Below are 115,343 nucleotides of genomic sequence, written 5' to 3'. Positions count from 1 at the left end.
CTTCCACGAGTTCGCGTTCGGCCTGCTCTACCGCAACGGCAACTTCTACCTCAACCTGTCGGTGTCGATCAACTACGGCGGTGCGACCACCGACCCGCAACCGGTCGGCGGGCGCGGCACGCACATCATGGTCAACCGTAAGAGCGGCAAGGTCACCACGGTCGCGGGCGGTCTGCGGACCCCGAACGGCATCGGCTGGGGGCCGGGCAACTCGATCTACGTGACCGACAACCAGGGTGGCTGGCTACCCTCCTCGAAACTCATCAAGATCGAGGAAAACGCCTTCTACAACCACTACACCAACCCCGACGGTACGTTCGACGCGCAGCCGGTGACCCGGCCGGTGCTGTGGCTGCCGCAGAACCAGATCGGCAACTCCCCCAGCACGCCGGTGCTGCTGGACTCCGGTCCGTACCGCAATCAGTTCCTGATCGGTGACGTCACCTACGGTGGCCTGCAGCGCGCGGCGCTGGAGACGGTCGACGGCGTCGAGCAGGGCGCCGTGTTCCGGCACACGCAGGGTCTGGAGGCCGGCATCAACCGCGTGTCGATCGGCCCGGACGGAGCGATCTATGTCGGCGGGCTCGGTGCCGACGGCAACTGGGGCCAGGAGGGCAAGCTGCGGTTCGGCCTGCAGAAGCTCACCCCCAACGGCACGAGCGTGTTCGACATGAAGACCATGAAGGCCTCCCCCGAGGGCTTCAAGATCGAGTACACCGAGCCGCTGTCCGACGCGACCGTGGCGAAGCTGCCCACCGCGTACCAGCTGGAGCAGTGGCGCTACGCCCCGACCGCGCAGTACGGCGGACCCGAGGTCGACACCGAGACCCTGACGGTGACCGCCGCGAAGGTCTCGTCCGACCGCAGGACCGTCACCCTGACCGTGCCCGGCCTGCGCCCCGACCGGGTGGTGCACCTGCGCTCCCCGCGCCCGTTCGCCTCGCGGGACGGCGAGACGCTGTGGAGCACCGAGGCCTGGTACACGATGAACGAGCTGCCCGGCAAGCAGCCGCAGCAGGTGTTCTACGAGGCCGAGGAGGGCAACCGGGAGGGCGCCGCGGGGCTCGCGACCGACCACCGTGGCTACTCCGGCATCGGCTTCGCCGCCGGTTTCGGCGAGCTCAACGCGTCCACCACCATGCACGTCAACGTGGACAAGAGCGGTGACTACGCCGTCGGGCTGCGCTACTCCAACGGCCCGAACCCGTTCAGCGGCACCAAGACGGTCAGCCTGCACGTCAACAACCGCAAGATCAGGCAGGTGTCGCTGCCGACCACGGTGACCTGGGAGGAGTGGGCCACCGCCACCGAGAAGGTCAGCCTGCGCAAGGGCGCCAACACCATCACGTACCGCGTCGACGCCCTCGACACCGGCCACGTCAACCTCGACCTAATCAGTGTTCGCGAAGCCGGCAAGCGCGTGACGCTCTTCGACGGCAAGAACCTGGACAACTGGCAGCACACCGACGGCCGCCGCCCGCAGTGGCCGCTGGTGGGCGGTGCCGCCGAGGTCTGCTGCGGCGATCTGCGCACCAAGGACGCGTACGGCGACTACAAGCTGCACGTCGAGTTCAAGGTCCCGCTGCTGCCACCGGACGTGACCGGCCAGAACCGCGGCAACAGCGGTGTCTACCAGCAGGAACGCTACGAGCTGCAGATCCTCGACTCGTTCGGGGACACCACCCTGGCCAACAACGAGGCCGGCGCGATCTACACGGTCAAGGCGCCGGACGTGAACGCCGCCACCGCACCCGAGACGTGGCAGACCTACGACATCACGTACCGCGCGGCCCGCTACGGCGCTGACGGTGTCAAGACCGAGAACGCCCGCATCACGGTCGTCTGGAACGGCCGCACGGTGCACAGCAACGTCGAGATCCCGAACGGCACCGGCGGCAACATCCCCGAGGGCCCGTCCACCGGCGCCATCCGCCTGCAGGATCACGGCAACAAGGTCCAGTACCGCAACATCTGGATCGAACCGGCAGCCTGACGTCTCTCTCCCGCGCCCCCGGAGGCAGTGCTTCCGGGGGCGCGCGACGTCTACCGCACCCACGGCAGGTTCAGCACCCGGCTACCGCGCGGGCGGTACCCGGCGTCCACCGTGGCGGCAGCGGGAAGAGACCACGCCGGCACGATGCCCCGGGGTACGCCCAGGGGCCAGGATGGGTGCGGTCCACATTCCGGCCTGCGAGGGGAACACCATGCTCGACCTGCGCTATTTCGCCGAATCCGCTGTCGGCGCGTCCACCATGACCTCGGATCGCGCGGTCGCCACCGCGTCGGCCATCGTCGCCCTGGCCGGTGCCGTCCTGGGCGGCCTGGCACTTCTCCGGCCCACCGGCGGCAATCCGCGCAGGGCTGTGGCCGCCCTCGGTGCGGGTCTCCTCGGTGCGGTCGCCGGGGTCTGGGTGCTGGCCACCGCCGACGGCGGGCCGGGCACCGGCAACGGCGTGGTCGGTGGTTACGCGGGCGTGGCGTTCGGGCTGATCGCCGTTCTGCTCGCCGGACTGGCGCTGACCCGCTCCCGGACCCGCACCGGGGCCCGCACCCGGATGTGATCCGCTGCGGGCCCCGGCACGCCTCTGCGGTCGTCGTGACCGCCACGGCTCGGCGGTCAACAACGGTGGCCGCGGGCCCGGCCGTCAAGCCACGGTGGCCGCGGGCCTCGGCGGTCAGGCCACGGTGGCTGCGGGCCTCGGCGGTCAGGCCGCGGCTACCAGCAGGGCGAAAGCGGCGATGATGACGGCGACCCGGACGTAGTGGAAGCGATCCCAGCGGTTCATCTGCTGCTTCCAGTCGGCGGGCCGGTTCTCCGGGGTCCACGTCTTGCCCCGGTTGTTGATCGGGACCAGCAGCAGCACCGACATGACCACGCTGACGATCAGCAACGCCCCGGCGGTGACGGTCAGGCCGGTGCCCTGGTTCCGCCAGCCGGCGACGGCCCAGATCGCGACGAGGACCAGCGAGGTGATGTACCAGACCGGCATGACGGCGCCGAGCATCCGGCCCCCGTGGGCGCGGCCGAGCTGGCCACCGTCGCCGGGGAGGGCGTTGAGGATGGGGTTGACGACGAAGGCGACGGAGAACTCCACCCCCACCATCACGCCGACGATCACGACCGTGAGGACCTGAATCACCTCGAGCATGACGACCACTCCCGATTCTAGCGCTGCTAGCTGTTCATGCAACGCTAACTCTAACCACGCTCTAATGTCTAGCGGTGCTAGAATTCCGGCATGTCGGTTCAGGAACGTAAGCAACGCGAACGGGCGGAGCGGGAGCGCCTCATCGTGGCGACGGCCCGCGAGCTCGCCGAGCACCAGGGCTGGGACGCGGTCACCACCCGCCGGCTCGCCGAACGTATCGAGTACAGCCAGCCCGTGCTCTACAGCCACTTCCGCGGCAAGCGGGAGATCATCGGCGCCGTCGCCCTCGACGGTGCCACCGAGATGGCTGCGGCGTTACGGACCGCGGCCTCCGCCGGGGACGGCCCCCGCGCCCGGGTCACCGCGCTCGCTCGCGCGTACCTCGGCTTCGCCGCACGCAACCCGGCCGTCTACGACGCCATGTTCGAGCTCGACGGCGGCCTGGCCTTCGCGCACGAGGACACCCCGCAACCGCTCAAGGACGCCTTCTCGGCCCTGCTGGAGACCCTCGGCGAGGTGGCCGGGGACGGCGTTCACCCGGGATTGTTCACCGAGTTGTTCTGGGCCGCCCTGCACGGGCTGGCCACCCTGACCCGAGCGGGACGGCTGCCACCGGAGCACACCGAGGCGAGAGTGGAACTGCTGGTGAACCGGCTCGCCATCACCTGACCGCCTCGTCACCGCCGAAGACGGGGCCGGCCGGCCCCGTCTCAGATCGGTCGACGGCGCACCCGGTAGCGCAGGTGGAGCACCCGGTCGCCCCGGATCACCACATCAGGATCCTCCAGCAGGTGCTGCGCGCCGACCGGCCCGAAGAAGTGCCGGCCGGACCCGAACACGACGGGTACGACGTCCATCCGCACCTCGTCGACCAGGCCCGCGGCGAGCGCCTGGCCACCGACGTCACCGGCGGCAACCTCGACCACGCGGTCCCCCGCGAGCTCCTGCGCTCTGGTTACGGCCGCCTCGACCCCGTCGACGAAGTGAAACGGCGCCTCCGGGTCCCACCCCTCGGGCTGCGGGCGGTGCGTCACGACGACCACGTGGTCGATCCCACTCGGCGGCTTGCCGTCCCAGCCGTCCGTCAGGTCGAAGACGCGGCGGCCGGCGATCGTCACCCCGATCTCATCCCAGTACGGCCGGGTGCAGTCGTAGGAGGCCTGCGACACCGTCAGCACGCCGCTGCCGTCCAGCGGGACGTCACCACTGGACAACCAGTCGAACAGCGGTCCGGGCTGGTCGTTCTCATCCGCGATGAAACCGTCCACCGACACCGAGCTGTACATGACCACCTTGCCCACGGGGCACTCCTCTGCTTTGGGGTGCCCTCAAGCTAGCGTGGCGTGAGCTGTCGTTCTTGTAAGAAATCAATCGCCCGGCAGAGGCCAGCCGTCCAGCACGTGGCCGGGATGCTCGCGCAGGAACCGCCGCCGGACCTCGACATATCGTGTCGGCGTGAGCCCGGTGAACGCCCGGAACTCGTGGCCGAAGTGGGCCTGGTCGAAGTAGCCCGCTCCCCCGGCGAGGCCGGACCAGTCGACCGGTTCGGCGGGGTTGATCGAGAACACGGTGGCGGCGAAGCGGTATGAGCGGGCCAGCCGCTTCGGGGTGACACCGACGAGCTCCTTGAAGCGCTGTGCCAGGTGAGTGCTGCTGACACCGGCCGAACCCCTCAGGTCGTCGATGGCCACCGCCCCGCCGGTCGCAGCGATGACGCCGCTCGTATGGCGGACCAGCCCCAGGCCGGCGGTCTCGCACAGCCGTCGCGTCAGCTCCTCCTCGAGCAGCGTCAGCATCTCGTACGGGCTTCCGGCCGTGGCCAGCCGGTCTCGCAGCTCGGCGACGGCGGGCCGGCCCCAGACCTGCTCCAGCGTCACCGGGCGGTCACACAGCTCAGCGGCGGGCATCGGCAGGAACGGCGCCGCCCCCCACGGCTTGAAGTGCACGCCGACGGACCGGGTCCGGGGTGGGTAGCCGAACTCGAACGCACGGGTGGGCGTGGTGACCACGCAGCCGTCGGCGTACTCGGCCGCCTCGAGGTCGGTGCCGGCGCGGATGCGGAACGGGGCCCCGAGGTTGACGATCAGGAACGCCGCCGGACTTGCCGGCAGCGTCAGCCGGGCGTACGGCGGCGTTCCCTCCAGGTGGTAGAGGTCGTCGATCAGCCCGTCCAGCGGCGGCCGCGGCACTCTGGACACGTACTCCACTCCCACAGCATCGCCGACGCCCCGCCGGCATCGGGCGCCGGGATCGATTCGCACGAACGCCCGCCCACGGACATGCGCGGTGGGAGACGGCCCGATGCCCGCTGACCGGGCAGGGATCGGGTCGGTCCTGGATAATCGGGCCATGTCGCAACCGGATCTCGACCCCGAACAGTATCCGCCAATCGACCCGCGTGAGCCGGTGCCCGACGACCCCGGCGAGCTCCTGCCGGACGGCCCCGGTGAACTCCCGGAGGCGCCCGTCGAGCCGATGCCGGACGACGGCGACGGCGGCGAGGGCGGGGTACGCGAACCCGCTTAGCCGGTCGGTCCCGGCGCCGGCGGCCGGTCACAGTGGATGGCAGCGTCGCTGCTGTGCCGGCTGGATCGTGCCCGCGCCGGGACTCGAACCCGGGATTGCCGGTGTGTAGGACCGGTGCTCTTGCCGCTGAGCTACACAGGCGTGCGCCGCGTGAGAATCGAACTCACCGCGGCCTGCTGACAAGGCACGTCTCCCCGCTGCCCTGCCGATTGGGCGACGTCGGATCGTGTGTCACGCAGCGCGGACGGGACTCGAACCCGCAACCTCCCGATTGAAAGCCGGGTGACTCTACCTGTTCGTCCACCGCGCCAGGGTGGTGTCACTTTCGTGTTCCGGCCTGGACTCGAACCAGGGACCTCCGTCGTGTCGAGGCGGCGCTCTACCAGCTGAGCTACCGGAACGGGAGCGGGGACGGGATTTGAACCACGTGATCTCCGGCTTATGAGGCCGGCGAGGACGACCGAACTCCTCTACCCCGCAGTACGCCGTCGGGGGCTCGAACCCCGGACCCTCCGCTTAAAAGGCGGCAGCTCTACCGACTGAGCTAACGGCGCGCATGCAGACCCCTGGGCGGGACTCGAACCCGCAACCGTTGCCTTAGAAGGGCACCGCTCGTTCCGGTTGAGCTACCAGGGGAACAGATCGAACTGACGGTACTTTCCGCGGAGAAGGGCGGGGTCGAACCGCCACGGGCGAATGCCCCAACCGTTTTCGAGACGGTGGCCGGCGCCGGCTGTCGGCTGGCTCCTCCATGGTCGGCTGGTCTCGCCGGGTGGGGTCGAACCACCGGCCTTCGCCTTATCAGGGCGACGCTCTGACCACTGAGCTACGGCGAGACGAAGCGTCGACGACGAGACTTGAACTCGCGGCCTACCGCGTGACAGGCGGTCGCTCTACCTGACTGAGCTACGTCGACGTGCGTGGACCCGGTCGGATTCGAACCGACAAACCTTCGCTGTGCAAAAGCGCTGCTCTACCAATTGGAGCTACGAGCCCTCGATACTTCTCCGATCCGGCGGGGCGGGTGTGCCGCACCGGATCTGTGCCGGCAGCCCCGATCATGGGCTGCCGGATACATGCCATCCACTGTTGAGTTGAGAGAGAACAATTCCACTGAACGCATTCAGGGAACGCGCGGAAATTCGATTCCGGAGAGCATTGTCAGGGTACGAAAAAGCCGCCCGTTCCCCGGCTGACGAGGTGGGCGGCGAAGCGCGGTTCTCTCTGCGCTAGCCGCTCCACCGCTCCAGGTCACGGTTGGATTCGTGGGCTCGGAGGTCGTGTTTCACCGTCACGACGGATATGACGGATTCACACCACGCCGCCCGCGATCGGACGATGACGCGATCTGAATTCCAGGACATGACAGTTCAACTCCCTTCGAGGTTCTGTTGCGCTCGTTCTGTTCAGCCTGCCGGGCCGGAGCCCATTGGTCAACGCTTTTATCGGCGATTTTCGGTCCACCTCACCGCGTTGAGATCACTCTGCCCGACCGGGGCGCTCTTGCGCGAGCCATTTAATCGAATGGATCAGCGGATCTCCACGAGGCCTGGTGCTTCCGTCGCCACGTACACCGCCTTGGCCTTCCCGTCGGGTCCGGCGATCACCCAGGCGTGGCCGACGTAGGTCTGCTGGTGGTAGCCATTGCCGGGTTCGAGCTCGGTGTAGCGGATCCGCTCCTGGTCGTCGCTGATCCAGTTGACGGTGACCTTCTCCGGGCTGTCGTTGACGAAGTAGATCGACGTCAGCGCGCCACCCCGGTACTCCCAGCGGCGCGACACCTCGGAGCGGCCGGGCAGCGCCACGAGTTCCTGGACGGTGGGGGCCGGTGCGGTGGTGATGTCCGGGTCGGCGCCGGCCTCCTGCCGCGCCGTGGCGGTGGCCGGCTTGTCAGTCGCATCCCGCCCGGCGATCGCCTGCCCGACGACCGTACCCAGCACCAGGACGAACGCCGCACCGACGAGGATCGCCCAGCCCCGGCGGCCCGGCTGGGACCGTGGCGGCACGCCGGACGGAGCCGGAACAGGATCGTCGGGCGGAACGACAGGGAAATCGCCGGGCAGGACGACCCGCAGTTCGTAGGCGTCGGGCGGAACACTGGACGGCGGCTCGTAGGGCTGCGGCGGCTCGGGCAGCTTCTCGGTCACGGCCACACGGTACCGACCGGAAGCTCATCACCCTGACGGCAAGCCGGGCGCCGGGCAGCGAGCGCAGATGCGATGTCATCTGCTTATCGACTGCCACAAATGCGGCTGACGGGCGTCCTCTATGCTCGCATCTGCGGATCGATTGAGAATGCCACCCCGAGGAGCCCCGTTGAAGACCCTTCGCACAGCGGTCGCCGGCCTGGCCGTCGTCCTCGCCGCCGGCCTGACCGGATGCGGCGGCGACAAGCCCGGCAACGGATCCGACACGGCCGGCGGCGGTGCGGTGCGGGGGTCGATCACCGTCTTCGCCGCGGCGTCGCTGACCGAGTCGTTCACCGCCATCGGCAGGCAGTTCGAGGCCGCCAACCCGGGTACGAAGGTGACGTTCAACTTCACCGGCAGTTCGGCACTGGCCACGCAGATCAACGAGGGCGCACCGGCCGACGTGTTCGCCGCCGCCTCCCCCAAGAACATGGCAGTCGTCATCGACGCCGGCAACGGAGCGGGAACACCCACCACGTTCGTAAGGAACCAGCTGGTGATCGCGGTCGCCAAGGGCAACCCGAAGAGCATCACCGGACTGGCCGGCCTGACCACGCCCGGCCTCAAGGTGGCGCTCTGTGCCGACGCGGTGCCGTGCGGTGCGGCCGCGAGGACGGCGATCGACACGGCCGGCGTCAAGGTCACCCCGGTGACCCTGGAGCAGGACGTGAAGGCGGCGATGTCCAAGGTGAAACTGGGTGAGGTGGACGCGGCACTGGTCTACCGCACCGACGCCAGGGCGGCCGCGTCCGACGTCGACGCCGTGGAGTTCCCGGAGTCAGCAAAGGCGGTCAACGATTACCCGATCGTCGCGCTCAAGGACGCGAGGAACGCCGCCGGTGCGCAGGCGTTCATCGCCTACGTCCTGTCCCCCGACGGCACCAGGCTTCTCACCGGGGCCGGATTCCAGGCTCCCTGACGACCGGCCCGTCCAGGCACTCGAACGGCCGGGGCCGCCGGCGCGACAGATTTATCAGTTGCGCCACCAGTCGTCGAGCGGGGTGACCGGGACGGTGCGCTTGTGACGGGTGGCCCGGTAGAGCGACTCCACCCTGGCCGCCACCTCGGAGCTGACCTCGGCGCCCTCCAGGTAGTCGTCGATGTCGGCGTAGGTGATACCGAGGGCCACCTCGTCGGGGATCGCCGGGCGGTCGTCCTCCAGGTCTGCGGTCGGCACCTTCTGCCAGCAGCTCGGCGGTGCGCCCAGTTCCTGCAGCAGCGCGGCGCCCTGGCGTTTGGTCAGGCCGGTCAGCGGAGTGAGGTCCACGCCGCCGTCGCCGTACTTGGTGAAGAAGCCGGTGACCGCCTCGGCGGCGTGGTCGGTGCCGACGACCAGCAGGTTCAGCTGACCGGCGATCCCGTACTGGATCACCATGCGTTCCCGGGCCTTGATGTTGCCGCGGACGAAGTCACGCAGTTCCACATCCGCACCACGGGCCGTCTCGGCGGCCACCGCGTCCGCGCCCGGTTTGACGTTCACGGTGATCGACCGGTCCGGGCGGATGAAATCCAGCGCGGTCCGTGCGTCGTCCTCGTCGGCCTGCACCCCGTACGGCAGGCGCACCGCGACGAACTCGGCCTCATGCCCCTCGGCCCGCAGCTCCTCGGCGGCGAGCTGGCAGAGCCGGCCGGCCAGGGTGCTGTCCTGTCCTCCACTGATGCCGAGCACGAAACCCTTGGCCGGGGTGGATCGCAGGTAGTCCTTGAGGAAGTCCACCCGCGTCCGGATCTCGTCCTTGGCGACGATGACCGGCTGCACGCCGAGGTCGGCAACAATCTGCTCCCGCTGGTTCACCACCCACGCACTGTATCGGCCGTCCCGTCACCGCGCCCGTACACTCGCCGCGGATCAGCCCGGCGGCCCGCCCGCGCGGGGCTGTGAGCCGGCAGGCCCTCGCCGATGATCTCCGTAGCGGACGGCTTCGTCCGTCCGCCTGCCGTGCGGTGCCGTGCCCGGCCTGACCCGCGGGCACGGCATACCGGCCGCGAGGGACACCGCAATGTCGAAGTACATCGATATGCTGCGGTCGCCCCGGTACTTCAGACAGGGCGACCACCACGTCGAAACGGGAGATCATGGCCAACAGCGGAATGCCGACGGTGGGTCCGGGTGACACCGGTGACGCCGTGAAGCAGGCACAGCGCGCGCTACGACGGACGCCGGAAACCACACTCGTCGTCGACGGCACGTTCGGATCCAAGACGGAGACCGCGACGAAGGACTTCCAGAAGGAGAAGGCTCTCCCGGTCACCGGTGTCGTCGACGCGGCGACATGGAGCGCGCTTCCGGACGGCAGTCCGATGCCGACGCTGCGCCAGGGCGCGAAGGGTGAGGCGGTGCGTCACCTGCAGCAGGTCCTGACGCTCGGCGCCGCCGGCCTGTGGAAGACCACGCCGCAGGGTACGGACGGGAACTTCGGGGCGAACACCGAGGCGTCGGTGCGCGCCTTCCAGAAATGGGCCGGCGTGCCGGCGGACGGCATCGTGGGCCAGCAGACCTGGACCGCGTCGCCGCTCGCGCTCGAATTCGTGGTCGGCCTCCAGCATGTCGAGGCCGATTGACCCGCCCTCACCGGAGGGCCCGTTGATCACCATGAGCCCGGTGTGTCGGGTGGCGCTTCCAAACGCCGCTGAGGGATCAGCGCGGCGTTCCGGAGGAGGTCACAGCCGGGCCGGCCGGGGCCGTCAGAGGCCGGCCCGGGCCGGCCGCGTCCGGCGAGGTGAGCGCGTACCGGTCGTGTAGCTCTGCCGCCGTGACGGCCCGGTCGAAGTGCCATCCCTGGCCGAGCGATATATCCAGCTCCGCCAGGGCGGCGGCATCAGCCGCGGTCTCGATACCTTCGGCGACGACCGTGGCATCGACGGCGCGGGCGAGCTGGGCCAGCGCGTCGACGACGACGTGGAGAACGGCATCGTGAGCCACTCCGCTGACCATGCTCCGATCCAGCTTGATCACATCGGGCCCGGTGGCGACGATGTGCCGCAGCGACGAGTAGCCCGCACCGACGTCGTCGATGGCCAGGCGCAGGCCCCGTGCCCGCAACGGTGCCAGAATCTCCTTCAGACGCTCGTAGTCCTCGATGGGGTCGTGCTCGGACAGTTCCAGGACGACCCGGTCGAGGGGCAGCCCGGTCAGGAACTCCAGGCCGGCCGGGGCGAACAGCGTGGCCGGGGAGATGTTCATGGCGACGTACCCGGTCACCTCCCGCAGATGATCGGCAGCGCGTCGCAGCGCCGCCAGTTCGAGGTTCTCCCGCTGCCCGATGAGGCCGGCGTCGGCGAACACCTCGTCCGGTGGCTGGTTCCACTCGTGCGGGAACCGGCTGAGCGCCTCGGCCCCGACCCTGCGCCCGGTCGCCAGGTCGACGATCGGCTGCAGCAGAACAACCGGACCGCCCTGCTCGAGTACGGGACGCAGCCGGCGTTCGATCACGGCGTTGCGGCGCCGTTGCCGGACCTCCGGCTCCACGATCATCGCCGCGGCGTGTGCCAGCACTTCCATGAGCACACGATCACGGTCGGATAGTTGTGGGTCAGCCACGAAGCCCGCGCCGCAGAAGGTGCCGTACACCGTGCCGTCGCTTAGCTCGACGGGCACCGAGATGTAGCTGCGGATTCCCTGCTCGGTGCCGGGCAGCCGGTCAGCTGCCGGGAATCGGGTGACGTCCGGGATCACCGGCGGCAGCACCCCGTCCGTGATCAGCTGACAGAACGACGTGGCGCGAGGCTGTGTCATGCCGTCCTGCAACGGCAGTACCGAATCGACCACTTCCAGGTGCTGCACCGTCTCGTCCATCCGGCTGAGGAACGCCAGACCCATCCCGAGCGACTGCCTGGCGGTACGCAGCAGGTCTGCGACCTGCTGAGCGGTTTCGGAGCGTTGCGGCATCGGCGTCCCCCACTACTCACCACGATGGCTGCCCATCCATCGGCAGTCGCGCAGGGCTGCTGAGGCCAGACGGCCGGTAGGGGCAAGGTCACCGGCGTCGCCGTGGCGCGCTGGCGGGGCGCGGTCGCGGGCCGGTCAACAGGCGGCGGCCCGGCCGATGCCGAGGTGATCATGCGCCGCCATGAGAGGCCGCCGCGCAATGCCGGAAAGCGGCCCCGCCGGGCCGGACCGCCGTTGGCACTAATCGCCGGGCGAACCGGACCGAACAGGGCAGTAAGGACTGCTCGGCCGGCCCTCGCCGGACAGCGCCGTCTCATGGCCCGCAACGGAGGAAGACGCGATGACGACTGTGCAGCGGCAGGGCTTCGCCGACCTCAGCGTAAAGATCAAGATACTCATCGCGGTGGCCGTCGGCGTCATCGCCGCGGTGGTGGTCGGCCTCGTCGGCCTGAACGCGCTCGGCAGCGCCAGCGACTCCGCTCAATTGATCTACAACAGCAACGTGGCCAGTATCAAGGCCGTCGGTCAACTGGACGCAGCAATCCGGCAGGGCCGTGTGGACGTCGCCAATCAGGCACTCTCTCAGGACCCGGCGAGCATCGCGAAGTTCACCGACGCCTTCGCCGCCGATCAGCAGGCGTTCGAAGCGGCGATGAAGGCTTACCGTGCCAGCATGCCGGCGAGCGACCCGGCGGCCATCGACGCCGTGCAAGCCGGCTGGGACGCCTACGTGACAGTTGCCCAGGACAAGTTGCTACCACTTGGTAAAGCCAACAGGTTCGCCGAATGGCAGCGGGTCCGCGACACCGAGGCGCTGGCCGTCGTGGCGGAGCTCAGGAAGGCCATCGACACCCTCGATGCCACGGAGACGGCGGATGCGGCCAAGAACGCGGACGCGGCGAAGTCGGTTCACGACACCGGCCGGACGACGTCACTGATCGCGATGGTCGTCGGCGGCCTGCTTGCCCTGGCCTTGGGCTTCTGGGTGGCGCAGCGGATCGTGCAGTCGCTGATCAAGGTCCAGGATGTCTGCACCGGCCTCGCCGCAGGGGATCTGACCCGCACGACCGGGCTGCGGACACGCGACGAGCCCGGTCGGATGGGTCAGTCGCTGGACGAGGCGATGAGCCAGCTGCGGCAGACGATCGCCACCATCAGTGACTCGGCGAGTTCGCTGGCCGCCGCGTCCGAAGAACTGTCCGGCACCGCCGACCAGATCGCCTCCTCCGCCGAGCGGACCTCGCAGCAGGCGCAGACGGTGGCGGGCGCGACCGAGGAGATCTCCCGCAGTGTCGACAGTGTCTCGGCCGGCAGCGAGGAGATGGGCGCCGCGATCCGGGAGATCTCGGTCAACGCGAGCGAGGCTGCGCAGGTGGCCGGTCAGGCCGTCACGATCACGGCCGCCACCGGGGAGACGATGGCCAAGCTCGGGCAGTCGTCGGCGGAGATCGGCAACGTGGTCAAGACGATCACCGCGATCGCCGAGCAGACGAACCTGCTGGCGCTGAACGCCACCATCGAGGCCGCCCGCGCCGGCGAGCTGGGCAAGGGCTTCGCGGTCGTCGCCTCCGAGGTCAAGGACCTGGCCCAGGAGACCGCCCGGGCCACCGAGGACATCTCCCGCCGGGTCGAGGTCATCCAGACCGACACCAGCGGCGCGGTCGCCGCGATCGAGGAGATCACCCATGTGATCGCCAGGATCAGCGACTTCCAGACCACCATCGCCTCGGCCGTCGAGGAACAGACCGCAACCACCGGGGAGATGAGCCGCAATGTCACCGAGGCGGCCGCCGGTACCGGCGAGATCGCCCAGAACATCACGGGGGTGGCCGAGGCGGCCCGGCTCACCAGCGAAGGTGTGACCCAGGCACAGCAGGCCACCGGTGAACTGGCCCGGATGTCGACCGAGCTCAGCGCCCTGGTGACGAACTTCCGGTACTGACCCGCCACGTTCGCGACCGTCGAGGAGGGCGATGTCCGTCGCACCGGAGCACCCCGGTGAGGCCGGCCCGATGCTGTTTCAGCAGCCGGCGGTACTCGCGGCTGCGCTAGAGGCCTACATCGCGTTCGATGCGACGGGCCGGGTGGTGGCATGGAACCCGGCCGCCGAGACGATGTTCGGTTACACCCTGGAGCAGGCGTACGGCCGGTCCATCGAGGAGCTGATCGTCCCGCCGCAGTCACGAGCGGCGGGTCGCATCGAGCTGGCGGCGCTGGCCTGCGGTCTGCCGGGGCTGACTCGCGACCGGCGGCTGCAGTGGCCGGCGTGGCATGCCGACGGCCACGAGATCCCCATCGAGATGACGCTGACCGCCACGGTGGAGCCCGCCGGCCGCGTGTTCCACATCTTCGCCCACGACATCACCGTCGAGCACCGGGCGAGCCGGTTCGCGGCTGCCGAGGCCGCCGTCGCCCGCGGGCTGGCCGAGGCCGAGTCGAGCAGCGCCGCCGCGGCCCGGGCCGTCGAGGCGCTCGGCGAGAAGATGGGCTGGCCGGTGACCGAACTGTGGGTGGCCGGCGACGACGGACAGGTGCTGACCTGCGCTGCCCGCCACGTCCAGCCGGGCTGGCAGCTGCACGACTTCGCCGTCGACAGCCTCGCCGCGGGCACCTCGCTACCCGGCCGGGTCTGCGCCGACGGGACGCCTTTCTGGATACCCGACCTCGGTGCCGACACGGGATCGGCGCGCAGCCGCGAGGCGGCCCGCAGCGGGCTGCGGGTGGCCGTCGGGGTTCCGGTGTCTCTGGGCCGGGACGCGCTGGGCGCGTTGTGTGTCTACGGCGACCGGGTCGAGGATCCGGAGGACGTCCTGCTGGGCCTGCTCGTTGGCCTCGCCGCCGAGATCGGCCAGTACATGCAGCGGCGCCGCGCCGAGGAACTGACCGTCGAGCTGGCCCGGACCAAGGACGAGTTCCTCGCCATGGTCACCCACGAGCTGCGCAATCCACTCGCCGTGATCACCGGTACCACGAGCATGCTCGACGCCGACCTCGCGGACCTGTCCCTCGACGAGCAGCGGCACTACCTGCGGGTCATCACGCGCAACGCGGAACGCCTCGCGGCCATGGCCGAGGATCTGCTCGATCTGGCCCAGCTGGAGTCGGGGCAGCTGGCGATCAAGCCGGCGCTCGTCGACCTGTGCGACATCATCCGCCAGACTCTCGACTGCGTCGCCAAGCCGGCCGGCCGGGACCTCACCTTCACCGTACGGCTTCCGGATCGCCTGGAACTGCGGGCGGACCCGGGCCGGCTGCGGCAGGTCGCCGACAACCTGATCTCGAACGCCGTCAAGTACACCCCCGACGGCGGTACGGTCGCCGTCGCCGCCACGACCGAGGCGGGGAAGGTCGTCTGGACCGTCGCCGATACCGGGATCGGCATCCCGGCCGCCGAGCGACCCCGGCTGTTCCGCCGCTTCTACCGGGCCTCGACCGCCCTCGACCGGCGGATACCCGGTACCGGGCTGGGCCTGGTCATCACCCGCGCCATCATCGAACGCCACCGCGGCACCATCGGGCTGGCCGACCACGACGGTCCCGGCACGACCTTCGTGATCGAGCTGCCGGTCGAGGCGTGACGGCCGCCGCTAGGGCCTTCCGGATCGCAAAAGTCATCGACTGCTTCTTGGCCTCGCACCACACGCGCTGCGCGGCTCTACCGCATTGCGGCGTGACGCCGGTGGGCCGGCACCTGGAGGTACCGGCCCACCGGGGAGATATCAGTGAGCGACAAGCTCCAGCATCGCGCCGGGCCGGGCCGCCACGGCCACCTGGGCGGCGATCTCGCCGCCGCGGACGGCGACATTGGAGAGCAGGCCGGAGCCGAGGCCGTGGCCGGATTCGGTGGCGCCGAGCACGAACACCGGCAGCGACGAGCCGTCGGGACGGTGCAGACGGTAGTCGCGGGCCAGCCAGGCGTCCGAGCAGTCCCCGAACGAGGCGCCGAGCAGGTGCCGGGGCAGCGGGGAGGTGAATCCGGTGGCGCACACGACCGCGTCGTACGACTCGCGGGTCGTCGTCCCGGTCATCCGGCGCAGCACGTCGAGGGTGACGCGCCGGCCGGCCGCGGCGGCGGCGGTGACACGGGTGGCCCGGTGGAAGCGCAGCCGGCCGTCGCCGGTGATCTTCTCGTGGTACTCGACGTCGTACAGCCAGCTGAGCAGGTCCGGGTCGACGCTGCTGTAGTTGGTGGAGCGGTGCCGGCCGAGCAGTTCGTCGCGGACGCCGGCGTCGGCGAAGTAGAAGTCGTCGACGGCCGCCGGGTCGAAGACGCGGTTCGCGAACGGGCTGTCGTCGGCCGGTGTCATCCCGTACGAGGAGATGTAGCAGTCGACGGACACACCCGGGTAGGTCTCGAGGACGTGCCGTACCGCTTCGGCGGCGCTCTGGCCCTGCCCGACGACGGCGACCCGGGACCGGCCGGTGAGCCCGGCCGACCGCAGGCCGCGGAGCAGGCGGGTGTTGTGGAACACGCTGGGCAGTCCGGTGGACCAGCCGGGCATCCGGGGGGTGGAGCCGACGCCGATCGCGACATGGCGGCTGGTGGTGCGGTGCAGCCGGCCGGCGGCGCGCCACGACACGACGCAGCCGCCGGTGTGCTCGTCGAGTTCGACGCCGGCCACGTCGGCGCCCCAGGTGACCGGAACCTGCAGACGCTCGACGGCCCAGCGCAGGTAGTCGGTGAACTCCAGCCGGCTGGGGAAGAACGTCTGCTTGTTGATGAAGTCGCTGATCCGGCCGCGTTCGTGCAGGTAGTTCACGAACGTGTAGGCGCTGCGCGGGTTGCGCTGGGTGGCGAGGTCCTTGAGGTAGCTGATCTGCATGACCGACGACGACAGCAGCATGTCGGGGTGCCAGTCGAAGCCCGGCCGGCGGTCGAGGAACAGCGCGTCGCCGGCGACGTCCGCCTCCTCCAGAGCGATGGCGAGGCCCAGGTTGGCCGGTCCGAGCCCGACACCGACGAGTTCACGATCAAACATGGTCCCCACCCTCAAGATCGTTGCGGTAATGGACGAACTCACCGTCCCGGTGCGACTCGACGAAGCCGAGCGACCGGTACAGGGTCTGCGCGACGTCGTTGTCGCTCTTGGTCTCCAGGACGACCGCGGTCGCCCCGGCGGCACGCGCCTCCTGCACGGTCCGGACGACGAGTGCCCGGCCGGCGCCGAGGCCGCGGGCCTCCGGGAGCACGAACAGGTCGTTGAGAATCCAGGTCACGGTCAGGCCCAGCGAGGAGAACTGCTGGTAGATCTGGCAGAAGCCGACGACCCGGTCACCGGTCCGGGCGGCCAGCACCCGGGACTCCCCGGTGGAGACACGGGTCCGCAGGAACTCCGCGGCCCGCGCCTCGTCGCCGGTGCGCCCGTAGAAGTGCCGGTAGGCGACGAAGAGCTGCTCGACCGACGGCATGTCCGCCGGGGAGGACTGCGTCACCACGAGCTCGGCTGCTGAGGTCATCGAAGTGTTCCTGTTCTTTCGAGGGACGTCATCACGCGGTCGGCCGCACGCTCGGCGAGAGCGGGGGCGATCTTGAAACCGCCGCCGGACAGACCGGTCATGAACCATAGGCCGTCGGTTGCCGTGGCCGTGGGCCCGACCCGGCCGGGTCCCGAGGTCGTGTACATGTCGGACGCGACGACGCTGCTCAGGTAGGTGGCCCGCACCATCGCCGGCAGCCGCCGGGCGAGGGCCTCGGTGGCCCGCCGGCCGGCCGGTGGGTCGTCGACCCCGCGCCGCCCCGGCCGGTCCCACGGCCGCGGGTCGGCACGGCCGACGAGGTGGACGCCGGGTCCCTGTTCCGGCGCCGGCCGCATCCAGGCGTCGGGGGCGGTGTCCACCAGCGTGTGTCCGACGTCGGTGTCCAGGCGCACGAAGGAGTAGACGATCCGCCGCTGTTGCAGGCCGGTGACCGGTACCAGGGCCACGGTGCCCGGCCCGGCGGTGACGATCACCCGCCGGGCGCGGAGGTCCGGGCCGACCAGGGTGAACGCGTCGGCGCCGGTGTCGATCCGGCCGACCGGCCCGCCCGGCACGATCGCCGGCTCGGCCGCGCACCGCTCGGCGAGCCAAGTCAGTGCCGGCAGGGCGAGCACGTAGCCGCCGTGCGGTTCGACGACCGCGCAGTCGCCGGGGTCCAGCCGCACCGGGTGGTGCCCCGGGCCGTCGGCGACCCGGTACGGGATTCCGGCGGCGGCCATCTCGGCCAGGACCTCCGCGTTCAGCGCGGCACGCGGCACGACGTGCACCGAGCCGGTCCGGCGGTAGGCCGGGCAGTTCCACCACACGGCCGTCATGCTGCGCACGGCCAGCCGGGTCAGATCAGGATCCGGCGAGTACGCCCGGACGAGTCCCCCACTCAGTGCCGACGCCGACGAACCCGCGTCGCCGGGTGCGCCGCCGCACAGCGCGACCCGCAGGCCGCGCGCCGCCAGGGCGAGCGCGGTGAACCGGCCGACGATCCCGTCACCGACGACCGCGCAGTCCAGCACGGTCATGGGCGTACTCCCAGGGGCTGTGGCTTCTCCCAGCAGGCGATGCCGTGCCGCCGTGCCCACAGGGTGACGATCTCCGCGCCGGTGAGCCCCAGCCGGACGGCTTCGAGCATGTGCCGCGCGCACCGGTCGACCAGGACGGCGGGGTCGGGCCGGGTGGTCACGACCTCCGGGACGAGTCCGTCCCACGCCGCCGAGCCCACCCAGCTGTCGTCGCTGAGCACCACCGGGATCCGCCGGCCCGACGCGGCGACCACGGCGAGGGCGTGCTCGGCGTCGGTCAGCGTGCCCAGCACCACCAGCGTGCTGACGCCGGGTTCGGCGAGGACCTCCGCGACGGTCGGTCTCAGCTGTCCGCCCAGGCCGGCCCAGACGACGGCGAGCCCGGTGGCGGAGGCACCGGCCCAGGCGAGCGTGCCCGCTCCCCCGGCCGACTGCCACAGTGCGGCGGCCTGCTCCACGTTGTCGGGCATCGGGGCGATGACGCCCGGTTCGGGGTTCAGGTGCTCACGGGTGACACCCGGCGCCGACGACAGCGGGAACGCCACCGGGATGCCGGCCTGCCGGTAGACGGGCAGTGCCCCGGCGGCCGCCTCGCTGGAGAAGTGCCCGGCCACGGCCCGGATGCCGGGAGTGGCGGCGATCTGCCGGGCCAGCGCGACGGAGCGTTCCGGGTCGGCGCCGTCGTCGTGGACGGTCACCGCCGGGTGCTTCAGCAGGTCGGCCGGGAAGAGGCTCCCCCACCGGCCACGCGGGCCGGTGAGGGGGGCCACGACCGCCAGAAGGCCGGCCATCAGATGCCCAGTCCGAAGTACCTGCCCGGCTGTGGTTCGCCGTCGCAGGCGGCCAGCAGGCGGGTGCTGCCGCTGGGCACGATCGGGGCGGCGACCTGGGCGAACTCGCGGACCCAGGTGCGCAGGACCGCGGCCGCGGCCACACCGGTGGAGCCCATGGCGCGGACCTCGTCGAGGGCCGAGCCGATGACCCGGGCCACCGACGCGAGCTGTTCGACGGCACCCGGCGGGTCGAAGTCGTCGGGCCGGCAGTAGGTGCGGGCCAGTTCCAGCTGGGCCCGCACGGATCGGCCGCTGCGCCGCAGGTCGGCGGGCAGGGCGGCCTCATCGGCCGATGCGGTGGCGGCCAGCGCGAACACGCCGCGGAAGGTGGAGTCCCAGGCGTCCAGGATCTTCTCGGTACGGGCGAAGTCGTCAAGCGTGAAGTCGGTCCGGCTGGTCGCCGGCCGCCGCAGCAGGCAGTGCAGGCGCAGCAGGTCGGCCCCGGCGACCGGCAGGAACTCCGACGCCCAGATGGCGTGGCGCCGGCTGGTGGAGAACTTGGAGCCGTTGAGCTGGAAGAACTCGTTGACGACGAACTTCGCCGGCAGCAGTTCGGGGCGGCCCAGGGCGATGTTCACGGCCGGGAACAGCACGGCGTGGAAGTAGCCGTTGTCGATGCCGAAGAACTGCACGAGCCGGTCGTGGGGGCGCGGCGGTGCCTCGGCGGCGTAGCCCTCGGCCATCTCCAGCCACACGTAGGTGCGCAGGCCCGGGTCGGCGTCGGTGGGGATGCCCCAGGCCGACGGGTGCGACACCAGGATGTCGGGCAGCCGGTCGGCGGCCATCGCGCGGCAGACGGCCCGCAGCCGTTCGGGCATGTCGCAGGCTGTCCAGAACGCCTCGAGCCCGGCGCGCAGCGGTTCCAGCGCGAGCACGTGCATCTTGGTCTGCCGCAGCTCCGGGGTCGCCCCGCAGCGGATGCAGAACGGGTCCACCACGTCGGCGCAGAGGTTGGGCCGGCAGCAGTCCTCGCAGGCGTTGCCGTTGGTGCCGGCGCCGCAGTGCGGGCACTTGCCGCCCAGGTACGCCTCGTACAGCCATAGTTCACAGCCCTGGCAGTACGGCAGCGGCCGCTCCTCGGCGACGATGTGGCCCGACTCGACGAGCGTGGAGAAAAGGTCGCGGACGCGGGTCTCGTACTCCTGGCCCTGCGGTCTGACGATCTTGTCGAACTTGACGCCGGCGGCCGCCCAGGTGTCCACGATCGAGCGGGTGTAGCGTTCCGCGGTCTCCTCGGGTTCACAGTTCTCGCCCCAGGAGCGGCGTGGCACGTACGTCTGGTTGTCGTCCAGGCCGGTGGAGTACCACGCGTCGTGGCCGTCGGCGGCGAGCGCCCGTGCCATCACGTCGCCGGCCAGGTACGGCCCGGAGATGTGGCCGACGTGCAGGTGGCCGTTCGGGGTGGGCGGCGTCGCCGTGATCCAGGTGGTCATGCGGTCGTCTCCTTCAGGGGCTGCTCGCGGAGGGGCCAGTACACGGAGATCCAGGCCAGCGGTTCGTCGGTGCAGTGCAGGACGTGCTCGTGGTTCTTCTCGATGAAGACGACGTCACCGGCGCGCAGTTCGGTGGTCTCGGTGCCCGAGACGAGGGTGCCGCGGCCGCTGGTGACGACCACCATCTCCCGCTGGTTGTGCTGGTCCGGTGCGGTGGCGGCGCCGGGTTCGAGCCAGCAGCCCATCGCGCCGAGGGTCTCGTCGAGGACGTCGAGGGGGAACACGCGCTGGCACTTGGTGCCGAACTCACCGCCCGCCGACTCCTCGGACAGGGTGGCCAGGTGGCGCAGAGCGTTCACTTTCGTACCTTTCCGGTGGCCAGGACCACCACGACGAGGAGACCGGCGAACAGCAGGCCCGCGGCGCCGCGGGAGCCGAGGATGGCCAGGCTGCTGAGCAGGACGACGACGACTTGGACGCTCCATCGGTGCTGCATCCGTGCCAGGGCGACGCTGCACAGCGCGTACACCGACATGAACAGCGCCGACGTCCAGGCCAGCAGGTCGGAGTGGGTGACCACACCGGCGCCGAACAGGGCCAGCGTGCCGGCGTAGGCCAGCGCGAGGACGCCCTTGGCGCGCAGTTCGGAGGTCCGGCCGCGGACGGCGTGGACGTAGAGGCGGGTGGCGCCGAGCACCCACGCGTTGGTTGCCGCGACGATGGCGACCGCCGACGCGATCAGCAGCAGCAGCCGCAGGGGTGCGGGCAGCCCGGCGGTCAGCGCGGACACCAGCACGGCCGGGCCGCCGGGTGGCAGGGCCGCGAACGCCAGGGTGGCGGCCAGGTAGGTGAGGGCGACCACCGGAACCGCACGGCGGATGGCCTTCGGGAACGTCCGGCGCGGATCGCGGACCGAACCACCCAGCAGGGAGACGTTCTCCCAGCCCAGGTAGGCGTAGAAGGCGACCCCCGCGGCGGTCAGAACACCGGCGAAGGTCGGGTCCCCGTGCCGGCCGAGGTTGTCGAGGCTCATGCTGGGAACCGCGAGGGCGATACTCACGGCCAGCGCGACCATCGCGATCTTGATGCTGACGCCCTGGACGAGGGCGATGAGGCGGTCGCTGAGCCCGGCAAGGGCCAGGGACAACAACATCAGAACCATGGCGGTGATCGGTACGGGTGGAAGCCCGTCCGTGACTTCGCCGAGGTAGTGGGCCGTCGCGATGGCCATGGCCGGGTTGCCGACCGCGTAGACCAGCAGGAGCACGCCCTGCGCCAAGCCGGCGTTCGCCGGTCCCATGCCGGCGCGGATGACGTCGGTGACCCCGGAGACGGTGGGGAACTCCATCGAGATCCGCGCGAACATCTGGGCGATGCAGACGCAGATCCCGGCCAGTGCCACCCACACGAGCGGGGCGGCCCACCCGGCCTCCTGCACCGAGATGCCCGGCACCACGAGGATCCCGGCACCCAGGATGCTGGAGATGTACATCTGTGTGAGCTGGCCCACCGACCACTGCCCCGTGCCCACCTCCGCGCCGGTCTGCCGGGCGGGCGGACTGTCCAGAGTCTGCTCCGGCATGTCAGCCCCAGATCAGACCGTTGGTGGACGCCGACGCCGCGGTGACCTCACCGGCGCCGGAGGCCAGGAGCACGACCGCACCGGCCAGGAGCAGGAAAGCGACGACGAGCGTGGCACGAGCGACCGAAAACGACATGGTGATACCCCCGGCTGATTGACCAAAATTGTTTCTCTGCGTCATTTCTGGCCGTTGCGGCCTGACAGCGAGAACTATTCCGAACCCCGCTGCGGGCGGAAAGGCCTGCGGAGTGTCCCGAACCGGCCTGGCCGGTTCCGGCCGCTGACCGGCGACTTCGGCCGGTTCCGGCCAGGCCGGAACCGGCCGGTCCGCCACTCTTTCGCCGTACGGCAAAGGCGTGGCGATAATGTGCGTCAAGCTGAAAGTCGCCCGGCACGGAGAAGGGCTTGAGCGAGTCCCGAGTTCAACGATGACGAAGAGGACCGAACAGATGCGACTGGCCCGTATCTCCCTCGCTCCGCGGCACGACGCGGCGGCCGGCGTCGACGCGGCCGCACTGGTCGACGCCACCTGGGCCGCGGTCCGCCCCGGTGACCCGGTCGAGCACGTGGTGGCCCGGGCCGTACCCGACGGTTTCGAGGTCGGCGTGTTCCTGCAGTCGGCGGATATCCCGGCCGGTCGCGACACCGCCCGCGCCCTGATGAGCCGGGTGCTGGCCAACTCCCCCACGATGCGCCAGTGGCGGATCGTCGCCGACGCCGACGTGCCGCTCGACAGCCTGCACCACGGCGGCTGACCCGGACACTGTCGGTTCCCGCATCATGGACAGACAGCAACCGCAACCGGCAATCGATGTTAGACCTGTCGTCGATAATCGATGTTCGACGTGCCACGGGGGCAATGCGTGCTTGACATTCTGGGCCTCGGGAACGACGCCGAGCAGGTCTATCGGCTGTTACTGAGCCACCCGCGCTGGGGTGTCGCTCAGCTCGTGGACCACCTGGCCACCGACGAGGACACCGTCCGGGCGGCCCTCGACGAACTGTTCGACCTCGCTCTGCTGCGCCACTCCTCCGAGCGTGAGGGCGAGTTGCGGGCGGTCAGCCCGACCGTCGGGCTGCAGTCGCTGCTGGCCCGCCAGCAGGCCGACGTCGAGCACCGCATGCAGCGCATCGCCGCCGGGCAGGCCGCGGTGGCGGCACTGCTCGCCGAATACAGCGACCGGCCGGCCACCGAGGAGGCGGTCGAGGCCGAACGCGTGATCGGCCCCGACGCCATCCAGAACCGGCTCGAGGAGCTCGGCCAGAGCCTGCGCGAGGAACTGCTCAGCATCGTGCCGTCGGTGCCGTCCGCCGCAGCCGTCGAGGCGGCCCGGCAGAACAACGCCGAACTGGTCGCCCGCCGGGTCACCATCCGGACCACCCTGCACGACTCCGCCCGGCGCGACCCGAACGCTGCCGGGTACGCGAAATCGCTAACCGACGCCGGCACCGAGGTACGCACCGCGCCGCTGCTGCCACCCCGCATGCTGATCTTCGACCGGTCGATCGCGGTCGTCCCGATCGACCCCGGCAACACCGCGCAGGGCATCCTGCAGCTGTCCGGCCGCGGTGTGGTGGCGTCCCTGGTCACCCTCTACGAGCAGGTGTGGCGTACCGCCGTCCCGCTCGGTGCCGCCGCCCGTGCCGTCGACGGGATCACCCCCGTCCAGCGTGAACTGCTGCAGCTGCTGGCCCAGGGTCACACCGACAGCTCGGCGGCCACCCGCCTCGGCATGTCCGAGCGCACCTGCCGCCGGGCCATGGCCGAACTGATGGAACGTCTCGGTGCCCGCAGCCGTTTCGAGGCCGGCCTGCTGGCCGCCCGCGAGGGCTGGATCTGACGTTCCGCTCCGACCGGCCGCGGCCGCGGCGGCCTCCGGGTCCGCGGGCTCCTACGGACTGCCGGCCACGGACTGTTTCGCCTGCTGTGCCGAGGACCGGACCTGCTTCTTCGAGGTGCTGGCGGCGTCCCGGGCCGTGCTCTTGATCTCGTCGACGGCATGCTCGACCGTACCGGCCAGATCGTCCCTGATGTCCGCCGTCAAGTCCTTGACCTTGTCGGTCAGATCGCCGCCGCCGTCTCTGAGCTGTTGGCCGGCCCGGCGTTCGGTGTCGCTGACCGGGATGAGGGTGGCGGCGAGCATGCCGGCGCCGAAGGCGATGATCCCGGCCGCCAGCGGGTTGCCCTGGGTCTGGGCGACCGCGGCCCGCGGAACACCGCGAACCGCGCCGGCCGCCTCCCCGAGATGGGCGGCCCCGTCCTGGACCGTGCTCCTCGCCGACGACGTCGAGTCACCGGCCACCTGCCGGACGTGATCGGCGCTGCCCATCACCCTGTCCTTCACCGAGTTCCAGCGGCGCTGCGCGATCCGGCCGGGGCTCGCCTTCTCGGCCAGCAGGTCGACGTCGCGGGTCAGCGAGGCCCTGGTGATCTCGATGTCTTGCCTCAGCCGTTCGGGTTCTTCAGCCATCGGGCGTCCTCCTTGAGCGTGTCGACGGTCCGATGCGGGACCGGGTCGACGGTCTTCAACCTGCCGCGTCCCTTGACGAACAGCACTGCCCCGGCGATCGCCCAAGCGGCGGCCACGATGAGCGCGGCCCAGCCGCCGTCCATGACATTGGCGAGGGCGAACACGGCGGCGAAGCTCAGCAGGACGACGGCGAGATAGCCGGCGAAGGCCGCGGCGCCGAGCATCCCGGCAGCCTGGCCCGCCTTCGACGCCTCCTGCTTGAGCTCGGCCTTGGCCAGCTCCACCTCTTGGCGGAACAACTGGGACAGGTCGTTGCTGATGTTGCCGATCAGCTCACCGATCGACGTCCCGGTGACCTCGTCGGCCCGGTGGTGGGGCGTGTGCGTGGTCACGGCCGCGCCATCCGGTGCTGCTGCAGGCGGGTGAACTCCTCCAGCAGGGTCTGCGGATCCGCGGTGGTGCCCGTGGCCGGTCCGGCGACGGCCCCGGCGTCGCTCGGGGCAGCACCCGGGGTGGCCGGGACGGCCGGTGCGGCCGGAGCACCGGCGCCGGCGTCGGCCTTGGCGACGCTCTTGCCCAGCCGGCCGACGACGAAGCCGGCCGCCAGGGCGGTCGCCAGGAACGCCCCGGGACGGCGCCGGGCGAAGTCCTCGACCTCCTGCAGGACGCCTTCGGGACCGTGCCGGTCCAGGTAGTCGGCGAGCTGGCGGCCGCCGTCGGCGACCCGGGCGACCACGGTCGCGGCCGGGGTCTGCTGCCGGTCGCCGCGCATCTCGTCGAGGTTGTCGGCGGCCTCCCGGATGAAGGTGACAAGCGTGTCGCTCTGGGTCCGGGCGTGCTCGCCGACCTTGTCCCGCACCTCGGCCACGATCGTGCGGACCTGTGCCTGCGCCTCCGCGCCGACCCGCTGCGCCTGTTCCCCGACGGTGTCCCTGACATCCGCCGCAGCGTGGGTGGCGGCTTCTTTGCCCTGCCCGATCACCTGTTTGACCGCGGACGTGCCGTTCGACCCCGCAGGGCCGGGCGCGTTCGCAACCCCCGTCGCTTTGCTCACCATGCCTCCTACCGAAGATCTGATCGCCCGCTGAATCCCCCGAGAAGCGGCTCCCAATCCCCTTCCACGACGATCTCCGCGAACGTCGGCGGCCCGCATCGACGCAGCTCAACGGGGCCGAGGAGGTGATCTCACGGACGGGATCGACGGGCGTGACGCCGGTGGCTTTTCAGCAGGGTCCATCGTGGCGGTTTGACAGCCGGCCCACCGACTGGGAGCGTTCCCAGACATGGCTTCCGTTGCCGTCTCCGCTTCCGTCGCCGTGAACCAGGTGGGCTATGTCCTGTCCGGCCCGAAGCGGGCCACTCTCGTCACCGGCGCACTCGAGCCGCTGCCCTGGCACCTCGCCGACGGCGCGGGCCGGATCGTCGCGACCGGCACGACCGGCCCACGCGGCACCGACGTTTCCTCCGGGCAGAACGTGCACACCATCGACTTCGGCACCCACCAGCGGGCCGGCACCGGGTTCACCCTGACCGCGGACGGTGCGACAAGCCACCCCTTCGCCATCAGCACGGACCTCTACCGCCCACTGCTCACCGATGCGATGAAGTTCTTCTACTGTCAGCGCAGCGGCATCGAGATCCGCGACGACCTGCGGCCCGGCTACGGCCGCCCCGCCGGGCATCCCGGCGACCGTGACGTGCCCTGCGCCCCGGACGCCGGCGACTACCGCCTCGACGTGCACGGCGGCTGGTACGACGCCGGCGACCACGGCAAGTACGTGGTCAACGGCGGAATCACGGTGTGGCAGCTGCTGCACGCCTTCGAGCACCGGCGCGGCCTCGACGACCTGCCGCTCGCCCTGCCGGAGAGCGGCAACGGCGTTCCGGACCTGCTCAACGAGGTGCGCTGGGAACTGGACTTCCTGCTGCGCATGCAGGCACCGGGCGGCATGGTGCACCACAAGATGCACGACCGCGCATGGACCGGCCTGCCGACCCTGCCGCACCTCGACCGGCAGCCACGCGAACTGCGCCCGGTGTCCACCGCGGCAACGCTGAATCTGGCCGCCGTGGCCGCCCAGGGGGCGCGGATCTACCGCAAGTACGACGCGGACTACGCGGACCGTCTGCTGACCGCCGCGCGGACCGCGTACGCGGCGGCCGGAGCCAACCCGATCCGGTACGCCCCGGTCGAGGACACCGTCGGCGGCGGCCCGTACAACGACGACGACGTACGCGACGAGTTCTACTGGGCCGCAGCCGAGCTGTACCTGACCACCGGCGAGCAGCCGTACGCCGACGCGGTGCTGGCCTCCCCGCTGCACACCGCGGACGTCTTCGGGCCGTACGCCTTCGACTGGGCGGCCACCGCGGCCGCCGCTCGCCTCGGCCTCGCTCTGACACCCAGCGCACTGCCCGGCCGCGCCGAGCTGTGCGCCTCGGTGGTCGCCGGCGCGGACCGGTACCTCGCCGTCCAGCGGGCCCACCCGTATGCGGTGACCTATTCGCCGCCGGGCAACCATTGGGACTGGGGCTCCAACAGCATGGTGCTGAACAACCTGGTCGTCCTGGCCGTGGCACATGACCTGACCGGCGAGCAGCGCTATCGCGACGGTGTCCTGGAAGGTCTCGACTACATCCTCGGCCGCAACGCTCTGAACCTGTCGTACGTCACCGGATACGGCACCGACTACGCCGAGAACCAGCACAGCCGCTGGTACGCCCACCAGCTCGACCCCAGCCTGCCGCATCCGCCGAAGGGCACCCTGGCCGGCGGGCCCAACTCCGGGCTGCAGGACGAGGTGGCGCAGGCCCGGCTGTCCGGGCGGGCAGGACAGCTCTGCTACATCGACGACATCAACTCCTGGTCGACCAACGAGCTGACCATCAACTGGAACGCGCCGCTGGTCTGGGTCGCGGCCTTCGCCGCCGAACACGGGTAGCCGTGTCGCACCGTCGTGCCGGTTCACCGCCCGCCTGAGATCGACAGTGCTGGACCCGCCGACCTACGGTACAGGTGTACAACGCGGCCGTCGTGCCCGTCCCGGCTTCAAGGAGCACATCCCCCCATGCGTCGTTTCCTGACCGCGGCCTTCCTCGTAACGATCGTCAGCGCCACCGGCGCATGCACCGGATCAGCCGGCGGCACCGCTTCACCGGGCACCTCCACCGCGACCGGTGCCCCGGCGGCGGCACCGTCGGCGAGTGTGTCGGCGCCGGGCGGGGGAACCGCGGTGGCGGGCAACAGCAAGGAGGTCTGCACCGCGGCCAAGACCCTGATCAACGACTCCGACCTCGACGCGCTCGGCCAGCAGCTCGGCAACCTCGTCACCGCCCACCGGACGAACAACGCCGACGCCCGGGCGGCGGCGGAGACCGCCGTCAGGACCCAGGCCGGTACGTGGGCGCAACAGCTCGCCGACCTGCAGAAGCAAGCCGACGACCCGGGGCTGCGCACGACGCTCGGCGACCTGTCGACGGCGCTGACCGCGCTCGGCTCGAAGGAGTCACTGGCCGACGTCAACTCCGCGGAGCAGGCCGGTCTGGCCATCCTCACGCTCGGCACCGGGCTGGACAACCTCAAGAAGGCGTGCGGCTGACGGCGTCCGACCGGCCACGGCGGGGGTCAGCCCGGATCGCCGTCGCGCTCGCTGCGCCTTGTCTCCCGATCGATCTCGGCCTGCTCACGGTCGATCCGGCTCGCCCCGGCCGACAACGCGGTACCGGACCGCTCCAGCCGGGCCCGGGACCGCTCCAGCCGGGCCCGGGACCGCTCCAGGTCCTCGATTCCCGGGCGATCGCGTCCCGGGTGGCCTGGAGCCGGTCACCGCTCGTCATCCGCAGCCGTCGTTCGCGTTCGCTGAGTTGCTGCTCCCACGTGTCGAGGCGCTGCTCCCGGACGTCGGCGCGCGATTCGTGGGTATCGGCGGTGCGGTCCCGCTCATCGGCGAACCCGTCCCGCTCATCGGCGACACGATCGCGCACGTCGGCGAGCCTGTCCCGCTCGTCGGCGGCGCGGGCGCGATGTTCCGGTGTCTGCCCGTGCGCCTGCTGGTCGTCCTGGTCGCGCCTGGGACCGCCGGTGTTCGTGTCTGTCGGGTCCATGGGGTCAACGCTAAGCCGCGCGGCGCCGTCCGGCACCCGCGAAATCCGACGATGCCGGAACCGGCCGAGGTGCCCGCCTCGGCGGTCAGGGTGGTCGGCCGGCGCGCCCAGCCCGGACCAGGACCCCCCGAACCTGCCGTGCTACGGGTGATCGGCACCCTGGATTCGTGCCGGGCCGGTCCTAGTCGATGCCCAGGACGGGCAGGCACTGCTTGACGCCGGTCAGCTCGATGTCGTCGCGCCGGCTTCGTTCCCAGCGGTCGCGGGTGAGCCGCCACTGCTGGATCTGTGCGGGCTCGCCACGGCGGGTGTCCCAGTCCGTGCCGTTCGGCTCGTAGCCCAGGGCGCGGGAAATGCCGTTGGAAGCCTCGTTGTCCACGAAGGCGTCGCTGCCGGCCTCGCGTGCGTCCAGCCCGGCGAAGGCCAGGTGCAGGATCGCCGTACGCATCTCCTTGCCGAGCCCCTGTCCACGGTGGCCGGGAGCCAGCCACGAGAAGCTGGTCACCGTACCGAAGCGGGTGAAGTCCCGGCCGATGAGATCCTGCATGCCGACCGGCTCGCCGTCGACCAGTACGGCGAAGTAAAGCCGCCACGCATCCGGGGTCATCCGGCCGCGACCGGTCCAGATGCCGCGCAGCCATCGCCATTCACGTTCCGGGCTGTCGGCGTAGAACGAGATCGGATCGTCGAACGGCCACGGCTCGGCGTCGGCGATCCCGGCCCGCACGAGTGGTACGAGACGTTCCAGCAACTCGTCGGACGCGCCGGCCAGCGTGAGCCGCGGCGTGCGGACCTCGACGTTCAGCGGCGGATAGGTGTGAGCCACGCCCGGACGCTAGCCAGCCGGCCCGGCCCCTGCATCCGAATTTCGCTGACGCCGGGGGGCCGTCCGGAGTACGGGGCAGCCGGATCCGCCGGTCCCGTGCTGAGATGGCGAGGTGACCAGCAACCCTGAACCCGGCCGGATCGTGAGCGCCGGCCGCGACATCGCCGCGCCGGCCGACGACATCTTCGAACTCATCGCCGACCCGTCGCAGCAACCTCTCTGGGACGGCAACGACAACCTGTCCGAGGCTCCCGCCGGGCAGCGGGTGCGTGCCGCCGGTGAAGTTTTCGTCATGTCGACGACCAGCCAGAACGTACGGGAGAACCATGTGGTCGAGTTCGTGGAGGGGCGCCGCATCGCGTGGCGGCCCGCCGAGCCGGGCCAGCCCGCACCCGGCCATCTGTGGCGATGGGAGCTCGAACCGATCGACTCCGCACACACCCGGGTCACCCACACGTACGACTGGACCGAGCTGACCGATGAGAAACGTGTGCCCCGCGCCCGGGCGACCACCGCGGACAAGCTGAAGGCCTCACTGGACAGGCTGGCGGCCCTTGCCGAACAGCCGGTCGATTAGGGTCGATGGCATGACAGCAGACATCGCCACCAGTGCTTTCGATTCGCTGCTCGTCGACGCCGTGCCGGACCGGGAGGCGCTGCGCCGGATCTATGACTCGCCGAACGACGCCGCCGTACGCAAGCAGATGACCGAACTCACCGAGCAGACCCGGCAGCTGATCGCGTGCGCGTCGCTGGTCCTGGTCGCCAGCGTCGACGCCGAGGGCAACTGCGACGTCTCCCCGCGTGGCGGCCCCGCCGGATTCGTCTCCGTCCTGGACTCACGTACCGTGGCCATCCCGGACGCGACCGGTAACAAGCGTCTGGACAACCTGGAGAACGTCATCGCCACCGGGCGGGCCGGGCTGCTCTTCATCATCCCGGGACGCACCACGACGCTGAGGCTGAACGGCCGGGCCTGCGTGTCCACCCGGCCCGATCTGCTGTCGCAGCTGACCGCCGTGGGCAAGCCACCGGCGAGCGCTCTGGTGGTGGGGATCGACGAGGTCTACCCGCACTGTCCCAAGTCGCTGATTCGTGGCGGGGTGTGGAAGCCGGAGCAGTGGCTGCCGGCCGACGCCCAGCCCACCTCGGCCGAGGTGACGCTGGCGCAGCTGCGGATGCCGGGACTGACGATCGCCGACATCCAGCAGACGGAGGCGGACGCGTTGAGGTACCGCTACGAGTGACCCGTGGCGTCAGCCGCTTACGCGCTGCTGTCGCCGATGACCCGCCCGCCGAGTCCGGAGCGGGTCGTGGGCTGGCCGACCAGCTCGACGAGGATCTCGTCGCGACGGTCGTCGCCGAACACCGCCGCGACGGCGTCGGTGAGCGCGGAGACGAGCCGGGCGATCACCGTGGCCGCGTCGGCCCGCGCGAACACCTCTTCACGCATGCCGAATACGACCGACGGCGCCGCCGCGACCACCGGTACCCCGCCGCGGGTCCACCGCCGGCCGGAATGCCGATGAGCCGTACGTCGACCGATCCGCGGACCCACTCGCCGTACACGGAGACGACGGCGTCGGTCAGTTCCCCGGCCGCGAGGGGTTCACGCCCGGCGAGATCGTCCTCGAGCGCGTAGAGCGTCACGTGCGGCATCGGCGCCTCCTCGACCCGCGGCGAGCGGACAGCATAAACCGGCACTCCGCTGGCGGCCGAGAGCGAGCGCTCACTGCGCACAGCATCCTAGGAGGATAGTTCACCACCGGCGGGTCGGCTACCGTCATCCCGGTGAGTACCTGGATCGAACCCGACCAGTGGTATGCGCAGCTCCCCAGCTTCTACGCGACCACTGCGGCCTTGATCACCGAAGCTGCCACCGGCCGGGTGCTGCTGGTGAAACCGACTTACCGCGACCACTGGGCACTACCCGGCGGCTATCTCGACGCCGGCGAATACCCCCAGGACGGATGCGCTCGGGAACTCCACGAAGAACTCGGCCTCCACCTCGATGTCGGCGCGCTGCTCGTAGTCGACTGGGCGCCGCCCGCAGAGCCACGGCCACGCGCGCTCATCAGCATGACCTTCGACGCCGGGACACTGTCCGCCTCCACCCCGCTACGGCTACCCGCCGACGAACTGTCCGCCTACGAGTTCCTCGATCCGGGCGTCGCTGCCGCCCGGCTACCGGCCGATGTCGCCCCGCGCATCGCCGCAGCCATCGAAGCGCGCCGCACCGGACGAGCCGCGTACCTCGGCGGGACGAAGTAGAACTACTGGGGTGTCACCACGCGATGCTTCGTGCCGTGAACAGCATTCCGCAAGTACTGATATCCGGGGCTGCCGGTATCCGCAGGCCCCTCCGTGCACCGGTTCCGCACGCGCCCTCAATCCACGGTTGAACGAGCTCACTGTCGTGCCCCCGCCTCAGAACTCCGGGTCCCGCAGGCCGCGGCTCAGCACCAGGATGCCGCCGCCGAGCGCCAGCGGTGCCCCGGTCAGGAAGGCAATGTGGCCGGGTGAACCGGCCTGGTCGTCGGACTCGTCGGGGTCGCCGTTCGCCGCGGCGATCCCGTCCACCAGGTCCTCGATCAGGGTCTCGTCCTCGTCGGTCAGGCCGTCCTCGTCGTCACCGAGCTCCTGCGCCAGCGCGTACACCCGCTCCTTCTCGGCCACGGTGAACGGCGAGGGCGAATCGCGGCCGTCGTCAGGGCCGATGCACATGAGTGAAAGGCCGGTCCGCGAGTCGATGTTGATGCCGTCCTTGGCGCAGCCGTCGCCGGACTCGGCGATGTTGACGCTGTAGGCGCTGGTCGCGTCGATGGTGAGGGCGAGTCCGATGCCGGTCAGGAGAAGGCCGGCACCCAACACGTACAACCGCGGCGGAATCGACATCCGTTCATCCTGGCCCCTCCGGACCGGGCGGGCCAGGCGTCGCCGGAGACTCACGTCGCGGCGGGGACCTGACCAGCCGATGTCAGGGACAACGCCATCAGTGCCACGTCGTCGTCGAGTCGCTCGAAGGAGCCGAGAAGGCCCGTCAGCGCCTCGATCCCGGCGGACGCGGTGGTGGGCGCCGAGCGGGTGAGGAAGGCCTGTAACGCGTCCTCGCCGTAGCGGTCCCCACCCCGGCCGGGGCGGGCTTCGAGCAGTCCGTCGCTGTAGAGGATCAACGTGTCGCCGGGTGCCATGGTGAACGTCCGCGTCGCGATGCGCGGATCGCGGAGACCGCCGATCAGGGTGCCGCCCGTGGTCGGCTGCCACTCGGCGGTGCCGTCGGCCCGCAGCAGCATGGGAGCGGGATGCCCGCCGCCGGCGATGGTGATCGAACAGCCGGCCGCGGTGGGGGTGAGGGTCCCGAGAATCACTGTGCAATGCCGGTGCGACGGGCTCTGATAGCCCTGGTAGAGAACATCGTTGAGGTGTGTCAGCACGGCCGCGGGGTCCGGCTCGTAGGCTGAGGCGGTGCGCAGGGTGTAGCGGGCGGCCGAGGAGGTGGCCGCGGCGGCGAGGCCCTTGCCGCACACGTCACCGAGGAAAAAGCCCCACCGGTTGCCGGCAAGCGGGAACAGGTCGTAGAAATCTCCGCCGATCCGGTCGGCGGACGCCATGTGGTAGTAGGCGGCGGCCCGCATGTGCGGTGGTGCCGGCAGGTCATCCGGCAGCAGGCTGCGCTGCAGCCCGGCGATCAACCCGCGCAGGCGTTCCCGCTCGGCCTCGGCCTCCCGGCGGGCATGCAGAAGCTCCTGTTCGTACGCGCGTCGCTCGCGGGCGTCGAAGACGGTGGTGCGGATCAGCAGCGGCTGGCCGTCGGCGCCGGTCTTGACTGAGAAGGTGACGAGCACCGGCAGCCGGGAGCCGTCCTTGCCCTTGAGATCCAGAGCGATCCCGTTGACCTCGCCCTGCATCCGCAGCAGCGGCGCGATGTGGGTCTCGTGATAGAGCCGCCCGCCGACGGTGAGCAGATCCGTGAACCGCCGGTGGCCGACGAGTTCGTCGCGGGAGTAGCCCAGCCAGCCGAGCAACGTCGTGTTGATCTTCGCGATCGTGCCGTCCAGCAACATCGACAGGTTGCCACACGGCGCGGTGTCGTACAGATCGTCGATGTCATCCTCCAGCATCGCCGGGAACGCCGACGCCCGCACCGGCTCGCAGCGCGGGCCGAGGCGCGGCGGCGGTTCACTCATCGGGGGCCGGCCAACGGTGCGCTCAGCCGCCGGCGGTGCCCGCCGTTCTCAACGGTGGACAACCGGCCGGCCGCGGTCCGTGACGCTGACGATGCTGAATGCCCGAACGTTCATGCCGGTAGTGTCGCACCTTCGGCCACCGGGACTAACGGCCGGTCAGGGCAGTTGCCGAACACAACTCGATCGAGACCGGGGACGCGGCGCCGGTATCCGCGACGACATCGCCGGTGGCCGTCCGACCACGGGGAGGAGTCCACCGATGGCTTTCGAACTCATCTACGAGACCCACGCGATCACCACGGACAACGAAGCCGGCTTCGCCACCGGCTGGCTGCCCGGGCAGTTGTCGGACACGGGACGGCGACCTCAATGACCCCCGGCGCTCAGTCGAGGGTCGCTTCGGTGATGAGCCGGGCGAGCAGCGTACGGTCGTGGAACGCCTCGTGCAGGCGCTCGGCGAGCCGGCGTACCGCTGCGGGGTCGGAACTTCCGGCGACGAACGTCCCACTTTCGGAACCGAACCAGATCAGATCCGCGAGTTCTGGCATCTCGGTGTCGATCAGCCACCCGGCCAGGCTCTCCCATCCGTGCCCGTTGCTCTCGGCACCGCGATCGGCGAATACGTCCTCGACCTGCTCCATGTCGCCGTCGAAGAGCCAGAGTTGCTGTGTCGCGTCATCGGAGGTGTCGATCCTGAAGGGAAACAGTGAGAGGTCCTCGGTCACGTCGGCATGGTAGGTCCCGGTGGGAACAAATGATCAGGAAGGGGGCCGACCCAGCGGGCCGCCGCGTCCATCAGCGCGCGGCGAGGACGAAGGCGGCAGCGAAAACTACCGGAGAGGGAGGCACGCGATGGACCGTTTGTGACCGGGGACACATCGCTGGCATGTCACAGCGGGACCGCCGAGGATCTCTCATCTGCTGTCACCGGATCGTCCGGCGGCGGAAGGAGTCGATCATGACGGCGATGGAGCTGGCCCGGTTCACCGTGGATCCCGACGACGCGGACGCGATGCTCGCGGCGCATCCCGCCATGCTGCGGGCGCTGCGCGAACGCTTCGACGGGTTCGAGTCCCTGCAACTGGTGCGGCTGGACGAGAGGACCTGGCTCGACGTGGTGCGGTGGGCCGATCGCGCGGCGGCGGACCGGGCGGCGGCGACGATCGGTGAGGTGCCTGAATGCCGGGCGGCGTTCGCGTACATCAAGGAGGTCGTCGCCATGGAGCACGGCGAGATCCGGTTCGCGGGTGACCGTGTCTCCTGAGAGCGTGACAGCGGACGGCGGGCCGGACCTGGAGGGTCTCGCCCGCCGGGCCGTCGCCGGGGACGCACGGGCCCTGGAGGAGCTGTGCCGCGGCCTGCAGGACCTGATCTTCCGGCTGGCGTTGCGGTTCTCCTCCGACCCGGAGGCGGCAGCCGACGCCACCCAGGAGATCCTGATCCTGGTCGTCACCCATCTCGCCGAGTTCGAAGGCCGGTCGAAGCTGACCACCTGGGTGTACACGATCGCGTCCCGGCATCTGCTGCGGACCGTCCGGGGCCCCGTGGAGGTCAGCGTCGCCGGCCCCGAGCCGTTCGCCGACTGGCTCGACCGTAACCTGGCTCCGGAACCGTTCACGCACCACGACGAGGCGGAATACCGGCTGCTCGCCGGTGAGGTCCGGCTGGCGTGCACGTACGGCATGCTGCTGGTGCTGTCCCGGCCGCTGCGGCTGGCGTACCTCGAGCATCGCCTACGGGATCCTCGACCCCCGCCGGCCGGTCTTCAGTGTCCTGCCCGGCGCGAACGGCCCTGTCCCGGCCGGAACCCTGGCCGAGGCGGCCCGGGAACTCGACCTGGCATGCGCCATAGCCGAGGGATACCGGGCCGGACCGCGGTTCCGGGCACCCGGCCGGGTGTGGCAGACGCTGCAGGAGGCGTGCCCCGCCCTTACCAGATGAGTTCCCGCCGGGAAGGGGCACCCTGACGTACGGGGGCGGCCGGGGTACAGCAGCGATCAGCCGAGCTTCACGTTGAAGATCGGGGCGGCGGCCAGCTTCTTGAACGAGGCGAGACCGGCCGGGGTGCTGTCGATGCTGATGTCACGGTTGCCCTCATCGTCGGCCTTGGTGTCGAAGTGGACGACCGCCTTGATCGCGGGCCGCTTCACCAGCTCGGGCAGGACGCTGTTGTACACGGCGGACTTGTCGGTGAGGTTGCCGATGCGGTGGTAGCCGCCCCACTCAGCGATCATGATCGGCTTGCCGGCGTGCTTGGTGGTCGCCCAGTCGTAGAAGCCCAGGCCGCCGCCCTTGGGCTTACGGTCCAGCAGGTCGGCGAACGTCCCGTAGTGGTAGTAGCCCTTCTCCACCGAGACGTACGAGTCCAGGCCGATCCAGTCGACGACGTCGTCGCCCGGGTAGAGGTCCTTCCACCAGGACTGCGCCATCCACCTCTCGTTGCCCATGTACGCCACGACGTTGACCACGTTCGTCGCGCCGTGCTTGCGCAGGCGCTCGATGGTGTGCCGGTACATCGCGGCGTAGTCCTTGGCCTCCCAGCCCGAGCCGGCACGTGCGACGACGTCGTTCTCCGGCTCGTGGTGCAGCACGAGGAACGTCTTCTTGCCGTAGGCCTTGACCCGGGCGGCGAACGCGTCGATCCGCTTGTCCTGCTCACCCGCGGCGACCTTGGCCCAGGTGGAGCCGTACGCGATCTTCCAGTTCAGCAGCAGCACCCGCGGGTTCGCGGCGTCCTGGGTCATGGCGATCTCGGCCTTGGTCGGGAACGCCTCGTCGCCGCGGTGGTACGTGTGGAAGATCGTCGCGGTACGTCCGCTCAGCTTCTCCCAGTTCTTGTGCTCCACGTCGCGGGGCTTGCTGGTGAACCCGCCGGCGGCGCCGCCCCAGAGCACACCGCAGGACGGCACGAGCTTCGCGCCGGTGACGCAGTGGGAGTGATCACCGGAGGTGACCGGGCCGGCCGGCTCGGCGGGGGCTGCGGCACCGGCCGTGATGACGAGCTGGGGGCCGCCGCCGGCGGTGTTCTCGGCCGACCGGAAACGCACGACACCATCGGTGAGCGAGGACGTCAGGGCGAACGAGTAGGTACCCGGGCCGGCGACCTCGTGGCTCAGGTCGAAACCGACGCGGGTGTCGGCCGCCTTCGGGGTCACCGACGCGACCGGCGGGCCGGGCTGGGGCGCGTTGCCGGACGTCAGGCCGGCCTCGGTCCAGGAGTTGCCGACGCGGGAGACGGTGATCCTCCCGGCCGGGGTGCTGAACGGGCGCAGGAAGAGCACCGTCTTGCGGGCGTCGATGCCGGGCGGGACGGTGAACTTGACGAACACCGTCTTCGTGTCGGCACCCAGCCTGCCCAGGGCGAGTTTGTCGTCCGAGCCGAACGCGGTGCCGGATCGGCTGCTGGAGATGTAGCTGTCGTCAGTGGCCTCGACGGTCAGCGTCACGTCGGCCGCGACCGCGGCGCCCGGCACCATGACGGCGGCGGCACCGGCGAGCACGGCGGTCAGAGCTGTCACCGGTTTCGGCAGCTTGGCGCGGCGCATGTGAGACTCTCCCCCGGTTGTCCGGCCATCGTCGGCCGGGCCTGCGTGAGAGATTTCCGGTGTACGGGTGCACGCCGCGTATCCGTAAGGGTTCCGCCCGGTTGCGGGGTCGCTCCACTGTTCACCTGCCGCGCTCCCACCCCGGCTGCGGGCCGCGCAGGACTCGAGCCGCGGGTGTCGAGGACCCCAGCGCCGGGCCGTGTCGGTGAACCGACGAAGAAATACCACTCAGGAGTGGACCGCGCACCCGTGGGTTAAGTAGGCCGGAGAGCTTGATGGCCGGCGGTGCGAGCGGCCCGCGCAGAGGCGCCACTCGCCGAGTACAAGGGAGAGTTCATGAACGGGGCACAGTCGATCGATCGTCCGGGGAGCGTCTGGTTCATCACCGGGGCGTCTTCGGGCTTCGGGCGGGCGCTCGCGGAGGCGGCGGTGGCGGCCGGGGATCATGTGGTGGCGGCGGCTCGCCGGCCGGAGGCGCTGTCCGAGCTGGTCGCCACGGCGCCGGAGCAGGTCACGGCCGTGCAGCTCGACGTCACCCGCCCCGAACAGGTCGAGCAGGCCGTCGCCGGGGCCGTGTCGCGGCTCGGGCGGATCGACGTTCTGGTCAACAACGCCGGCCGCGGTCAGGTCGGGGCGGTGGAGGAGACCACCGACGCGGAGTTGCGCGACTTGTTCGAGGTGCACGTGTTCGGGCCGGCGGCCTTGACGCGGGCCGTGTTGCCGCACATGCGGGCCCGGCGCAGCGGTGCCGTCGTGCAGATGTCCAGCTTCGGGGGCCAGGTCGCGTACCCGGGGTTCTCGGCGTACTGCGCGACGAAGTTCGCCCTCGAGGGCTTTTCCGAGGCGCTTGCCGCCGAGGTCGCTCCGTTCGGGATCAAGGTTCTCATCGTGGAGCCGGGTGCGTTCCGGACGTCGTTCTCCGGCGGTGCGTTGTACGAGAGCGCCGAGATGCCCGAGTACCAGGAGACCGCCGGCGGCACGCGCGCCTTCATCAAAGGCGTGGACGGTACGCAGCCGGGCGACCCGGCCAAGGCGGCGCAGGCGATCCGGCGTGCCCTGGCCGCTGAGGACACGCCGCTGCGGCTGCCGCTGGGTGATGACGCGGTCGACGGCATCCGTACCCACCTCGATCAGATCCGCGGCGAGGTCGAACAGTGGGAGGCGGTCGCCCGCGCCACCGCCTTCGCCGAGGGGACCGCCGGGCCGGCGTGAACTGGGCCGCCCGGCGGAGATCTGCGCACCGGCATCCCGATGAGATCGGCGTGGGAGCCCACAGTCCCCCCGCGGAGCCCGAACGGGTGGGGGGAATGAGGCTGACTACTAGTCTTATCGCTATTGTCGCTGGTATGTCGACGAATGAGCTCCGCCTGGTGGGAGCACACGAGATCCGGATCCGCCTCGGCGGAGTGAGCCGCCAGCGGGCCTACCAGATCACCAGCCGCGCGGACTTCCCGAAGCCGATCGCCGATCTGGTGCAGGGCAAGATCTGGCTCGCCGAGGACGTCGAGAACTGGATGGCCGTGCACCGCCGTACCCGGCAGGACAGCGACACGGCGTGACAGGTGTCGCCCGCCGCGGAACTACTCGCTTGTAGTTCGGGGCCGGCGTGTATTGCCTGGTCCGCGGCGGGTACGTCGACCGGGTGATCACGGAGCCGGCGCCGCTGCCCGTGGTGGCGCCGATGCTGGCCGCCGCGGGTTCACTGCCGCACGGGGACGGGTGGGCGTTCGAGTACAAGTTCGACGGCGTCCGGGCGGTCACCTACATCGACGGCGGCCAGGTACGGGTGCTGTCGCGCAACGGCAACGACGTCACCGGCAGCTACCCCGAGCTGGCGGTGCTCGGGCAGTCGCCGGCCGCCCGGCGGGCGATCCTCGACGGCGAGATCGTCGCGCTGGAGCCCGGCGACCGGCCGTCCTTCGCCCGCCTCGCCGCCCGCATGCATGTGACGGCGCCGACCGCCGCCCTGGTCGCCTCGGTCCCGGTGCACTACTACGTGTTCGACGTGCTGCACCTCGACGGCCGGTCACTGCTGGAGCAGCCGTACGAGCAGCGCCGGCAGCAGCTCGCCGGCCTCGAGCTCGACGGGCCGGCACTGCGGACCCCGCCGCACTTCACCGGCACCGACGGCACGGCGGTCCTGCGCGCCGCCGAACTGGGCGGGATGGAAGGCGTCGTGGCCAAGCGGCTGGGCTCCCCGTACCGGCCCGGCAGACGATCGGCGGACTGGACGAAGGTGCCGCTGATCCGTACCCAGGAGGTTCTGGTGATCGGCTGGAAAGCCGGCGGCGGCCGTCGCACCGGAACCATCGGCTCGCTGCTGCTCGCCGTGCACGACGACGCCGGCCGGCTGCGGTTCGCCGGGCACGTCGGCACCGGCTTCACCGACCTGATGCTGCGCCGGCTGCACGAGCAGCTGGCGGTCCTGACCCGGACGACCCCTGCCGTCGGCGACGTGCCGCGTGAACACGCCCGGCACGCGCACTGGGTGGAACCGGTCCTGGTCGGCGAGGTCGCGTTCCGCAACTGGACCCCCGACGGGCGGCTACGGCATCCGTCCTGGCGCGGACTGCGGCCGGACCAGAACGTGAGCTCGGCCCGACGGCACCCCGACCCCGCCGCACCCGCGACGTCCGGCCAGGTCGAAGGCGCCTTCCAGACACCGGACGGCCGCTGGCGCGTGGAGGTGGTCCGCCGGGGCCGCGACCACTTCTATCGGCTGCTGCACGGCGACAACGTCATCGACGGCCTGTTCATCGCCAGTGTGCAACGGCTGCTCGCCGAAGCCGGAATCGATTTCGCCGACCTGATCGAGGCCGAGGCCGGCGCTTCCACGGGACCGGGCGAGCGGGGCGTCGCCTGACGGAACCTCAGCCGGCCGGCTCCGTCGTCGCCCGCGCCCGCACTGCCGGTTCCAGCAGCGACAACGTCCGCTGCCGGCTGTCGAGGGCGACCCGGACACCGACCGGCATCGGCAGATTCGGCCCGGCATGCCCGACGTCGACGTTGCCCAGCACCGGAATGTCACGGTCGCCGAGTACGTCCAAGACGATCTCCGACAGCGCCGGGGACGCTCCGGACGTGCCGAGCCCGGCGATCTCGCGGGGAACTCCCACGACCATGCCGGAGATTCGATCGAGGATCCCGGCGTGCCGCATCACCTGCAGATAACTCCACACGTGCGATGCCGCACCGCCGATCTCCTCCCAGAACAACACGGCACCGTCGAACCACTCCAGCGGCACTGCGAACGATGTCGCCTGCACCAGCGCGATGCGGTTGATCACTCCGCCGATCAGCCGGCCCTCGGCGCGCCCGGCACGCCAGCACTCCCATGAGGCGCCCGCCGGTAACGCACCGATCGGTTCGGTGCCGGTCAGCAACCTGCAGTAGAGCGCCTCCAGTTCTGCCCGCCGCGGCGCCGGTGCGGTCTGCCAGTGCCCGCCGAAGCCGGGCACGGCCATGTCGGCGTGGAACCCGACGAGACCCGTACGCGCGAAGAGCGCCAGATGCAGCAGGGAGATGTCGCTGTAGCCGAGGATCGGCTTCGGGTCGGCTCTGATCGCCGCCATGTCGATCAGGTCCAGGTAGCCGAACACCGTCTGACCGCCGTCACAGGCGACGACGGCACGAACCTCCGGATCACGCAGAAGCCCGTTGAGTTCCGCGGCGATCTCCGCCGGGGCGGCCGCGCTCCACCAGCGGTGTCGCTCCACCTGCACCAGTGGTGCCCGGCGCACGCGGAATCCCATCCGCTGGAGCACGGTTACCGTCTGTTCGACGTGGGGCTCGTACACCTGGGGCAGCGGCCCGGACAGCGCGGCGATGACGACGAGATCGCCGGATTCGAGCGCGCGAGGCCGAAGCAGCCGTGGTGATGCGGAACCGGTCATCGGCGCAGTATCCGCACCACCGCACCGCAACGCGACATGTTTCCGGCCCGCGTTCCGGCCTCGCCGGATGGCGGAGCCCGCCTTCGGTGACGTTGCGGACGGCCGCGGTGGCCAACCGCTATCGACTGCGCAGCTCGTACGCTCCTCGATCGACCGGCCGTGATCTCGGAAGCCGGTCGGCGTCGGCCTGCGCGGCAAGGCGGGAGGTGCCGCTGTCGACGGCGGGACTGTCGTGGTGGAGCCGGAAGTCACCGGATTGCGGTCCTCTGAACCGGGGCGCCGCCGTCAGCAGCGCCGCGTCCTCAGGCGTGGAGCCGCCGCCGGCGAGGAGGTTGTGATCGAACGTGACCTTCGACGAGCCGGACACCACGGTGGCGGGCTCTCCGCGGCGGGCCGCGACGATGTTGTTGACGACTCGTACGTCGGCCGCCCGGGTGACCGCGAGGTCGGCGGTGATGGCCGGGTGCGCGGCGTTGCGGTACAGGGTGTTGTTGACGACATCGACGTGGGCACCGTCGAAGACGTTGATGCCGCGGCCGCCGTTGTCGTGAGCGACATTGTTCTCCACCAGGGTCCGGCCGGTGTACGGCTGCTGGAACAGCGGTGCGCCGCGCACGTCGTCGTTGGTGAGCGACTCGACGATGATGCCGTTGCCGTCGGTGATCCGGCGGGCCGTGCCACTGCACAGACAGGGAACCGTGTTCTGGTTCCCGGAACTCACGTTGCCGCGGATGATCATCTTCAGACCGGTGCTGTCGTCGGAGTTCCAGAGATTCGAGAACGAGATCCCGCTGCCACCGTACGGCGAGTACCAGCCGTTGCGGCGCGTGACGTTGTACGCGGCGGTCACGTAGTCGGCGTACTGCACGGAGATGCCGGCCAAGGTGCAGTCGGTGAGGGTGTTCCCCCAGATGGTGACGTGTTTCGGGCGCCGTGGCGGATCGGCGTTGCGCAACTCGGTCACGGCGATGCAGCTGTTGGACACCGCCGGGTCGGACACGTCACCGTTCTTCGCGGCCTCGATCTGCTGCCGGGTCAGCCCGGTCCGTAGCCCGGTGACGGTGAATCCGGAGACGGTGACGTAGGAGGCGTGCACCCAGATGCCCTGCCACTGCGAGGCCCGGACGACCGGCCGGGTGCCCGGATCGGCCGCCCAGGTGATCCACCGGCCGGGCGTGCCGGACCGATCGATCGTCACCACGCTGCTACGGCCGGGATCGCTGTACTCGCCGTCGCCGACCAGCACCGTGTCGCCCGGCCCGGTCAGCTGGGCAGCCCGGCGCAGGGTCCGGAGGGCGTCGCCACGCGACCGGCCGGAGTTGCTGTCGTTCCCCCGGCCTGAGACGTACAGGTAGCGGCCACCGTTGGTGGGCGGCATCTGCTTGGCCGACCAGGTGGGGCCGCCGAACCCCGCACCGGCCCCGGGCGCGGCCGCCGGAGCGACCGGTGAAGCCGACGGCGAGGACGACGGCGACGGCGTGGGTGGCGGCAGCGCGGCGGGTGGTGGCGCGGTGACGTTGTCCGGCTTCGGCGACCGGTCGACGGTGAACAGGCCCACCGCGAGCGCGATGCTGAGGACCGCGGCGCCGGCTACGGCACCCTTCAGCGCGGTGTGGCGGCTCGCCGCGCCCGACGACAGGGTCATGCCGGGGTTCACGGCAGCCTCGGACAGCGACGCCGGAGGCACCAGCAACGGCACGGTGACCAGGAGCCGTTCCGGCGGCAGCAGTGCCGGGAACGGCACGCCGCAGCGGCGGCACGCCTCGACGTGCCGGGTGAGCCGCTTGCGCCATACCGGCGCCGGTCGCCCGTCCCATCGGCTGACCAGTACGCGCAGGTCATCGCATCCGTGCGGGGTGTCGATGGCGGCGACCGCCTCAGCGATCAGGCGGGCCGCCCGCAACCGCGTGCGCAAGCGTTGAAGCCGCACGCGGGCGTGGGCCGGCGAGATGCCCAGTGCGGGGGCCAGGTCCGCGCTGGGCATCGCTCCGGCCTGGGTCAGCCACCAGAGACCGAGCAGCTCACGGTCGTCGGCGTCGAGCCAGGCGGTGGCGGCGGTGAGCGTACGGCGTTGCCGGGCGACGTCGAGCCGGTGCACGGCATCGTCCTCGAGGCTGACGTCGGCAGCGGCCACCTCGTCGGTGTCGGCGAAGGTGACGCGTTGCCGGTCGGTACCGAGCCGGCTGCCGCGACGCCGGGTCTCACGGACAGCGATGGACACCAGCCACGACCGGAAGCTCCCCGGGTCGCGCAGCCGTGGCAGACCGGCCAGTGCCCGCATCATGGTCTCCTGGGTGACGTCGTCGGCATCGGCAGGCGGCAGCGAGCGGGCGGCGACGTTGTAGACGAGCTGCAGGTGATCACCGAGCAGGCTCTCCAGCGCCGACCGGTCACCGCCCTGCGCTGCGACGATGAGGTCGGCGGTCACACCGGCCCGCGTCATCGCCGCCCTCCACGGGCCGTCCTGCACGGCACCGTCGCCGTGCGGGCAGGGTGCGGGGTGTCGTGCCGTCGAGGGCACGCGAAAGCCGAGCTGACCATGAACCTTTCCCACTGCTTCCCGACGCTGCCGATCTGCACGCTTTCTTCCTGTCCGGGTATCACGACATGGCTGCGGAACTGCGATCTTTCGTACGGCTCCGGTAGGTCGGCGGGTTCAGATGGGTGGTACGACCGTCAGGCGGGCTCCTGCGGGGGTCGGCCACCACCTGCTGGATCTCGGTCCAGCTTCGGGCGGCCTGGTTCGCCCAGTCGCTGAGCAGGCGACCCGATGCCGTCAGGTGCGCCACCCGGGTGTTGCGGTCCAGCAGCCGGACGCCGAGGGCCTGCTCCAGCCGGCGGATCCGTACCGACAGGGCCGGTTGGGTGATGTTCAGGCGCGCTGCCGTGCGGGTGAAGTTGAGCTCCGTGGCCAGGAGCCGGAAGGCCATCAGGTCGCCCCAGTTCAGCGTCGCCTGACCGGGCTCCGCGCGATCTGCCTGCGGCACAGCTCTCCCCTCTTCCAGTACCCGTGTACTGGACTTTCGCGATGGAGACCCGCCGGGCGTGCCGGGCGTAACACGAAGGAGAAAATTTTGTGGCGACGTCCTTGTCACGAGGGCGTCCAGGAGCGCATCACCGCGACAAGATCGAACAGAGCGGATGGACGGCGATCGGACCAAGCCGTTCGCAGGCGTCCGAAATTCATGTCGAAGGCGTTATGAGTGGCACCGCCTTTCCCGGTGACCCGCGGGTCTCAGCAGCCGTAACACAAATTCGCAAGGATTTTCGGCCCACCCCGGGACAACCATGAATGTCGATTTATAAACCGACGGACATAAACACTGGCACATCGGCAATTCGACGGCCGGCGAGACGTTTCCAGGCTTAAGTTTTTCTGAAGTAGCTAAACCGGATTCGCATTCCTGAGGATTGCCAGCTAATTTGTTGAAGCCGCCGAGCCGATACCGGCAGGCAATATGTGAACGAACAATCCCTCGGAGTTGTCGTGCCCGAATCCCCTCATGTCACCTCACACGCCGCCCGGCCACGCCACCGCCGGAAGATCCTGATCGCCGTCTGCACCGTGGCGACCGTCGCAGCGGTGGGCGTCACCGCCCGGACCTTCGCCTTCGCCGGCGACAAGCCCGCGATCCGGAACGTGGCACTGCTCGACGCCACACGTGACAAGCCGATAGCCGGCCATGCCTCGCTCGGCGGCCGGGAGACCCTGGACCTGGCAGCGCTGGGAACCCGCGAGCTGAGTATGCGGGCGCACCCCGCCGGCAAGGTCGGGAGTGTCCGCTTCGTGGTCGACGGCCGGACCACCAGGGTCGAGAACCATCTGCCGTACCTGCTCAACGGGGATGCCCGGGACGGCTCCGACGTCCTGCCCTGGACACCGTCCGTCGGTGAGCACACCGTGGTGATAACCCCGTACAGCCGCGCCGACGGCAAGGGCACCGCCGGAGAGCCGATCCGGATCGCCCTCACCGTGACCGACGGCACCACGGCGCCCGTGCCGGCGCCATCGCGGCCGGGCGGCGTCCGGCCCGGGGCGGGCGGACCTGCCACCAAGCCGCCCGTCACCGGCACCCGGCCGGCTCCCGCGTTGCCGGCCGGCCGTACCGCCGGCGCCGGCATCGGCGGACCCACCTGGGCGGCCGGCGAACTCGCCCCGACGCAGGGCGGACGACACATCCACGTCAGCGGCAACGGCGACGACAAGAACTCCGGCCGGACGCCCGCCACCGCTCTGCGCACCCTGCAGCGGGCGGCCGACCTGACCCGGCCGGGCGACACCGTCGTGATCGGTGACGGCACCTACACCGCTCCGGGCAGGCAGTTCGTCCTGGGCATCAAGCGCTCCGGAGCACCCGGCAAGTGGATCACCTACGCCGCCGCGCCGGGAGCCACCCCGAAAATCGAGGCAGCCGGGTGGCAGGGCGTCGCGGTGAACGCCCGATACATCACCGTCGCGGGGCTCACCGTTCAGGGCGCGACCAAGCGGATCACCGAGAAGCAGAAGGCCGCCGCCCGCAACGGAGACCTCAAGGATCCGATGATCAACACCAACTGCATCGCGGTGTCCGAGCCGTTCGGCGGCGGTGAGCCGACCTATCCGCACCACGTGCGCATCCACGGCAACACCGTGTCGGACTGCCCCCTCGTCGGCATCAGCGCCATGCACGCCGATCACGTCGAGATCAGCAACAACCTGGCATTCGGTAACAGCAACTGGTCACCGTTCGGCGGCAGCGGCATCTCCCTTTTCCAGGCGTGGAACTCGGACGACAGCACCGGCACGAAATTGATCGTCCGCGGCAACATCACCCGGAACAACGCCTCGTTCGTCAAATGCCTGTGCAGCAAATTCACCGAGATCACCGACGGTGGTGGCATCATCATCGACTCGTTCGACAACCGCGACGCGCCAATCAAGACTCCGTACCGGGGACGCACGCTGGTCGAGAACAACATCACCCACAACAACGGGGCCCGCGGCATCAACGTGTTCCGCAGCAACCACGTCGACGTCGTGAACAACACCGTCCACCACAACGGCCACCAGCCGTCGATCCGCGACAACATGAGCGTGAACAAGGCCGACGACGTGCGCGTGACCAACAACATCCTGGTCAGCCAGGGAGACGGCATCACCGCCGCGTCCATGTCCAACGCCACGAACGTCAGGTTCGACGCGAACCTCATCGTCGGCAGGACCGCTGTCAGCGACCCGCGCCGGCTCACCGGTGATCCGCTGTTCATCGATCCCGCCAAGGGTGACTTCCGGCTGAAGGCCAACAGCCCCGCCATCGACACCGGCACCGCGAACCCCGCGGCCACGATTGACGCGGGCACGAAACCGCGGACCGGCCGGGCCGACCGGGGAGCGTTCGAGGCCCGCTGATCTGCCGGCACCGTGGGCCCGGCGCGGTGCCGGGGCCCACGGTGCCACGGCCCTGTTCCCCGCCTGGATACTGACGTGCCCCGACCAGATACCGATGTGCCGGAAAAGGGCAGACCGCACAGGAGGTCCGTGTTGAGACGACGGAGTCGCGACATCCCACAACATCGTCCGGCAGCGACCGGGCACACAGGGCAGCGCGGTTCCCTGCGCGGCCGCGCCCACGGCTCCCTCACGATGGCGCTGGCCGTGCTGCTGGCGATGAGTGCCTGCACCGCCGAGACTCCGGCGCGACCGGCAGACCCGCCGGCCGCGGGACTCGACGCCGGGAAGGGCGTGACCGCGCCGTCACCCGGTTCACCGTCACCGTCACCCCGCACGTCCACGGCCGGTACCGACCGTTCCGGCACCATGACGGAATGCCGTGGGCGTACGGAATCGTCTGCCGCCACGGTGACCAGCCCGACGACGGCGAGCTACCTCGGCACCGGCAGCGGTGACGTCACCAGCGGAATCGACATCGGGGCGGGCTGCACCATCGTCGTCGGTGGCCGCCTCACCGGCAGCTCGGTGCTCACCGGGGCGGCGAAGCTGCCCCGGGGCGGAGCCGGCGTGGTGGTGCGTCTGAGCGACGACGGCCGCCGGGTGCTGTCCGCGGTCCGCGTGGCCGGCACCGTCGACGACCTGGAGGTGCGCCGCACCACCGGTGACATCGCCGTCGCGACCGACCGGGGTGTCCGGGTGCTGGACGCGTCCGCCGCTACGATCCGGTGGCAGACCCGGGAGGCGGTACGCCGGGTGGCGATCGGTGATGCCGGTACGGTCGCCGCGCTCACCGGCACGACGGTGCGCATCCACGACGCCACCGGCAAGCGGACGGGGTCGGTTCGCCTTGCCGGGAGCACCGTCGAGGATGTCGCCGTCGACGACCGTACCGGCCTGGTGTTCGTCGCCGGCTTCACCCAGCGGGGTGGCCCGTGCCGGCAGGTTCAGGTGCCGTTCGTGCGGGCGTACCGCCACGATGGCACCGCGCGCTGGAGGCTCTACGACTACGATCCGGACGAACTGGACGGCCTGTGTGCGGACAGCCGGGTCAACCGGGTGGCGATGGGCCGTGACGGCGAACTCTACCTGGCCGGGGAGATGGCCGGCGGCACCAGCGTGTTCACCAGCAACGGCCGCTCCGCACGTACGGCGGCACCCAACGTCGCCTACGACAAGTTCACGACGACGAGCAACACCAGCGACGCTCATCTGACCTACTTCGCCCGGCTGAACCCGGCTACCGGCACCGTCAAGGCGGGACAGACGTTGCTCGCCAGGATCGATGTGAAGGGTGACAAGGGAAACACCATCACGCCGGCCGCGATCACAGCGGACGCCGACGGCCGGGTCTACGTCGGGGGCTCCTCGGCCTATCAGATCGCCGGCCGGTCCCGTCTGCGGATGAACGGCCGCACCCTGCAGCCGTACGCCGGGGGTGACGCATGGGTCCTTGTCACGTCACCGGACCTGCGGAAGCGGCTGCAGTGGACGGCGTGGACCGACGGCGGGCAGGCCGAGGTGACCGGGCTGGCAGTCCAGGGATCCCTGGTAACGCTTGCCGCGCGGGTCGTCGGGCCGTCGATGTACATCACGGCGCCGGTCCAGAGAGCGGTGCCGGCCGCGGGCAGCGGATACTTCGCGGTGTGGCCGGCCCGCCGATGACAGGCGTTGGGCACGCGGTGACCGCTGGCGCGGGCGCGTGGCCCGGCCGGCCATGGCAGCCCCGCGGTACGGTAAGGCCCGTGGACTTCTCCGAGGACGACCTGGTCGGCGAAACGCGCATGAGCCGAGGCTTGTGGCTTTCCGTGGCGAAGCAGAGCACGGTGCTGTTCCTCGCGGGAGTGATGGTCGTCGTCGGCCTCGCCCTGTTGGCGGGGCTCCTGCTTTCGCTGTATGTCTACATCGCGGACTGAAGCGACCCCGAATCACGCCACCCGGCGGAATCTGATGGACGCGAAGCGCGGCTACCCCGGGTGAGCGTTACGGTTCTTTGATGCCCCAGCAGTCTGATGCCGGTACCACCGCAGCGTTCGCCGATCCGGACCGATGGCGCTCGGCCGCCTCCCTGCACGCGGAGGGGTCGCAGTTGCGTGAGCGGATGCCCGTCGAAGCACTGGTCCGGTACCAGCCCGATCCTGACCGGGCTGATCCGATCGCTGTTCTGCGCGGCACGCACGCCGACCGGGTGCCGGAGCTGGTGCCGCTGCTGGTGGGCCGGATGTGCGCCTCACCGTTCGCCTTCTTCCGCGGGGCGGCGGCCGTCTTCGCGGCCGACGTGGCCACACGCGCCGGCAGCGGCCTTGAGGGGTATCTGTGCGGTGACGCGCACGCCGCCAATTTCGGGCTGTACGCCTCCCCGGAGCGGCGACAGGTTTTCGACACCAACGACTTCGACGAGTCAGTGGCCGGCCCGTTCGAGTGGGACCTCGAACGGCTCGTGGCCAGTCTCGTCGTGGCGGGACGCGTCGCCGGGGCCGGCGACGGCAGCGGTCAGGCCGCCGCCCGTGCCTGCGCGGGCGCGTACCGGGCGGCCCTCGCTGAGCTGGCCACCATGCCGTTGCTCGATGCGCACTACCTGATCACTGACAAGTCGACGCTGAAACGGCACCAGATCGGTGATCTCGCCGCAACCTTCGACCGGGTCCGCAGGAAGGCGAAGAAGAACTCGGGCAGCCGGGCCGCGGCCAAACTGACCGAACCGACGACGGACGGCGCTTTCCGGTTCCGCGAGGAGCCGCCGATCATGACCCGGCCACCGCACCACGAGTGCGAGGCGGTGGTGACCGGGCTGGCCGGGTACGCCGACCGGCTCGATCCGGAGGTCCGGAGGCTGCTCAACCGATATGCGGTGCAGGATGTGACCCACCGGATCGTCGGGCTCGGGAGCGTCGGATATCGCAACTACCTGGTGCTGCTGCGCGGCAACGACGACGACCTTCTGATCCTCCAGGTCAAACAGCTGCACCCATCAGTGTGGGCACAGTATCGGCCCGGTACGGCCCCACCCGACGGGCAGCGCGTCTTCGACGGCCAGCGCTGGATGCAGACCGTCAGCGACCTGCTGCTGGGGTGGGCCACCATAGACGGCCGGCCCTACCTCGTCCGCCAGTTCCGCAACATGAAGGGGAGTATCGACCCCACCGACCTTCGCGCCGACCAGCTCGACGACTATGCCCGGGTGGCCGGTGTCGTCCTGGCCCGCGGCCACGCTCAATCCATCGATCCGCGGGTGTTGCACGGATACGCGGACGCCGGTCCCGGTGGCGCGGCCTTCGATGACGCGTTCGCCGGCTTCGCGCTGGCCTACGCCGATCAGACGGAAGCCGATCACGCAGCCCTGGTCGCCGCCGTCCGGGACGGCGGACTGCCTTCCGAGACAGACACGTGAGCCGGACACCACGGCCGGGGTGGTGTGCGCCCAGTGCAACGGGCACCGCCTGTCAGGACTGAGGCTGCATGATCTTTCGCGGAAAGTACAGCCGTACCGAGGTGCGGCCGGGCGCCGAGGAGATCGCGGCCACATCAGCGAGCTGGCGGGTCAGCCACAGCCCACGCCCGCCGGAGACCGCGGCCAGCGGATGAGGCCGGTAGTAACCGGCCGTAGCCGGGATCGGGTGGTTACCCGCGTCGTCGCACTGGACGATCAGGGTGTCGCCCTGCCGCCAGGCGCGGACCCGGACCGGGGCTCCGCCGTAACGCAATCCATTGGTCACCACCTCGACCGCGGCCACCACGACGTCTTCGGTCGCTTGCCGGGTGAAGCCGTGCTCGGCCGTCCAGGCACCCAGCACCGCACGCAGGCCGCCGAGTTCGGTCACCTCGTACAACGTCACCTCACGGTCGACGGGTGAGGGCACCGGGCGCAGCGGCGTCTCGTGGCGTTCGGTCAGGTACCGCTCCGGAGGCAGGTAATACGGCGACGGCACCGGTCCCACGTCGGTCAGCAGGTACGAATGCGTGGCCCGGACCGCGTCGATGACGGTGTCCCCATGGTCGCGGCTGTCCCAGATACAGGTCACCGTGGACCCGCCGCCCATCGCGTACGCCTCGTTGCAGACCGCTTCGTACGCCAGATAGGCCGCGACCCGCTCGGCGCGGAACTCGGGCTCCACACTGCTGATCAGGTCCGGCTCGGCGATCACGTGCACCCGCCGGCCCGCCTGATGCTGCGCGGCGAGATAGCGGCGGAACGCTTCGTACGCCGAGCCGAGCCGCTGATAGAAGGCGGCGGGATCGTCCCAGCTCAACACCTCCCCGGGCACGTCGGCGCAGGTCAGGACGGCGCGGGTGCGCTCACCGACGACCAGCAGCACCTCGTCATAGATCTCCGCCGAACGGCGCAGTTCCGTTCCCAGTACCGAGGGCAGGTCGCCGTCCGCGCCGAGGATGAGAGCGGTGTGGCCGAATCCCGGCACGCTCCGGTCGGCTGCGTGGCCGATGCTCATCGCCAGGCCCTCGCAGCCGTTGTGGTCCGTACCCCCATAGTCATGATCGAAATTGTTCTCAGATCCTCCCGTAGACGGTGACAGGTGGATGCCGTCGCCCGCGAGGCGAACAGCATCGGCACACGGCCGGTAAGCACTACGACCTCGATACCCTCGACAGGCCACAGCACACCCTCCGGTGCCGGCGCCGACCTAAGTTTTGCCTCGCGCCCACCGATGAGGGGAAGGAGAACGCACCACGTCTTGATGCTGCCCCGCGTCTCCGTGCTGATGTCTCCCGTGAACTGCGCGAACTGGTTGCCTCGTTCCACCTCTGGCATGCCGTCGATCTGACCGGCGTAGCAGGTTCGGGGCGTTGAAGGAGAAATCGATGGCGGAGCACGGGAGTCCGGACACCGCGTCCCTGAACGCCGGTTACGACCTGGAAAGGCCGACGCTGGCGACCGCCCGGGCGGCGCTGGAGGGCTTCTACGGTCCGCACACCGAAGACGTCTGGCGCACCTTGCTGTCCCGTTCGGGTCTGACCGGGGACGAGGGTGAGCCCTGGGCCCTGGGCCGGCTGATCTCGGCCATGCAGGGCAGCGACCCGATCACCCGGCTGTGCGCGCGTGGTCTCGCCGTGCGGGCCGCCGTGTACGAGCGGCTCGTCCAGCAAGGAAGATAGGAGGACCTCGTGCATCCCCGTGACCAAGACTCCACCGTGATGCCGCACCGCTTCGCCGTGCTGGCCGGCATCGACCTGGACGACCCCGAACTACGCCGGCGGCTGGACGCCATCGCCGAGCGGACAGCTCACCGGCTCGGCCAGCCGATCGGACTGGTCAGCATGGTACTGAACACCGCTCAGGTCTTCCCTGGCTCGTACGGGCTGCAGGGGTGGCTCGCCGAGATGGCCGGTACGCCGATCGAGTGGTCGTTCTGCGTCAACGCCGTCACCTCGGGGGCCCCGTACGTCGTCCCGGATGCCACCGAGGACGTCAAACAGGCCGGCAATCCGCTGGTGACCGTCGACGGTGTGCGCAGCTACGCCGGTGTCCCGATCGTCGTCGACGGCGCGATCCTGGGAGCACACTGCGTCCTCGGCCCGGATCCGCGCGCCTTCACCGAGGCGGACCTGGCGGAGCTGCGCCGCGGCGCGGACGAGATCAGCGCACTGCTGGAGGAGTATCGATCGCGTTAGGCACTGAGCCATCTTCTACTGAACCGATTAATCAGACAGCGTCGCCGTACTCCTCCTCGGGCGCACCCGATGGGATGTGTGCTTTCTCTCTGTCGTGGACAGTGGGGCATCGCGCACCGCCAGGCGACGGTAGCTTAACCGCGTAAGTGACCGGCCGATGATGTCCGCCGGTCCGGCGAACCGTCCTCGAGGACGGTTCACGTGGGTGAGCAGCAACGACGCCGCTGCCCCGGCCGTACGGCACGAATTTCTCTGCTGATTACGCGGGAGCATGCATGGCTGTCGAGGTCGATGGTGGTTCGGGCCGGGACACAACGAGCCGGCCGGGTCACCCCCTGTCCTGGTTCCAGGAGCGTATGTGGGTCCACCACCAGCGCGATCCGGAGAGCACGAGCTACAGCCTCCCGCTGCTGCTGTCGGTCCGGGGCAACCTCGACGTGCCGGCACTCGAGGACAGCCTGAGCCTCATCGTCGCCCGGCACGAGAGCCTGCGCACCGCGTACGCCATGACGGACGACGGCCGGGCGCTGCAGTTCGTCACACCGCCGGAGCCGGTGCGCCTACCGGTCGTGGAGGTGGACCACGGGCAGCTGGTGGAGCAACTCGACCGGGTTCTCGAACACCGCTTCGACCTCGGCCGCGGCGAGGTCTTCATCGCCCGACTGGTCCGGTTGTCGCCCGGCCGGCACCTTCTGCTGCTCAACGTGCACCACATCGCCGCGGACGCATGGTCGCTGCAGGCCATCTTCTTCGCCGAGCTGCAGAGTGCCTATGCGGCATTCTGTCGCGGGCAGGTCCCGGAGCTCCCGCCGCTGACGGTTCAGTACGCGACGTACGCCCGCGCACAGCGAACCGCGGACATGTCCGCCGACCTCGAGTACTGGCGCGACACCCTGGCGGGCTACGAGGACAGTCTCGAGCTGCCGACCGTGCACGCGCGTCAGCAGAGGTCCGGCACCACGAGCGCCACTCATGTGCACCGCTACCCGGCCGACTTCGCGCACGCTCTGGAGCGATTCGCGCGGGAACACGACTGCACGATCTTCATGTGCCTGCTCGCGGCGCTCGGTGTCACGCTCAGCCGGTACGCGGACAAGGACGACCTCTGTGTCGGCACCACCATGTCCAGCCGCTCGGCCGTCGAACTCGAGCCGCTGATCGGGTTCTTCGTCAACATCCTGCCGCTCCGGATGCGCATCGACGAACAGACCGACGTCGCCACGCTGCTCGAGGTCGTCCGGCGTCAGGTCCTGGACGCGTTCGAGCATCCCGCGCCGTACGAGCAGATCCTGCGTGCGACCGACGTGGCGCGCCGCGGCGGCGGCAATCCGCTGGTGCCCGTCGTCATGCGTCACCAGAACTTCCCGCAGACCGCGCTGGGGGCCCCGCTGCCCGACGGGGTGACGTTCACCGGCTACCCCGAGGCCGGCGAAACGGACGCCGGTATCCGGACGCTGCTGGCCAGGGAACACGTGCCGGCGCGGTCGGAGATGGAGCTGTCGTACATCGGCAGTGGAGGCGAACTCACGGTCGAGGTCTCCTACGCCTCGGACCTGTACGACGGCGCAACCATCGAGCGCCTGCTCGCTCATCAACAGCAGGTGCTGGAGGGCATGTTCGCCGGCGCGAACCGCCGCCTGGCCGAGATTCCCATGCTGCGCGACGCTGACGTACGGGAGTTGCTGGAGCGTGCGGACCGGGTGCCGGTCACCGAACCCCCGGCGTGGTCGTTCGTCTCGCGCTTCGACGCGGTTGCCCAGCGGGCCCCGGACTCGGTGGCGTGCTGGGACGGGCGCGGCGCCTGGACCTATGCCGACGTCGCCCGGCGGGCCGGTCAGGTCGCCGGCGCGCTCGCGGCGCGGGGCATCGCACCGGGAGACCTTGTCGCGGTCTGTCTTCCTCGTGGAGGTGAACTGCTGGCGGCGCTGCTCGGTGTCTGGAGGGCCGGTGCCGCCTACGTACCGATCGATCCGGGATATCCGACGGCCTACTCGCGGCAGATCCTCGGCGACGCGAAGCCACGGATCGTCGTGTGCCACGCCGCGCACCAGCCGACACTCGGCGTGGAGGACTCCCGATGCGTGCGCGTCGAGGACGTCCCGGACGACGCGACGGAAGTTGCCCGTGCGGCGCCGGAGCACGTCGCCGCGCCCGACTCGCTCGCCTACGTGATGTACACGTCGGGGTCGACCGGCACCCCCAAGGGCGTCCGGGTGCCTCATCGGCAGCTCACCAACTGGCTCAGCGCCCTCGAAGCGCGCCTGCCGTTCCAGGCCGGCGAGGTCGTGGCGCAGAAGACGACCTTCGTCTTCGCGGTCGGTGTCAAGGAGCTGTTCGCGGGCCTGCTCAACGGTTGCCCCCAGATCTTCATCGCCGACGAGACGGTGCGGGACACCGAGGCCTTCGTCGACGCGCTGGCCGAGCACCATGTCACCCGCCTGAACCTTGTCCCGTCGCACCTGGCCGGTGTCCTGGAACACCTGCGGGCGAGCGGTAAGCGGCTGCCCGCCCTGAGGGTCTGCATCGCCGCGGGCGAGCCGCTGCCGGGCAGCCTCGTCGGTGCGTTCCGTGCGGTGCTGCCGGGAGCGCGGCTGCTCAACAACTACGGGTGTACCGAGCTCAACGACATCTGCTATTACGACACCGCTGACTTCGGCGGGGACGGCGAGTTCGTGCCGATCGGGACGCCGATCCACAACACCAGGGTCTACGTGCTGGATCGCCTCGGCCGGCTGGTGCCGGACGGCGTTCCGGGTGAGCTGCATGTCGCCTCCGCCGGCATTCCGGATGGCTACCACGGCCGGGACGACCTGACCGCCGAACGCTTCCTTCCCCACCCCTTCGGCGTACGGCCGGACGACCGCCTCTACAACACCGGCGATGTCGTCAGGCACCTCCCGGACGGCACGCTCGACTTCATCGGCCGCTGGGACTTCCAGGTCAAGGTGCGTGGCTTCCGCGTCGAGGTACGCCAGGTCGAGAAGGTGATGAGCGACTTCGGCGGCATCCTGGCCCGCGCGGTCGTGGGTCAGGGCGATCGCCTGGTCGCCTTCTACACCAGCCGGCCGGACCACGACGTCGACGCGGCGGAGCTCCGCGCGTTCCTGCACGACAGGCTGCCCGCCTACCTGGTACCGGACGTGTTCGTCCCGCTCGACGCGATGCCGATGCTGCCGAACGGAAAGCTGGACCGGCGGGCGCTGTTCGACCTGCACCGCCAGCAGGGACCCGGTGACGACCACGAACCGCCGGCCGGCGCGACCGAACGCGCGCTCGCGGAGATCTGGGCTCTGATCGTCAACGTGCCCGTCGCTCGCATCGGCCGCCGTACGCACTTCTTCGACATCGGCGGGCATTCGCTGTCGGCCATGCGGGTCCTCGCGAGGATCAAGGAAGATCTCGGCGTCGAGGTCGGCCTGTCCGAGCTGTTCGACGCGCCGCGGCTCGATGTGGTCGCCGCGCTGATAGATCGGCGGCTCGAGGGCCGCCGCCCGGGCTCGGGGCCGTCCGCGCCGGCTCCGGTACGACGTCCGAGGCCCTCAGCCGGCACAGGGTTGCTCCATGACAAGGTGGTGCTGGTCACCGGCGCCAGCCGCGGCATCGGGCTGGCCACCGCGCTGCTGCTCGCGGAGCAGGGCGCGAAGGTGGCCATCAACCACCGGCACAGCGAGGCGCAGGCCCGGAGCGTCAAGGAGATGATCGAGGCCGACGGCGGGACCGCCGAGGTCTTCGCGGCGGACGTGACTCGCGCCGACGATGTCGCCGCCATGGTGGCGGCCGTCCACGAACGTTTCGAACGCATCGACGTCCTGGTGACGAACGCGCACATGCCCTTCCGGCATCGGTCCTTCCTCGAGTACGAGTGGGCAGATCTCGATCGGAAGGTCAGCGACGAGCTCAAGGCCGTCTTCCACCCGTGCCGGGCCGTCGCCCCGGAGATGCTCCGGCGCCGCAGCGGCAGCATCATCGCGGTCTCGAGCACCTTCTCGAAGCACAGCGACGAAGGATTCCTCGCGCAGAGCACCGCCAAGGCCGCGGTCGACGCCTTCGTGCGATCGCTCGCCACCGAGCTCGGCCCGCACGGCGTACGGGTCAACACGGTCGCGCCCGGGCTCACCCTGACCGACACGGCGATGCCGATGGCGTCCCACGTCAAGGAGTCGATCGCCGCCCGGAGCCCGATGCGCCGCAACGCGTTGCCCGAGGACCTGGCCGGCGCCGTGACCTTCCTGGCCAGCGACCTGTCCCGCTTCATGACCGGCACGTACCTGCCGGTCGACGGCGGCTCCACCATGCTGTGACGCCGGATCAGCGACTCCTGAAGGAAAGTCAGGTCCACACCATGAGCGCCAAGCTCCTCGTCATCGACAACTACGACTCCTTCACGTTCAACCTCGTCCAGATGTTTCAGAACTACGACCTCGAGATCCGGGTGGTCCGCGCCGACGAACTCACCGTGGACGACGTCGCGCGGGAGCGGCCGGACTACGTCCTGGTGAGTCCCGGCCCCAAGAGCCCGGGCGCGGCCGGGATCTCGACCGAGCTCATCCGCCGCTACCACGGCGTGTTCCCGATCCTGGGCGTGTGCCTGGGCATGCAGTGCATCAACGAGGCGTTCGGAGGTACCACGGTGCACGCGCCCGTTCCGATGCACGGCAAGACGAGCGCCGTGCATCACGACGGATCGGGCCTGTTCGCCGGAGTGCCCGAGCCGGTCACGGTGGCGCGCTATCACTCGCTGGCGACCACCGGCATCAGCGAGGAACTCAGGGTCAACGCACGGTCCGCCGACGGCCTACCGATGGGGATCCAGCACGTCCGCGAGCCGCTGTTCGGTGTCCAGTTCCACCCGGAGAGCTTCCTGACCCGGCACGGCTTCACCATGATCGAGAATTTCCTGCGTACGGGCCCACTGAAAGGAGCGGGAGAATGAACGCCGACCTTTCGTCGCTGCGGAGAGTGACCGCGGTGCACTCCGAGCCCATCGACCTGGCGGAGCCGTTCGTCGATGTCGTGCGACGCTTCGCTCACCTGCCCGGGACCGTCGCCCTGCTGAGCGGGGGGACGCTCGACTGCGCGCGGTTCCACATCCTGGGCGTGTACCCGTGGCTCTCACTGAGCGGGCACCGCACCCGGGCCACGCTCACGGACGGCGACCAGCACTTCACACTGGACGAGGACCCCTTCACCACGCTGCGCCGGGTTCTACGGCACTCCCCCGTGCCGGCCCCGGACGCGGCACTGCCACTGTCCAGCGGACTGCTCGGCTATCTCGCCTACGACCTGAAGGACTGCCTGGAGCAGCTGCCGAGAACAAGCGTCGACGATCTCGGGCTGCCCCTGATGCACCTCGTCGCGCCGGCCGTCATCCTCGTGCAGGACCGGATCTCCGGCGCGACGACGCTCCTCGCGATGAGCGTGCAGGACGACGACGCCGCGGTGAGCCGGAACGTCGCACGCTTCAAGGAGGCGCTCAGCGAGCCGGCGGCACCCCGCGAATGGGAACCGGAAGCAGCCGGCCAGTGCGTGTCGGCCTTCTCCCGCGACGAGTACCTCTCGGCCGTCGAGGCGATCCGCGAGTACATCTTCGACGGCGACGTCTACCAGGTGAACATGTCGCAACGCTTCCAGGCGTCCAACACCTCCGACCCCTTCGAATGCTTCACCAGCATGTTCACGGAGAATCCGGCTCCCTTCTTCGCCTACATCAACGCGGGTGACCACCAGATCGTCTCGACGTCTCCCGAGCGGTTCATCGAGCTGAGGAACGGTACGGTCGAGACGCGGCCGATCAAGGGCACCCGGCCTCGCGGGACGACGCCGGCCGAGGACGACGCCTTGCGGGCCGAGCTGCGGGCCAGCACCAAGGAGGACGCCGAGCTGTCGATGATCGTCGACCTGCTCCGCAACGACATCGGCAAGGTCTGCCGTCCGGCTTCGGTGCGCGTACTCGAACACAAACGCCTCGAGACCTACCAGAACGTTCATCACCTCGTGTCGACGGTGACCGGTGAGCTGAGCCCCGGAATGGACGCCGTCGATCTCCTGAGGGCCACCTTCCCCGGCGGCTCCATCACCGGCTGCCCCAAGATCCGGGCGATGGAGGTCATCGACGAGCTCGAGCCGGTACGGCGGCACATCTACACCGGCAGCATCGGCTACATCGGGTTCGACGGTGCGATGGACCTCTCCATCGCGATCCGCACGGCGACGTTCACGGGCGGCACGGCCGTCTTCTCCGTGGGCGGCGGCATCGTCTACGACTCGGATCCCGCGAGCGAGTACGAGGAGACCCTGCACAAGGGGCGGACGCTGATGAACGCCCTGCACGCGGCGGCCGGTGACGACCGGAACGTCGCCACGGTGTGGCACGACGGGATCTTCAAACCCGGCAGCGCCGCCACGGTGCCGTTCGACAGTGAAGGCCTGATGTACGGCCTCGGATTCTTCGAGACCCTCCGGGTCCGCGCGGGCCGTCCCCTCCTTCTCGACGCTCACGTGCGGCGCTTCGAGCTCGCCTGGCGGGAGTTCTTCGGCAGCACGCCGTCGGACGTCACCTGGGCCGACGTCATCGCCCGCCTCGTAGAGAGGAACGGGCTGTCGCACGTCGACGCGGTGGTCAAGCTGGTGGCGACCGCGGGCAACCCGAGTAACGCGCAGCTGTCTCCGGTGCTGTTCGCCTGCGCCAAGCCGTACTCGCCGCGCCCGGTTCTGAACTCACAGGCCGGGCTGCGGCTGAGGACGTACCCGCACCGCCGGGAGACCCATCTCGCCGGCCACAAGACCCTCAACTACCTGCATTACCGGATGGCGGGTGACTGGGCGATCAGACACGGCGCGGACGAGGCGTTGATCCTCAACGCCGACGGCACGGTGTCGGAGACCGGCACCGCGAGCGTGTGCGCCGTGTTCGGCGGCACAGCATGTTTCCCCGTGTCCAGGCATGCTCTGCCCGGCACCATGTCCGCCGCGGTCGGGGAGCTGCTCCGGAGCTGGGGCTACGAGGTCGAGAACCGGCGCCTCACGGTGGAGGATCTGATGGCCGCGGACCACGTGTTCGTGACCAACTCCGTGATGGGCGCGGTCCCCGCGATCAGCCTCGACGATGTGCGGCTCGACTACGACTCCGCGCTCTGCGAAAAGCTCACCCGAGTCGTCTTCGAGGAGGATGCGCCCCACCCGCCGCCGTCCGCCGGCGCAGGTCATCACCATCGACGGGTGGCCGTCCACCCGTCGCGGTGATGACCGGTTCAGGTACGCGGCACCCATAGCGGGGTGCCGGCGCCCGCCGTACCGCGAGACCGTTCAGTCCGTGCCGTCGCCGCGCACGTGGACGGTCTCGCCACTGCGGCGCAGGTCCTCGGTGACCTGCTTTTCGGTCATGGCGACCAGATGAGAATCGACCGTCGCCTCCTGCTGGAGCCGCTCGTACGTCGCATGGACACGGTCGGCAAGCTCGGAGCGGTCCACTTCCGGGAAACGCTGGGTGAGCGTCTCGATCTGACGTTGCAGAGCGATCTCCGGGTCGACGAGTCCGCCGGTGGTGGCAGGTTCGGTCATCGCACACCTCACAGGTCCTCACAGGGGCAGTAGCCGACTGGTGCCCCACATGTCCGCCGGGCATGCGGTCGTTGGCGCAATGTTCATCTCAGGCCGGAAGCCACCGACCCGGTCAGCGAGGGCGGCCGGCGTGCCGGCCGTGCCGCCGCGACGCGACGCGCTTGCCGTCCGGCCTCTGTGGCTCAGCCGATGGTGACGGTGATGGTGTGCCAGCCGGTGGCACCGTCGGGGAACGGGGTGGCCCTCTTCTCGGTCTGCACGGCTCCGGTGCGGTCGGTGGCGCGTACGGCGATGGAGTGCGGTCCTGGTGCGGCGTTCCAGGCGTAGCGCCACTGGACCCAGGTGTCAGCGGACGGCACGGGCAGCAGTTCGGCCTGCTTCCAGGTGCCGCCGTCGACGCTGATCTCGACGGCGCTGATGCCGCGGCCTTGCGCCCAGGCGACGCCGGCGATGGTCTGGGCGCCGGTGGTGAGCCGGGCGAACGGTTTCGGTCTGTCGATGCGCGAGGTGGTCTTGACCGGCCCGCGGGCGGCCCAGCCGCGTTCGACCCAGTAGGCGTCGAAGTCGGCGAAGGTGGTGACCTGCAGTTCGGTGAGCCATTTGCAGGCGCCGGCATAGCCGTACAACCCGGGGGTGAGCATCCGTACCGGGAACCCGTTGACCAGAGGCAGGGGTTCGCCGTTCATCCCGACGACGAGCATCGCGTCGCGCCCGTCGAGCAAAACGTCGATGGGGGTGCCGATGGTCATGCCCTCCGCCGATCGCGCGACGAGTTGGTCGGCGCCGGCGCGCAGGCCCGCTTCGCGCAGCAAGGGTGCCAGGGGCACGCCCAGCCAGCGCGCGGTGCCGATGTAGGGGCCGCCGACCTCGTTGGAGACGCAGTTGAGGGTGACGTCACGCTCGATCAGCGGCCTGTCGAGCAGATCGTCGAACGACAGAACGAACTCGTTGTCGACCATGCCATGGAGACGCAGCCGCCACGTACCGAGGTCGATGCGGGGGACGCTCAGTGCGGTGTCGACGCGATAGAAGTCCCTGTTGGCGGTGAAGAAGCCGGGTCCGGCTCCGGCGGGCACGGGCTTGGCCGGGCTGGCGGGTGCGGGAAGCCGTAGCGCCTGCCGGGTCTTGGCGGACGCGCCGGCCCGGGCTCGGTTCAGCCATTGCGCGCTCCCGCCGGCCATCGCGGCGCCACCGGCGACCAGAGCCGCCGAGCGAAGGAAGGCCCGGCGGTCGAAGTCGCGTTCCGGTACGCCCGCCGGTGCCGGGGCGTCGCCGGTGCGGAGGCCGCGGCGATCAGGCATCGAGGTGGCCCGGTGCAGCAGCCACCACAGGAGAGCGCCGGCCGTGGCGGCGCCGAAGAGCGACGGGACCGTGTCGAACATGTCGGCCGAGGGACGCGACAGCGCCGCCCCCGCACCGGCCGCGCCGAGGACGACGGCGCCAGCCGCGACCGCGATGCGGCGGCGCAAACCCAGGATGCCGGTGAGGGCGGTGAACAGCAGCAACACCACGGCGATGCCGGCGAGCAGCGCGGGTTTGTCGTAGGTGCCGAGCTCGCGTACCGCGAATTCCTTGAGGGGGGTGGGGGTGGCGTCGATGACCGCGCCACCGACCGCGATCAGTGGTCCGGCCTGGGGCCGGGTCGCGGCCGCGAGGAGTTCCGCGGCCGCGACGCCGAAGCCCGCGGCGAGGATCCCGGAGGCCGCGCCCACGATGATGCGTTGCATCGACAACCTCCGGGGGAAGGGAGACTCGGCTCATGACGAGCCGGGTCGTTCGGCTGATTCCCGGGCCGGGTCAGCTCTTGGGCATCAGCACGGTGTCGATGATGTAGACGTTGGCGTTGGCGGTCTGCACGTTGCCGCAGATCACCGAGGCGGTGCCGGCGACCTTGAACTGCTCGCCACTGCCGCTGACGGTGACCTCGCCGCCCTGCAGGGTCTTGTGGGTGCCGGCCAGGTCGCTGGGGGTCAGCTTCCCGGGGACGACGTGGTAGGTCAGGATGCCGGACAGCGTCTTCTTGTCGGCCAGGACCTTCTTCAGGTCGGCTGCGGGGATCTTGCCGAAGGCGTCGTTGGTCGGGGCGAACACGGTGACCGCGTCAGCGGTGTTCAAGGAGTCGACCAGGCCGGCCTGCTTGACCGCCGAAACCAGGGTCGACAGCAGCGGATTGCCGGACGCCGCGGTGGCGACCGGCACCTGCGCCATCGACGCGAAGCTGCCCTTGTCGGCCGGGTCGGCCGGCACCGCGGCGCAGCCCGGACCGAAGTTGACCATGTCCATTGCGGCCGACGGGCTCGCCGCCGCGGTCGGGGCCGCGGTCGTCATGGCCGGTGCGGCGGGCGCCGCCGACCCGGCGGTGCTGTCATCGCTGCCGCACGCGGCCAGCGACACGGTGAACAGGGCGGTGGCGGTAACGGCGGTGAACTTGAATGCACGCATTTCGGGTTTCCTCCATCATCGGGACTACACCGACGATTCGGAACAGCCTCAGCGGTGGATGGGTGGAACCTCGGAATCTTTTGCCGGCTCCCCCACACGGTCCTGGGGCCGATCGATCCGGTAGACATAATGGCGCCGGTCGTCGATCGGGTTGTCCGGATCGATCTCGCCGTGGGCGACGCGCGTCATGCCCGCCTTCTCCAGCACCCGCCACGACGGTGTGTTGTCGGCATGCACCGCTACGATCACGCACTCGGCGTCGTGATGGTCGGCCCACAGTCGATCCAGCGCCGAGCGGATCATGCGGGTGCCGATGCCACGCCCGACGTCCGCCGCGCCGCCGATCAGGTAGTCGATCGTCATCGCGCGGGCCGGCACCGCGGTGAGCGGCGTCAACTCCTCGAGGTACTCGGGGTAGTCGTGCAGGAACGAGCGTTGCAGCAGCCCGATCGGTGCACCGTCGAGGAACGCCAGCAGGTCTTCGTTCGGTTCCTCCCGGCGCGCGGACGGCCCGAAGTCGCGTTCCACGGCCGCCGGCGACGTTTCGTGATGCCACCAGCGCGCTACGTGCGGCTCCGCCAGCCAACGGCCCAGCAGCGGGAAGTCATCGGGGGTGACATGTCGCCAGGTCATCATGCGGCTGACGGTAACATGCCTTTCTAACCGTCAGCATAGAATAGTCGCGTGGACGACGTAGAGATGCCGCTCCTGGGCACTGAACCGCTGGTCGTGGAATTCGCCAACACGCTGTACGGGGACGAGGACTTCCTCGGCACGACCGAACTCGCCACGCTCTGGTTCACCACGGCCGGAGCACCGCCGGCGCGCGACACGGCGGCGGCCAGGTCTCTGCGGGACAGCATCCGCACCCTGTTCGCGGCGACGGTCGCCGGCGCTGCGCCACTCGCGACGGCGGTCACGCACGTCAACGCAACCGCCGCCCAGGCGCCGACGTACCCGCAGATGATCCGGCAATCCGGCGCGGTGCTTGTCGCGGACAGCCGACGAGACGCCGCAACCGGTGACGCCGCGCTCCTCGGCGGCCTGGCCACCGCCTGCATCGAACTGCTCACCGGGGGCCGGGCCCGGCTGCTGCGCCGCTGCGAAGGCCCCGGCTGCTGCCTGTTCTTCGTCCAGCACCATCCTCGTCGCCGGTACTGCCATGAGTCCTGCGCCCACCGTGACCGCCAGGCCAGGTACTACCGCCGGCGCACAGCGAACTGACACCGGCGTCGATGGTCGGCGACGTGATGGTCCGCGCCGACGCAGCGTACTGCCGGTGCGGTTCTAGGACTGTGGTCCGGGCTGCGACGGCGGCGCCGGATCCGATCCCGGACCCGACACCGACTCCGGTGCCGACTCCGGTTCCGGCGTGCCATGTGTGCCGCGTGTGCCCAGCTTGGTGACACCGAACGCGAGAAGCCAGGGCAGCGACAGGAAGCCACCGCAGCCGATCAGGATCAGCAGGGCGGTATCGGCGATCTCACCGTGGAATCGCGGGTTCGGCCACGAGAACTGGCTGCCCAGCACCGACAGCCCGTAGAACAGCACGATCACGACGCTGATCCACACCGCGATGCGGCGCCCACGCCGGCTCCCCGAGGCGGCCCAGGCCCCCAGCCCCAGCATGATCATCGGCGCCAGGCACAGTCCGGACATCAGGACCAGTCCGATGAAGGTCTCACCGGGGCCATCGGCCAGGATCGTGGCGGGAAGGTCAGCCATCAGGGATCTCCAGATTCAGCAGGGGCGGTCACGCCCGGCAGGGCGCGGACGGTCAGGCAGGCGATCCGGCGCGGTCGGGACGGGCGGGGGCGTGCGGTCGGGTGCGGTCGGGCGCGGGCGGCCGGGCATGCACGATCAGTGCCCGGACCAGGCAGGCCAGGGCGGCGGTCGAGGCGAGCGTACGAACCAGGTTCCAGCGCACCCACACGTCCTCGTACGCCGCCCGCACAGCGCCGGGATCACTGATGGATCCGGGGTCGCCGGCCGCCGCGAGTTCCTCGTTGAGCGGCACGCTGATGCCCATCGTGATCGCGAAAGCGGCCGCGTAGAGGAGGAAGGCTGCCGCCGCCCAGGGCAGCGCCCGCCTGTCGTCGCGGCGCAGGTGCAGGATCGCGGCCGCGGCGGTCAGCGGCAGGGCGCCGAAGAAGCTCGCGGCGAACCATCCGTTGCGGACGGTGGCGTTGATCCACTGCATGGCGGTGATGAAGGTGTGATCGTCGGCCCGGGCCAGCCCGAGCATGACGGAGCAGGCGTAGGCGTAGAAGAACCCGGCGATCAGGCCGGTCGCCACGGCGGCCGACCCCAGGGTCCAGGTGCGGGCAGTATGTCGGGCGGCGTCCACGGTGCCTCCAGCTATAATCGAACCATCGGGTACGGATTAAACCGTACTCGACAGTTCGATTAAGCGCCAGCGGCGATCGGAGGCTTTCTGTGCCCGGACAGACCCGACGAGGCCGGCCCCGCGCCGGCGAACAGGAGACCCGCCGCCACGCCGCCCTCGACGCGGCCCTCGCCGAACTCGTCGCCCACGGCCTCGACGGCACCACCATGCAGGCCGTCGCCGCCCGCGCCGGCTGCTCCAAGGAGAGCCTCTACAGCTGGTTCAGCAACCGCGACGGGCTGCTCGCGGCCCTGATCGAACGGCAGTCCGGCCAGGTCACCACAGCCGTGGCCGCCGCCCTGGAGGGCCCCGCCGCGCCGCGCGCAACCCTGACCGTCATCGCCGAGAACCTGCTACGACTGCTCACCAGCGACACCTCGGTGGCACTGAACCGGGCCGCCATGGCCTCCCCCGGCCTCGCCGCTCTGCTGCTGCGGCACGGACGGCACACCACCGGGCCGCTGATCGAGGACTACCTGACCCGGCTCACCGACCAGGGCCTGCTGCGCGCCGGCGATCCCGCCGAGACTTTCCAGCTGCTGTACGGGCTGGTCGTCCGCGACGTGCAGATCCGGTCGCTGCTCGGCGAGCCGGCGCCCTCACCCGAACGCCTCCGCGCCGAGGCCGAACTGGCGGTCGACCGTTTCCTCGCCCTCACCGGCTGCATCCCGTCCGGCTGATCAATCGCTCGGCAAGGCGGCCGATCGTGGTCTTCTCCAGCCGCGACCGGCCATGGGCTCGGCCTGCGTCAGTTCCAGTCAACGGGCGGTTCGCTCGCGGGAACCTCTGAGACCGGGCACGGCTCGGCCGTACGCCATGCGGCCGGGTTGATGCGGGCCTCCGCCCGCATCGGCCCGACCGGCGTGCCGATGGCCGGGCGGCCTGGCGCGTCGCGCCTGACCGCCCGGTTGTCACCGGATTCAGAGGCGGCCGAGGATGGTCCTCATCGTGGCGATCTCGGCCTGCTGATCGGTGATGATCTTCTGCGCCAGGGCCTTGGCCTCGGCGTTGGAGCCTTGCGCGACTTCCCGTTGCGCCATCTCGATGGCGCCTTCATGGTGGCTGATCATCATGGTCAGGAACTGTTTGTCGAACGCGGCGCCCTTGGCGTCCATGAGCTCGGCCATGTCCGCGTCGGTCATCATGCCGGGCATCGAGCCGTGGTCCATGCCGGAACCCATGCTCATGTGCGGCTCCGGGACCGGCCTGCCCCAGGCGGTCAGCCAGCCGGTCATGGTGTCGATCTCGGGCTGTTGCGCGGCCCGGATCTTGCTCGCGAGCTCGGTGACCCCGGCGTCGCCGGCGCGACCGGCGGCCATGGCCGCCATCTGCACCGCCTGCTGGTGATGCGGGATCATCGACTCGGCGAAGGTGACGTCGGCGTCGTTGAACGTGCCGGCCACCGGCGCGGCCACCGATGCGCTCGCGGTGGAGGTGCCGTGGTTCATGCCGGTGCCCGGCGACGAATGGCCGCCGCACGCGGACAGCACGAGGGTGGCGGTGACGGCAGCGCCGGCGAGCAGGCCGCAGCGCCGCACGATGGAGGGCAGCTGGGAATTGCGCATCATTGCGGGCAAAACCCTTCGGTCGGATTCGGGTACGCGCGAACGCCCCGACACGGCCGATGATCGGCCGCTGTCGAGGTGGCGTTGCTATATGCGCAGTACCGCCGCCGACGCGAGGGTCAGTCCGGTGGTGCGATCCGGTGGTGCGCGCGGGGACAGTGCCCGGAGCGGAGTGGGTACCAGCAGCAGGCGATGGCTGCGGACCGCGGCCACGAGCCAGAGCAGCATCACGATCACGGCCAGCCCGGTCAGGATCGCCACGCAGGCGCTCCAGGCTCCCGAGCCGTGACCGCCGTGACCGTCGCAGTGCCCGTCCGGGCACGGCCGTGCCGCCGCGGTGACGACAGTGGACAAAGCCCCGGCAGTGGCCGACGCCAAGGTCATGGCGGCCGACGCCGAGGTCATGGCGGCCGACGCCGAGGTCATGGCGGCCGACGCCGGGTGATGGCCGGCGCGGACACCGGTGTGGCCGAGCGTATGCATGGACGCCAGCCCGAGAGCGGTCGCCAGCAGCAGGACGAGGCGGGCCGCACGGCCTGCCGCTGTCGCCCTCGACCTCGTCACGGCGTCCACCGTAGCGCGCGGTCTGCTGGCCGCGCCGCCGGCCGGCATGACGCCCGGTCAGGCTCCGCGGGCGGGTACATCGATGCCACGCCGGCGGCGTCCGGCCGGCGTCAGGCCGCGCGGTTTGTACACCGACAGCGCCAGCGCGACCAGCAGCAGGAGCGCGGCGCCACCCGCGTGGACCAGCGGTGACGCACCGGCGGTCGTGGGCGGCCCGCCGCCCGCGGCGGCACCGGCCACCTCGGCGAGGGTGCTCAACGTGCGCATGTACAGCAGCAGCACCGCGACGGCGAACACGGTGAGCACCAGCTTGACGACCACCCAGTAGTGACGCACCAGGACCCACATGGTGATCAGGGACTGCGTCACCCCGGTGACCAGGCTGGCGACACCGAACGGGACCAGTACGTACCAGCCCAGTGGCGGCAGAACCAGGTACGCGGCATCGGCCGTGCGCGGCTCGTCGGCGGCGAGGCCCAGAGCGGCCAGCGCGAGCGAAGCCGTGACGGCGCCGAGCCATCCGACGGAGGCGGCGATGTGCAGCAGCAGGCCGGCCCGGCGCAGCCCCGGGCGCAGCGTCATCCCCTGCCGCCGATCGCGGCGCCCGGAACCGCCGCATGACCCAGATGCCGACCAGGGCCGTGTCCGGCCAGCACGGCCACCGGAATCAACACCGCCAGGGCCAGGCCGACGATGAGGAAGATCTTCACCCAGCGCGGCATACCCTCGTCCGCCTCCGGCCTCTCGCGACGCACCATGACTCCCCCTCGATTTTGCAATACACACTGTATTGGAGATAGACAGTACGACACAGCCAGTGCAATGCGTACGATGCGAATGTGCCGAAGTTGTGGGAGTCGACCGTCGACCAACACCGCCACACCGTGCACGCGGCGATCCTGGACGCCACGGCCGCACTCGTCGCCGAGCACGGCATGGCGGTGAACATGTCGCAGATCGCCGCACAGGTCGGTATCGGCCGCGCGACGCTGTACAAATACTTCCCCGACGTGCAGTCCATCGTGATCGCCTGGCATGACCGGCAGGTCACCGCCCACCTCGATCAACTCGCCGGCATCGCCGCACAGGACCGGAATCCCGGCGAACGGCTGCGCACCGTGCTGGCCACCTACCTTCACCTGTCCAGCACCGGCACCCATGCCGGGCACGGTCACCACGCCGACGGCGCATCACCCGCGCAGGCCACACAGCTCGCGCTGACCCTTCACCGGGCCGCCCACATGCCGCCGGCCCATCAGCGGCTCCACGAACTCGTCACCGAGGCCATCGCCGGCGCCGCCGACGCCGGCATCGTCCGCACCGATGCCCCGCCCGCCGAACTCGCCACCTACTGTCTGCATGCGCTGGCTGCCGCAGCCGCGTTGCCCTCACCCGACAGCCGCGAGCGCCTGCTCGACATGACGTGGGCCGGGCTGCTACCGCCAGGGTGACCGGCCGCGCTTCCGGACCGGGGCGCGACCCGGCCGGTCAGCTCAGCAGCGGACCCAGGCCGATCGTCAGACCGGGACGGTCCGGGACGGCGCGTACGGCGAGCAGTACGCCGGGGATGCGTACACCGTGGGCCTCGCTGCCGCGCGCGGTGCCGTCCTTGTCCTGGATGGCGTCGGGCATCGTGCGCCGTCCGGCCGCTGCCCGGTCGGCGGCGATCATCTCCGCGGTGTGCACGGCGGTGCCGCTGGGAGCGTCGAGCTTGTTCGCGTGATGCATCTCGACGATCTCTGCCGACTCGAAGTACCGGGCGGCCCGATGGGCGAACTCGGTCATCAGCACTGCTCCGACGGCGAAGTTCGGCGCGATGACGAACCCGGTCCGGCCCGGTCGGTCAGCCAGGATCGGACCTGGTCAAGGCGGGTCTTGTCGAACCCGGACGTACCGACGACGACGTGGACGCCGCCCTGCTACGAGCAGGATGGCAGTGCACCGGCCGCTACGCAGCCGGGATGCGTGACTTCGTGGGACTGGCGAAGCTGTCCGGGTTCCCGCATCCCTGGCGACGCTGGCATCGAGCCGGGCAGTGTCCCGGTCAGGGGTTGATCAACTTCCAGTCGCCCTCGGAGATCACGTCGACGGTGCCATCGACCACCTTGAGGGCGGTGTTGTCGTCGATGGCGTAGGTCGGGACCGGGATTCCGGACGCCCACTTCTCAATGTTGGACAGCTGGGTGTCCTCCATGTCCGGATGGTTGAGGTGGGGGTACAGCGTGAAATCCACGAGCCCCAGCGCCCGGTCGGCGTCCTGCGCCATGTCACTGCCGTCCGGGACGAATTGAAGGTCGAACTCGGCGTCGCAGTTGTACGGGGTGACCGCGATGCTCCCGGCGCTGACCCCCACATAGACCGTGTCACCCAGCGACGGCAGGAGGTCGGCCAGCCCCGATCGGCGCAGCCAGTAGGTCAGGTACAGCACATCGCCGCCCCAGACGAGGAGGGCGTCGGCTCCCCGGACCGCCGGGACCCAGTTCTCCTCCCGGATGGTCGGCAGCGCGGTGAGCTCCAACAGCCCCAGCGATTTCCAGCCCAGCTGGCACAGCGGGATCGAGGCCTGGCCGTGCATCGCCTTCCACGCGCTCTCCGCTCCGCCGGGGAAGGGGTGGACCGCGGTGGGGATGAACAGGGCCGTGGATTCGGCGATCGGCTTGCCCAGCAGGTCGACGAGCGCGCCGGAGATGCTCGGGTTACCGATGCCCGCCGAGGTGAGAAGAAACTTCATGACATCCGCTCTCCCCCGGCTCGCCGGCCCGAACGACACATCGCTGGATCATCCGCTCACGGCCGGTCACCCGTCAACCGCCGGTCATGTCGCCGAGCGCCACCACGATCTTGCGCGGCCCGGTGAACGGGCTGCGCGAGTGCGCGACAAGCATGTTGTCGATGACCAGGATGTCGCCCTCCTGCCAGGAGAACGCGACGGCCTCCCGGTCCATCAGATCGCGGACCTCGGTCACCACGGCGTCGTCGATGGTCGTGCCGTCGCCCCAGAAGACGTTGCGCGGCATACCCTGCTCGCCGCAGATCTCCAGCAGCGAGGCCCGGGTCTCCGGGTCGAGCGCGGACGGGTGGTGCAGAGCCAACTGGTTGAAGAAGACGGCCTCGCCGGTCACTGGGTGGTGCAGGACCGCCGCGGCCTGCCGCGAGGTCCGCAGCCCGCCCTCCGGCGTCCACTCGAAGTCCGTTCCCTCCTCGGCGCATCTGCGCTCGACCTCGGCGCGGTCCTCGGTGCCGAAGAAACGTGACCAGCTGACGTCGACGCCGTCGATGAAGTTGCGGACGTACAGCAGCTTCTTGGTGGCGAACTGCTCGGCCAGTTCCGGACGCATCCGGTCGAGGACCGTCCGGCAGTCGACGATGGGTGTCTGGCCGCCGGACTGCGGGGCCACGATGCAGGAGAAGAACTGCCGCATCGGCCATTGCGGCAGGTGCGAGCTCTCGTTGTGGAACAGGATCGAAAGGTCCTGCGGGTACGGCGTCGACTTGTACACCTGATCCGATTCGCCCTCCCGCGGGAGGTCGCCGTACTCCCGGAACAGGGTGCCGCACAGAGCCGAGGCGGCCTGCTCGAATTTCTCCACCGAGCCGCCGTGGAAGCCGCGCAGCAGGACCGCGCCGTGCCGCAGCAGCCGCGCCTCGACGGCCTCCCCGTGTGCGCGCAGCCAGCCGGGCAGGTCGACGCCCGTACCGGCCGGCGTGATGACGGCCGGCGTGGACGGTGCCTCCGGCAGGAAACCGAAGGTCACCGGCTCGGTGCCGGAGGCCTGCACCGACCGCCGGGTCGCACTCTTCAGGGAGCGCGTCGTCGCCGCCGTGGAAGTCGTTTCATTCATCTGCTGCGTCCGCTTCTCTCGAGCCTCGGCTGGATCATGCCTGGATGTTCTGTCTGATCAATGCGGCGAGCTGGTCGACCGCCGGCTGCCGCATGATGCCGTGGTGGGTGGCCGCCACCGAGCCGAAGCCCAGCTGCGGGCCGACCACCGATTCCCAGCCCCACGTCGGGTCGGGCTCCGGCGGCGTGTCCTCCGGCTGTGCCCGTACCAGCAGCACCGGGAAGTCCGGGGCGTCGAGCTTGGTGGGTTCCAGCAGGAAGTAGCGGTCCAGGGCGGTCATGTTGGCGGTGAAGACGTCGAGCAGGGTGCGCAGCTCCCACTCCCCGGAGTCCGGGGCCAGCCGCCCGACGCGTTGCATGGCGGCCAGCAGCTCCGGCCGGCCGAGCGAGCCCTCCGGCAGTTCCAGCTGGTAGTGGAAGGCGAAGCGGCGCAGGAAGTAGTCGTCCGGGCGCCGTGCCAGGGAGCCGTCCTCGTCGCTGGGGACCGGGCCGTTGACGATGATCAGCTTGGCCACCTGGTGTCCGGAACGGCGCAGCGCCTGAGCCGTGGCGAAGGCCATCGGCCCGCCGAAGCACCAGCCGATGATCACCGGCGGGGCGCCGCCGACGGCCGCGATGGTCGCCGCGTTCTCCTCCGCCATGGCGGCGAAGTCCTCCTGCGGTGTCCGGCCGTGCAGACCCCAGGACTCGATGCCGAAGACCGGCCGGTCGGCCGGCAGCACCCGGGCCAGCTCCCAGTAACTGAGCGTGTTGCCGCCGCCCGGGTGGATGCAGAAGACCGGGGCGCCGGCGTCGGGACCGGTGGCGGCGCGCAGCGGGACGAGGTTCGAGTCCTGCACCTCGCTGGTACGCAGCAGCGCCGCCATGGCAGCCACGGTCGGCGCGCTGAACACCGTGGACATCGGCAGGCGACAGCCGAACGCGCTGTTGATCTGGGCCATCAGCTTGATCGCCCGCAGCGAATGCCCGCCCAGCTCGAAGAAGTCGGCGTCCGGGGAGGAGACGTCCTGCTCGAGGTTCGCCGACCAGAGCGCCACCAGACGCTGTTCCACCGAGTCGCGAGGCCGGCCGGTGCGGGCTTTCGGCGGCTCGATCGGAGCCAGTGCCCGGCGATCGAGCTTGCCGTTGCGGGTCAGCGGCAGCCGGTCCAGCACCTGCCAGCCGGTCGGCATCAAGGCGGCCGGCAGCTGGAGGCCGACCGCCGCACGCACCTGCTCGATGGAGGGGGCCGGCCCGCCCGCGGCGGCGGTGAGGTACGCGTCGAGGTGGGTCACCAGGCCGCTGTCGGCGGCGCGGGCCACGACGGCCGCGGCTTGAACTCCGGGCAGCCCGGCCAGCAGCATCTCGATCTCGCCGAGCTGGACGCGGAAGCCGCGCAGCTTCACCTGATCGTCGATCCGGCCGAGGATCTCCACGCCGTTGCCGGGCACGAGGCGGCCCAGGTCGCCGGTCCGGTACGCAGGCGCGGCCGGCGCCGTACCGAAGCCCGGCAGCCCGTCGCGCAACCGGTCGAGATAGCCCAGCCCCACGCCGGGCCCGCTGATCAGCACCTCGCCCAGGCACCACGGTGGCACCGCGGCGCCGTCCGCGTCGACCACCGTCAGGACATTCGCGCCGAGGCCCTGACCCACCGGGATCGAGGAGCAGCGGGCGTCGATCGGCTCGTCCAGCGGGAGGCACGAGGCGCCCACCGTCGTCTCGGTCGGGCCGTAGTGGTTGTAGACGCGCAGTGCCGGCGCCAGCTCGCGCAGCCGCTCGTACAACGCTCGCGGCAACAGCTCGCCGCCGAGCACGAGCGCCGTGCCGGGCAGCAGTGCCCGCGGGTCGGCCGCCTCGGCCAGCAGTGCGGACAGGTGCGAGGGGACCAGCTTCATCGCGGCGGCCGGACGGGCCTGGAACCACTCGGCGAGCGCGGCCGGGTCCGTGGCGGTTTCGGCGGGCACCAGCTGGACACAGCCACCGCCGGCCAGGGTCGGGAAGATCGCGGTGTAGGCGAGGTCCGCGGCGAGGGTGGAGACCGCCGCGAACTCGGCGGCCTCGGGCAGCGCGAGCGTCTCACTGATCGCCTCGGCGTAGTGCGCCAGCTGCTCGTGCCCGATGACGACACCCTTGGGCGGGCCGGAGGTACCGGATGTGAAGATCACATAGGCGGCGCCGCCGGCCGGCACGCCGGTCACCGGACGTTGCGGGTCGACGACGGCGTCGGCCGTGCGTACGGCCGACGGGTGATCAGCCGTGGCATCCGGGTTGAGCAGCAGCGCGGGATCGGCTTCGCGCAGGACCGTCTCGATCCGTCGCGCCGGCCACCCCGGGTCGATCGGGACGAATGCGGCGCCCGCGAGCCAGATCCCGAGCATCGCGACGACGGTCTCCGCCGAGGCCGGAGCCAGCAGCGCGATCCGCTGGCCTGCCTGGACGCCGTGCTCGCGCAGCAGGTGGGCGACCGCGTCCGCGGCCAGCGCCGCGTCGCGGTACGACACGACGGTCTCGCCGCTGCGCAGTGCGGGCGACGTGGGGGTGCGCCGGGCCTGCCCGAGGAAGCGGTCGAGCACCGTGTCGTAGCGGGCCGGCGGCTCGGCGGGGGTGGCCGGCGCGGCCGGCGCGCTGACCCGCAGACCGCCCACGGCGCGTGCGGTGTCACCGGCGAGCACATCGGTGAGCTGATGCTCGAAGGCCGCCGCGAGCAGGCCGAGGTCGTCCGGCGTGACCCGGCCGCCGGTTCCGATGAAGCTCAGGCGCAGGCTGTGCGGCCCGCGGACGCAGTCCAGGTGCAGCGGGCCCGGCGCGTCGTACCCGGCGAGGTCGGCCCAGAGCGCGTCGGCCCACCGGTCGCGGCGGTGCTGGAACGACAGCGGGCTACCCTCCGCCGGGGTCACACCCGCCGGGTCCACCTGGTTCTCGATCGCCGCGACCGTGTGCAGCGTGTCCTTCGCCGCCCGCAGCGCGTCGGCGACCGAGGTGTCCGCAGCGATCGCCAGCCGTGCCGGCACCGGGCGCGCCAGCAGGCCGAGCACGCTGGTCAGGCCTTCGGTGGACCGGCCGTCGGCCAGCACCACGATCCGGTCGTCGCCGTCGCGGCTGTACCGGTTGATCAGCGCGCGCCAGAGCGCCAGCAGCACCGCCGCCTCGTTCACCCCGCACTGCCCGGCGAGCCGGCCCAGCCGGTCCAGCGCCGGGCCCGCCACGACGGTATGGACGCTCACCGGCGCGGCGGCCGTGTCCCAGCGGTCGGCGGGCGTGAGGAAGGGCACCGCCGCGGCGAGCGGTCGCGGCGGCTCGCCGGCCGCCCGCGGCGCGGGCGACTGCTCCAGGACTTCGGCGAGCCACGCGGCGACATCGGCGTACTGCAAGGCCTGCTCCTCGTCGGCGACGTCGTCGTCCACCGGGGCCTCCGGCAGCAGATGACTGATCAGCAGGGTCCAGGAGGCGTCGTCGACGCTCAGCTCGGGCAGCGTGAGCACCAGCCGGGTGCCCTCCGGGACGAATTCGTGCTCGACGGTCAGCTGGCCGGCGCGCAGCAGGGTACGTTCCCCGCCTCCGCGCTCGATCGCGACCGGGCCCGCCGGATCCACGACCTGCACGGGCGTACGCAATCCGGCCAGTTCGGTGTAGCGGGTGCGCAGGATCTCGTGTGCCGTGACCAGCGCCGCGATGCGGACCTGCAGGTCGCGCACCGGGATCCGGTCGGCGATGTGCACGGTGCGCACCGCCGTGCGGCCGATACCGGCCAGCCGTGCCAGCTGTTGCGGGGAGAGCTGGTAGCCCTCTTCCTGCCAGGTCTCGACGCTCGTCATCGTCCGTCCCCCCGGGGTACGCAGTAGTCGTCGTTCGGATCCGCCGCGGGCGGCACCGCCGGCCACCGGAAGATCGGCGGTACGCCGGCGGGCGTCGGTGTCGTCGTCATGGTGTTTGCTCCTGATCGGTCGGGCCGGTCCGCGGCTCGGCCGCCGGGCCGTGCCCGGTGGCAGTCGCGTGCAGGTCGCGTACCGCGCGCACCGGCGAGAACAGCAGAACGAGGGCGGCCAGGAACGTCCCCGCCGCGCCCACCAGGACGGCCTCGCGCAGCCCGGCCACGGACGCGAACGCGCCGCCGAGCAGCGCGCCCGCCGAGGCGGCCCCCCAGATGCAGGTACGCGCCGTGGCGTTCACCCGGCCGAGCAGTTCGTCCGGGGTGGAGATCTGCCGGAGGCTGACCACCAGCACGTTGAAGACGGGGACGCCGAACAGGGCGATGAAGGAGCCGAGCGCCGCAACGGCGAACGCCGCCGATGACTTCGCCGGCGCCAGCGCCACGAGCAGGTAGCCCAGTGTGGACAGGGCCATCGACACGATGATGGCCGGGCCGTCGCCGAACCATCTGCTCAGCCGGCCGACCATCATCGAGCCGGCCAGTGCGCCGACGCTGCCGGCCGCGACGACGAGGCCGACCTGCGCGGCGCCGATTCCGACCTCCTGCACCAGGAAGAGGAAGAACAGCGACATCACGACCGCGGAGAACAGGTTGATGATCACTGCGGCGGTGGTGCACCAGCGCAGCAGCGGGTGGCGCCAGAGCACCGAGATTCCCTCGCGGATGGCGGCGCCCACCGAGGCGGCCGGCACGTCCGGCTGCGCTTTCGCCACCTCGTCGGCCGGCAGTCGCGCCACCGTGAAGAAGGAGATCACGTAGGTCATCGCGTCCACCGCGAGCGCCACCGGCGCGCCGAGCCAGGCGATCAGCAGACCCGCCGCGCCGGGCCCGGCGACCTGCGCTCCCGACGCTGACAGCTGCAGTTTCCCGTTCGCCTCGGTGAGCCTGTCGCGGCCGACGAGACCGGGCAGGTACGACTGATAGGCGAGGTCGAAGAAGACGGTCATCACGCCGAGCACGAAGACCACCACGAACAGTTGAGCGATGGTGAGCACGTCGAGGGCGTAGGCGATGGGGATCCAGGCCAGCGCCGCGGCACGCACCACGTCGGCGACGATCATCACGGAGCGTCGTGCCCGGCGGTCCAGCAGCACGCCGACGAACAGCCCGAACAGCAGGAACGGCACGGTTTCCAGGGCGCGCAGCACGCCGGCTTCCATCGGTGTCGCGTCCAGCACCAGGACGGCGGTCAACGGCACCGCGACGAAGGTGATCTCGGTGCCGAAGACCGAGGCCGACTGGCCGGCCCAGAGCAGCGCGAATTTGCGCTGTCGGAGCAGCGACGCCGGCCGCGTCCGCATATCGGCGGATTGCCTCATCGAAGTGGTCCTATCCACGGGTGGGCGATTCTGACGAAACGTCAGAGGTGGACAATTTCCGCCGTTTGCCGGGACGAGGCCCGGCCGGGCTCGTCCTCCGGCCGGTCTGCGCGTGCGTGGCGACCGGTTGCTGTACGTCGATCTTGCCGATCGGCTGGCCGGGGTCGGTGGTCAGTTGTTCCAGCACGCTGTCGAGCTGCCCGGCCAGCGCCTGGACCGTGTCGTGGTCGAACAGGTCGGTGGCGTACGCGATGATCCCCTCGATGCCGGCCGGGCTCCCGTCCGGCCGGTACCGCCCGCCCAGCAGGAAGGTCAGGTCGAACTTGGCCGTTTCCAGCGCCGCCAGCTCCAGCTCCTCGACCCGCAGGCCGGGCAGCTCGAAGGAGGCCGCGGCATTGGAGTTGAACGACAACATCACCTGGAACAGCGGGTGCCGGCCGGCAACGCGCGGCGGGGCCAGGATCTCCACCAGCCGTTCGAAGGGCAGGTCTTGGTTCTCGAACGCCGCCAGGTCCGTCTCGCGGATCCGGGCCAGCAGTTGCCGGACCGACGGATCCCCGGACACGTCGGTCCGCAGCACGAGCGTGTTGACCAGGAATCCGACCAGGTCGTTGAGCGCCTCGTCGCTGCGCCCGCCGACCACCGTGCCCAGCGGGACGTCCGGGCCGCCGCCCAGCCTGCTCAGGAGCACCGCCAGCGCTGCCTGGACCACCATGAACGGGGTCACGCCGGCCAGCCGGGCCAGTTCCTCGACCCGGGCGTGCAGGTGCGGCCCGATCGCCACGGGCACCTCGGCGCCGCGCCGGCTGGCCACCGCGGGACGCGGCCGGGCGAACGACAACGCCAGCTCCTCGGGCGCACCCGCCAGCGCGGTACGCCAGACCCCCGCCTGCCGGGCGATCACGCTGCCCGGATCGTCCTCGGCTCCCAGCAGCTCCCGCTGCCACAGCGTGTAATCGGCGTACTGGACCGGAAGTGGCGCCCAGGCCGGCGCCGTCCCGGCCGCCCGCGCCGTATAGGCGGTCACCAGGTCGCGGCTGAACGGCGCGACCGACCAGCCGTCGCAGGCGATGTGGTGCACCAGCAGCACGAGCACGTGCTCGTCCGGGCCCACCACGAAGCCGCGTACCCGTACCGGAACCTCGGAGGCCAGATCGAACACGTACCCCGCGGCGTCGGCCACCGACTCCATCACCCGGCCCGCCGGGATCTCGGCCCACGCCAGCGGCAGATCGACCTCGCCGGCCGGCACGACCCGCTGGACCGCTTCGCCGCCGACGACCGGGAAAATCGTCCGCAGACTCTCGTGCCGCCCGACCACATCGCGGAAGGCCTGGTCCAGCGCCGCCCGGTCGAGCGGCCCGGACAGCCGCAACGCCAGCGGCACGTTGTACGTGGCGCTCGGCCCGGCCAGCTGACCGACGATCCACAACTGCTGCTGGGCGTACGACAACGGCAGCGGCTCGGGACGTACCCCGGCCACCAGCGGCGGACGCGGGGGCCGCGCCTGATCCAGTACCCCGGCCAGCGCCGCGGCGGTGGGCGCCTCGAACAACGCGCGGATGGTCAGCTCGACGCCGAGCAGGACGCGGATGCGCGCCACCAGACGCGTCGCGAGCAGCGAGTGGCCGCCGAGATCGAAGAAGTTGTCGTCGACACCGACTTCGGCCAGGCCGAGGACCTCGGCGAACGCGGCGCACAGCGTCTCCTCGCGGGCCGTGGCCGGCGCCCGGTGCGTCGAGGTGGCCGCGAAGTTCGGGGCCGGCAGCGCCTTGCGGTCCAGTTTGCCGTTGGCGGTCAGCGGCAACCGTTCCAGGGCCACGACGGCGGCCGGCACCATGTACTCCGGCAGCAGCGCCGCGACATGCCGCCGCACCGCGCCGGGCAGGAGGGCGAGCTGTTCCGGGTCCTGGCCGGGAGCGGGCACCACGTACCCGATCAGCCGCTTGTCGCCGGGGATGTCCTCCCGGACCGCGACCGCCGACCGGGCGACTCCGGGACAGCCGGCCAGCACCGCTTCGACCTCGCCGATCTCGATCCGGAACCCTCGGATCTTCACCTGGTCGTCGGCCCGGCCGGCGAACTCGAGGGCCCCGTCGGGACGCCGGCGTGCCAGGTCCCCGGTCCGGTACATCCGTTCGCCGGGGGCACCGAACGGGCAGGCCACGAACCGCTCCGCGGTCAGTCCGGCACGCTCGAGATAGCCCCGGGCCAGGCCCGGGCCCGCGACGTACAACTCGCCGGTGACACCGGGCGCGACCGGCTGGAGGCCGGTGTCGAGGACGTACACCCGCATGTTGAACGTGGGGTTGCCGAGGACCGGCCGCGGCGAGGTCCGCGGCTGCGCGAACGTCTGGTAGACCGTGCATTCGGTGGGTCCGTAGAAGCTGAAGCTGTGGGTGTCCGGGCCGAGCGCCCCGAGCCACTCCCACAGCGGATCGGGCACCACCTCACCCCCGACCACGAGCAGGGCCGGGCGGCGACGGCCGTGGCCGAACAGGCCGCCGGACACGGCGGCGGCCATGTGCGAGGGCGTCAGCTCCAGGAAGTCGACGTCGTGCTCGTCCAGCCAGGCGCCGAGGAGGCTGAGGTCGGCGAGCACCTCGGCGCTCATCACGTGCAGTTCGTAGCCCTCCATCAGGCTCGACAGCTGATCCCAGACCGCGTCGAAGGAGATCGAGGTGGTCAGCGCGACCCGCAGCGGCCGCTCGCGCGCCGGCCCGGCGGCGGCGAAGACCGACTCGCGGTGCACGGTGATGAAGTTGGTGATCCCGCGGTGCGGCATCACCACGCCCTTGGGGGTTCCGGTGGAGCCGGAGGTGTAGATGACGTACGCGGGGTGCGCCGGATCGAGCGGGCGGAGGCGGTGGGCGTCGCCCGGGTCACGGGTCCACGCGGGATTCGTGGTCAGCTCCTGGCGTGTGGCCGGATCGTCGAGCACCAGCAGGGGCGCGCCGGCGGGCAGCCGGGCGGCGGTCGACCGCAGCGTTATTACGTACGCCGGCTTCGCGTCCTCGATCATGAACCGCATCCGGTCCATCGGGTAGCCGGTGTCGATCGGCAGGTACGCCGCGCCCGCCTTCACCACGCCGAGCATCGCCACGATCAGCTCGACCGACCGGGGCAGCGCCAGGGCCACCACGTCCTCCGGGCCGACGCCGGTGCCGATCAGGTGGTGGGCGAGCTGGTTCGCGCGGTGGTTGAGCTCGCGGTAGGTCAGCGTGACGTCGCCGAATACCACCGCGGTGGCTTCCGGGACGCGGGCGGCCTGGGCCTCGAAGAGTGCGGGCAGGGTCGTGGGCGCGATGTCACGGGCGGTGTCGTTCCAGTCGTGCACCATCCGCTCCCGCTCGGCCGGCGAGAGCACCGGGACCTGATCGGCCCGCTGGTCCGGCGCGGCGGTCACGGCGCTGAGGACGCGCAGGAAGCGTTCGGCGAGCTGCTCGGCGCTGCCACGGTCGAACAGGTCGACGGCGTACAGGAGGTTGCCGGTGATCCCGGCGGGCCGTCCGTGCTCGTCGAAGCACTCATGCAGGTCGATCTCCAGGTCGAACTTCGCCGGCGGGTCGACGTCGGGCAGGAACTCCACCGTCAGGCCGGGCAGCTCGAGGATCGGGTCCTCGTTGTTCTGCACGGCGAGCAGCACCTGGAACAGCGGGTGGCGTGCCATCGAGCGAGCCGGCGCCAACTCCTCGACCAGGCGCTCGAACGGCACCTCCTGGTGCGCGAACGCGTCGATCGCCGTCTCCCGCACCCGGGCGAGCAGCTCCCGGAACGACGGGCCGCCGGACAGGTCGGTGCGCACCACCAGGGTGTTGATGAAGAACCCGACGAGGTCGTCGAGTGCCGTGTCGGCGCGCCCGGCCGCCGGCGTCCCGATCGGGACGTCGTGGCCGGCTCCGAGGCGGGACAGCAGCACGGCCAGTGCGGCCTGCAGCACCATGAACATCGTCACGCCCTCGCCCCGGGCCAGGTCGGCGACCTGGGCGTGCAAGGTGGCGGGGACCCGCACCGGCACGCCGGCACCCTGGTGGGAGGCCACCGCCGGGCGGACGCGGTCCACCGGCAGCGTCAGCTCCTGCGGCACGCCGGCCAGCGCCCGGCGCCAGTAGGCCAGCTGCCGGCTCAGCACGCTCTCCGGGTCGTCCGCCGCGCCGAGCAGTTCCCGTTGCCAGAGCGTGTAGTCGGCGTACTGCACCGGCAGCGGCGCCCATCCCGGTTCCCGGCCGCCGCGCCGCGCCGCATACGCCATCGACAGGTCCCGCGCGAGCGGCGCCATCGACCAGCCGTCACCGGCGATGTGGTGCACGTTGAGCACCAGCAGGTACTCCCCCGCGCCCGACTCGAACACCCAGACCCGGAACGGCACCTCGGCCGACAGGTCGAAGCGGTGGCCGGCGGCCGCGGCCACCGCCGCGGCCGTTCCGGCCGGTCCTACCTTGCCGGCGGGCACCATCGTGAACGCGGCGCCGAGGTCGTCGACCGGTGCCACCCGCAGATGTGGCCGGCCCTCGGCGGACGGGAAGTAGGTGCGCAGCACCTCGTGGCGCGCGAGGACGTCGCGTACCGCCGCGGCGAGCGCCGCTTCGTCGAGCGTGCCGCGCAGCCCGACCACGATCGGGATGTTGTATGTCGCGTTCGGCCCCTCCAGTTCGCCGAGGAACCACAGCCGCTGCTGCGCGAAGGACAGCGGCATCGGCTCCGGACGCGGGCCGGCCACCAGCGCCGGACGCGACGGGCCGGCCGAGTCGAGCGCTCCGGCCAGGACGGCGACGGTGGAGGCCTCGAACAGTGTGCGGATGGTCAGGTCGACACCGAGCAGGCTCTGGATCCGGGCGACCAGCCGGGTCGCGAGCAGGGAGTGCCCGCCGCGTTCGAAGAAGTCGTCGTCCACGCCGACCCGGGGCAGGCCCAGCACCTCTGCGAAGGCAGCGCACAGGATCTCTTCGCGGACGGTGGCCGGGGCCCGGTAGGCGGCGGCGCCGACCGGCTCGGGGGCCTGCAACGCGCGCCGGTCCAGGATGCCGTCGACGGTCGTCGGCAGCTCGTCCACAACCACGATTGCGGCCGGGACGAGGTGCTCGGGGAGCAGTTCGGTGGCGTACCGGCGGACCTGTGCCGGCAGGTCAGGACCTTGGCCGGGCGCGGGCACCAGGTAGCCCATCAGGCGACGGACTCCGGCGTGGTCGGCGCGGGCGACCACCGCGACCTGTGCGACGCCGTCGTGGCGGGCCAGGACCGTCTCGACCACACGGGGCTCGACCCGCCACCCGCCGATGTTCACCTGGTCGTCGGCCCGCCCGAGATGTTCCAGGCTGCCGTCGGCCCGCCACCGGCCGAGGTCGCCGGTGCGGTACATCCGTTCGCCGGGCGCGCCGAACGGGCACGCCACGAATCGCTGCGCCGTGAGGTCCGGACGGTCGCGGTACCCCCGCGCCGGTCCGGTGCCCGCCACGTACAGCTCCCCGACGACCCCCGGGGGCACCAGCCGCAGGCCGGGATCCAGTACGAAGACGGCCTGCCCGGGCAGCGCCGTGCCGATCGGGCTGCGCCCCGGCCAGGCATCCACGGGACCGGCGCCGAGCTCCAGGGCGGTGGTGTGGACGGTGGTCTCGGTGGTGCCGTACAGGTGGACCAGCCGCGCACGGCTGCGCGGGTGCGCGGCGTGCCACTGCTGCACCACTTCCGGCGGCAGTGCGCCCTCACCGAGGACGATCGTGCGCAGGGCGAGGTCCGGGGCGTCGTCGCGGCGGCCGGCGCCGGGGAGGGCGGAGAACGCCGACGGCGTCTGGCTGAGCATCGTCACCTGCTCCGCGGCCAGCAGATCGAGCAGCTTCTCCGGTGACCGGGCGACGTCCCGGGCGACGACGACGAGGCGACCGCCGTGGAGCAGCGGTCCGCACAGCTCCCAGATCGAGAGGCCGGACGCCGGAGAGTGCAGCATCGTCCACACGTCGCCGGGGCCGAACCCGGCCACGTCCCGTGCGCTGTCCAGCAGGCTCGCCCCGTTGCCGTGGGTGATCTGGACGGCCGGCTCGCCGTGTGTACCGGAGGTGGGGATGACGTACGCCGGATGCTCCGGCAGCAGCGGTGAGACGCGCTCGGCGTCGGTGAGGTCCGCGGCCGGCTGCACCGCGAGGGCGCCCATTGTGTCGTGATCGTCGAGCATCAGGCAGGTCCGCCCCGCGACGGCGGTCCCGGACCCGGCGATCGTCACGACCGGTGCGGCGTCGTCGAGCATCATGGTGATCCGCCTGGCCGGCAGCGTGGCGTCCACCGCCAGGCAGGCCGCTCCGGTCTTGAGCACCGCCAGCACCGCGACGACGCTGTCCAGCGACGGGGGCAGCACCAGCGCGACCTCCCGCTCGGGACCGGCGCCCCGTTCGGTGAGCAGCCGGGCCAGCCGGTTGGCGCGCGCGTTCACCTCCGCATACGACAGCGCGTCCGGACCGCACGTCACCGCCACCGTGCCGGGGGTACGCCGGACCTGAGCCTCGAACAGCGCCGGCAACGTGGTCCCGGGTCTCCGGGTACCGCCGGTGTACCCGGCCAGCAGCTGCTCGCGTTCCCGGCCGGTCAGCACCCGCGCGTGGCCGATGGACCGGTCCGGGTCGAGGACCAGCTGCTCGATCAGCCGGGTGAGCCGGTCGGCCAGCGCCTGTGCCGTGCCGTGGTCGAACAGGTCGGTGGCGTACTCGATGAGCCCGTCGATCCCGGCGGGCCGGCCGTCGTGCCCGTACCGTTCGCGGAGTTCGATGTTCAGGTCGAACTTGGCGGTGTCCGACGGCGGGATCTCCAGCCGCTCGACGCGCAGGCCGGTCAGGTCGAAGGAGCTTCCGCCGTCGGCGTCGAAGGCCACCATCACCTGGACCAGTGGGTGGCGGGCCAGTGAGCGGGGCGGGTCCAGGATCTCCACCAGCCGGTCGAACGGCATGTCCTGGTTCTCCAACGCCTCCAGATCGGTGTCGCGGATGCGCAGCAGCAGTTCGCGGAACGTCGGATCGCCCGAGACGTCGGTGCGCAGTACCAGCGTGTTGACGAAGAACCCGACCAGGTCGTTGAGCGCTTCGTCGGTGCGCCCGGCCACCGGCGTACCGACCGGGATGTCGGTCCCGGCGCCCAGGCGGGACAGCAGCACTCCCAGCCCGGCCTGGATCACCATGAAGGTGGTCACCCCGGCCAGCCGGGTCAGTTCCTCGATGCGCGCGTGCAGTTCCGCGTCGAAGGTCAGCGGCACCTGGGCACCCCGGTGGCTGGCCACCGCCGGGCGGGGCCGGTCGAACGGCAGGTTCAGCTCCTCCGGCAGCCCCGCCAGCGCCCGGCGCCAGAACACCGACTGCTGGGCGAACAGACTGCCCGGATCGTCCTCGCCGCCGAGCAGCTCCCGCTGCCACAGCGTGTAGTCGGCGTACTGCACCGGAAGCTCGTCCCATCCGGGCTCGGTTCCGGCCACGCGCGCCGCGTACGCGGTGGTGAGGTCCCTGCCGAGCGGGCCGAACGACCAGCCGTCACTGGCGATGTGATGCATCAGCACCACCAGCACGTGCTCGTCGTCAGCCAGCGAGAAGCCCCAGGCCCGTACCGGAATGTCCGCGACCAGGTCGAACACGTGTCCGGCGGCCTCGGACAGCAGTCCCGCGAGCGCATCCTCGGTGGCGTCGGCCCAGGTCACCGGGAGCACCGCCTGCCCGGCGGGCACGATCCGCTGCACCGGTTCACCGGCGACGACCGGGAAGACCGTCCGCAGGCTTTCGTGCCGGCCCACCACGTCACGGAGCGCCTGTTCCAGCGCCTCCCGGTGCAGCGGCCCGGTCAACCGGACCATCAGCGGCACGTTGTAGGTTGCGCTCGGCCCCGCCATCTGGCCGACGATCCACAGCCGCAACTGCGCGAACGACAACGGAATCATGCAGTTTCCTCACTGTTTTCATCGCGGTGAGCGGCGATCCGTGGGCGATGGTTCGGCCAGGCCGGGCCGGCCGGGTTCACGTACCGGCCGGCTTCACGTGCCGGGGCGGGTGAACGCGAGACCGGCGAAGTCCCCGGTGGCCCGCCACTGCTGGAGATGCTCGAAGAACCCCAGAGCGTCGAAGGTCGTCACCGTTTCGAACAGGGAATACGCGCCGATGTCGCCGCCCTCGTTGTTGAAGTAGCCGGGCGTGCAGTCGGCGCCCAGGAACGCCAGCCAGCCTTCGTTGGCGCCCACCTGTCCCATCCAGGCGTCCTCGGCGTGCCGGGTCACCTCGACCACCTCGGCGCCCGCGCCGACCGCGTGCGCCACGACGGCCGCGACGGACTTGGCCGCCTCCGACAGGGTGTGGGTGAGGTTGGAGGTCCGCATCCCGCCCGTGCTCGGCTGGACGAGGAAGGCGTTGGGGAACCCGTGCACGTGGATGCCGTGCAGGGTGCGGATGCCGTCGGCCCAGTGTTCGGACAGCCGCTTGCCGTCCCGGCCGGCCGGGTCGAAGCCGGCCCGCCCGGTGGGCGTGGTGCCGACCTCGAACCCCGACGCATAGACGATGCAGTCCACCGGGTACTCGGTGCCGGCCACCACGACGCCGCGTGGCGTGATCCGTTCGACCCCCTGGCCGTCGGTGTCGATCAGGTGCACCGTCGGCACGTTGAACGCGGCCAGGTACTCGTCATGGAAGGTGATCCGCTTGCACGGCAGGTGGTACCAGGGCTTGAGCAGCTCCGCGGTCCGCGGGTCCTCGACCATCTCGTCGATCCGGGCGTGAATGTCGTTCATCGTGGCGAGATTCGTGTACACCTGGGACAACGTGGCATTGACCGCACTCATCCGGGCGACGTCCGCCTCGTCGACGGCAGCCTGCTGGTCGATGCGCATGCGCTTGGCCAGGGTGGTCCAGCTGTCGTTGATCAGGTCCTCGGCCGGTTGTTCGGCGGCGGTCATGTTGGCCGCGTGGTTGTCGAGCCACCGCTGCTGCCAGCCCGGCGTGGCGATCCGCGCGAACCATTCCGGGTCGATCGGGCGGTTGTTGCGGACCTCGACCACCGACGGCGTGCGCTGGAAGACGAACAGTTCCTGGCATGCGGTGGCCAGATGCGGGACGCACTGCACCGCGGTGGCGCCGGTCCCGATGATCGCCACCCGCTTGTCGCGCAGCCCGTCCAGCGGTCCGCCGGCGGGGTCGCCGGTGTAGGCGTAGTCCCACCGGCTGGCGTGGAAGGAGTGGCCGGCGAAGCTCGGGATGCCCGGGATGCCGGGGAGCTTGGGCACGGACAGGTGGCCGAGTCCCCAGCCCACGAACTGCGCGGTGAACTCGTCCCCGCGGTCGGTGCACACCGTCCACAGCCGGGTGGTGTCATCCCATCGCAGGTCGGTCACCCCGGTGTGCAGCAGCGCGTTCTCGTACAGGTCGTACTGCTTCGCGATGCGCTGACAGTGTTCGAGGATCTCCGGGCCGTGCGCGTACCACTCCGAGGGCACATACCCGGTCTCCTCCAGCAACGGCAGGTAGACCAGGGACGCGATGTCGCACTGCACGCCCGGGTACCGGTTCCAGTACCAGGTGCCCCCGAAGTCGCCGCCGGTGTCGATGATCCGGACGTCGGTGACCCCCGCCTCCTTGAGATAGGCACCGGTCATCAAGCCGGCGAAGCCCCCGCCGATGAAGGCGAACGTGACGTGGTCGCGGCGCGGCTCGCGCTCCACCCGATCGGCGAACGGATCCCGCCCCATGTGAGCGAACTCGCCACTGAGCCGTACGTATTGTTCGCTGCCGTCCGGACGCAGTCTCTTGGCCCGCTCGGCGGCATTCTTCTCCAGAATCTTGGACACATCGAGCCTGGACACAGGGTCTCCTTCAACTGCAATTTCCCGGACTGCACGTCGCGGCCAGCCGACATCAGAAATTCGCGGGGAATGGTTTTCCGGCGGCGGTGTCCTGAGATCAATCACATCGACACCACCTGATCATAGGTGGCTCCCCGCCCGCACCCGCATCCCTGGCGTCCCCGGTCCGGTCGTTCACGGTTTCGCGCTCAGCATGGTCGATCGTGGCCGGAAGATGTCCCGCCGGCACGGTTCCACAGCAGCACAGGGCCCGTTCATGTCTCGCCGGCTAGACACGGGCAGGCGCCGCCGGAAGATTTCAGGACTGATGGGGAAAGCCTCCGAAGCGGACGAGGCGGCGCGCATTACCCACCATTGGCTCGGCTGTCCGATCACCAGGCGGAACGCCGATCGGCCGACCTCGGCCACACCATGCCATCCGTCGTATTCCGTACCCGGATTCCGACGAGACCGGATCCGTTCCGTGTGCCGCGGCCATGCGCTGGCCGGTCACGGCAGACAACAATGGACCGCGTTGCCGCCCGAATGCCCGAGAGCCGATTCCCGCCTTTGGCACGGCCGTTCGACGCAAAGGAGAATCAACCCGTGAGCGGACCCAGCACCGGCGCGCTGTTCGGACGCGAGGCCCTGACGATTGCGGCAGTGGCCGCGGCGATCCACCGGCGGACCGGCGACGAGCGGATCAGCGTCCTGTACCGGGACGCGGACGGGATCCGTGGACCGCTGGAACTCGACGTCTCCGGCGACCCCACACTCGCCGCACTGGGCGAGCGGGCCGGGCGGGAGTGGGACGCGGCGCCTCCGGAACCGGAATACTACGGTGACGCCGGATCGGTGCACGTGGAGATCCTGGCCACCGGCCCGGACACCGCACCGGTGGGGGCGGCACGGACCGTACGGCCGGCCGGTGACACGCCCCTCGCCAGACAGGCCCGGCACGCGGCCACCCAACCGGGCCTGCGGCTGAGCCGGCTCGACCTGCTGACCGGCGCCGACGCGGCACGAGTACGCGGCTTCATGGCCGGCGCACCGGCGAAGGAACTGCGGCCGGTACCGGTACTGATCGCCGAGCGGGCCGCATCGACGCCGGACGCCGTCGCGCTCGGCTCGGGCTCCGGTCACGTCACCTATCGCCAGCTGATGGACCGGTCGGGCGCCCTGGCCACCCGGCTGCTGGCGGCGGGGGTGCGCACCGGCTCGGTCGTCGCCGTCGCCCTGCCCCGCGGCCCCGAGGCAGTGGTCGCCCTGCTCGGCGTGCTGCGTGCCGGTGGCGCGTATCTGGCCGTGGACCTCGACGATCCGGCCGAACGGATACGTCAGCTGTTGACAACCGCCGGGGTGCGGGTCGCGGTGACCGGTCCGGACCTGGCCGCCGAGCTTCCCGGCGACATACGGACCATCCCGTTCCACGGCCCCGCGGACGCGACCACGCCGGCGGCCCTTCCCGTCCTCGATCCGGGATCGCCGGCCTACGTCTGCTTCACCTCGGGCACCACCGGCCGGCCCCGGGGAGTGCTGGTGCCGCACCGCGCGGTCAGCCGCCTGGTCGCGGACCCGGACTGGCTCGCCACCGTACCCGGCGACGTCTTCCTGCAGGCGGCACCGCTCGCCTTCGACGCCTCCACCCTCGAGCTGTGGACACCCCTGGTGCACGGCGCGCGGCTGGCGCTGCTGCCGCCCGGGCCGATGGACCTCGACACCCTCGCCGACACGCTGGCCGCCGAGAAGGTCAGCGTGCTGTGGCTGACCGCCGGGCTGTTCCACCAGGTCGTCGCCACCCGGCCGCAGGCGCTGGCCGGCGTCCGGCAGCTGATCGCCGGCGGCGACGTGATCTCTCCGGCGCACCTGAACCAGCTGCTGGCCACCCAGCCGGACCTGACCTTCACCAACGGTTACGGCCCGACCGAGAACACCACGTTCACCACCTGCTGGGTTGCCGACGGCCCGACCGGTGGCGACCCGGTGCCGATCGGCCGGCCGATCGCCGGGACATCGGTCGCCGTCCTGGACCCTCGGATGGGGCTGGTCCCGGTCGGGGTACGCGGCGAACTGTGGGCCGGCGGCGACGGTGTCGCGCTCGGGTACCTCGGCGACCCCGCGGCCTCCGCTGAACGCTTCGTCGCCGACCCGTTCGCCGACCGGCCGGGCCGGCGCATGTACCGCACCGGCGACGTGGTCAGCTGGACGGACGACGGCACGCTGCTGTTCCACGGCCGGGGCGACAGCCAGGTCAAGATCCGCGGATACCGGGTGGAGCCGGGCGCCGTCGAGGCGGAGCTGCTGGCTCACCCGGACGTACAGCTGGCGGCGGTGGTGGTGCAGCGCGCGCCTTCGGGGAGTGCCCGGCTCATCGCCTATGTCGAGGCCCCCGGTACGGCGGCGCAGGACCGTGCCGATCTCGCGGCCCGCCTGCGTGCCGACCTGGCCACCACCCTGCCCGCGTATTCGCTGCCCGCCGCCGTCCTGGTCCGCGACGCGCTGCCGCTGACGAGCAGCGGCAAGGTGAACCGCCGCGCGTTGCCGGCCAGCAGCGCCATCGCACGCTCGGTGGTCAACGACTACGTCCCGGCCCGCGACCGCCTCGAACAGCGCCTGACGGAGTTGTGGGGCGAGGCGCTCAACGTGGAGCCGATCGGGGTCGAGGACGACTTCTTCGAGCTGGGCGGGCATTCCCTGCTCGCCGCGGAACTGCTCAGCCACATGCGGCGGGAGTTCGAGATCCAGCTACCCGCCCGGACCCTGTACCTGCGACCGACCATCGGCGAGCTGGCCGCTCGGATCGCCGACCTCAGCCGGGAGAGCACTCGTGACAACGACTGACCCCATCCGGGCGGTACCAGCATCGGGCTGCCCGGTCCAGCACGGCGGTGTCGATCTCATCGATCCGCTGCTGTACAGCGACGGGGACGCCCCCGAGGCCTGGCGCCGCCTGCGCGCCCTGGACACGTTGCACTGGCAGCAGGTCGGCGAGAACGGATTCTGGTCGGTGGTCGGCTACGACGACGCCGACCGCGTCCTGCGCGACTGGGCCGTCTTCACCTCCGAACGCGGCACACTTGTCGATCTGCTCGGGTACGACGACCCCGCCGGGGGACGTCAACTGGCCGTCACCGACCCGCCCCGGCACACCGAGATGCGCGTCCGGTTGCAGAAGGCGCTCATCGCGCGGGCCGTCGACCGGCAACGCGACATGATCACCAGCCTGCTCGGCGAACTGATCGACCCGCTCGGCGACGGCGGGGTCTTCGACTTCGCCGACGCCATGCTGGCGCTTCCGATGGCCGTCAGCGGCACCCTGATGGGCGTCCCGCGACGGGACTGGCCGTGGCTGAGCCGGTTGACCACCGTCTGCATCGCTCCCGACGACCCGGAGTATCAGGGCCCGGACGGCAAGGCGGCCACGCTCGAGGCCGCCCACCGCGAGCTTTTCGCCTACTTCCAGGATCTCGTGGAGGTGCGGCGTGCCAACCTCGGTGACGACCTGCTCAGCGTGCTCATCGAGACGACTTTCGAGGGCCGCCACATGTCCCCGGGCGAGATCACCTCGAACTGTTACAGCCTGCTTCTCGGGGCGAATGTCACCACCCCGCATTCGCCGAACTTCGTCATGGCCGAGTTCATCGAGACCGACGTACTCGCCGACTGGGCCGCGCACCCCGAGGTCGACGCGACCGCCACCGAGGAGGCACTGCGGTGGGCGTCACCGGTCAACCACTTCCTGCGGTACGCCAAGCGCGACGTGGTCCTGCGTGACACCCCGATCGCCGCCGGCGACGCGGTGGTGGTGTGGCTCGGCGCGGCCGACCGGGACGAGAAGGCGTTCGCCGATCCCGAGGTCTTCAACCTGCGGCGCAAGCCCAACAAACACCTCGCGTTCGGGGCCGGGCCGCACTACTGCGTCGGGCATTCCCTCGCCCGGTTGACCCTGCGCATCGTGTTCCACGAGTTGTTCGAACGATTCGACGACTTCCGGGCCGCCGGACCGGCGCAACGGCTGCAGTCGAATTTCGTCTCCGGTTTCAAACACATTCCGATCACCGCGAAGCGGCGCACCGGCGGGAGAACGTCATGAACGGCACGAACGGCATGAGTCGCTGGCTACTGCGCCGGCCCGATCCGCTGGCCGGCGCCCGGGTGTTCTGCATCCCGTACGCGGGTTGCGGCGCAACGATGTACCGGCCGTGGCCGGTCGATGTGGGCGGGGTGGAGATCGTCCCGGTGCAACTGCCCGGACGCGAGAACCGGATGCGGGAGAAGACGCCGGACACCAACCAGGAACTGGCCGTGGAGATGGTGGCCAACCTGGCGCCCTACCTGGACCGGCCGTACGGCTTCTTCGGGCACTGCGGTTCGGCGTTGCTGGCCTATCAGGCAGCCGTGCAGGCCGAGGCAAACGGTACGGCGGCTCCCGGGCACCTGTTCGCCTCCTCCCAGGTGGCGCCGCAGGACGGCCCGACCGGCCGGTTCCTGGAGCTCGACGACGACGGGCTGGACGCCGAGTTGCGCATCCTGATCGAGCAACGCGGCGGGACGCCGAGCCCGGACGTGCTCGACCTGGCGTTGGAGATCATGCGGTCCGACATCGAGATCAACAAGCGGTACGTCGTGCCTGAACCGACCCGGCTGAGCATGCCGATCACGACGATCGGCTGGACCGAGGACCGCGAGGTCGAGCACCACACCATGGACGGCTGGAAGCGGTGCGGAGACACCGAGCACCATGTGCTCCCCGGGACGCACTACCGGTTCCTCGACGGACCTCCCGAGTTGTTCGCACTGTTCGTCGCCGGGCTGGGTGTCGGGGCCTAGATGACTGCTCCATCACTGCGCGGGACGAATGCCAGGTGGTTCCGGCGTTTCGGCTCGGCCGACGGTTCCGGGGTGCTGCGCCTGTTCTGCTTCCACTACGCCGGTGGCAGTGCGGCCTCGTTCCGCGACTGGCGGTTGCGGCTGCCGCCGTACGTCGAGGTGGTGGCCGTGCAACTGCCCGGCCGGGAGAACCGCTTCGCGGAGAAACCCTTCCTGGAGATGCCTCCGCTGGCCGAGGCCATCGCCGATGCGATGGCCGGGGAACTGGACCTGCCGTACGCCTGCTTCGGTTTCAGCATGGGCGCCCGGGTGGCCCTGGCGGTGACGCATGTGCTGCGTGAGCGCGGCCTGCGGCAGCCCTCGCACCTGTTCGCCGCGAGCAGTTGTGCGCCTTCCCTCGGCCTGCCGGTGCGCGGCTGGGACGAGCCGGACGAGCGGCTGATCGCCTACCTGCGTGAGCTCGGCGGCACCGCCGCGGCGATCTTCGACAGCGACGAGCTGCTGGACCTGTATCTGCCGGTCGTCCGCGCCGACCTCACCGTCATCGGCACCTGCCCCGCGCGGACCGGGCCGCCACTGGCGGTGCCGCTGCGTGCGTTCGCCGGCGCGGAGGACACGCAGGCCCCGCCGGAGTTCATGCGCGACTGGCGGCGGGAGACCTCGGCGGCGTTCAGCCTGACGGTGGTCTCCGGCGGGCACTTCTTCGACCCCGCCGGCGTCACCACGATGATCGACCAGATCACGGCCGAGCTGGAGCCGGCGGCACGCGGCCACCGATGACAACGCAACGCCCGGCCCGGCCCACTGATCGGTGGCCCGGGCCGGGCGTTGCGTTGTCATCCTCCCGGCGGGGACGGGATCGGCTTGTCCAGGCGCCCGAACCGTCCCCGTACTGCTAGGTCATCGGATACGTGTGCCCGCCGGGCTCCAAGCGCCCGGCGGCGTCGACACGGGAAGCAGCCACCGTCACGAGCTCGCGCGGCGGCGCAGCGCGGGCCGGGCCGGGCGGTCGGTGGCGGGGGCGGCGGCAAGCTGAGCCGCCATCTCCCCCATCGACTCGGCCTCGAAGATGGTCCGGATGTTCAGCTCCCGGCCCAGGACCGCGCGCACCCGGCTGGTGACCTGCATGGCGAGCAGCGAATTGCCGCCGAGCAGGAAGAAGTTGTCGTCCAGGCCCACCTCGGACACGCCGACCACCTCGGCCACGATCTGGCACAGCTGTACGGCTCGGGGATCCACGGGCGCCACGACGCCACGGTCCGCGTCCGGCCGGGTGCTCGGTGGCCGGAGGGCGGAGAGCGCCTTGCGGTCCAGTGTGCCGGCGGGGGTCATCGGGAGATCTTCGAGTACTTCCACCCGGTCCGGCAGCATGGCCGCGGGGAGACTGCCACGGAGGAACTCCCGGACCGCGGACGACGTCAGCCCGTCCCGGTCCGCCTCGCCGGGTACGACGTACGCCACCAGCTGCGCCGTGCGGGTGCCCGGATCGGTCGCGATGACGGCGGCGCGGGTGATATCGGGGTGGGTGCGGAGGACGGCTTCCAGCTCACCGGGCTCGATCCGCACGCCGCGCACCTTGAGCTGGTCGTCGGCCCGGCCCCAGAGCTCCAGTTGCCCGTCCGGACGTAACCGCCCCCGGTCGCCGGTGCGGTACATGCGCTGTCCGGGGACCGGGCTGAACGGGTCGGCGACGAACCGCTCGCTGGTGTGTGCGGGCCGGCCGGCGTACCCCTGGGCCACGCCGGGCCCGCCGATGCAGACCTCGCCGACGAACAACGGCGGCAGCAGCCGCAACTGGTCGTCGACGACGTAGATCCGCGAGGTGTCGTTCGCGCGGCCCGCCACCGGGCGTGGATGGTGGCGGATCTCCACCCGGGCCGGCTCGGCCGTGCACTCGGTGACGCCGTACGAGTTGAAGGCGATCAGCCCGGACTGCTCGTGCAGACGGCGCCACAGGTGTCCGGAGGCCACCTCCCCGCCGATCGACACGATCTTCGGCGGGTACGGCACGTCCAGCAGGCCCGCCTCGACGAGGATCTCCGTGTCGCTGCTGCTGCAGTCGAGCACGTCGATCGCGGTTTCCGGGTCCGAACCGCGGCCGGTCAGGCGCAGCGGGTCGGTGCGCTCCCGGTCGCCGAGCAGCAGCAGCCGGTGCCCGAAGGCGATCATGCCCAGGCACTGGTTGACGAAGGCGCCGGAGGTCAGTGAGCTGAGCCCGCCGACGTTGACCTGACGGCCCTCGGGCAGCCGCGCGTACATCGGTGCCAGCTGGGTGGTGGCGAGCGCGACCAGACCGGCCTGATCGGCCACCACGCCTTTCGGCTTCCCGGTGGAGCTCGAGGTGAAAAGAACGTAGGCAGGGGCAGCCGCCGGGCCACCGAGGCCTTCGCCATTCGGGGGTTCCACCCCGCCGGCGGTCAGTGCGGCCGCCGGGACCGTCGGCGTTCCGGCGACGGATTCCTCGCCGATCACCAGCGCGGCGCCGGCCTCCCGCAGCAGCGTGCCGTGTCGCCGCACCGGGTCCTGCGGATCCAGCAGCAGGAACGCGCCACCGGCGCACCAGGTGGCGAGCATGGCGGCGATCAGGTCACCGCGCCGGGGCAGGCAGATGCCCACCACGGTGCCCGTACGCACACCGTGCGCCCGCAGTCCCGCGGCCATCCGCCGGGCCCGGTCCGCCAGTTCGGCGAAGGTGAGCCGTTCCCCGTCCGCTATGACCGCGTCCCGATCGGGCACGGCCGCGGCGGTCCGCGCGAACAGCTCCCATCCCGACGTGGCCTCCGCGCGGCCGCCGGCCCGCGGTTCGCCGGACACGCCGAGCGCCAGGACACGCGCCAGGCCGGCCCGGTCGAGAAGCGGGATGCCGGCGAGCGGGGCCTCGGGTGCCTGAGTGAGCGAGTGCAGCAGGCCGGCGTAGGCCTCGCCGAACTGCTGCATGGCCGCGTCGGAGAACCGGCGGCGGTCGTAGATCAGGGTGGTCACCAGCTCGCCGGAGAACGGCCGGACGTCGAGCATCAGGTCGAACTGGAGCCCGGCCATCTCGGCAAGTTCCGGAACCGGTGCGACCTCCAGCCCGTCGAGCGCCCACGCCTCGTCGGAATCGAACGAGCCGTAGGAGATGGCCGCCTGGAACAGCGGGTTCCGGTCGACGTCGCGCTGCGGGGCCAGCGCGTCCACCACCGCGTCGAACGGCACGTCCTGGTAGTCGAGCGCGTCCTGGACCGTCTCACTCACCGAGGCGAGAAACTGCTCGAACGTCGTGCTCGGCGCCGCCGGACAGCGCAATGCCACCGTGTTGGCGAAGAACCCCATCGTGCGGAACAGGGTCGAGTGCGGGCGGTTGACGACCGGCGAGCCGACCGTGATGTCGCCCGCTCCCGCCCAGCGCTTCAGTGCGACGAAGTAGACGGCGAGCAGACCGGTGAACGGGGTGACCGAACGGTCCGCGCAGAAAGCCGCGAAATCGGCCGCCGCATTCTCCGGCACGGTGACCGGCAGTTCGCCGACGATGGCCTCGTCCGGGTCCGCCCGGCCGTCCTCCGGCAACCACGGTGGCCGGATACCCGCCAGTTTGTCGCACCAATAATCGAGGCCGGTGTGATCGACCGGGGCGCCGTTGTCCCCCAGGAAGTCGGCGTATTGAACGGCCGGCACAGCGAGGGCCGGCGCGTTCGGATCGGCGTAGGCCAGGCGCAGCTCCTGGGCAAAGATCTGAATGGTGATTTCGTCGATGACGAGGTGGTGGAAGACGAAGACCACCAGATGCAGCCGGGGCGATATCCGGATCATGCGGGTACGCCAGAGGGGGCCCGACTCTATGTCGAACGGAACCTCGAGCAGCTTTCTGGCCTCGGTGTCCGCCCACGCTCGGCGCGCGCCCGGCGAGTCACCCTGCGCCTCGACGACGTCGATCAAGGGTTGCGCGGCGCCTTCGGCCGCGTCGTGCACCACCTGGAGAACCTCGCCGTCGCCTATCAGGAATCCACTGCGCAGCGCGTCATGCCGGCGATGCAGTACCTTGAGCGCGCTCGCGAGCCGAGTCGTCGACAGGTCCCCGGCTACGGCGAGGGCGGTCCCCCAGACATTGCCCGTGTCGTTGGGTCGCAGGATCGAGGACAGATACATCCTGCGCTGCGCGGCGGTGACGGGAACCACCCGGGAATGACGTTTGACCGCAAGACCGCCGCCACCGGACTCCGGCAGGTCTCGCCCTTCTCCGTGATGCATCCCAGTCAACGAGGCTCTCCCACCGATCGGTCATGTCCATAGGGCGAAAACGAGAACTCGAAAAATGTTTCCGGCGTCGGCGGACGCACGAATGTCCACCGCAGCGACAGGCCGACGCTATTGCAAATGCTCGCTACATTCCACGGGCGCGTCATTGTCATCCTCAGTTACATATACATTGACGACCATTGGCGTTCCCGCACCGTGCCCATCAACCGGCCGGCGCATTCGCCCCCACCCGCTGCTGACAGTCGATCGCAACTCAAGCTTGGCCGACGAATACCTCGCGCACATGCTTCCGTCACCGAACAGGGCCGGCCCATGTCTCGCCGGCTAGACATGGACCGCGCGCCGAGCCGCCGACGAGGGTCCCGCAGGAAGTCGCCCGATCAGCAACACGCGTCTTCGTCAGGCTGCCACCAGGGGCACTGCCGGTCCCGGCTCGCCGCAACGGCCGAACGGCCAGAACACAGTTAACACGTCTAACACGTCGCCGCCCACCGAGGCACGGCACGGTCTTCGCAAATATGACGCTTCCTCGCCAGATGCTAAGCAATCGGTATGATGGGCGTCGATCGAAGCTTCTACGGGGAGGTAACGATGCGTAAGGTTTCCTCGTCTGCGACGCCACACAGGGCAGTTGCAGGCGGTGTCGGCTCACCAATGGCCGCGGGTGTCCAATTCCACGCTTCCGGCCTACTGTTCACCGCCAATCCCAACCTTTATAAATGGGAGCAGCTCGGCACAAAGCTTTTCTCTTTCGCCGATTCCTCGACCTGGTGGATCGCCGACTGGCTGGTCTACGGGGAATCCACATTCCGCGACCGTTACGAAGAAGCGATCAAGCGAACGTCGCTCAGCTACCAGACTCTGCGCAACTACACCTGGGTCGCCCGCAGGTTCCCGCTGCCCCGTAGGCGCCAGGGCTTGAGCTTCAGCCACCACCTCGAGGTGGTGGCACTTCAGCAACACGAGCAGGACTACTGGTTACGGAAAGCGGAAGAACAACATTGGAGCAGGAACAAGCTTCGCGGAGAGGTCCGCAGCAGCATGCTCGCCCGGGAAGGCGAGCCGGCGCGGCTGGACGCCGGCGATCACGGACCGGCCGGCAGAACCGACGCGGTAGCTGCCCGGCGAGCCTCCACACCAACCTCCGTCGACGCCAAGCTGGCGCCCGAAACGCATCTGCTGAGCCTTAAACTTTCGCCCGAAGACCTGGCGAAGTTCGAGAGAGCAGCGGGCCACGACGAGCAGTCGATCGAGACCTGGGCGGCAAGAATACTGCGCCGCGCCGTCACCGGATCCTGACCGTACCGCCGCGCCGGGGGTCTCCCGGCGCGGCGGCCACCTATCAGTCCCACGGGCGCGGAAATCCTTGCCGATCGCCCCGTCCGCACCTCTCTAGCGCGGATTATCGGCCATCTCCCGGATCAGACTGGCCGGCCTCATGTCAGTCCAGTTCGCGGCTACATAATCGAGGCAACTCTGGCGAGTGTCCTCACCGTGGACCACTGTCCAACCAGCTGGCACCGAACTGAACACGGGCCACAGCGAATGCTGGTTCTCGTCGTTTACCAGCACGAAATAAACGCCGTCTTCGTCCTCGAACGGATTCGTCACAATTTCTCCCGAAGAATCAAGCTGACGGCCTGCACATCATATGATGCGGAGGAAGGTCAGCGTTCACGATCGGTCATACCCGGCGTCTGAAACGATCAGAGAGACCGTTCGCTCTTCACTCAATCTTGCGCTTGTCTCGCCAGCAAGACAAGCGCGGAACGCCTCGAGGAGCGCTTCCGGGTGAACGGCCGATCCGTACCATCATCGATTTTGCGTCAGTAATTTCTCGCACTGCGATCGGAAAGCAGTCGAACAAGCCGGTGGCTCCCGTATTCGAGAGCGGATCCGTCATCCCGCCTGAGGCGGCCTGCACTTGATCCTCCGGCAATTCGGGGAGAGGGTTTCCGGCACCTCCTTGGCGCCGCCGTTCCACTCTGCGAGGAGCAACCGGACTGTGGATTGTTCGTTGTTCGCAGCCCGGCCCGCCAGGCCCGGGGCCCGGCGAGAAAGGTGCCGTAATGACGACGACAATGGACGGCGCGAGCCAAAAAAAAGAAACCGGGACCGACACCGTGCGTAACGGCCGGCGGTCCAAGACCGTGCTGACCCGACGCGTCCGGGCATGTGCGGATCGACGCGCCGCGTGATCGGACGGGCACGTTCGAGCCGCCGCCTTGCCCGGGCCGGCGCCGGCCCGGGCGATCGGCAGAGCGGCCGCGCCGGCAGGCACATGACCCCCGGCGGGACTCAGGATGCCGGCTCCTCCCGCCGGTACAGGACGCCCTCGCTCCACACCAGGTCGAGCCGGCCCCACTCGATCGCCGACGCGACGTCGGGGAAGAAGCTGCGGCCGTTGTAGTTGGCGCTCGTGTTGCACAGGACCGGGATGCCGCTGCACTGGTAGTACTCGCGCAGGATGGCGTACAGGTTCGGGTCGTCGGACGCGTTGACGGTCTGCAGCCGTGCGGTGCCGTCCAGGTGCATGACGGCCGGGATGCGATCGATCCACTCGGGACGGACCCAGTGTTCGAACAGCATGTACGGGTCCGGCGTGCCCGGGTCGAAGACGGTCCGGGCATGCTCTTCCAGGCAGATGGGCGCGACCGGCCGGTAATGCTCCCGATTCTTCACGTCGTTCAGCAGCGTCTTCATCGACGCCTCGACCGCCGGTGCGAGGATGCTGCGTCCGCCGAGGGCGCGGGGCCCCAGTTCAGCACGGCCGTCCAGCACGACCACGGGCCGGCCTGTGGTGTGCAGGATCTGGGCCAGTTCCTCCGGCGTGCACGGCGACGTGCTCCAGCCGCGCGGCACGTCCGGCGTCGGTTCGAGCGCCGGGCCCAGCCGGGCGCCCCACGTGATCGGCCGGAGCCCGGAGCCGCCGGCCGCGGCCAGGCACGCCGTGCCGATGGCGACGCCGGAGTCGTCCGGGAACGGCGGCACCCACATGGCCTTGATCGCCGGGTGGGAGCGCAGGGCGCTGTTCCACTTGATGTTCAGCGCACAGCCGCCGGCGAAACACAGGTTCCAGGCGCCGCCGCCCTTCCATGCCTGGATCTTCCGGGTCACCCGGTCGATGAGCAGTTCCTCGAGGAACGTGTGGGCACTCGCCAGCACGTCCTCGTCGGGCAGCCCGAGCGCGGCGGTGCGGGCCTGCACGGCGGAGAGAAACCGGTGCACGTAGGCGTGCGACGGCTCACCGGTGCTGCCGCACCCGATGATGGCGCGCCGGTACTCCCGCACCCGCGGCGAGTCGGCGTCGAAGAACTCGAAGAACTCCTCGCGGAAAATCTGCTTGATCCGCTCCTGCGAGGTGCCGAGGGCGATGTACGCCATCATCTTCCCGGCCACCGAGAGGTCGTCGACGTTCCTGGACTTGTTCTGCCGCTTGAACGGGCCCCAGTACTGCGAGGTCATCGAGTAGGTGTGGCCGATGAGCGGGAACGCTTCGCCGCCGGCCTCGATCCGGCCGTCGGCGTCCACGCAGTACAGCCGGGGGAAGCAGCCGCCGTCCCAGACCAGCACCATCGACGGCTCGCCGCGGCGCGCGAACGGGCTGGTGCAGTACGCCGAGGCCAGGTGACCGGCGACGTGGACGTAGCTGTCATAGTCCAGTGCCTGGCCGCCGATCACGATCCGGCCGCGGTGGCCCGGCAGCCCTGGGTCGGGCACCCGGTCGGTCTCCCGGTAGGAGGCGACCAGGACCTCGGTCGGGATCCCGCCGGCGAGCACCTTGACGCGGCCGTCGGCGGCGCCGTCCCAGCCGTCCAACGCCCACGTGCCGACGTCGCCGACCTTGAGGTCGAACCTGTCCAAGACGCCGGCCAGGTCGTCGAGCTCGTCGACGTTGCTGTACCGGGCGCCGTTGGCAATCTTCTGCATCTCGACGTTGAACACCAGACGGTCCTCGTCGAGGATCGCGATGCCGCCGCTCTGCGTGAGTTTCACGCCTGCTGTGATCATGGTCTTGCGGCTCCCGTTCGTCTGAGGGTGTCGTGGTCGTGTCCGGGGTGGTTCAGCTGGGTCAGTGGGCGCTCGCCGTCCTCGACCAGGCCGGTGAGCAGGTCCTGGTATCGGCGCGCGATGCCGGCGGTCAGGTCGGGGGCGACGACGTCCGTCGCGATCTCGAAGTCACACCGGAAGCCGTCCGCGTCCTCGACGATGTTCAGTGCCAGAGGGTGGCCGGTGTGAATGATCGGCAGCGGGTCCGCCTCCGACACCGCGAGCCCGTCCATCGGGGGCGCCGCCACGCGGCGGTAGAACGAGATGGACGTCGCGAGCAGGTCGGCGCGCAAGCCGCCTCCTCGCGTGAGCTCCATGATCAGGTCGGCGAACGGGTGGTCCTGGCTCTCGAGTCCGGTCACGAGGTGTTCCATGACGTCGGCCACGTAGTCCGCGGCCAGGACGTCCGCCGTCCGTCGCAGACGCAGCGGCAGCAGGTTCGAGCAGTACCCGACCACCTCGTCCAGCTCCGGCGGGCGGCGGGCGGCCAGGACCGGGACGACGATGTCGTCCTGCCCCGTCACCTGGTGCAGCACGGCGCCCCACGCCGCGACCAGGTAGGCGAACACCGTCGCGCCCTGTTCCCGGGCGGTGTGGCGCATCCGGGCACAGAACTCGGAGTCGAGCCGGACACTGTGCCGCACCGCCCGGTAGGGGAAGGGCCCGGACGATCCCGGCCCGGGCAGCTGCGGCGCCACCGCGTCCTGGAGCAGAGCGCGCCAGTAGTCCCGGTGCTCGGCGGCGTCGGGGCCGCGGACGACCCGCTCGTGCCACGCGGCGTAGTCGCGGAACTGCACCGCGGGCGGCAGCAGGGGCCGGACACCTTGACAGCCGGCGTTGTACAGCGCGACGAGGTCGTCGACCAGGACGCTGAACGACCAGCCGTCCACCGCGGCGTGCGCCCCGGAGATCAGCAGGAGATGCCGCTCCGAAGCGGTCCGCACGATCGCGGCGCGGAACACCGGCCCGGCCTTCAGGTCGAACCGCTGCTCGGCCCAGGACTGCTGGAAGCGGTCGAGGTCGTCGTCATCCGGGCAGACGTGTTCGGTCAGAACCTCGTCCAGCACCGTCTCGGCGGCAGGATGCACGACGAGCGTCACACCGTCAGCGGCGAGCGTGGTCCGCAGGGTCTCGTGCCGCGCTACCAGGCCCCGCACGGCGCCGCGCAGCGCGTCCCGGTCCAGCCGGCCGTCCAGCCAGAAGCCGACGGACATCTGGTACGCCGGCACGCCGCCCTCGTCCAGTGCCGCCTGCTGCCGCTGCGCGAGGGTGCTGCGCGGCGGCGCGGGCGGCGCGACCACGGCTCCGGCCGGCTCCACCCGGCCGGGGCCCAGCACACCGTGTTCCCGCAGTTCGGTGATCGAGTCGCGGACGGCTGCCCGGATGTGGTCGAGGTCGGCCTGCTCGTGCGCCGTGGACAGGAAGAAGTTGCGCAGCTCCCAGACGAACACGCCGCGGTCGAGCAGGTTGAGGTACAGGGGGTCCATGTTCTGTTCGTGCTCGAACCGGAAGAGCGAGGAGAACCGGCGGACCTCGATCGGCACGTCGAGCTCGCGGAAGTCGGTGTTCAGCCGGTCGACGAAGACCTCGGTCTTGCGATCGAGGTTCCGCTGCAGGTCCGGGCCCTCGGCGCGAAGGTGGTCCAGAACCGCCCGGGCCGCCACCATGGTCATCGGATGCTGACTGAACGTGCCGGCGAAGAAGGTGGACTCCGCGGTCGGGCGGGAGTCGTCACCGAAGTCCCACACGCCGCCGTCGATCGTGTCCATGATTCCGTCCCGGCCGGCGATCACGCCGATCGGCATGCCGCCGCCGATGATCTTCCCGTACGTGGCCAGGTCGGCCTCGATGCCGTAAAGCCCCTGGACACCGGCCGGGTGACAGCGGAAACCGGTCACCATCTCGTCGAAGATCAGCTTCGTGCCGTGCTGCCGGGTGATCTCCCGGACCCGGCGCAGGAACTCGGGGTTCTGGACTCCGGGGGTGCGCAGGGTCACCGGCTCGGTCATCACCGCGGCGAGCCGCGGGCCGTTCCTGTCGATGAACTCCAGGGCCTCGTCGGTGCCGAACTCGAGTACGTGCACGTTCTGCACCGCGCGCGCCGGGATGCCCGAGGTGATCGGCCGGGTCGTCCGCACGCCGTTCTCGGAGGAGGCGGCGGCGAGCACGCTGTCCGCGTGCCCGTGGTAGGCGGTGGAGAAGATGACGACGTCGTCGCGGCCGGTCGCGGTCCGGGCGATGCGCAGGGCGGTCATGACCGCTTCGGTGCCGGTGTTCAGGAAGGCGACCCGCTCCATGCCGGTGAGTTCGATCAGGCCGGCGGCGACCTCCTCGACCACCTCGGTGCGCGGGGCGATGACGAAGCCGAGGTCCAGCCGCTCGCGCAGAGCCGCCATGACGGCGGGCGGGTTGTGACCGAGGAGGTGGACGCCCCAGCCCAGGGTGAGGTCGACGTACTCGTTGCCGTCGATGTCCCACAGTCGCGGTCCTTGCCCGCGTTCGGCGACGATCGGGTACAGCATCTCCTTGGTCGTCGGCCGGAAGCCGATGGACGAGCGGCTGTCGGCGATCAGCGGGCGGAACCGCTGGGCGAACTCCTTCGAGCCCTTCGTCCTGCTGCCGAACCGCTCGGCCAGGACCTTGAGATACCGGGCACGCTCCTGCGACTCCACGAGGCCGGCTCCGCCGCGCGCGCCGGGTGCGAGCGGCGCGGCCGGCCGGGACGAGGCCGGTCGCGATGCCGGACGGGCTGCGGGCGCCGGTGCGACGGCGGCCGGTCCGATGCCCGTGGCAGCACCGCCCGCCAGCAGCTCGAGCTGGCCCCGCATGACGGCGAGCTGCTCGCTGATCAGCCGCTCGACTGCCGTCGTGGCTCCGGGCGCCGGCACGGTGCCGGCCGCAACCGGTGCCACCGGCACGGGGGCAGGCGCGGGGATCTGCGGCACGTCGACGGCCGTGGCGATCACCGCACCGGTGGCCGGGACCGCCGCGGCCTCCGGCAGCGTCCTGGCCGGTGTGTTCGCCGCCAGGTGCGCCGCCAGCGCGGCAGGTGTCTGGATGTCGCCGAACAGCTGCCCGAGCGAGACCTTGCAGCCGAAACGTTCGTCGACCAGCCGCAGCATGCCGAGCAGCGCCATCGAGTCGGCACCGAGGTCGGTGAACGAGACGTCCGGATCCAGCGTGTCCGGCGGGATGTCGAAATAGCCGCCCACCATCGCGACGACCTCTGAGTGCAGTGGCTCCACGGTGTTCTCCTCGCGGTTCGCGTCAGCCGGGTGCTTCACGTCAGCCGACCCGGGCCAGGTGCGCCGCCAGGCGGTCGATCGTCGGGTTCTTCAGCAGATCGATCGTCGGCAGGGGGACGCCGAGCTCCGTCCCGATCCGGCGGGCGAGCCGCACGGCGAGCACCGAGTCGTCGTTGATGTCGAAGATGCTCCGGTCGTAGCGGCCGACCTCGGTACGCAGCACCTCGGTCCACAGTTTCGCGAGCAGCTGCTTCAGCTCCTCGCCGCGCGGCGGGCCGGTGGGGGCCACCGGCGGCGCCTGGTCCGGTTCGTCCAGCCGCAGCCTGCTGGAATACAGCGGATGTGCCGGCAGCGGAACCCGGTGTGGTTCCTGGCCGGACCAGTCCGACCAGTTCACCGGCACACCCGCGGTCCACAGCCGGGCCGCGTCGTGGAGCAGCCGCGTCACCGGCGACGATGCGGGGCCGCCGTCCGGGCCGGTGTCCCCCGGCAGCGGTTCAGCCGGAGTTCCGATGACGACCACCGTCGCCCCGTCCGCTGTCCGGCCCGCGAAGGCGTCGGCCAGCCGGCCGCCCTCCCACACGTCCCGGGTCCAGTGCAGCGGGTCGAGGGCTCGCGACTGCGGCAGCTCGCCACCCACGACGGCCGACAGGATCGGGAGGCGCGGGGCCCGCGGCCGCACGGTCGGCGGGCCGTCGATCAGGCCGGCCCGCCAGGACAGGACGGCCAGCGCCTCGCTCTCGTCGAGGACTCCGCTGAAGCAGGCCGCGAGGACTTCACCGGTTCCGGCGCCGCCGACCGCGTCGGGTCGCACGCCGGATTCGGCCCACAGGGTGGCGAGCACCAGTCCGGCGGTCACCTGCGCGGCCGGCGGGCTCTGCGCGTGGATCGGGGCCCTGTCGAGGGAGCGCTGCGCGATGGCGGCCACGGCCGGTACCCGCTCGGACAGCACCCGGAAATCCTCGACCGGGACCTCGCCGAACAGCAACGACACGGCCGGGGCGGCCTCCGCTGGCGGCGCCGCCGCGGCCCCCGCGGCGATCGCCCGCAGTCCGGCCACGGCGGTGGCGTGGTCGTCCGCGACGACCGCGCGGCGATGCGCGAACACGCGCCGGCCGGCCCGCAGCGTGTAGGCGGTGTCGGCGAGGCCGGGGGCGTCCGGCCGTGCCAGCACGTCGGCCAGCCTGCCGGCCAGCTCGCGCAGCGCCCGGTCGCTCTTGGCGCTCACGGCGAGCAGGCGGGGACCGGCGTCCGGCGCCGGCCGCGCGGGCAGCGGCGGGGCCTCCTCCAGCACGACGTGGGCGTTGGTGCCGCCGATACCGAACGAGCTGACCGCGGCCCGCCGTGGGGTCGGGCCGGGCTGCCACACCAGGGGCCGGGCGTTGATGTGGAACGGGCTGCCGGCCAGCTCAATCCGCGGGTTGGGCCGGGTGAAGGTCGGGTGGCCGGGGATCTCCCGGTGCTGCAGGGCCAGCACCGTCTTGATGAACCCGGTGATCCCGGCGGCGGCGGCCAGGTGCCCCACATTGGCCTTGGCGGAGCCCAGCGCGCACTGCCCGGGCCGGGCACCGCCGTCGACGAAGGCTTCGCTGAGAGCGGTGAACTCGATGGGGTCACCGAGGGCGGTCGCGGTCCCGTGCGCCTCGACGTACGTGATGGTGTCGCTGTCCACCCCGCCGACCTCGTGCGCCTCGCTGATCACCGCCCGCTGCCCTTCGACGCTCGGGGCGGTGTAGCCGATCTTGTCGGACCCGTCGTTGTTGATCGCCGAGCCCTTCAGTACGGCAAGGATCCGGTCGCCGTCCTCGATTGCCTCGGCGAGTCGCTTGAGAGCCACCAGGCCGACGCCGTCGCCGAACGTGGTACCGGCGGCATCCGCGTCGAAGGGACGGCACCGGCCGTCCGGGGAGAACATCATTCCCTCGCCGTAGATGTAGCCCGGGTACGGGTTGGCGATCACCGAGACGCCGCCGGCCAGGGCGATGTCGCACTCCCCCGCGATCAGGCTCTGCGCGGCCACGTGCACCGCGACCAGCGATGTCGAGCAGGCGGTCTGCACGCTGACGCTCGGCCCCTTCAAGCCCAGCTTGTAGGAGATCCGCGTGGTCATGTAGTCCTTGTCGTTGGCCACCATGAGCCCGATGCCGTCGTAGGTCAGCAGGTCACAGGACCGGGCCACGACGTTCGTCAGGTACGTGTTCATCGCCGCGCCGGCGAACACCCCGATCGCCTGGTGGTCGGCCCCGCCGGAGTAGCCGATGGTGTCGAGCAGTTCCCAGGCGACCTCCAGCATGATCCGCTGCTGGGGATCGATCAGCTTTCCTTCGCGCCGGGTGTAGCCGAAGAACTCGTGGTCGAAGTCGTAGGCGTCGGGCAGGCTGGCCGCTCGCCGGACGTAGTGCGGATCGCGGATGACCCGCTCGGGCACACCGGCCGCGGCGAGTTCGTCGTCGGTGTAGGTGGTCAGCAGGTCTTCTCCGGCGCGCAACCGGTTCCAGAAGGTGTCCACGTCGGGGGCGCCGGGAAATCGGCCGCGCATCCCGATCACGGCCACGTCGTTGGCCTCAGGCATTCTTCCCTCCCCGTTCCCGGGCTCGCAGGCGCGCGCCGCGGACCGTGTCGTCCGCCAGCCGCGTGCGCCGGCTCGAGGTCCGGTCGCGGCCCTCGCCCGCGCCGCCGACGGCGGGCGTGGCATCGGCCCGGCCGAGTCGTGCGGCCAGACTGGCGACGGTCGGATAGCGGAACAGCTCGGAGCCCTTCAACGGCGGGTCGGCGGCGAGCAGCTCGTGGACTTGCAGCAGCAGCATGGAGTTGCCGCCGAGATCGAAGAAGTTGTCCTCGTGGCCGATGTCCTGGCGCTGCAGCACCTGCTGCCAGACGGCCGTCACCCGGCGCTCGTGGTCGCTCAGTGCCCTGGCGGCGCCGGTCTCCCCGGCCACGCCGGCGAACTGGGCGGCCAGTCGCGTGCGGTCGGCCTTCTGACCGGCGTCGAGCGGAAACGCGTCGACGAACCCGATCGCGGTGGGCACCATGGACGGCGGCAGCGTGGAACTCAGATGCTCTCTGATGGCGCTTTCGGTCAGGTCCGACCCGGGCTCGCGGATCACGCAGGCGACGAGGCGGCTGTCGCCGACGACCAGCGCCGTCGACCTTCTGACCCCGGGCACCTTGTCCAGCTGTGCCTCCACGCCTTCCAGCTCGACCGGGGACCCGCTGATCGTCACCTGGTTGTCGGCACGTCCCAGGACTTCCAGTTGCCCCCGGGTGTTGATCCGCGCCAGGTCGCCGGTGCGGTACAGCCGGCCCTGCGGCTCGAGCGGGCTGTCCAGGAAGCGTTCCTTCGTCAGCTGCGGCTGGTTGACGTAGCCGCGGCTGACGGACTGCCCGCCGATGTGGAGTTCGCCGGTGAACTCCGGCGGCACGGATTGTCCGTGCTCGTCGAGAATGTGCAGCCGGGCGTTCGCCAGCGGGAGTCCGGCCGGCACGCTGGTTCCCCCGCAGTCGTCGGGCCGGACGGCCTGCGCGGTGACCCAGATCGTGGTCGCGGCCGGGCCGTACACGTTCCACAGCGTCCCGCACCACTCGTGGACGGCCCGGGCGAGCGGCGCGGCCAGGGACTCGCCGTACGAGAGGACGTGCCTCAGCGCCAGGCCGCCGGCCCCGGTCCGACGCACCACAACGGACAGGCCGTGCAGGACGGACGGGGTCTGGACCAGGTGTGTGACCCGTTCCTCGACAAGCAGCGTGTGGAGCACGTCAGGCGATCGGGCCGCGCCCGCCGGCACGACCACCAGGCACGCCCCGGCCAGCAGGGCGCCCCACAGTGGAAGATCAGGTCCGGCCGGGTGGAAGAACGCCATGGCCGCGGTCTCGTCGATGGCGACGTGCTCACGCATCGACTCCAGCAGCGTCAGGACGTTGCCGTGCTCGATGTCGATCCCCTGGGGCGTCCCGGTCGGGCCGGAGGTGTAGACGGTGCGGGCCACGTCGCCGGCTCGCGGCAGGTCGCCGGGCTCGCCGGCCGGCGGCAGTTCGGTCTCCGGCATCACCAGGACCGGCGCCGCGGCACCGTCCACCAGCGCGGTCAGGTCCGGCTGGGTGAGCACCACGCGCGCTCCGCTGTCCTCGAGCACCGCCCGGCACCATGCACCCGGGCCGGACGGGTCGAGGACCAGGTAGGCCGCCTGGGCCCGCTGGACCGCGAGGATTGCGGCAACCGTGTCGAGGGAGGGCTCGAGCAGGAGGGCGACCCGGCTGCCCGGCCCGACGCCCTCGGCCCGCAGCCTGGCCGTCCAGCGCCCGGCCAGCTCGTCGAGCTCGGCATACGTCAGCTCGTCTCCGGCGCAGCGTACTGCCGTGCGGTGGGCGTGCTGCTCCGCGGCCTGCCGGAAGCGGGCCGCCAAGCTGTCCTCCGGGGCCACGGGCACCGGGTCCCGGCCGGTGCCGTGCCCGGCCTCGCTCAGCATCGGCAGCTGCGCCACACTGCGGTCCGGTTCGGCGATCGCGGCCCGCAACAGGGTCACGTAGTGCTCGGCGGCACGAGCGGCCGCGGCGGCGGAGAAAACGGACTTGCGGTACTTGAGCACCCCGACGAGCCGGTCGCCGTCGTGGACGACCTCGAGCGTGAGCTCGAGCTGGTTGTCCTGTTTGTCGAGCGGGAACGGCGCCGCGGTCAGTCCGGCCCACGCGGCCGGGGATGCGCCCTCGTCGGCCACGTGCAGGGCCGCGTGCGCCGGATGCCGGCTGGACTTCTGATAGATGAACATCGCCTGGAAGATCGGATTGCGGCCATCCGCACGGCGCGGTGCCAGCTCGTTGACGATCAGCTCGAACGGATAGTCCTGGTGCTCGAACGCCTCGGCGACGGTGCGGCGGGTCCGGCCGAGCTGCTCACGAAACGAGACCGCGTCACTCAGGTCCGCGCGCAGCACGACGGGGTTCATGAAGTTCCCGACGCATTCGGCAAGCGCCGGGTCGGTGCGGCCGGCGAACGGGCTCCCGACGAGGACGTCACGCCGGCCGGTGTAGCGGCCGACCAGGACCTGGAAGGCCGTCAGCAGCACCACGTACGGCGTGACCGCTTCCGCCTTGGCCAGCGCGTGCACGTCCGTGGCGAGGTTCGCGGGGATGGGGAACATGACCGAACCGCCGCCGCCGGTGTCCGCCGGGTCCAGATCGAACCGGGGCCATTCGGCCGGCTCCAGCGAACCGGCCAGCTGGGCGTGCCAGTAGGCGCGGGCCCGGGCGCCCCGGTCGTCGGCGATCAGGTCACGCTGATACGCGACGAATTCGCTGTACGGCCTGTTGTGCCCGGCCAGCCGCGCCGGGCGCCGTTCGGCGTCGGAGGCGTACAGCTGCTCGAGTTCGGCAAGCATGGTGCCGAGCGACCAGAAGTCGCACACCACATGGTGGGCTGCCAACAGGACGACCGCTTCTCCGGGCGCCACCCGGTATGCCCGTGCTCGAAGGGGCGACCCTGTCACGAGGGCGAACGGCTCGCGGTAGGCGGCCCGCACCGCCTCCTGGAGTTCTCCTTCGGTCCACTGATGCGCGTCCAGCTCGGCGAAGTCGGGTTCGAGCCAGCCGTGGACGATCTGACGGCCGGCGGGGCCGTCCCCGTCGTCGGCGCCCGCCCGGCTGAAGGTGGTGCGCAACGCTGCGTGCCGCCCGACGAGCGACTGCAGCGCGCGGTGGAAGACCGCGGAGTCGAATCCGCCGCTGAACCGGGCGGTGAGGGCGACGTTGTAGGACGCGCTGTCCGGGTCCATCCGATGAAGCATCAGCAAGGGGCTCTGCGCGTACGAGAGCGGATGTTCGGTGCGTGCCTGTCCGGCTCGGGCCCGAAGCGCCGCCTCCAGCTTCTTCCGGAGGTCGTAGTCAGTCATGGGTGTCACTCCTCGGTCGATCCGACGGCGAAGCGCCTGGGCCCGCCCACACAGGCAGGAGGGCCTGCAATTGGTCCTCGGTGAGCGCGTCGAGCGAGGCCAGCAGCCGCTCTGCCTCCTCGGGTGAGAGCCGGTCCGGCTCGCTCGTCTCCTCACCGGTTCCCGCGCCGAGCTCGAGTCCGAGGATTTCGACGACCGGCCGGCCGGCGTCGTCGACGACCGAGACGTCGACGACCTCTCGCGCCGTCTCAGCCACCCGGTGCCGGACCGCGGCGATCCCGGACCTCGCAGTGCTCGCCGACTCGTGGATCACGACCCGCTCGATCCGGAACGGCAGCCCGGTGGACGGGGCCGGGGCCGGCCGATCCGCTTCCGGCCGATCACCGGCCGTCTGCCCCGTCGCACGGAACGGCGCGTGGTACCTCACCCAGTCGACCGGAATCCCCGCCTGCTCCAACCGGGTCAGGTGCTCCAGGACCGTCACCGGGTCCGGTGTCCGCGGCGACAACCCGGTCAGCCACAGTTCGCTGCCGTCGCTCTGCGCCCGGCCGGCCGTGGTCAGCGTCCGTCCGGGCCCCACCTCCAGGAAGACCGTGCAGCCGCCGTCCATCAGTGCCCGGATCCCCGTCATGAACCTGACCGGTGAGGTGAGCTGCCGGCCCCAGTAGTCCGCGCCGAGCTCTCCGCCCGCGGCCCAGCCTCCGGTGAGGTTCAGCGCCAGCGGCACGGCCGGTGTCCGGTGCCGGATCCAGCCCGCCGCCGCGACCAATGCCGGGACGGCCGGGGCGACGAGCGTCGTGTGGAAGGCGTGGGTCGTCTCCAGCGGGATCGTCAGCCAGCCTCGCCGCTCGAACGCGGCCGTCAGCTCCCCCATCGCTGTGTCGGTCCCCGAGACGACGATGCGCTCCGGGGCGTTGTACGCGGCCACCGACGCCGCCTCGCCGTGTGCCGCGACCAGGCTCTCCAGATCCGCCGGGTCGGGATCGCCCACGGCGACCATCCGGCCGGCGCCGGGCACGGCCGCGAAGGCCCGGCCGCGGGCGCTGACGAGTTCGAGTCCTTCCTCGACGCCGAACACCCCGGCCACGCAGGCGGCCGCGTATTCGCCGAGACTGTGGCCGATCACCGCGTCCGGCTGTATCCCGCAGGAGGTCCAGAACTCCGCCAGGGCGACCTGCAGCAGGAAGACCGCGGGCTGGAGCAGCTCGGCGCGGGTCTGGGCGGCCGGGTCGGCGAACACGTCGAGCGGACCGACGCCGGTGAGCCGGCGGAACTGATCGGCGTGCCGGTCGATGCCGCTGCGGAACAACGGGTGCTCGCGATGGAGCTCGACGCCCATGCCGGCGTACTCGGAGCTCTGTCCGGGAAAGAGGAAGCCGGTCCGCGGCCGGGTTCCGGCCGCCGTCACCGGCGGCGTCCCGCCGCGGGCGAAGAAGTCGTCGTCGAATACGTCCGTCGCTGAACCTGCGACGCGACGCCCGTTCGGCAATGACCTCCGGCCGAGGGATGACCGTTTGAATTCGGCATGACCTGAAAATTGTTGTACGGCATTCCGGGCACGAAGGGACTCCAACCGATATATCAAGTCAGGAAAGTCAGCCATGTGGGCCCGCGACGACATTCAGCGGACCGGAATGGAATGACGGCGATTTCCGGAAGAGGTCGGAGCGCCGTTGACCGGGGACGCTGTCACCGAATGACGAACAGTGGGCCGGGACGCCGCCCTGGCGCGACCGTCACGACATGGTCAGGACGTTTCGCCGACCAGTTCGCTCAGCACGTCGCTGAGGTCGCTGAGCAACGGGTTCTTGAGGATGATGCCCGTGATCCGGGATACTCCGAGCTCCTGGCGGAGGGCCTGGGCGAGGCGGACGGCGATGATGGAGTTGCCGCCGACGGCCAGGAAGTCGTCGCCGACGCCGATGGCCGGATTCCCCAGAAGCTCCCGCACCTTGCCGACCACCAGCTCGTCCATCGGGTTACGGAATTCACTGTCGACCGTCATCTGACCACCTCTCGCGCTTCTCCGGTCAGCTCCCGCACGCCTTCATCGTCTTCGAACAGATTGACCACGGCTCTCCTGTGTGAACGAGACCTCATTTTCCGAAGAACGTGTCCATCGTGCGCTTGTCTCGCCGGCGAGACAACACTCCGCCGGCCGTTTCCACCGCGGTCGGCGGTGAGTGAGTCCATGAAGAACGAGGGTGCTATGAATCAGGAGCGGGCGCCTTTACCGATCCGATGTCCGCCACGACCCCCGGTTCCGAACCAGTATCCGCTGAGGAGAATGCACCATGGATCTCAGCCTTTTCTATTTCGCCAACGACAGCGGAAGCGCCGAGGCCGACCGGTACCGGTTGTTGCTCGAAGGCGCCCGCTTCGCCGACGAGAACGGCTTCGCGGCGGTGTGGACCCCGGAACGCCATTTCCACCCCTTCGGCGGCACCTATCCGAACCCGTCGGTCACCAGTGCGGCGATCGCCGCGACGACGGAGCGTGTCAAGATCCGGGCGGGCAGCGTCGTGGCACCGTTGCATCACGCGTTGCGGATCGCCGAGGAGTGGTCGGTGGTGGACAACATCTCCCGGGGCCGAGTCGGGGTGTCCTTCGCCTCCGGCTGGCACGCCGTCGACTTCGCCCTGAACCCGGCCGCCTACCCGAACCGCCGGACGGAGATGTACGAGCGGATCGAGCAGGTGCGTGCACTGTGGCGCGGCGAGGCGATCGAGGTCACCGACGGCACGGGGAACCCGGTGAAGGTGCGGTCGTTCCCGCCGCCGGTCCAGGCCGACCTGCCGATCTGGGTCGCCAGCGTCGGCGACGTCGACACCTTCCGGAGCGCCGGCCGGGTCGGAGCCGGGCTCCTCACCCACCTGCTCGGCCAGAGTCCCGAACAGCTGGCGCACAAGATTGCCGAGTACCGGAAGGCCGCGGCCGACGCCGGCTGGCCGGGCCACGTCACGGTGATGGTGCACACGTACCTCGGCGAGGACACCGACCGTGTCCGGGAGCTGGTCCGGCCGTCGCTGAGCGACTACATGCGCAGCTCACTCGGGCTCATCCTGACGGCGGACCTCAGCACCGGAGATCTGGAGCCGGACGAGATCGACATGCTCGTCGAGCGGGCCTTCGAGCACTACTTCGACAACGTCGGCCTGCTCGGCTCGGTCGACAAGGGCGAGCAGGTCGTGGCGCGGCTCGCGGAGCTCGGCGTGGACGAGATCGCGTGTCTCATCGACTTCGGACTGCCGACGGACGAGGTCATGACCGGCTTGACGTATCTCAAACGGCTGCAGGACGCGTGCGGCGCCGGCGACACGCCCGACCAGCGCACGACCTGACCCGACCCGGACCAGACGCAGGAGCCGCCTCGTCAGCTCCGGTCATGGCGCCTTTCGACCGGAGCAGCCGACGTCGAGATGTCCGACGGTCCGGGCATCGTTCAGCAGTCCCTCAGGCGTTGCGCGGCGACCAGCACGCCCGGTCCGGCCCCGGCCCGGCTGCCGGCTGCTGCCGGGTCGCGGCGCGGCGTGTGACGCCCGACAGCCTGGCGTCCCCGCAAGCGCCGCGCCGAGGGCGGCGGGACGGCGTCGTCGTCCTCCTGTCAGCCGGCGAGCCGGGCGATGGCGTCGGCGGTCTCCAGGTCCTGCTTCACCGCTGTGAGGAAGCGGACCACGTCGCGGCCGTTGAGATAGCGGTGGTCGTAGGTGGCCGCGACCGTGGTGACCGGCCGGGCGAACGGCACACCGTCCTCGGTCAGGGCGACTTCGCTCCGTTCGGCGCACAGGGTCACGACGCAGGTGCGGCCCGGATGGACGATCGGCGCAGCGAGGATGATGTCCGGATCGTTGTGCAGCGAGAGGGTGATCGCCTCGTCGGCGAACGCGTCCTCGCGGAAGTTCTGCCGCAGTGCGCTGACCCGGAAGTCCATGAGGTCGTCGGCCAGGTCGCCGATCGGACGGCGGGCGGCGTCCTTGAGCACGGGGATGAACAGGCCGGTCCCGACGTCGACGGTGACCCCGACGTTGGCCGTCGGCGCGAGGGTGAGGGTGTGGTCCGCGCCGGGCGTGGCGAAGAACAGCGGGAAGTCGGCGTGGCGTGCGGCGATGGCCTTGACCAGGAGCTCGACCAGGCCGTACGGGGCGCCGCCGCGAGTGGCGCGGAACGCTGTCAGGTCGACCGCGATCGCGGCGAAGGCGGCCGGAATCGTGCGGTGCGCCTCGCTGACGACAGCGGCCACCGCACGCTGCCGAGGACTGAGGCTGACGACGTCAGCGTCAGCACGCTGGCGAGGACTGAGGCCGGCGACGTCGTCCGCACGCTGGCGAGGACCGAGGCCGGCGACGGCGGCGTCCTCGGACGCCACGGATGCCCCAGCCGCGACGGACGCTGTCCCCTGGTCCGTGAACCCCTGGTCGATGAGCCGCTGGACGTCGGAGGCCTTCACCACCCGCTTGCCGAGCGCGCGCAGCTGCTCGGTCCGGATGCCGTGATCCTGGGCGAGAGTGCGCGCGGCGTCGCTGAGGATCGGGTCCGGGCCGCCCTTCTCGCCCTCCCCGTCACCGGCGGCTGCGGTGGTCACGACGCCGGACGCCAGGTAGTCGTCCCGTTCCTGGAGGCTGTCGAACAGCAGTCCCACGGGCCGGCCGAAGGCGCAGTGCGTTCCGGCCTCGACGAGCCGGTGAAGGACGCCGTCCGCGTCGGCGACGAGTTCCTCCAGGGCTTTGGCGGTCTCGACCTCGGCGACGACCGCGTCCGCGGACACCGCGGCGCCGTCGTCGACCGTCCAGCCGACCAGGAGGCACCCCTCGTCGTTGTTGTTGAACTTCGGCAGCAGCAGTTCACGCATGCAACGCCTCCCAGATGGCGCGGTGGATGTCGGAAGCTTGGGGTAGCACGGTCTGTTCCAGGTGTGCGGCGGTCGGGATCACCTCGGCCTCGGCGCTGCACAGCACGACCGGGCGCCGCAGCCGGCCCCACAGCCGCTCGTAGAGGCGCGTGGCGACCTCGGATCCCCAGGTGCCGCCGGCGGCGCAGTCCTCGACCAGGCACACGACGCCGGCGCCGGCCAGGGCGGGCAGCAGTGGCTCCACGTCGAACGGGTACAACCGGGTCGGAACGATCACCTCGCAGGTGATCTCGTGCTCGGCGAACAGCGTCCCGGCCGCCGCCAGCGCCCTGCGGGCCACGCCGCCGGGCACGATGATCACGCAGTCGGCCGTGTCGTCGCCGTCCGACGTCCGCAGCCGGGCCGGGCCGCCGGCTCCGAACGGGAAGTCGGCGACGAACGGCCCGTCCGTCCCCGGCTCGTGCATCTGCTGCGTGTAGAGCACCTTGTCCTCGAACAGGACGGCCGGTTCGCCGGCGGCGAGCAGGCCGGCCAGCAGCGCCGTGCTGTCGTGGAACGGCGAGATCTCGTGCACCGACAGGTACGGCACGCCGATGAAGTGCTTCTGCAGGCTCTGGCTGTGGGTCGGGCCGTATCCGCGCCGCCCGCCGGTGGGACAGCGCACGATCACCGGGACCTCGACGCGGCGGCCGTACATCGCGACGGATTTGGCCGCGAAGTTGACGATCTGGTCGAAGGCGAGGGTGGCGAAGTCGCTGAACATGATCTCGACGATGGCGCGCCCGCCGGACAGCGCCAGCCCGTTGGCCACGCCGACCATGGACTGCTCACTGATGGGCGTGCTCAGGACCCGTCCGGGGTAGCCGGACGACAGCCCTTTGGTGATCTTGAAGGCGCCACCGTACGGGTCGGCGACGTCCTCCCCCAGCAGGAACAGAGCGGGGTCGGCGGCGAAGGCCGCATGCAGAGCCCGGTTCAGGTTCTCGGCGACACGTTCCACGGCTCAGCCCCTCTCCCACACCGAGGCCGGACGGGCCAGGACCCGGTCCACGGCCTCGGCGATCCGCGTCCGCTGCTCGTCCTCGACCTTGGCGAACAGGTCGGGGTCCAGGCGCTGGTAGGCGTCGTACCAGTCGTGCTCCCGCTCGGCCGCGACCTCGGCCGCGGAGCGCGTGTCGTCGCCCTTGCTGTGCGGGCCGAGGCGGTGGGTCGCGAACTCGACGACGGCCGGCCCGCCGCCGGTGCGCGCCCGGTCGACCACCGGTGCCAGGCGCGCGCGGATCGCGGCGACGTCGCTGCCCGTCACGGGCACATGGGGGATCCCGAATGCCGCGGCCCGCCCGGCGATGTCACCGGCCATGGCGTGGGCGGTCGGTGTGGTCTGGGCGATGCCGTTGTTCTCCACGACCACCAGCAGCGGCAGCCGCCACAGTGCGGCCAGGTTCAGCGCCTCGTAGACGACGCCCTCGCCCCACGTGCCGTCGCCGATGTAGGCCACGGCGACGCCGGGCCGGCCGGTCCGCTGGAACCACAGCGCCGTGCCCGCGGCCACCGGCAGGCTCTCGCCCTGCACGCCGGTGGACAGGTAGGTGTCCCGGAAGATGTGCTGGCTGCCGCCGACGCCCGAGCAGACCGCACCCTCGCGGCCGGTCATCTCGGCCAGCAGGCCTTCCGGGTCGTCGAAGCGGGCCAGGTAGTGTCCGTGGCCGCGGTGGTTGCTGAACACGAAGTCGTCCGGCGCGAGCAGCGGCCCCAGCACTACCGGCACGTACTCCTGGCCGAGGCAGGTGTGCGTGGTGCCGTTGAGCAGCCCGCGCGCGAACAGGTCCAGCACGGCCCGCTCGAAGTGCCTGATCATCAGCAGGCCGGCGAGGTCGTCGACGTCGATCCCGGCATCGATCTCCCGGCTCTCGTCATCTAGCACAGTCATGTTCCCGCCCGTGAGTTCGAAAAGATCAACAGGTGCTGCAGCGGTCCGGAGCCGCGAAGGCGAACTCCCTGGTGACGGAGGTGGCGGGATCACCCGGCCTGATGTACAGGCGGCCGCGCCCGGGCAATGCGACGGCGGCGGCGACGGTGCGCTCGTACCGGATGGCGCCGGTTCCGGCGACCCGGATGGGAGGTGCCGACAGCAGAGCGAAATGCTCCTCCACCCCGGCGGCCGGTCCCATCGCGGCGAGACCGGCGCGGCACGCCTCCAACCTTCGGCGGGAGGAGTTCCGCGCGAAGACGTTGATCTCGTCGAAGGGCTCGAACTCGGGGTGCAGGAAGTGGTTGGTGTGCTCCGCCTGTGGAGCTTCGAAGCACCGGAAGTCGCCGTCGAGAGCCTCCAGCCAGACCGCTTTGCCGGCGTCGCAGAGCATGAACGACCGGGAACTGGCCAGCGGGAGCCCGCGGAGGCACTCGACCGCCTCGTCGACGGTGGCGGCGGAGTCCAGCACGTGGCGAATGGCCAGGTACGGCGGGACTCCGGGTTTCCAGTCGCCGCCGAGGACCAGGTTGAGGCCCACGGCCAGGCCATCGCTGTTGACCCCGAGGTAGCCGAGCAGGCCCGCGAAACTGAGCACCAGGGTCCGCCGCGGGGAACCCGTGAGCCGGACGTCGAGGACGCTGATCTGATCGTCCAGGTCACCGTTGAGGTCCACGGTCTGGGCCAGAACCGGATGGGAACCGGCTCGGGCGTACGTG

Annotated in this window: 94 protein-coding genes, 10 tRNA genes and 1 pseudogene (2 of these 105 only partly in view); 38 read left to right on the top strand and 67 right to left on the bottom strand. The window is 70.6% G+C overall.

Translation table 11 applies throughout. From position 1 onward, the window contains the following. Nucleotides 1-1,993: the 3' portion of a family 16 glycoside hydrolase gene (locus tag AB0G04_RS19055; protein WP_360983829.1), read on the top strand. The gene continues 968 nt to the left of window position 1, outside the view; the window shows 1,993 of its 2,961 coding nt (coding positions 969-2,961); its start codon lies off the left edge, out of view; its stop codon occupies nt 1,991-1,993. A 172-nt stretch (nt 1,994-2,165) separates the two neighbouring features. Then, nucleotides 2,166-2,561, top strand: a complete 396-nt coding sequence (locus tag AB0G04_RS19050; RefSeq protein WP_360983826.1) for a DUF6223 family protein — start codon at nt 2,166-2,168, stop codon at nt 2,559-2,561. A gap of 144 nt (nt 2,562-2,705) precedes the next feature. On the opposite strand, the gene AB0G04_RS19045 is transcribed toward AB0G04_RS19050, so the two are convergent. After that, complete coding sequence (locus AB0G04_RS19045; protein WP_360983824.1) at nt 2,706-3,149, bottom strand: DUF1772 domain-containing protein; 444 nt, start codon at nt 3,147-3,149, stop codon at nt 2,706-2,708. Nucleotides 3,150-3,239: 90 nt separating this feature from the next. On the opposite strand from AB0G04_RS19045, the gene AB0G04_RS19040 reads away from it, so the two are divergent. Further along, nucleotides 3,240-3,818 (top strand): TetR/AcrR family transcriptional regulator, encoded by a 579-nt coding sequence (locus AB0G04_RS19040; RefSeq protein WP_360983821.1) that lies wholly within the window; start codon nt 3,240-3,242, stop codon nt 3,816-3,818. A 41-nt stretch (nt 3,819-3,859) separates the two neighbouring features. On the opposite strand, the gene AB0G04_RS19035 is transcribed toward AB0G04_RS19040, so the two are convergent. Beyond that, the gene (locus tag AB0G04_RS19035; protein WP_360983818.1) at nt 3,860-4,450 is read right to left on the bottom strand and encodes a dihydrofolate reductase family protein; all 591 of its coding nucleotides are present in this window, start codon (nt 4,448-4,450) and stop codon (nt 3,860-3,862) included. A gap of 66 nt (nt 4,451-4,516) precedes the next feature. Further along, nucleotides 4,517-5,347: a helix-turn-helix domain-containing protein gene (locus tag AB0G04_RS19030; RefSeq protein ID WP_360983815.1), complete on the bottom strand. Its 831-nt coding sequence runs from the start codon at nt 5,345-5,347 to the stop codon at nt 4,517-4,519. Between the two features lie 151 nt (nt 5,348-5,498). On the opposite strand from AB0G04_RS19030, the gene AB0G04_RS19025 reads away from it, so the two are divergent. Continuing rightward, entirely contained in the window at nt 5,499-5,675 is a 177-nt protein-coding gene (locus AB0G04_RS19025) for a hypothetical protein (protein WP_360983812.1), read from the top strand. A gap of 68 nt (nt 5,676-5,743) precedes the next feature. Here AB0G04_RS19025 and AB0G04_RS19020 read toward each other — a convergent pair. The 11 genes from AB0G04_RS19020 to AB0G04_RS18970 all read right to left on the bottom strand — a co-directional run bounded on the left by AB0G04_RS19020 (nt 5,744) and on the right by AB0G04_RS18970 (nt 7,822). Continuing rightward, nucleotides 5,744-5,816, bottom strand: a tRNA-Val gene (locus tag AB0G04_RS19020). A 95-nt stretch (nt 5,817-5,911) separates the two neighbouring features. Continuing rightward, nucleotides 5,912-5,985: transfer RNA gene (locus AB0G04_RS19015), tRNA-Glu, on the bottom strand. 18 nt (nt 5,986-6,003) lie between these two features. Next, nucleotides 6,004-6,076, bottom strand: a tRNA-Val gene (locus AB0G04_RS19010). Nucleotides 6,077-6,078: 2 nt separating this feature from the next. After that, a tRNA-Met gene (locus AB0G04_RS19005) sits at nt 6,079-6,155 on the bottom strand. Between the two features lies 1 nt (nt 6,156). Continuing rightward, nucleotides 6,157-6,229 (bottom strand) — tRNA-Lys (locus tag AB0G04_RS19000). A gap of 8 nt (nt 6,230-6,237) precedes the next feature. After that, nucleotides 6,238-6,311 (bottom strand) — tRNA-Arg (locus tag AB0G04_RS18995). A gap of 27 nt (nt 6,312-6,338) precedes the next feature. After that, nucleotides 6,339-6,426, bottom strand: a tRNA-Ser gene (locus tag AB0G04_RS18990). A 9-nt stretch (nt 6,427-6,435) separates the two neighbouring features. After that, a tRNA-Ile gene (locus AB0G04_RS18985) sits at nt 6,436-6,511 on the bottom strand. A 6-nt stretch (nt 6,512-6,517) separates the two neighbouring features. After that, nucleotides 6,518-6,591, bottom strand: a tRNA-Asp gene (locus AB0G04_RS18980). 5 nt (nt 6,592-6,596) lie between these two features. Continuing rightward, nucleotides 6,597-6,671: transfer RNA gene (locus AB0G04_RS18975), tRNA-Ala, on the bottom strand. Nucleotides 6,672-7,204: 533 nt separating this feature from the next. Beyond that, nucleotides 7,205-7,822 (bottom strand): hypothetical protein, encoded by a 618-nt coding sequence (locus AB0G04_RS18970; protein WP_360983809.1) that lies wholly within the window; start codon nt 7,820-7,822, stop codon nt 7,205-7,207. Between the two features lie 223 nt (nt 7,823-8,045). On the opposite strand from AB0G04_RS18970, the gene modA reads away from it, so the two are divergent. Beyond that, nucleotides 8,046-8,783, top strand: coding sequence for a molybdate ABC transporter substrate-binding protein (gene modA / locus AB0G04_RS18965; RefSeq protein WP_360983973.1), 738 nt, complete (start codon nt 8,046-8,048; stop codon nt 8,781-8,783). A gap of 54 nt (nt 8,784-8,837) precedes the next feature. Here the strand turns inward: modA and nadE are convergent, their stop codons facing one another. Next, nucleotides 8,838-9,662, bottom strand: a complete 825-nt coding sequence (gene nadE, locus AB0G04_RS18960) for an ammonia-dependent NAD(+) synthetase (protein WP_360983806.1) — start codon at nt 9,660-9,662, stop codon at nt 8,838-8,840. 278 nt (nt 9,663-9,940) lie between these two features. Here nadE and AB0G04_RS18955 point away from each other — a divergent pair, with 278 nt between their 5' ends. Continuing rightward, on the top strand, nt 9,941-10,426 hold the full coding sequence (locus tag AB0G04_RS18955) for a peptidoglycan-binding protein (protein WP_360983803.1): 486 nt from the start codon (nt 9,941-9,943) through the stop codon (nt 10,424-10,426). 76 nt (nt 10,427-10,502) lie between these two features. On the opposite strand, the gene AB0G04_RS18950 is transcribed toward AB0G04_RS18955, so the two are convergent. Further along, entirely contained in the window at nt 10,503-11,753 is a 1,251-nt protein-coding gene (locus AB0G04_RS18950) for an EAL domain-containing protein (protein WP_360983800.1), read from the bottom strand. 340 nt (nt 11,754-12,093) lie between these two features. Here AB0G04_RS18950 and AB0G04_RS18945 point away from each other — a divergent pair, with 340 nt between their 5' ends. Then, on the top strand, nt 12,094-13,695 hold the full coding sequence (locus AB0G04_RS18945; RefSeq protein WP_360983797.1) for a methyl-accepting chemotaxis protein: 1,602 nt from the start codon (nt 12,094-12,096) through the stop codon (nt 13,693-13,695). Between the two features lie 31 nt (nt 13,696-13,726). Beyond that, nucleotides 13,727-15,331 carry an ATP-binding protein gene (locus tag AB0G04_RS18940; RefSeq protein WP_360983794.1) on the top strand — a complete coding sequence of 535 codons (1,605 nt, stop codon included), beginning with the start codon at nt 13,727-13,729 and terminating at the stop codon, nt 15,329-15,331. Nucleotides 15,332-15,472: 141 nt separating this feature from the next. On the opposite strand, the gene AB0G04_RS18935 is transcribed toward AB0G04_RS18940, so the two are convergent. From AB0G04_RS18935 to AB0G04_RS18900, 8 genes are read right to left on the bottom strand one after another with little or no spacing between them, the layout of a single operon-like run. Further along, nucleotides 15,473-16,732, bottom strand: coding sequence for a SidA/IucD/PvdA family monooxygenase (locus AB0G04_RS18935; RefSeq protein WP_360983791.1), 1,260 nt, complete (start codon nt 16,730-16,732; stop codon nt 15,473-15,475). Continuing rightward, the gene (locus AB0G04_RS18930; protein ID WP_360983788.1) at nt 16,725-17,210 is read right to left on the bottom strand and encodes a GNAT family N-acetyltransferase; all 486 of its coding nucleotides are present in this window, start codon (nt 17,208-17,210) and stop codon (nt 16,725-16,727) included. The genes AB0G04_RS18935 and AB0G04_RS18930 overlap by 8 nt, the downstream gene beginning before the upstream one ends. After that, complete coding sequence (locus tag AB0G04_RS18925) at nt 17,207-18,247, bottom strand: FAD-dependent oxidoreductase (RefSeq protein ID WP_360983785.1); 1,041 nt, start codon at nt 18,245-18,247, stop codon at nt 17,207-17,209. The genes AB0G04_RS18930 and AB0G04_RS18925 overlap by 4 nt, the downstream gene beginning before the upstream one ends. Then, on the bottom strand, nt 18,244-19,038 hold the full coding sequence (locus AB0G04_RS18920) for an ABC transporter substrate-binding protein (RefSeq protein ID WP_360983782.1): 795 nt from the start codon (nt 19,036-19,038) through the stop codon (nt 18,244-18,246). The genes AB0G04_RS18925 and AB0G04_RS18920 overlap by 4 nt, the downstream gene beginning before the upstream one ends. Continuing rightward, complete coding sequence (locus AB0G04_RS18915) at nt 19,038-20,513, bottom strand: class I tRNA ligase family protein (protein ID WP_360983779.1); 1,476 nt, start codon at nt 20,511-20,513, stop codon at nt 19,038-19,040. The genes AB0G04_RS18920 and AB0G04_RS18915 overlap by 1 nt, the downstream gene beginning before the upstream one ends. Further along, on the bottom strand, nt 20,510-20,872 hold the full coding sequence (locus AB0G04_RS18910; protein WP_360983776.1) for a cupin domain-containing protein: 363 nt from the start codon (nt 20,870-20,872) through the stop codon (nt 20,510-20,512). Before AB0G04_RS18910 ends, AB0G04_RS18915 begins: the two co-directional genes overlap by 4 nt. After that, complete coding sequence (locus AB0G04_RS18905) at nt 20,869-22,095, bottom strand: APC family permease (protein WP_360983773.1); 1,227 nt, start codon at nt 22,093-22,095, stop codon at nt 20,869-20,871. The genes AB0G04_RS18910 and AB0G04_RS18905 overlap by 4 nt, the downstream gene beginning before the upstream one ends. A gap of 1 nt (nt 22,096) precedes the next feature. After that, nucleotides 22,097-22,231 (bottom strand): hypothetical protein, encoded by a 135-nt coding sequence (locus AB0G04_RS18900; protein ID WP_360983770.1) that lies wholly within the window; start codon nt 22,229-22,231, stop codon nt 22,097-22,099. Between the two features lie 292 nt (nt 22,232-22,523). Between AB0G04_RS18900 and AB0G04_RS18895 the strand changes: the two genes are divergently transcribed. Then, nucleotides 22,524-22,850 carry a hypothetical protein gene (locus tag AB0G04_RS18895; protein ID WP_360983767.1) on the top strand — a complete coding sequence of 109 codons (327 nt, stop codon included), beginning with the start codon at nt 22,524-22,526 and terminating at the stop codon, nt 22,848-22,850. A 108-nt stretch (nt 22,851-22,958) separates the two neighbouring features. Further along, nucleotides 22,959-23,936, top strand: a complete 978-nt coding sequence (locus tag AB0G04_RS18890; RefSeq protein WP_360983763.1) for a LuxR C-terminal-related transcriptional regulator — start codon at nt 22,959-22,961, stop codon at nt 23,934-23,936. Between the two features lie 51 nt (nt 23,937-23,987). Here the strand turns inward: AB0G04_RS18890 and AB0G04_RS18885 are convergent, their stop codons facing one another. Genes AB0G04_RS18885 through AB0G04_RS18875 form a run of 3 tightly spaced genes read right to left on the bottom strand, consistent with a single transcriptional unit; the run spans nt 23,988 to nt 25,620 of the window. Continuing rightward, on the bottom strand, nt 23,988-24,566 hold the full coding sequence (locus AB0G04_RS18885; protein WP_360983760.1) for a DUF3618 domain-containing protein: 579 nt from the start codon (nt 24,564-24,566) through the stop codon (nt 23,988-23,990). Next, complete coding sequence (locus AB0G04_RS18880; protein ID WP_360983757.1) at nt 24,542-24,958, bottom strand: phage holin family protein; 417 nt, start codon at nt 24,956-24,958, stop codon at nt 24,542-24,544. The genes AB0G04_RS18885 and AB0G04_RS18880 overlap by 25 nt, the downstream gene beginning before the upstream one ends. Continuing rightward, nucleotides 24,955-25,620: a hypothetical protein gene (locus tag AB0G04_RS18875; protein WP_360983754.1), complete on the bottom strand. Its 666-nt coding sequence runs from the start codon at nt 25,618-25,620 to the stop codon at nt 24,955-24,957. The genes AB0G04_RS18880 and AB0G04_RS18875 overlap by 4 nt, the downstream gene beginning before the upstream one ends. 229 nt (nt 25,621-25,849) lie before the next feature. Here AB0G04_RS18875 and AB0G04_RS18870 point away from each other — a divergent pair, with 229 nt between their 5' ends. Beyond that, nucleotides 25,850-27,508, top strand: coding sequence for a glycoside hydrolase family 9 protein (locus AB0G04_RS18870; RefSeq protein ID WP_360983751.1), 1,659 nt, complete (start codon nt 25,850-25,852; stop codon nt 27,506-27,508). Nucleotides 27,509-27,634: 126 nt separating this feature from the next. Further along, nucleotides 27,635-28,165, top strand: a complete 531-nt coding sequence (locus AB0G04_RS18865) for a hypothetical protein (protein ID WP_360983748.1) — start codon at nt 27,635-27,637, stop codon at nt 28,163-28,165. Here AB0G04_RS18865 and AB0G04_RS18860 read toward each other — a convergent pair. Beyond that, nucleotides 28,146-28,670 (bottom strand): hypothetical protein, encoded by a 525-nt coding sequence (locus AB0G04_RS18860; protein WP_360983745.1) that lies wholly within the window; start codon nt 28,668-28,670, stop codon nt 28,146-28,148. The genes AB0G04_RS18865 and AB0G04_RS18860 overlap by 20 nt on opposite strands. Before the next feature lie 181 nt (nt 28,671-28,851). Continuing rightward, nucleotides 28,852-29,496, bottom strand: coding sequence for a GNAT family protein (locus tag AB0G04_RS18855; RefSeq protein ID WP_360983742.1), 645 nt, complete (start codon nt 29,494-29,496; stop codon nt 28,852-28,854). 112 nt (nt 29,497-29,608) lie between these two features. On the opposite strand from AB0G04_RS18855, the gene AB0G04_RS18850 reads away from it, so the two are divergent. Next, entirely contained in the window at nt 29,609-30,073 is a 465-nt protein-coding gene (locus AB0G04_RS18850; protein ID WP_360983739.1) for an SRPBCC family protein, read from the top strand. 10 nt (nt 30,074-30,083) lie between these two features. After that, nucleotides 30,084-30,743 carry an MSMEG_1061 family FMN-dependent PPOX-type flavoprotein gene (locus AB0G04_RS18845; protein WP_360983736.1) on the top strand — a complete coding sequence of 220 codons (660 nt, stop codon included), beginning with the start codon at nt 30,084-30,086 and terminating at the stop codon, nt 30,741-30,743. A 17-nt stretch (nt 30,744-30,760) separates the two neighbouring features. Here the strand turns inward: AB0G04_RS18845 and AB0G04_RS18840 are convergent, their stop codons facing one another. Then, nucleotides 30,761-30,949 carry a hypothetical protein gene (locus tag AB0G04_RS18840; protein ID WP_360983733.1) on the bottom strand — a complete coding sequence of 63 codons (189 nt, stop codon included), beginning with the start codon at nt 30,947-30,949 and terminating at the stop codon, nt 30,761-30,763. A gap of 338 nt (nt 30,950-31,287) precedes the next feature. Between AB0G04_RS18840 and AB0G04_RS18835 the strand changes: the two genes are divergently transcribed. Further along, nucleotides 31,288-31,767 (top strand): NUDIX hydrolase, encoded by a 480-nt coding sequence (locus AB0G04_RS18835; protein WP_360983730.1) that lies wholly within the window; start codon nt 31,288-31,290, stop codon nt 31,765-31,767. A 156-nt stretch (nt 31,768-31,923) separates the two neighbouring features. On the opposite strand, the gene AB0G04_RS18830 is transcribed toward AB0G04_RS18835, so the two are convergent. The 3 genes from AB0G04_RS18830 to AB0G04_RS18820 all read right to left on the bottom strand — a co-directional run bounded on the left by AB0G04_RS18830 (nt 31,924) and on the right by AB0G04_RS18820 (nt 34,408). Continuing rightward, nucleotides 31,924-32,391: a hypothetical protein gene (locus AB0G04_RS18830; RefSeq protein WP_360983727.1), complete on the bottom strand. Its 468-nt coding sequence runs from the start codon at nt 32,389-32,391 to the stop codon at nt 31,924-31,926. A 50-nt stretch (nt 32,392-32,441) separates the two neighbouring features. Next, nucleotides 32,442-33,683, bottom strand: coding sequence for a SpoIIE family protein phosphatase (locus tag AB0G04_RS18825; protein ID WP_360983724.1), 1,242 nt, complete (start codon nt 33,681-33,683; stop codon nt 32,442-32,444). Nucleotides 33,684-34,066: 383 nt separating this feature from the next. Next, a complete protein-coding gene (locus tag AB0G04_RS18820; RefSeq protein WP_360983721.1) occupies nt 34,067-34,408 on the bottom strand; it encodes an Imm51 family immunity protein in 342 nt (113 codons plus the stop codon). A gap of 233 nt (nt 34,409-34,641) precedes the next feature. Between AB0G04_RS18820 and AB0G04_RS18815 the strand changes: the two genes are divergently transcribed. Then, nucleotides 34,642-34,947: an antibiotic biosynthesis monooxygenase gene (locus AB0G04_RS18815; RefSeq protein ID WP_360983718.1), complete on the top strand. Its 306-nt coding sequence runs from the start codon at nt 34,642-34,644 to the stop codon at nt 34,945-34,947. Continuing rightward, nucleotides 34,931-35,650, top strand: a complete 720-nt coding sequence (locus tag AB0G04_RS18810; protein WP_360983715.1) for a sigma factor — start codon at nt 34,931-34,933, stop codon at nt 35,648-35,650. The genes AB0G04_RS18815 and AB0G04_RS18810 overlap by 17 nt, the downstream gene beginning before the upstream one ends. Before the next feature lie 30 nt (nt 35,651-35,680). On the opposite strand, the gene AB0G04_RS18805 is transcribed toward AB0G04_RS18810, so the two are convergent. Beyond that, entirely contained in the window at nt 35,681-37,228 is a 1,548-nt protein-coding gene (locus AB0G04_RS18805; protein ID WP_360983712.1) for a DNRLRE domain-containing protein, read from the bottom strand. A 336-nt stretch (nt 37,229-37,564) separates the two neighbouring features. Here AB0G04_RS18805 and AB0G04_RS18800 point away from each other — a divergent pair, with 336 nt between their 5' ends. From AB0G04_RS18800 to ligD, 3 genes are all read left to right on the top strand, one after another. Beyond that, on the top strand, nt 37,565-38,440 hold the full coding sequence (locus AB0G04_RS18800) for an oxidoreductase (protein WP_360983709.1): 876 nt from the start codon (nt 37,565-37,567) through the stop codon (nt 38,438-38,440). 134 nt (nt 38,441-38,574) lie between these two features. Continuing rightward, nucleotides 38,575-38,787, top strand: a complete 213-nt coding sequence (locus AB0G04_RS18795) for a DNA-binding protein (RefSeq protein WP_360983706.1) — start codon at nt 38,575-38,577, stop codon at nt 38,785-38,787. An 83-nt stretch (nt 38,788-38,870) separates the two neighbouring features. Next, the gene (gene ligD / locus AB0G04_RS18790; RefSeq protein WP_360983703.1) at nt 38,871-40,091 is read left to right on the top strand and encodes a non-homologous end-joining DNA ligase; all 1,221 of its coding nucleotides are present in this window, start codon (nt 38,871-38,873) and stop codon (nt 40,089-40,091) included. A 7-nt stretch (nt 40,092-40,098) separates the two neighbouring features. Here ligD and AB0G04_RS18785 read toward each other — a convergent pair whose 3' ends face one another. From AB0G04_RS18785 to AB0G04_RS18775, 3 genes are all read right to left on the bottom strand, one after another. Further along, complete coding sequence (locus AB0G04_RS18785; RefSeq protein ID WP_360983700.1) at nt 40,099-41,121, bottom strand: LD-carboxypeptidase; 1,023 nt, start codon at nt 41,119-41,121, stop codon at nt 40,099-40,101. 118 nt (nt 41,122-41,239) lie between these two features. Beyond that, entirely contained in the window at nt 41,240-43,564 is a 2,325-nt protein-coding gene (locus AB0G04_RS18780) for a sigma-70 family RNA polymerase sigma factor (RefSeq protein ID WP_360983697.1), read from the bottom strand. 157 nt (nt 43,565-43,721) lie between these two features. Continuing rightward, nucleotides 43,722-44,108, bottom strand: coding sequence for a LysR family transcriptional regulator (locus AB0G04_RS18775; protein WP_360983694.1), 387 nt, complete (start codon nt 44,106-44,108; stop codon nt 43,722-43,724). A gap of 500 nt (nt 44,109-44,608) precedes the next feature. Between AB0G04_RS18775 and AB0G04_RS18770 the strand changes: the two genes are divergently transcribed. From AB0G04_RS18770 to AB0G04_RS18755, 4 genes are all read left to right on the top strand, one after another. After that, nucleotides 44,609-46,510: a right-handed parallel beta-helix repeat-containing protein gene (locus AB0G04_RS18770; protein ID WP_360983691.1), complete on the top strand. Its 1,902-nt coding sequence runs from the start codon at nt 44,609-44,611 to the stop codon at nt 46,508-46,510. 132 nt (nt 46,511-46,642) lie between these two features. Then, nucleotides 46,643-48,214 carry a hypothetical protein gene (locus tag AB0G04_RS18765; protein ID WP_360983688.1) on the top strand — a complete coding sequence of 524 codons (1,572 nt, stop codon included), beginning with the start codon at nt 46,643-46,645 and terminating at the stop codon, nt 48,212-48,214. 80 nt (nt 48,215-48,294) lie between these two features. Further along, the gene (locus AB0G04_RS18760; RefSeq protein ID WP_360983685.1) at nt 48,295-48,465 is read left to right on the top strand and encodes a hypothetical protein; all 171 of its coding nucleotides are present in this window, start codon (nt 48,295-48,297) and stop codon (nt 48,463-48,465) included. Between the two features lie 80 nt (nt 48,466-48,545). Then, nucleotides 48,546-49,940: a DUF2252 domain-containing protein gene (locus tag AB0G04_RS18755; RefSeq protein WP_360983682.1), complete on the top strand. Its 1,395-nt coding sequence runs from the start codon at nt 48,546-48,548 to the stop codon at nt 49,938-49,940. Nucleotides 49,941-49,992: 52 nt separating this feature from the next. On the opposite strand, the gene AB0G04_RS18750 is transcribed toward AB0G04_RS18755, so the two are convergent. Next, nucleotides 49,993-50,997 carry an ATP-binding protein gene (locus tag AB0G04_RS18750; RefSeq protein WP_360983679.1) on the bottom strand — a complete coding sequence of 335 codons (1,005 nt, stop codon included), beginning with the start codon at nt 50,995-50,997 and terminating at the stop codon, nt 49,993-49,995. Nucleotides 50,998-51,367: 370 nt separating this feature from the next. Between AB0G04_RS18750 and AB0G04_RS18745 the strand changes: the two genes are divergently transcribed. From AB0G04_RS18745 to pabB, 5 genes are all read left to right on the top strand, one after another. Further along, a complete protein-coding gene (locus AB0G04_RS18745; protein WP_360983676.1) occupies nt 51,368-51,661 on the top strand; it encodes a hypothetical protein in 294 nt (97 codons plus the stop codon). Between the two features lie 9 nt (nt 51,662-51,670). Then, nucleotides 51,671-52,177 (top strand): GAF domain-containing protein, encoded by a 507-nt coding sequence (locus AB0G04_RS18740; RefSeq protein WP_360983673.1) that lies wholly within the window; start codon nt 51,671-51,673, stop codon nt 52,175-52,177. 275 nt (nt 52,178-52,452) lie between these two features. Then, nucleotides 52,453-56,478: an amino acid adenylation domain-containing protein gene (locus AB0G04_RS18735; protein WP_360983670.1), complete on the top strand. Its 4,026-nt coding sequence runs from the start codon at nt 52,453-52,455 to the stop codon at nt 56,476-56,478. A 41-nt stretch (nt 56,479-56,519) separates the two neighbouring features. Next, a complete protein-coding gene (locus AB0G04_RS18730; RefSeq protein ID WP_360983667.1) occupies nt 56,520-57,110 on the top strand; it encodes an aminodeoxychorismate/anthranilate synthase component II in 591 nt (196 codons plus the stop codon). Then, nucleotides 57,107-59,419, top strand: coding sequence for an aminodeoxychorismate synthase component I (pabB, locus tag AB0G04_RS18725; protein ID WP_360983664.1), 2,313 nt, complete (start codon nt 57,107-57,109; stop codon nt 59,417-59,419). The genes AB0G04_RS18730 and pabB overlap by 4 nt, the downstream gene beginning before the upstream one ends. 63 nt (nt 59,420-59,482) lie before the next feature. Here pabB and AB0G04_RS18720 read toward each other — a convergent pair whose 3' ends face one another. The 4 genes from AB0G04_RS18720 to AB0G04_RS18705 all read right to left on the bottom strand — a co-directional run bounded on the left by AB0G04_RS18720 (nt 59,483) and on the right by AB0G04_RS18705 (nt 62,815). Continuing rightward, the gene (locus AB0G04_RS18720; protein ID WP_360983661.1) at nt 59,483-59,737 is read right to left on the bottom strand and encodes a three-helix bundle dimerization domain-containing protein; all 255 of its coding nucleotides are present in this window, start codon (nt 59,735-59,737) and stop codon (nt 59,483-59,485) included. Nucleotides 59,738-59,919: 182 nt separating this feature from the next. Next, nucleotides 59,920-61,464, bottom strand: a complete 1,545-nt coding sequence (locus AB0G04_RS18715; RefSeq protein WP_360983658.1) for a molybdopterin-dependent oxidoreductase — start codon at nt 61,462-61,464, stop codon at nt 59,920-59,922. 70 nt (nt 61,465-61,534) lie between these two features. Then, entirely contained in the window at nt 61,535-62,179 is a 645-nt protein-coding gene (locus tag AB0G04_RS18710; RefSeq protein WP_360983655.1) for a fasciclin domain-containing protein, read from the bottom strand. 48 nt (nt 62,180-62,227) lie between these two features. Beyond that, nucleotides 62,228-62,815, bottom strand: coding sequence for a GNAT family N-acetyltransferase (locus tag AB0G04_RS18705; protein WP_360983652.1), 588 nt, complete (start codon nt 62,813-62,815; stop codon nt 62,228-62,230). Nucleotides 62,816-62,863: 48 nt separating this feature from the next. Here AB0G04_RS18705 and AB0G04_RS18700 point away from each other — a divergent pair, with 48 nt between their 5' ends. Next, nucleotides 62,864-63,403, top strand: a complete 540-nt coding sequence (locus AB0G04_RS18700) for an ABATE domain-containing protein (protein ID WP_360983649.1) — start codon at nt 62,864-62,866, stop codon at nt 63,401-63,403. Between the two features lie 63 nt (nt 63,404-63,466). On the opposite strand, the gene AB0G04_RS18695 is transcribed toward AB0G04_RS18700, so the two are convergent. Further along, nucleotides 63,467-63,904, bottom strand: coding sequence for a hypothetical protein (locus AB0G04_RS18695; protein ID WP_360983646.1), 438 nt, complete (start codon nt 63,902-63,904; stop codon nt 63,467-63,469). A gap of 52 nt (nt 63,905-63,956) precedes the next feature. Continuing rightward, nucleotides 63,957-64,526, bottom strand: a complete 570-nt coding sequence (locus tag AB0G04_RS18690) for an anthrone oxygenase family protein (RefSeq protein ID WP_360983643.1) — start codon at nt 64,524-64,526, stop codon at nt 63,957-63,959. 89 nt (nt 64,527-64,615) lie between these two features. Between AB0G04_RS18690 and AB0G04_RS18685 the strand changes: the two genes are divergently transcribed. After that, a complete protein-coding gene (locus AB0G04_RS18685) occupies nt 64,616-65,245 on the top strand; it encodes a TetR/AcrR family transcriptional regulator (protein WP_360983640.1) in 630 nt (209 codons plus the stop codon). Between the two features lie 240 nt (nt 65,246-65,485). Here AB0G04_RS18685 and AB0G04_RS18680 read toward each other — a convergent pair whose 3' ends face one another. The 4 genes from AB0G04_RS18680 to AB0G04_RS18665 all read right to left on the bottom strand — a co-directional run bounded on the left by AB0G04_RS18680 (nt 65,486) and on the right by AB0G04_RS18665 (nt 67,452). Next, entirely contained in the window at nt 65,486-66,133 is a 648-nt protein-coding gene (locus AB0G04_RS18680; protein WP_360983637.1) for a DUF305 domain-containing protein, read from the bottom strand. 84 nt (nt 66,134-66,217) lie between these two features. Further along, a complete protein-coding gene (locus tag AB0G04_RS18675; protein ID WP_360983634.1) occupies nt 66,218-66,694 on the bottom strand; it encodes a hypothetical protein in 477 nt (158 codons plus the stop codon). Between the two features lie 57 nt (nt 66,695-66,751). Then, complete coding sequence (locus tag AB0G04_RS18670) at nt 66,752-67,276, bottom strand: DUF2269 domain-containing protein (RefSeq protein WP_360983631.1); 525 nt, start codon at nt 67,274-67,276, stop codon at nt 66,752-66,754. After that, complete coding sequence (locus AB0G04_RS18665) at nt 67,273-67,452, bottom strand: hypothetical protein (RefSeq protein ID WP_360983628.1); 180 nt, start codon at nt 67,450-67,452, stop codon at nt 67,273-67,275. Before AB0G04_RS18665 ends, AB0G04_RS18670 begins: the two co-directional genes overlap by 4 nt. An 81-nt stretch (nt 67,453-67,533) precedes the next feature. Between AB0G04_RS18665 and AB0G04_RS18660 the strand changes: the two genes are divergently transcribed. Next, a complete protein-coding gene (locus tag AB0G04_RS18660; protein ID WP_360983625.1) occupies nt 67,534-68,145 on the top strand; it encodes a helix-turn-helix domain-containing protein in 612 nt (203 codons plus the stop codon). A 37-nt stretch (nt 68,146-68,182) separates the two neighbouring features. On the opposite strand, the pseudogene AB0G04_RS18655 reads toward AB0G04_RS18660, so the two are convergent. The 7 genes and pseudogenes from AB0G04_RS18655 to AB0G04_RS18625 all read right to left on the bottom strand — a co-directional run. Continuing rightward, nucleotides 68,183-68,613: pseudogene (locus AB0G04_RS18655) on the bottom strand (dihydrodipicolinate reductase C-terminal domain-containing protein); the annotation flags it as partial. Between the two features lie 125 nt (nt 68,614-68,738). Then, on the bottom strand, nt 68,739-69,425 hold the full coding sequence (locus AB0G04_RS18650) for a Type 1 glutamine amidotransferase-like domain-containing protein (protein WP_360983622.1): 687 nt from the start codon (nt 69,423-69,425) through the stop codon (nt 68,739-68,741). Between the two features lie 73 nt (nt 69,426-69,498). Beyond that, the gene (locus AB0G04_RS18645) at nt 69,499-70,536 is read right to left on the bottom strand and encodes a TauD/TfdA family dioxygenase (protein WP_360983619.1); all 1,038 of its coding nucleotides are present in this window, start codon (nt 70,534-70,536) and stop codon (nt 69,499-69,501) included. 34 nt (nt 70,537-70,570) lie between these two features. Next, nucleotides 70,571-74,329: an amino acid adenylation domain-containing protein gene (locus AB0G04_RS18640; RefSeq protein WP_360983616.1), complete on the bottom strand. Its 3,759-nt coding sequence runs from the start codon at nt 74,327-74,329 to the stop codon at nt 70,571-70,573. Nucleotides 74,330-74,435: 106 nt separating this feature from the next. Further along, nucleotides 74,436-75,764 (bottom strand): MFS transporter, encoded by a 1,329-nt coding sequence (locus tag AB0G04_RS18635; protein ID WP_360983613.1) that lies wholly within the window; start codon nt 75,762-75,764, stop codon nt 74,436-74,438. Nucleotides 75,765-75,774: 10 nt separating this feature from the next. Beyond that, on the bottom strand, nt 75,775-83,673 hold the full coding sequence (locus AB0G04_RS18630; protein ID WP_360983610.1) for an amino acid adenylation domain-containing protein: 7,899 nt from the start codon (nt 83,671-83,673) through the stop codon (nt 75,775-75,777). 93 nt (nt 83,674-83,766) lie between these two features. After that, entirely contained in the window at nt 83,767-85,581 is a 1,815-nt protein-coding gene (locus tag AB0G04_RS18625) for an NAD(P)/FAD-dependent oxidoreductase (RefSeq protein ID WP_360983607.1), read from the bottom strand. 585 nt (nt 85,582-86,166) lie between these two features. Between AB0G04_RS18625 and AB0G04_RS18620 the strand changes: the two genes are divergently transcribed. From AB0G04_RS18620 to AB0G04_RS18605, 4 genes are read left to right on the top strand one after another with little or no spacing between them, the layout of a single operon-like run. Then, nucleotides 86,167-88,401, top strand: a complete 2,235-nt coding sequence (locus AB0G04_RS18620) for a non-ribosomal peptide synthetase (protein WP_360983604.1) — start codon at nt 86,167-86,169, stop codon at nt 88,399-88,401. Next, complete coding sequence (locus AB0G04_RS18615) at nt 88,388-89,653, top strand: cytochrome P450 (protein ID WP_360983600.1); 1,266 nt, start codon at nt 88,388-88,390, stop codon at nt 89,651-89,653. Before AB0G04_RS18620 ends, AB0G04_RS18615 begins: the two co-directional genes overlap by 14 nt. Then, complete coding sequence (locus AB0G04_RS18610; RefSeq protein ID WP_360983596.1) at nt 89,650-90,390, top strand: thioesterase domain-containing protein; 741 nt, start codon at nt 89,650-89,652, stop codon at nt 90,388-90,390. Before AB0G04_RS18615 ends, AB0G04_RS18610 begins: the two co-directional genes overlap by 4 nt. Next, complete coding sequence (locus AB0G04_RS18605) at nt 90,391-91,170, top strand: thioesterase domain-containing protein (RefSeq protein WP_360983593.1); 780 nt, start codon at nt 90,391-90,393, stop codon at nt 91,168-91,170. 186 nt (nt 91,171-91,356) lie between these two features. On the opposite strand, the gene AB0G04_RS18600 is transcribed toward AB0G04_RS18605, so the two are convergent. Further along, the gene (locus AB0G04_RS18600) at nt 91,357-94,545 is read right to left on the bottom strand and encodes a condensation domain-containing protein (RefSeq protein WP_360983590.1); all 3,189 of its coding nucleotides are present in this window, start codon (nt 94,543-94,545) and stop codon (nt 91,357-91,359) included. Nucleotides 94,546-95,178: 633 nt separating this feature from the next. Between AB0G04_RS18600 and AB0G04_RS18595 the strand changes: the two genes are divergently transcribed. Further along, nucleotides 95,179-95,925 (top strand): LmbU family transcriptional regulator, encoded by a 747-nt coding sequence (locus tag AB0G04_RS18595; RefSeq protein ID WP_360983587.1) that lies wholly within the window; start codon nt 95,179-95,181, stop codon nt 95,923-95,925. A gap of 93 nt (nt 95,926-96,018) precedes the next feature. Here AB0G04_RS18595 and AB0G04_RS18590 read toward each other — a convergent pair whose 3' ends face one another. The 7 genes from AB0G04_RS18590 to AB0G04_RS18560 all read right to left on the bottom strand — a co-directional run bounded on the left by AB0G04_RS18590 (nt 96,019) and on the right by AB0G04_RS18560 (nt 109,811). Then, complete coding sequence (locus tag AB0G04_RS18590; protein WP_360983970.1) at nt 96,019-96,240, bottom strand: MbtH family protein; 222 nt, start codon at nt 96,238-96,240, stop codon at nt 96,019-96,021. Between the two features lie 684 nt (nt 96,241-96,924). Further along, entirely contained in the window at nt 96,925-98,622 is a 1,698-nt protein-coding gene (locus tag AB0G04_RS18585) for a carbamoyltransferase N-terminal domain-containing protein (RefSeq protein WP_360983584.1), read from the bottom strand. Between the two features lie 11 nt (nt 98,623-98,633). Next, a complete protein-coding gene (locus tag AB0G04_RS18580; protein ID WP_360983581.1) occupies nt 98,634-101,960 on the bottom strand; it encodes an aminotransferase class III-fold pyridoxal phosphate-dependent enzyme in 3,327 nt (1,108 codons plus the stop codon). 1 nt (nt 101,961) lies between these two features. After that, a complete protein-coding gene (locus tag AB0G04_RS18575) occupies nt 101,962-104,493 on the bottom strand; it encodes a beta-ketoacyl synthase N-terminal-like domain-containing protein (protein WP_360983578.1) in 2,532 nt (843 codons plus the stop codon). After that, nucleotides 104,486-107,806 (bottom strand): amino acid adenylation domain-containing protein, encoded by a 3,321-nt coding sequence (locus AB0G04_RS18570; RefSeq protein WP_360983575.1) that lies wholly within the window; start codon nt 107,804-107,806, stop codon nt 104,486-104,488. Before AB0G04_RS18570 ends, AB0G04_RS18575 begins: the two co-directional genes overlap by 8 nt. After that, nucleotides 107,799-109,214 carry an acyltransferase domain-containing protein gene (locus AB0G04_RS18565; RefSeq protein WP_360983572.1) on the bottom strand — a complete coding sequence of 472 codons (1,416 nt, stop codon included), beginning with the start codon at nt 109,212-109,214 and terminating at the stop codon, nt 107,799-107,801. Before AB0G04_RS18565 ends, AB0G04_RS18570 begins: the two co-directional genes overlap by 8 nt. Before the next feature lie 339 nt (nt 109,215-109,553). Then, on the bottom strand, nt 109,554-109,811 hold the full coding sequence (locus tag AB0G04_RS18560) for a phosphopantetheine-binding protein (RefSeq protein WP_360983570.1): 258 nt from the start codon (nt 109,809-109,811) through the stop codon (nt 109,554-109,556). A 289-nt stretch (nt 109,812-110,100) separates the two neighbouring features. Between AB0G04_RS18560 and AB0G04_RS18555 the strand changes: the two genes are divergently transcribed. Continuing rightward, nucleotides 110,101-111,147, top strand: coding sequence for a MupA/Atu3671 family FMN-dependent luciferase-like monooxygenase (locus AB0G04_RS18555; RefSeq protein ID WP_360983568.1), 1,047 nt, complete (start codon nt 110,101-110,103; stop codon nt 111,145-111,147). Nucleotides 111,148-111,410: 263 nt separating this feature from the next. Here AB0G04_RS18555 and AB0G04_RS18550 read toward each other — a convergent pair whose 3' ends face one another. The 4 genes in view from AB0G04_RS18550 to AB0G04_RS18535 are tightly spaced (at most 25 nt apart) and all read right to left on the bottom strand, a layout consistent with a single transcriptional unit that may run on beyond the window. Next, complete coding sequence (locus AB0G04_RS18550) at nt 111,411-112,655, bottom strand: 2-oxo acid dehydrogenase subunit E2 (protein ID WP_360983566.1); 1,245 nt, start codon at nt 112,653-112,655, stop codon at nt 111,411-111,413. Next, a complete protein-coding gene (locus AB0G04_RS18545) occupies nt 112,648-113,655 on the bottom strand; it encodes a transketolase C-terminal domain-containing protein (protein WP_360983564.1) in 1,008 nt (335 codons plus the stop codon). Before AB0G04_RS18545 ends, AB0G04_RS18550 begins: the two co-directional genes overlap by 8 nt. Nucleotides 113,656-113,658: 3 nt before the next feature. Further along, entirely contained in the window at nt 113,659-114,585 is a 927-nt protein-coding gene (locus AB0G04_RS18540) for a thiamine pyrophosphate-dependent dehydrogenase E1 component subunit alpha (protein WP_360983562.1), read from the bottom strand. Between the two features lie 25 nt (nt 114,586-114,610). Further along, nucleotides 114,611-115,343: the 3' portion of a C45 family peptidase gene (locus AB0G04_RS18535; protein WP_360983560.1), read on the bottom strand. The gene runs 338 nt beyond the window's last position; the window shows 733 of its 1,071 coding nt (coding positions 339-1,071); the start codon falls outside the window, past its right edge; it ends in the stop codon at nt 114,611-114,613.

This window comes from Actinoplanes sp. NPDC023801, assembly GCF_040639655.1.
Lineage (GTDB): Bacteria > Actinomycetota > Actinomycetes > Mycobacteriales > Micromonosporaceae > Actinoplanes.
This window is presented reverse-complemented; position numbering and strand designations above follow the sequence as displayed.

Excerpts from the sequence above, each read along its gene's own strand:
- AB0G04_RS18845 (WP_360983736.1), top strand. The coding sequence starts at position 30,084 with ATGACAGCAGACATCGCCACCAGTGCTTTCGATTCGCTGCTCGTCGAC.
- AB0G04_RS18895 (WP_360983767.1), top strand. The coding sequence starts at position 22,524 with ATGACGAAGAGGACCGAACAGATGCGACTGGCCCGTATCTCCCTCGCT.
- AB0G04_RS18635 (WP_360983613.1), bottom strand. The coding sequence starts at position 75,764 with ATGAGGCAATCCGCCGATATGCGGACGCGGCCGGCGTCGCTGCTCCGA.
- AB0G04_RS18905 (WP_360983773.1), bottom strand. The coding sequence starts at position 22,095 with ATGCCGGAGCAGACTCTGGACAGTCCGCCCGCCCGGCAGACCGGCGCG.
- AB0G04_RS18750 (WP_360983679.1), bottom strand. The coding sequence starts at position 50,997 with ATGAGCATCGGCCACGCAGCCGACCGGAGCGTGCCGGGATTCGGCCAC.
- AB0G04_RS18560 (WP_360983570.1), bottom strand. The coding sequence starts at position 109,811 with ATGACGGTCGACAGTGAATTCCGTAACCCGATGGACGAGCTGGTGGTC.
- AB0G04_RS18825 (WP_360983724.1), bottom strand. The coding sequence starts at position 33,683 with ATGAGTGAACCGCCGCCGCGCCTCGGCCCGCGCTGCGAGCCGGTGCGG.
- AB0G04_RS18730 (WP_360983667.1), top strand. The coding sequence starts at position 56,520 with ATGAGCGCCAAGCTCCTCGTCATCGACAACTACGACTCCTTCACGTTC.
- AB0G04_RS18555 (WP_360983568.1), top strand. The coding sequence starts at position 110,101 with ATGGATCTCAGCCTTTTCTATTTCGCCAACGACAGCGGAAGCGCCGAG.
- AB0G04_RS18780 (WP_360983697.1), bottom strand. The coding sequence starts at position 43,564 with ATGACGCGGGCCGGTGTGACCGCCGACCTCATCGTCGCAGCGCAGGGC.
- AB0G04_RS18715 (WP_360983658.1), bottom strand. The coding sequence starts at position 61,464 with ATGCAACGCATCATCGTGGGCGCGGCCTCCGGGATCCTCGCCGCGGGC.
- AB0G04_RS19050 (WP_360983826.1), top strand. The coding sequence starts at position 2,166 with ATGGGTGCGGTCCACATTCCGGCCTGCGAGGGGAACACCATGCTCGAC.
- AB0G04_RS18940 (WP_360983794.1), top strand. The coding sequence starts at position 13,727 with ATGTCCGTCGCACCGGAGCACCCCGGTGAGGCCGGCCCGATGCTGTTT.
- AB0G04_RS18595 (WP_360983587.1), top strand. The coding sequence starts at position 95,179 with ATGATGGGCGTCGATCGAAGCTTCTACGGGGAGGTAACGATGCGTAAG.
- AB0G04_RS18605 (WP_360983593.1), top strand. The coding sequence starts at position 90,391 with ATGACTGCTCCATCACTGCGCGGGACGAATGCCAGGTGGTTCCGGCGT.
- AB0G04_RS18860 (WP_360983745.1), bottom strand. The coding sequence starts at position 28,670 with ATGGACCCGACAGACACGAACACCGGCGGTCCCAGGCGCGACCAGGAC.
- AB0G04_RS18925 (WP_360983785.1), bottom strand. The coding sequence starts at position 18,247 with ATGACCGTGCTGGACTGCGCGGTCGTCGGTGACGGGATCGTCGGCCGG.
- AB0G04_RS18945 (WP_360983797.1), top strand. The coding sequence starts at position 12,094 with ATGACGACTGTGCAGCGGCAGGGCTTCGCCGACCTCAGCGTAAAGATC.
- AB0G04_RS18680 (WP_360983637.1), bottom strand. The coding sequence starts at position 66,133 with ATGATGCGCAATTCCCAGCTGCCCTCCATCGTGCGGCGCTGCGGCCTG.
- AB0G04_RS18785 (WP_360983700.1), bottom strand. The coding sequence starts at position 41,121 with ATGACCGGTTCCGCATCACCACGGCTGCTTCGGCCTCGCGCGCTCGAA.
- AB0G04_RS18955 (WP_360983803.1), top strand. The coding sequence starts at position 9,941 with ATGGCCAACAGCGGAATGCCGACGGTGGGTCCGGGTGACACCGGTGAC.
- AB0G04_RS18885 (WP_360983760.1), bottom strand. The coding sequence starts at position 24,566 with ATGGCTGAAGAACCCGAACGGCTGAGGCAAGACATCGAGATCACCAGG.
- AB0G04_RS18705 (WP_360983652.1), bottom strand. The coding sequence starts at position 62,815 with ATGATGACCTGGCGACATGTCACCCCCGATGACTTCCCGCTGCTGGGC.
- AB0G04_RS18570 (WP_360983575.1), bottom strand. The coding sequence starts at position 107,806 with ATGACTGACTACGACCTCCGGAAGAAGCTGGAGGCGGCGCTTCGGGCC.
- AB0G04_RS18610 (WP_360983596.1), top strand. The coding sequence starts at position 89,650 with ATGAACGGCACGAACGGCATGAGTCGCTGGCTACTGCGCCGGCCCGAT.
- AB0G04_RS19040 (WP_360983821.1), top strand. The coding sequence starts at position 3,240 with ATGTCGGTTCAGGAACGTAAGCAACGCGAACGGGCGGAGCGGGAGCGC.
- AB0G04_RS18540 (WP_360983562.1), bottom strand. The coding sequence starts at position 114,585 with ATGACTGTGCTAGATGACGAGAGCCGGGAGATCGATGCCGGGATCGAC.
- AB0G04_RS18795 (WP_360983706.1), top strand. The coding sequence starts at position 38,575 with ATGTCGACGAATGAGCTCCGCCTGGTGGGAGCACACGAGATCCGGATC.
- AB0G04_RS18815 (WP_360983718.1), top strand. The coding sequence starts at position 34,642 with ATGACGGCGATGGAGCTGGCCCGGTTCACCGTGGATCCCGACGACGCG.
- AB0G04_RS18650 (WP_360983622.1), bottom strand. The coding sequence starts at position 69,425 with ATGAAGTTTCTTCTCACCTCGGCGGGCATCGGTAACCCGAGCATCTCC.
- AB0G04_RS19045 (WP_360983824.1), bottom strand. The coding sequence starts at position 3,149 with ATGCTCGAGGTGATTCAGGTCCTCACGGTCGTGATCGTCGGCGTGATG.
- AB0G04_RS18800 (WP_360983709.1), top strand. The coding sequence starts at position 37,565 with ATGAACGGGGCACAGTCGATCGATCGTCCGGGGAGCGTCTGGTTCATC.
- AB0G04_RS18865 (WP_360983748.1), top strand. The coding sequence starts at position 27,635 with ATGCGTCGTTTCCTGACCGCGGCCTTCCTCGTAACGATCGTCAGCGCC.
- AB0G04_RS18665 (WP_360983628.1), bottom strand. The coding sequence starts at position 67,452 with ATGGTGCGTCGCGAGAGGCCGGAGGCGGACGAGGGTATGCCGCGCTGG.
- AB0G04_RS18830 (WP_360983727.1), bottom strand. The coding sequence starts at position 32,391 with ATGTCGATTCCGCCGCGGTTGTACGTGTTGGGTGCCGGCCTTCTCCTG.
- AB0G04_RS18645 (WP_360983619.1), bottom strand. The coding sequence starts at position 70,536 with ATGAATGAAACGACTTCCACGGCGGCGACGACGCGCTCCCTGAAGAGT.
- AB0G04_RS18930 (WP_360983788.1), bottom strand. The coding sequence starts at position 17,210 with ATGACCTCAGCAGCCGAGCTCGTGGTGACGCAGTCCTCCCCGGCGGAC.
- AB0G04_RS18550 (WP_360983566.1), bottom strand. The coding sequence starts at position 112,655 with ATGCGTGAACTGCTGCTGCCGAAGTTCAACAACAACGACGAGGGGTGC.
- AB0G04_RS18710 (WP_360983655.1), bottom strand. The coding sequence starts at position 62,179 with ATGCGTGCATTCAAGTTCACCGCCGTTACCGCCACCGCCCTGTTCACC.
- AB0G04_RS18950 (WP_360983800.1), bottom strand. The coding sequence starts at position 11,753 with ATGCCGCAACGCTCCGAAACCGCTCAGCAGGTCGCAGACCTGCTGCGT.
- AB0G04_RS19025 (WP_360983812.1), top strand. The coding sequence starts at position 5,499 with ATGTCGCAACCGGATCTCGACCCCGAACAGTATCCGCCAATCGACCCG.
- AB0G04_RS18935 (WP_360983791.1), bottom strand. The coding sequence starts at position 16,732 with ATGTTTGATCGTGAACTCGTCGGTGTCGGGCTCGGACCGGCCAACCTG.
- AB0G04_RS18920 (WP_360983782.1), bottom strand. The coding sequence starts at position 19,038 with ATGGCCGGCCTTCTGGCGGTCGTGGCCCCCCTCACCGGCCCGCGTGGC.
- AB0G04_RS18720 (WP_360983661.1), bottom strand. The coding sequence starts at position 59,737 with ATGACCGAACCTGCCACCACCGGCGGACTCGTCGACCCGGAGATCGCT.
- AB0G04_RS18745 (WP_360983676.1), top strand. The coding sequence starts at position 51,368 with ATGGCGGAGCACGGGAGTCCGGACACCGCGTCCCTGAACGCCGGTTAC.
- AB0G04_RS18900 (WP_360983770.1), bottom strand. The coding sequence starts at position 22,231 with ATGTCGTTTTCGGTCGCTCGTGCCACGCTCGTCGTCGCTTTCCTGCTC.
- pabB (WP_360983664.1), top strand. The coding sequence starts at position 57,107 with ATGAACGCCGACCTTTCGTCGCTGCGGAGAGTGACCGCGGTGCACTCC.
- AB0G04_RS18670 (WP_360983631.1), bottom strand. The coding sequence starts at position 67,276 with ATGACGCTGCGCCCGGGGCTGCGCCGGGCCGGCCTGCTGCTGCACATC.
- AB0G04_RS18640 (WP_360983616.1), bottom strand. The coding sequence starts at position 74,329 with ATGACGAGCGTCGAGACCTGGCAGGAAGAGGGCTACCAGCTCTCCCCG.
- AB0G04_RS18735 (WP_360983670.1), top strand. The coding sequence starts at position 52,453 with ATGGCTGTCGAGGTCGATGGTGGTTCGGGCCGGGACACAACGAGCCGG.
- AB0G04_RS18755 (WP_360983682.1), top strand. The coding sequence starts at position 48,546 with ATGCCCCAGCAGTCTGATGCCGGTACCACCGCAGCGTTCGCCGATCCG.
- AB0G04_RS18870 (WP_360983751.1), top strand. The coding sequence starts at position 25,850 with ATGGCTTCCGTTGCCGTCTCCGCTTCCGTCGCCGTGAACCAGGTGGGC.
- AB0G04_RS18915 (WP_360983779.1), bottom strand. The coding sequence starts at position 20,513 with ATGACCACCTGGATCACGGCGACGCCGCCCACCCCGAACGGCCACCTG.
- AB0G04_RS18840 (WP_360983733.1), bottom strand. The coding sequence starts at position 30,949 with ATGCGTGAAGAGGTGTTCGCGCGGGCCGACGCGGCCACGGTGATCGCC.
- AB0G04_RS18575 (WP_360983578.1), bottom strand. The coding sequence starts at position 104,493 with ATGCCTGAGGCCAACGACGTGGCCGTGATCGGGATGCGCGGCCGATTT.
- AB0G04_RS18695 (WP_360983646.1), bottom strand. The coding sequence starts at position 63,904 with ATGGCTGACCTTCCCGCCACGATCCTGGCCGATGGCCCCGGTGAGACC.
- AB0G04_RS18805 (WP_360983712.1), bottom strand. The coding sequence starts at position 37,228 with ATGCGCCGCGCCAAGCTGCCGAAACCGGTGACAGCTCTGACCGCCGTG.
- AB0G04_RS18630 (WP_360983610.1), bottom strand. The coding sequence starts at position 83,673 with ATGATTCCGTTGTCGTTCGCGCAGTTGCGGCTGTGGATCGTCGGCCAG.